100 protein-coding genes (1 of these 100 running past the window's edge) are annotated in these 115,343 nt (G+C 50.2%); 36 read left to right on the top strand and 64 right to left on the bottom strand.

Annotated elements, in window-relative coordinates; translation table 11 throughout:
• Nucleotides 1-724, top strand: partial view of a TonB-dependent receptor gene (locus TW77_RS10640; protein WP_046004956.1) — the end only. It extends 1,370 nt beyond the left edge of the window; the window shows 724 of its 2,094 coding nt (coding positions 1,371-2,094); its start codon lies off the left edge, out of view; it ends in the stop codon at nt 722-724.
• Between the two features lie 78 nt (nt 725-802).
• On the opposite strand, the gene speD is transcribed toward TW77_RS10640, so the two are convergent.
• The 9 genes from speD to fabR form a co-directional block, all read right to left on the bottom strand.
• A complete protein-coding gene (gene speD / locus TW77_RS10635; RefSeq protein WP_046004955.1) occupies nt 803-1,606 on the bottom strand; it encodes an adenosylmethionine decarboxylase in 804 nt (267 codons plus the stop codon).
• Between the two features lie 86 nt (nt 1,607-1,692).
• Nucleotides 1,693-2,106 (bottom strand): OsmC family protein, encoded by a 414-nt coding sequence (locus tag TW77_RS10630; protein ID WP_046004954.1) that lies wholly within the window; start codon nt 2,104-2,106, stop codon nt 1,693-1,695.
• Nucleotides 2,107-2,188: 82 nt separating this feature from the next.
• Nucleotides 2,189-2,527, bottom strand: a complete 339-nt coding sequence (locus TW77_RS10625; protein WP_046004953.1) for a DUF3802 family protein — start codon at nt 2,525-2,527, stop codon at nt 2,189-2,191.
• Between the two features lie 175 nt (nt 2,528-2,702).
• On the bottom strand, nt 2,703-4,175 hold the full coding sequence (gene astD, locus TW77_RS10620) for a succinylglutamate-semialdehyde dehydrogenase (protein ID WP_046004952.1): 1,473 nt from the start codon (nt 4,173-4,175) through the stop codon (nt 2,703-2,705).
• 13 nt (nt 4,176-4,188) lie between these two features.
• Nucleotides 4,189-5,217, bottom strand: coding sequence for an arginine N-succinyltransferase (gene astA / locus TW77_RS10615; protein WP_046004951.1), 1,029 nt, complete (start codon nt 5,215-5,217; stop codon nt 4,189-4,191).
• Between the two features lie 75 nt (nt 5,218-5,292).
• Nucleotides 5,293-6,504: an aspartate aminotransferase family protein gene (locus TW77_RS10610; RefSeq protein WP_046004950.1), complete on the bottom strand. Its 1,212-nt coding sequence runs from the start codon at nt 6,502-6,504 to the stop codon at nt 5,293-5,295.
• Between the two features lie 322 nt (nt 6,505-6,826).
• Nucleotides 6,827-8,002 carry an HDOD domain-containing protein gene (locus TW77_RS10605; protein ID WP_046004949.1) on the bottom strand — a complete coding sequence of 392 codons (1,176 nt, stop codon included), beginning with the start codon at nt 8,000-8,002 and terminating at the stop codon, nt 6,827-6,829.
• 43 nt (nt 8,003-8,045) lie between these two features.
• A complete protein-coding gene (locus TW77_RS10600; RefSeq protein WP_046004948.1) occupies nt 8,046-8,627 on the bottom strand; it encodes an anthranilate synthase component II in 582 nt (193 codons plus the stop codon).
• Nucleotides 8,628-8,692: 65 nt separating this feature from the next.
• Nucleotides 8,693-9,334, bottom strand: coding sequence for an HTH-type transcriptional repressor FabR (fabR, locus tag TW77_RS10595; RefSeq protein WP_046004947.1), 642 nt, complete (start codon nt 9,332-9,334; stop codon nt 8,693-8,695).
• A gap of 115 nt (nt 9,335-9,449) precedes the next feature.
• Between fabR and TW77_RS10590 the strand changes: the two genes are divergently transcribed.
• Together TW77_RS10590 and sthA are read left to right on the top strand one after the other, a co-directional pair.
• Nucleotides 9,450-10,583: an acyl-CoA desaturase gene (locus TW77_RS10590; RefSeq protein ID WP_046004946.1), complete on the top strand. Its 1,134-nt coding sequence runs from the start codon at nt 9,450-9,452 to the stop codon at nt 10,581-10,583.
• Nucleotides 10,584-10,624: 41 nt separating this feature from the next.
• Complete coding sequence (gene sthA, locus TW77_RS10585) at nt 10,625-12,061, top strand: Si-specific NAD(P)(+) transhydrogenase (RefSeq protein ID WP_046004945.1); 1,437 nt, start codon at nt 10,625-10,627, stop codon at nt 12,059-12,061.
• A 25-nt stretch (nt 12,062-12,086) separates the two neighbouring features.
• Here sthA and TW77_RS10580 read toward each other — a convergent pair whose 3' ends face one another.
• Both TW77_RS10580 and TW77_RS10575 read right to left on the bottom strand, forming a co-directional pair.
• Nucleotides 12,087-13,337, bottom strand: a complete 1,251-nt coding sequence (locus tag TW77_RS10580; RefSeq protein WP_240479480.1) for an outer membrane beta-barrel protein — start codon at nt 13,335-13,337, stop codon at nt 12,087-12,089.
• Nucleotides 13,330-13,992 (bottom strand): methylamine utilization protein, encoded by a 663-nt coding sequence (locus TW77_RS10575; protein ID WP_046004944.1) that lies wholly within the window; start codon nt 13,990-13,992, stop codon nt 13,330-13,332. The genes TW77_RS10580 and TW77_RS10575 overlap by 8 nt, the downstream gene beginning before the upstream one ends.
• Before the next feature lie 172 nt (nt 13,993-14,164).
• On the opposite strand from TW77_RS10575, the gene TW77_RS10570 reads away from it, so the two are divergent.
• Nucleotides 14,165-16,222: a glycoside hydrolase family 97 protein gene (locus TW77_RS10570; protein WP_046004943.1), complete on the top strand. Its 2,058-nt coding sequence runs from the start codon at nt 14,165-14,167 to the stop codon at nt 16,220-16,222.
• 40 nt (nt 16,223-16,262) lie between these two features.
• On the opposite strand, the gene TW77_RS10565 is transcribed toward TW77_RS10570, so the two are convergent.
• Nucleotides 16,263-17,426: an MFS transporter gene (locus tag TW77_RS10565; protein ID WP_046004942.1), complete on the bottom strand. Its 1,164-nt coding sequence runs from the start codon at nt 17,424-17,426 to the stop codon at nt 16,263-16,265.
• An 80-nt stretch (nt 17,427-17,506) separates the two neighbouring features.
• Here TW77_RS10565 and TW77_RS10560 point away from each other — a divergent pair, with 80 nt between their 5' ends.
• A complete protein-coding gene (locus tag TW77_RS10560; protein WP_046004941.1) occupies nt 17,507-18,313 on the top strand; it encodes an AraC family transcriptional regulator in 807 nt (268 codons plus the stop codon).
• Here TW77_RS10560 and TW77_RS24240 read toward each other — a convergent pair.
• Entirely contained in the window at nt 18,310-19,626 is a 1,317-nt protein-coding gene (locus TW77_RS24240; RefSeq protein WP_052713141.1) for an InlB B-repeat-containing protein, read from the bottom strand. The two genes, TW77_RS10560 and TW77_RS24240, sit on opposite strands and share 4 nt — an antisense overlap.
• A 228-nt stretch (nt 19,627-19,854) precedes the next feature.
• Between TW77_RS24240 and TW77_RS10550 the strand changes: the two genes are divergently transcribed.
• On the top strand, nt 19,855-20,508 hold the full coding sequence (locus TW77_RS10550) for an XRE family transcriptional regulator (RefSeq protein WP_046004940.1): 654 nt from the start codon (nt 19,855-19,857) through the stop codon (nt 20,506-20,508).
• Nucleotides 20,509-20,568: 60 nt separating this feature from the next.
• On the opposite strand, the gene trpS is transcribed toward TW77_RS10550, so the two are convergent.
• Genes trpS through rpe form a run of 3 tightly spaced genes read right to left on the bottom strand, consistent with a single transcriptional unit; the run spans nt 20,569 to nt 22,952 of the window.
• Nucleotides 20,569-21,573, bottom strand: coding sequence for a tryptophan--tRNA ligase (gene trpS / locus TW77_RS10545; protein ID WP_046004939.1), 1,005 nt, complete (start codon nt 21,571-21,573; stop codon nt 20,569-20,571).
• A 24-nt stretch (nt 21,574-21,597) separates the two neighbouring features.
• Complete coding sequence (locus TW77_RS10540; RefSeq protein WP_046004938.1) at nt 21,598-22,263, bottom strand: HAD-IA family hydrolase; 666 nt, start codon at nt 22,261-22,263, stop codon at nt 21,598-21,600.
• A complete protein-coding gene (rpe, locus tag TW77_RS10535) occupies nt 22,263-22,952 on the bottom strand; it encodes a ribulose-phosphate 3-epimerase (RefSeq protein WP_046004937.1) in 690 nt (229 codons plus the stop codon). The genes TW77_RS10540 and rpe overlap by 1 nt, the downstream gene beginning before the upstream one ends.
• Before the next feature lie 176 nt (nt 22,953-23,128).
• Here rpe and TW77_RS10530 point away from each other — a divergent pair, with 176 nt between their 5' ends.
• Nucleotides 23,129-23,428 (top strand): hypothetical protein, encoded by a 300-nt coding sequence (locus TW77_RS10530; RefSeq protein ID WP_046004987.1) that lies wholly within the window; start codon nt 23,129-23,131, stop codon nt 23,426-23,428.
• Between the two features lie 115 nt (nt 23,429-23,543).
• A complete protein-coding gene (locus TW77_RS10525) occupies nt 23,544-23,729 on the top strand; it encodes a DUF2970 domain-containing protein (RefSeq protein WP_046004936.1) in 186 nt (61 codons plus the stop codon).
• Nucleotide 23,730: 1 nt separating this feature from the next.
• Here the strand turns inward: TW77_RS10525 and TW77_RS10520 are convergent, their stop codons facing one another.
• The 9 genes from TW77_RS10520 to TW77_RS10480 all read right to left on the bottom strand — a co-directional run bounded on the left by TW77_RS10520 (nt 23,731) and on the right by TW77_RS10480 (nt 32,775).
• Nucleotides 23,731-24,561, bottom strand: a complete 831-nt coding sequence (locus tag TW77_RS10520; protein WP_046004935.1) for a Dam family site-specific DNA-(adenine-N6)-methyltransferase — start codon at nt 24,559-24,561, stop codon at nt 23,731-23,733.
• Between the two features lie 37 nt (nt 24,562-24,598).
• The gene (locus tag TW77_RS10515) at nt 24,599-26,137 is read right to left on the bottom strand and encodes an SPOR domain-containing protein (protein ID WP_046004934.1); all 1,539 of its coding nucleotides are present in this window, start codon (nt 26,135-26,137) and stop codon (nt 24,599-24,601) included.
• Entirely contained in the window at nt 26,137-27,207 is a 1,071-nt protein-coding gene (gene aroB, locus TW77_RS10510; RefSeq protein WP_046004933.1) for a 3-dehydroquinate synthase, read from the bottom strand. The genes TW77_RS10515 and aroB overlap by 1 nt, the downstream gene beginning before the upstream one ends.
• Before the next feature lie 30 nt (nt 27,208-27,237).
• Nucleotides 27,238-27,756: a shikimate kinase AroK gene (gene aroK / locus TW77_RS10505; RefSeq protein ID WP_046004932.1), complete on the bottom strand. Its 519-nt coding sequence runs from the start codon at nt 27,754-27,756 to the stop codon at nt 27,238-27,240.
• Between the two features lie 151 nt (nt 27,757-27,907).
• On the bottom strand, nt 27,908-29,911 hold the full coding sequence (gene pilQ / locus TW77_RS10500; RefSeq protein ID WP_240479481.1) for a type IV pilus secretin PilQ family protein: 2,004 nt from the start codon (nt 29,909-29,911) through the stop codon (nt 27,908-27,910).
• Between the two features lie 55 nt (nt 29,912-29,966).
• Entirely contained in the window at nt 29,967-30,506 is a 540-nt protein-coding gene (locus TW77_RS10495) for a pilus assembly protein PilP (RefSeq protein ID WP_205623862.1), read from the bottom strand.
• The gene (locus tag TW77_RS10490; protein ID WP_046004929.1) at nt 30,506-31,108 is read right to left on the bottom strand and encodes a type 4a pilus biogenesis protein PilO; all 603 of its coding nucleotides are present in this window, start codon (nt 31,106-31,108) and stop codon (nt 30,506-30,508) included. The genes TW77_RS10495 and TW77_RS10490 overlap by 1 nt, the downstream gene beginning before the upstream one ends.
• Nucleotides 31,109-31,111: 3 nt before the next feature.
• Nucleotides 31,112-31,708, bottom strand: coding sequence for a PilN domain-containing protein (locus TW77_RS10485; RefSeq protein WP_046004928.1), 597 nt, complete (start codon nt 31,706-31,708; stop codon nt 31,112-31,114).
• A complete protein-coding gene (locus TW77_RS10480; protein WP_046004927.1) occupies nt 31,696-32,775 on the bottom strand; it encodes a pilus assembly protein PilM in 1,080 nt (359 codons plus the stop codon). Before TW77_RS10480 ends, TW77_RS10485 begins: the two co-directional genes overlap by 13 nt.
• Nucleotides 32,776-32,999: 224 nt before the next feature.
• Here TW77_RS10480 and TW77_RS10475 point away from each other — a divergent pair, with 224 nt between their 5' ends.
• On the top strand, nt 33,000-35,447 hold the full coding sequence (locus TW77_RS10475) for a penicillin-binding protein 1A (RefSeq protein ID WP_046004926.1): 2,448 nt from the start codon (nt 33,000-33,002) through the stop codon (nt 35,445-35,447).
• 58 nt (nt 35,448-35,505) lie between these two features.
• On the opposite strand, the gene metL is transcribed toward TW77_RS10475, so the two are convergent.
• The gene (metL, locus tag TW77_RS10470; RefSeq protein ID WP_046004925.1) at nt 35,506-37,854 is read right to left on the bottom strand and encodes a bifunctional aspartate kinase/homoserine dehydrogenase II; all 2,349 of its coding nucleotides are present in this window, start codon (nt 37,852-37,854) and stop codon (nt 35,506-35,508) included.
• Nucleotides 37,855-37,859: 5 nt separating this feature from the next.
• Nucleotides 37,860-39,083: a cystathionine gamma-synthase gene (gene metB, locus TW77_RS10465; protein WP_046004924.1), complete on the bottom strand. Its 1,224-nt coding sequence runs from the start codon at nt 39,081-39,083 to the stop codon at nt 37,860-37,862.
• A gap of 300 nt (nt 39,084-39,383) precedes the next feature.
• On the opposite strand from metB, the gene metJ reads away from it, so the two are divergent.
• On the top strand, nt 39,384-39,704 hold the full coding sequence (gene metJ / locus TW77_RS10460) for a met regulon transcriptional regulator MetJ (RefSeq protein ID WP_010386199.1): 321 nt from the start codon (nt 39,384-39,386) through the stop codon (nt 39,702-39,704).
• A 64-nt stretch (nt 39,705-39,768) separates the two neighbouring features.
• On the opposite strand, the gene TW77_RS10455 is transcribed toward metJ, so the two are convergent.
• Nucleotides 39,769-41,010: a malic enzyme-like NAD(P)-binding protein gene (locus TW77_RS10455; RefSeq protein ID WP_046004923.1), complete on the bottom strand. Its 1,242-nt coding sequence runs from the start codon at nt 41,008-41,010 to the stop codon at nt 39,769-39,771.
• A 623-nt stretch (nt 41,011-41,633) separates the two neighbouring features.
• Entirely contained in the window at nt 41,634-41,849 is a 216-nt protein-coding gene (gene rpmE, locus TW77_RS24775) for a 50S ribosomal protein L31 (protein WP_082078901.1), read from the bottom strand.
• A gap of 309 nt (nt 41,850-42,158) precedes the next feature.
• On the opposite strand from rpmE, the gene priA reads away from it, so the two are divergent.
• From priA to TW77_RS10430, 5 genes are all read left to right on the top strand, one after another.
• Nucleotides 42,159-44,330 carry a primosomal protein N' gene (gene priA / locus TW77_RS10450; RefSeq protein ID WP_046004922.1) on the top strand — a complete coding sequence of 724 codons (2,172 nt, stop codon included), beginning with the start codon at nt 42,159-42,161 and terminating at the stop codon, nt 44,328-44,330.
• 9 nt (nt 44,331-44,339) lie between these two features.
• A complete protein-coding gene (locus TW77_RS10445; RefSeq protein ID WP_046004921.1) occupies nt 44,340-44,873 on the top strand; it encodes an SPOR domain-containing protein in 534 nt (177 codons plus the stop codon).
• 76 nt (nt 44,874-44,949) lie between these two features.
• On the top strand, nt 44,950-45,468 hold the full coding sequence (gene hslV / locus TW77_RS10440; RefSeq protein WP_046004920.1) for an ATP-dependent protease subunit HslV: 519 nt from the start codon (nt 44,950-44,952) through the stop codon (nt 45,466-45,468).
• An 11-nt stretch (nt 45,469-45,479) separates the two neighbouring features.
• Entirely contained in the window at nt 45,480-46,808 is a 1,329-nt protein-coding gene (gene hslU / locus TW77_RS10435) for an HslU--HslV peptidase ATPase subunit (RefSeq protein WP_046004919.1), read from the top strand.
• 40 nt (nt 46,809-46,848) lie between these two features.
• On the top strand, nt 46,849-47,211 hold the full coding sequence (locus tag TW77_RS10430) for a gamma-butyrobetaine hydroxylase-like domain-containing protein (protein ID WP_046004918.1): 363 nt from the start codon (nt 46,849-46,851) through the stop codon (nt 47,209-47,211).
• 62 nt (nt 47,212-47,273) lie between these two features.
• Here TW77_RS10430 and TW77_RS10425 read toward each other — a convergent pair whose 3' ends face one another.
• From TW77_RS10425 to TW77_RS10415, 3 genes are all read right to left on the bottom strand, one after another.
• Nucleotides 47,274-49,154: a methyl-accepting chemotaxis protein gene (locus TW77_RS10425; protein WP_046004917.1), complete on the bottom strand. Its 1,881-nt coding sequence runs from the start codon at nt 49,152-49,154 to the stop codon at nt 47,274-47,276.
• A 108-nt stretch (nt 49,155-49,262) separates the two neighbouring features.
• On the bottom strand, nt 49,263-50,315 hold the full coding sequence (locus tag TW77_RS10420; protein WP_046004916.1) for an MJ1255/VC2487 family glycosyltransferase: 1,053 nt from the start codon (nt 50,313-50,315) through the stop codon (nt 49,263-49,265).
• The gene (locus TW77_RS10415) at nt 50,312-50,833 is read right to left on the bottom strand and encodes a phosphatase PAP2 family protein (protein WP_046004915.1); all 522 of its coding nucleotides are present in this window, start codon (nt 50,831-50,833) and stop codon (nt 50,312-50,314) included. Before TW77_RS10415 ends, TW77_RS10420 begins: the two co-directional genes overlap by 4 nt.
• A gap of 161 nt (nt 50,834-50,994) precedes the next feature.
• Between TW77_RS10415 and rraA the strand changes: the two genes are divergently transcribed.
• The gene (gene rraA, locus TW77_RS10410; protein WP_046004914.1) at nt 50,995-51,501 is read left to right on the top strand and encodes a ribonuclease E activity regulator RraA; all 507 of its coding nucleotides are present in this window, start codon (nt 50,995-50,997) and stop codon (nt 51,499-51,501) included.
• Nucleotides 51,502-51,576: 75 nt separating this feature from the next.
• Nucleotides 51,577-52,635 carry a formimidoylglutamase gene (locus TW77_RS10405; protein WP_046004913.1) on the top strand — a complete coding sequence of 353 codons (1,059 nt, stop codon included), beginning with the start codon at nt 51,577-51,579 and terminating at the stop codon, nt 52,633-52,635.
• Here TW77_RS10405 and TW77_RS10400 read toward each other — a convergent pair.
• Together TW77_RS10400 and hutI are read right to left on the bottom strand one after the other, a co-directional pair.
• Nucleotides 52,632-54,497, bottom strand: a complete 1,866-nt coding sequence (locus TW77_RS10400; protein WP_082078900.1) for a GGDEF domain-containing phosphodiesterase — start codon at nt 54,495-54,497, stop codon at nt 52,632-52,634. The genes TW77_RS10405 and TW77_RS10400 overlap by 4 nt on opposite strands.
• A 24-nt stretch (nt 54,498-54,521) precedes the next feature.
• The gene (gene hutI / locus TW77_RS10395; RefSeq protein WP_205623863.1) at nt 54,522-55,742 is read right to left on the bottom strand and encodes an imidazolonepropionase; all 1,221 of its coding nucleotides are present in this window, start codon (nt 55,740-55,742) and stop codon (nt 54,522-54,524) included.
• A 151-nt stretch (nt 55,743-55,893) separates the two neighbouring features.
• Here hutI and hutC point away from each other — a divergent pair, with 151 nt between their 5' ends.
• On the top strand, nt 55,894-56,604 hold the full coding sequence (gene hutC / locus TW77_RS10390; protein ID WP_046004912.1) for a histidine utilization repressor: 711 nt from the start codon (nt 55,894-55,896) through the stop codon (nt 56,602-56,604).
• A gap of 6 nt (nt 56,605-56,610) precedes the next feature.
• Here the strand turns inward: hutC and TW77_RS10385 are convergent, their stop codons facing one another.
• Nucleotides 56,611-57,372 carry an NADP-binding protein gene (locus TW77_RS10385; RefSeq protein WP_046004911.1) on the bottom strand — a complete coding sequence of 254 codons (762 nt, stop codon included), beginning with the start codon at nt 57,370-57,372 and terminating at the stop codon, nt 56,611-56,613.
• A gap of 257 nt (nt 57,373-57,629) precedes the next feature.
• Between TW77_RS10385 and TW77_RS10380 the strand changes: the two genes are divergently transcribed.
• The 3 genes from TW77_RS10380 to hemN all read left to right on the top strand — a co-directional run bounded on the left by TW77_RS10380 (nt 57,630) and on the right by hemN (nt 63,233).
• Entirely contained in the window at nt 57,630-59,660 is a 2,031-nt protein-coding gene (locus tag TW77_RS10380) for a methyl-accepting chemotaxis protein (RefSeq protein ID WP_046004910.1), read from the top strand.
• Between the two features lie 138 nt (nt 59,661-59,798).
• Nucleotides 59,799-61,748 carry a HAMP domain-containing methyl-accepting chemotaxis protein gene (locus tag TW77_RS10375; protein WP_046004909.1) on the top strand — a complete coding sequence of 650 codons (1,950 nt, stop codon included), beginning with the start codon at nt 59,799-59,801 and terminating at the stop codon, nt 61,746-61,748.
• A 114-nt stretch (nt 61,749-61,862) separates the two neighbouring features.
• The gene (gene hemN / locus TW77_RS10370) at nt 61,863-63,233 is read left to right on the top strand and encodes an oxygen-independent coproporphyrinogen III oxidase (RefSeq protein WP_046004908.1); all 1,371 of its coding nucleotides are present in this window, start codon (nt 61,863-61,865) and stop codon (nt 63,231-63,233) included.
• A 45-nt stretch (nt 63,234-63,278) separates the two neighbouring features.
• Here hemN and TW77_RS10365 read toward each other — a convergent pair whose 3' ends face one another.
• From TW77_RS10365 to rpsJ, 14 genes are all read right to left on the bottom strand, one after another.
• Nucleotides 63,279-65,156 (bottom strand): methyl-accepting chemotaxis protein, encoded by a 1,878-nt coding sequence (locus TW77_RS10365; RefSeq protein WP_046004907.1) that lies wholly within the window; start codon nt 65,154-65,156, stop codon nt 63,279-63,281.
• A gap of 263 nt (nt 65,157-65,419) precedes the next feature.
• Entirely contained in the window at nt 65,420-65,872 is a 453-nt protein-coding gene (locus TW77_RS10360; RefSeq protein WP_046004906.1) for a hypothetical protein, read from the bottom strand.
• 9 nt (nt 65,873-65,881) lie between these two features.
• Nucleotides 65,882-66,250, bottom strand: coding sequence for a hypothetical protein (locus tag TW77_RS10355; RefSeq protein WP_046004905.1), 369 nt, complete (start codon nt 66,248-66,250; stop codon nt 65,882-65,884).
• 329 nt (nt 66,251-66,579) lie between these two features.
• A complete protein-coding gene (gene rpsQ / locus TW77_RS10350; RefSeq protein ID WP_046004904.1) occupies nt 66,580-66,837 on the bottom strand; it encodes a 30S ribosomal protein S17 in 258 nt (85 codons plus the stop codon).
• Nucleotides 66,837-67,028 carry a 50S ribosomal protein L29 gene (gene rpmC, locus TW77_RS10345; RefSeq protein WP_046004903.1) on the bottom strand — a complete coding sequence of 64 codons (192 nt, stop codon included), beginning with the start codon at nt 67,026-67,028 and terminating at the stop codon, nt 66,837-66,839. The genes rpsQ and rpmC overlap by 1 nt, the downstream gene beginning before the upstream one ends.
• On the bottom strand, nt 67,029-67,442 hold the full coding sequence (gene rplP, locus TW77_RS10340) for a 50S ribosomal protein L16 (RefSeq protein WP_046004902.1): 414 nt from the start codon (nt 67,440-67,442) through the stop codon (nt 67,029-67,031).
• A gap of 13 nt (nt 67,443-67,455) precedes the next feature.
• On the bottom strand, nt 67,456-68,157 hold the full coding sequence (gene rpsC / locus TW77_RS10335; protein ID WP_046004901.1) for a 30S ribosomal protein S3: 702 nt from the start codon (nt 68,155-68,157) through the stop codon (nt 67,456-67,458).
• A 12-nt stretch (nt 68,158-68,169) separates the two neighbouring features.
• On the bottom strand, nt 68,170-68,502 hold the full coding sequence (gene rplV, locus TW77_RS10330) for a 50S ribosomal protein L22 (protein WP_010386167.1): 333 nt from the start codon (nt 68,500-68,502) through the stop codon (nt 68,170-68,172).
• Between the two features lie 12 nt (nt 68,503-68,514).
• A complete protein-coding gene (gene rpsS / locus TW77_RS10325) occupies nt 68,515-68,793 on the bottom strand; it encodes a 30S ribosomal protein S19 (RefSeq protein WP_010367084.1) in 279 nt (92 codons plus the stop codon).
• A gap of 16 nt (nt 68,794-68,809) precedes the next feature.
• Nucleotides 68,810-69,634, bottom strand: coding sequence for a 50S ribosomal protein L2 (rplB, locus tag TW77_RS10320; RefSeq protein ID WP_046004900.1), 825 nt, complete (start codon nt 69,632-69,634; stop codon nt 68,810-68,812).
• A 17-nt stretch (nt 69,635-69,651) separates the two neighbouring features.
• Complete coding sequence (rplW, locus tag TW77_RS10315; RefSeq protein WP_010386165.1) at nt 69,652-69,954, bottom strand: 50S ribosomal protein L23; 303 nt, start codon at nt 69,952-69,954, stop codon at nt 69,652-69,654.
• On the bottom strand, nt 69,951-70,553 hold the full coding sequence (rplD, locus tag TW77_RS10310) for a 50S ribosomal protein L4 (RefSeq protein WP_010386164.1): 603 nt from the start codon (nt 70,551-70,553) through the stop codon (nt 69,951-69,953). Before rplD ends, rplW begins: the two co-directional genes overlap by 4 nt.
• A 17-nt stretch (nt 70,554-70,570) precedes the next feature.
• Entirely contained in the window at nt 70,571-71,206 is a 636-nt protein-coding gene (rplC, locus tag TW77_RS10305; RefSeq protein ID WP_046004899.1) for a 50S ribosomal protein L3, read from the bottom strand.
• Nucleotides 71,207-71,233: 27 nt separating this feature from the next.
• On the bottom strand, nt 71,234-71,545 hold the full coding sequence (gene rpsJ, locus TW77_RS10300) for a 30S ribosomal protein S10 (protein ID WP_005495349.1): 312 nt from the start codon (nt 71,543-71,545) through the stop codon (nt 71,234-71,236).
• A 387-nt stretch (nt 71,546-71,932) separates the two neighbouring features.
• Here rpsJ and plsB point away from each other — a divergent pair, with 387 nt between their 5' ends.
• Nucleotides 71,933-74,359, top strand: a complete 2,427-nt coding sequence (gene plsB, locus TW77_RS10295; protein ID WP_046004898.1) for a glycerol-3-phosphate 1-O-acyltransferase PlsB — start codon at nt 71,933-71,935, stop codon at nt 74,357-74,359.
• A gap of 9 nt (nt 74,360-74,368) precedes the next feature.
• Here plsB and tesB read toward each other — a convergent pair whose 3' ends face one another.
• Entirely contained in the window at nt 74,369-75,235 is an 867-nt protein-coding gene (tesB, locus tag TW77_RS10290; RefSeq protein WP_046004897.1) for an acyl-CoA thioesterase II, read from the bottom strand.
• Between the two features lie 172 nt (nt 75,236-75,407).
• Here tesB and TW77_RS10285 point away from each other — a divergent pair, with 172 nt between their 5' ends.
• Nucleotides 75,408-75,872, top strand: coding sequence for an EVE domain-containing protein (locus tag TW77_RS10285; protein ID WP_046004896.1), 465 nt, complete (start codon nt 75,408-75,410; stop codon nt 75,870-75,872).
• 26 nt (nt 75,873-75,898) lie between these two features.
• Here the strand turns inward: TW77_RS10285 and TW77_RS10280 are convergent, their stop codons facing one another.
• Both TW77_RS10280 and TW77_RS10275 read right to left on the bottom strand, forming a co-directional pair.
• Nucleotides 75,899-76,096, bottom strand: a complete 198-nt coding sequence (locus TW77_RS10280; RefSeq protein WP_046004895.1) for a hypothetical protein — start codon at nt 76,094-76,096, stop codon at nt 75,899-75,901.
• Nucleotides 76,093-77,154, bottom strand: coding sequence for a potassium channel protein (locus TW77_RS10275; protein WP_046004894.1), 1,062 nt, complete (start codon nt 77,152-77,154; stop codon nt 76,093-76,095). Before TW77_RS10275 ends, TW77_RS10280 begins: the two co-directional genes overlap by 4 nt.
• Before the next feature lie 200 nt (nt 77,155-77,354).
• Here TW77_RS10275 and TW77_RS10270 point away from each other — a divergent pair, with 200 nt between their 5' ends.
• The 5 genes from TW77_RS10270 to TW77_RS10250 all read left to right on the top strand — a co-directional run bounded on the left by TW77_RS10270 (nt 77,355) and on the right by TW77_RS10250 (nt 84,621).
• The gene (locus TW77_RS10270; protein ID WP_046004893.1) at nt 77,355-78,299 is read left to right on the top strand and encodes a chemotaxis protein CheV; all 945 of its coding nucleotides are present in this window, start codon (nt 77,355-77,357) and stop codon (nt 78,297-78,299) included.
• A 147-nt stretch (nt 78,300-78,446) separates the two neighbouring features.
• Nucleotides 78,447-80,612, top strand: a complete 2,166-nt coding sequence (uvrD, locus tag TW77_RS10265) for a DNA helicase II (protein WP_046004892.1) — start codon at nt 78,447-78,449, stop codon at nt 80,610-80,612.
• Nucleotides 80,560-82,695, top strand: a complete 2,136-nt coding sequence (locus TW77_RS10260) for a GNAT family N-acetyltransferase (RefSeq protein WP_052713140.1) — start codon at nt 80,560-80,562, stop codon at nt 82,693-82,695. Before uvrD ends, TW77_RS10260 begins: the two co-directional genes overlap by 53 nt.
• A complete protein-coding gene (locus tag TW77_RS10255; RefSeq protein ID WP_052713139.1) occupies nt 82,640-83,731 on the top strand; it encodes an ABC transporter substrate-binding protein in 1,092 nt (363 codons plus the stop codon). The genes TW77_RS10260 and TW77_RS10255 overlap by 56 nt, the downstream gene beginning before the upstream one ends.
• 41 nt (nt 83,732-83,772) lie before the next feature.
• Nucleotides 83,773-84,621 carry a chemotaxis protein CheW gene (locus TW77_RS10250; protein ID WP_046004891.1) on the top strand — a complete coding sequence of 283 codons (849 nt, stop codon included), beginning with the start codon at nt 83,773-83,775 and terminating at the stop codon, nt 84,619-84,621.
• A 113-nt stretch (nt 84,622-84,734) separates the two neighbouring features.
• Here the strand turns inward: TW77_RS10250 and typA are convergent, their stop codons facing one another.
• A complete protein-coding gene (gene typA / locus TW77_RS10245) occupies nt 84,735-86,555 on the bottom strand; it encodes a translational GTPase TypA (RefSeq protein WP_046004890.1) in 1,821 nt (606 codons plus the stop codon).
• Between the two features lie 412 nt (nt 86,556-86,967).
• On the opposite strand from typA, the gene glnA reads away from it, so the two are divergent.
• The 7 genes from glnA to TW77_RS10215 all read left to right on the top strand — a co-directional run bounded on the left by glnA (nt 86,968) and on the right by TW77_RS10215 (nt 92,886).
• Nucleotides 86,968-88,374 carry a glutamate--ammonia ligase gene (gene glnA / locus TW77_RS10240; protein ID WP_046004889.1) on the top strand — a complete coding sequence of 469 codons (1,407 nt, stop codon included), beginning with the start codon at nt 86,968-86,970 and terminating at the stop codon, nt 88,372-88,374.
• Between the two features lie 256 nt (nt 88,375-88,630).
• Nucleotides 88,631-89,143 (top strand): DUF4124 domain-containing protein, encoded by a 513-nt coding sequence (locus TW77_RS10235; RefSeq protein ID WP_240479479.1) that lies wholly within the window; start codon nt 88,631-88,633, stop codon nt 89,141-89,143.
• Between the two features lie 57 nt (nt 89,144-89,200).
• Nucleotides 89,201-90,262, top strand: a complete 1,062-nt coding sequence (glnL, locus tag TW77_RS10230; protein ID WP_046004888.1) for a nitrogen regulation protein NR(II) — start codon at nt 89,201-89,203, stop codon at nt 90,260-90,262.
• 53 nt (nt 90,263-90,315) lie between these two features.
• Entirely contained in the window at nt 90,316-91,716 is a 1,401-nt protein-coding gene (ntrC, locus tag TW77_RS10225) for a nitrogen regulation protein NR(I) (RefSeq protein WP_046004887.1), read from the top strand.
• A 106-nt stretch (nt 91,717-91,822) separates the two neighbouring features.
• Nucleotides 91,823-91,999: a hypothetical protein gene (locus tag TW77_RS25155; protein WP_156158646.1), complete on the top strand. Its 177-nt coding sequence runs from the start codon at nt 91,823-91,825 to the stop codon at nt 91,997-91,999.
• 116 nt (nt 92,000-92,115) lie between these two features.
• Nucleotides 92,116-92,577 carry a cyclic nucleotide-binding domain-containing protein gene (locus tag TW77_RS10220; RefSeq protein WP_046004886.1) on the top strand — a complete coding sequence of 154 codons (462 nt, stop codon included), beginning with the start codon at nt 92,116-92,118 and terminating at the stop codon, nt 92,575-92,577.
• Between the two features lie 123 nt (nt 92,578-92,700).
• Nucleotides 92,701-92,886 carry a hypothetical protein gene (locus TW77_RS10215; RefSeq protein ID WP_046004885.1) on the top strand — a complete coding sequence of 62 codons (186 nt, stop codon included), beginning with the start codon at nt 92,701-92,703 and terminating at the stop codon, nt 92,884-92,886.
• A 48-nt stretch (nt 92,887-92,934) separates the two neighbouring features.
• On the opposite strand, the gene TW77_RS10210 is transcribed toward TW77_RS10215, so the two are convergent.
• The 11 genes from TW77_RS10210 to TW77_RS10160 form a co-directional block, all read right to left on the bottom strand.
• Nucleotides 92,935-94,173 (bottom strand): cysteine desulfurase-like protein, encoded by a 1,239-nt coding sequence (locus TW77_RS10210; protein WP_046004884.1) that lies wholly within the window; start codon nt 94,171-94,173, stop codon nt 92,935-92,937.
• Nucleotides 94,174-94,182: 9 nt separating this feature from the next.
• The gene (locus TW77_RS10205) at nt 94,183-94,815 is read right to left on the bottom strand and encodes a 2OG-Fe dioxygenase family protein (RefSeq protein ID WP_046004883.1); all 633 of its coding nucleotides are present in this window, start codon (nt 94,813-94,815) and stop codon (nt 94,183-94,185) included.
• Between the two features lie 251 nt (nt 94,816-95,066).
• Nucleotides 95,067-99,470: a PKD domain-containing protein gene (locus TW77_RS10200; RefSeq protein ID WP_046004882.1), complete on the bottom strand. Its 4,404-nt coding sequence runs from the start codon at nt 99,468-99,470 to the stop codon at nt 95,067-95,069.
• Nucleotides 99,471-99,755: 285 nt separating this feature from the next.
• Complete coding sequence (locus tag TW77_RS10195; protein WP_046004881.1) at nt 99,756-104,054, bottom strand: leucine-rich repeat domain-containing protein; 4,299 nt, start codon at nt 104,052-104,054, stop codon at nt 99,756-99,758.
• A 119-nt stretch (nt 104,055-104,173) separates the two neighbouring features.
• Nucleotides 104,174-105,154 (bottom strand): hypothetical protein, encoded by a 981-nt coding sequence (locus TW77_RS10190; protein ID WP_046004880.1) that lies wholly within the window; start codon nt 105,152-105,154, stop codon nt 104,174-104,176.
• Nucleotides 105,154-106,134 carry a hypothetical protein gene (locus TW77_RS10185; protein ID WP_046004879.1) on the bottom strand — a complete coding sequence of 327 codons (981 nt, stop codon included), beginning with the start codon at nt 106,132-106,134 and terminating at the stop codon, nt 105,154-105,156. The genes TW77_RS10190 and TW77_RS10185 overlap by 1 nt, the downstream gene beginning before the upstream one ends.
• A gap of 258 nt (nt 106,135-106,392) precedes the next feature.
• Nucleotides 106,393-108,990 carry a bifunctional aconitate hydratase 2/2-methylisocitrate dehydratase gene (acnB, locus tag TW77_RS10180; RefSeq protein WP_046004878.1) on the bottom strand — a complete coding sequence of 866 codons (2,598 nt, stop codon included), beginning with the start codon at nt 108,988-108,990 and terminating at the stop codon, nt 106,393-106,395.
• A gap of 252 nt (nt 108,991-109,242) precedes the next feature.
• Entirely contained in the window at nt 109,243-110,289 is a 1,047-nt protein-coding gene (locus TW77_RS10175) for an OmpA family protein (protein WP_046004877.1), read from the bottom strand.
• 111 nt (nt 110,290-110,400) lie between these two features.
• Complete coding sequence (locus TW77_RS10170; RefSeq protein WP_046004876.1) at nt 110,401-112,188, bottom strand: ABC transporter ATP-binding protein; 1,788 nt, start codon at nt 112,186-112,188, stop codon at nt 110,401-110,403.
• 3 nt (nt 112,189-112,191) lie between these two features.
• Nucleotides 112,192-113,622 carry a protein adenylyltransferase SelO gene (locus TW77_RS10165; RefSeq protein WP_046004875.1) on the bottom strand — a complete coding sequence of 477 codons (1,431 nt, stop codon included), beginning with the start codon at nt 113,620-113,622 and terminating at the stop codon, nt 112,192-112,194.
• On the bottom strand, nt 113,619-114,311 hold the full coding sequence (locus tag TW77_RS10160; protein WP_046004874.1) for a DNA-3-methyladenine glycosylase I: 693 nt from the start codon (nt 114,309-114,311) through the stop codon (nt 113,619-113,621). Before TW77_RS10160 ends, TW77_RS10165 begins: the two co-directional genes overlap by 4 nt.
• 109 nt (nt 114,312-114,420) lie before the next feature.
• Between TW77_RS10160 and TW77_RS10155 the strand changes: the two genes are divergently transcribed.
• Nucleotides 114,421-115,152, top strand: a complete 732-nt coding sequence (locus TW77_RS10155; RefSeq protein WP_046004873.1) for a substrate-binding periplasmic protein — start codon at nt 114,421-114,423, stop codon at nt 115,150-115,152.
• Nucleotides 115,153-115,343 lie beyond the last annotated feature (191 nt).

The raw sequence follows: 115,343 nt of genomic DNA, 5'->3' as shown, positions 1-115,343 counted from the left end.
TAAGGTCGGCGGCGCCAATGGTGAAGCGCTGGCCAAAGCCAAAGATGAAGGGTTCAGCATTCCGGCCTCAGCATTCTCGTTTGAGCCAGAATATCTGTGGAATGCGGAATTTGGTGTAAAAGGTCAGTCTGAAGATAAAAAACACACACTTGCGGTCACAGCATTCTATATGGAACGCGAAGACATGCAGCTTAAACAGTGGCGCATTGACGGTGTACAGTTTGCCGGCTTCATTAGCAATGCCGGTAAAGGCGAAAACTATGGTCTGGAAATCGAAGGCCAGCGCCTGATCACGGATCAGCTGACGCTGAACTACAGTCTCGGCTATCTGGACACTAAAATAGAAGACTTTGTGACCACCTCAGGTGCCAACTTCGATGGTCGTGAGCAGGCACAGGCGCCCAAGTATCAGTATGCCTTCTCGGCAGACTATAGCGTGCTGGAAAACCTGGTGCTGAGTGTGGGTGTCGAAGGTAAAGATGATTACTTTTTCTCGGACAGCCACAATGAGCAGGCACCGAGTCAGAACCTGATCAATGCCAGCGTAAGTTATTATGGTGAACAATGGTCACTGACAGCCTGGGGTCGTAACCTGGCCGACCGTGATGTCCCGGTCAGGGGCTTTTACTTCGGCAATGATCCACGCGATGGCTACACGGCGCGAAACTACGTTCAGTACGGTGAGCCGCGAGTCTTTGGCCTGACCTTCACGTACGATTTGTAAGTCCCATATCAATTCGAACGAGTATGAAACAAAAAAGGCGCTCAGTGAGCGCCTTTTTTAACGGTTAATACCCGCTAATTATTCTGGCAGGTTACGACCGTAGAATACTTCCTGGATTTCGCGATTCAGGCGCTCACGGATCTGCTCTTCCTCTTCTGTGTCCAAATCATCCGTTGTGATACCAAACAGGTAGGTATTCAGATCGGTTTCTTTGAGCATCATCTTAGTGTGGAACAGGTTTTCCTGATACACATTCACATCCACCATGTGATACGCCTCTTTGGTATCTTCGGTCATGTAGTTCTGGATAGAATGAATAGCATGGTCAATATAGTGCTTTACGCCATTGACGTCGCGGGTGAAACCACGCACACGGTAATCAATGGTGACCACGTCTGATTCCAGCTTGTGGATCAGGAAATTCAGTGCCTTCAGCGGTGAAATAATGCCACAGGTCGATACTTCAATATCGGCACGGAAAGTACAAATACCATCGTGCGGGTGTGCTTCTGGATACGTGTGCACACAAATATGGCTTTTATCCAGATGCGCAACCACAGAATCCGGCAACGGTCCTGGTGTTTCGTTGCTGTCGAACGTTTGCTGCTCTACCGGCTCTTCCGATACCAAAATGGTGACACTGGCGCCCTGCGGATCATAATCCTGGCGGGCAATATTCAGTACATTGGCACCAATGATATCGACTACGTCGCGCAGAATATCGGTCAGGCGATCGGCACTATACTGCTCATCGATGTATTCCAGATATTCTTTACGCTGCTGCTCGGTCTTGGCATAGCAAATATCATAGATACTAAAGCTTAAACTCTTAGTTAAGTTGTTAAAGCCATGGAGTTTAATTTTATCAAAGGGCTTGTTCACGATAGACCCACCTTAAAACGTGAAAATCTGCGCTGCAGAAATAAAAGTTCGCGGATTTTATACGAAAATAGCGTCGCAAAAAAGACCTATTTCGCGCTGTTTTCAACCACTTCGTGGCTGTGAGTAATTTCTACCGCTTTTTCAAGCATTAAGGCTACCGAACAGTATTTTTCAGCAGACAATTGCACTGCGCGCGCCAGGTGCTTTTCTGACACATTATTGCCAGTCACCACAAAGTGTAGATTGATTTTGGTGAATACTCTAGGCGCACTGTCCGCACGCTCTGCGCTCAGCTCCACAGTGACATCACTGACGTCTTGCTTGGCTTTTTTTAGAATACTGACCACATCCACAGATGAGCAGCAGCCTGCCGACATCAACACCATTTCCATCGGGCTGGGCGCTGCGCTGTCAGCGCCTGCGTCGAATACCACATTATGACCAGAATGAGAGCGACCAATAAAGGTATCTCCGTCAACCCACTTCACACTTGCTTGCATGTTTATTATTCCTCGAGTTCCTAAAACTAATAACACCGCCAATAGGCGGTGTTATATTTGATACATAGCAGCGACGACTGCGTCAGTTTATTGCATTGTCGAACAGGTTTTTCACCAGCCCGGCGAATTCCTCAATAAACTCTCTTTGCTCTTCAGTAACGCGCTGCTCAGTGACGCTGGAGAGTACTTCCTGCAAATCATACACAATGCCGTCAACTTCTCTGACTATCAGGCTACGTTGTTCGGTCGTCAATCCGGTATGTTGCTCACAGAGGCGGATCACGTGCTCAGCAATCACATCTTCTATTAACTCCAACACCTTAGGTGCATTGGCTTTCACCACACCCGGCTTCTCAAACAAGGCTAAGTGTTGCGTTAGGTACATGACTAACTCATCGTATCCTTGTTTATCTAAAACCATATATTGCCCACCTGAATGTATCAATGACATCTCCTATTGATTTAAGCAGAAACTAGTTTTGATTGCTACTTTTGATATTTGCAGACCAACAAAAAAGCAGCCGAGTTGACGCTTGGCTGCTTTTTTCAATACTAAAGGGTGAGAAAATAAGTATTTATTCTCTCTGAGTAAGATTTTACTCGATAGTCAGGCCCGGACTCAAGGTGCCTGGCAAAGTCACTTTGTCCAGCTCAACCGAAGCCACCGGGTATGCACAGTAGTCTGCTGCATAGTAAGCACTTGCTCTGTGGTTACCAGAAGCACCAATACCACCGAATGGTGCGGCACTAGATGCGCCTGTAATTGGGCGGTTCCAGTTCACGATACCTGCACGGCTGCGACGCAGGAAGTGCTCATAATCGGCCTGGTTATCACCCAGTAAACCGGCAGACAAACCAAAGCTGGTGTCGTTGGCTTTTTCAATTGCGGCATCGAAATCGCTGTATCGGAATACTTTCAGTAACGGGCCGAAGTGCTCATCATCAGGGAAGTCGGTGACCTTAGTACACTCAATGATGCCTGGCGTTACAAAGCCTGTGCCTTCAGTGTGTGTCAGCTCAAGCAAAATCTCACCACCAAGCTCAACCAGCTGTTGCTGCGCAGCAACCATACCAGCAGCGGCATTGTTAGAGATCATTGAGCCCATAAACGGCTGATCTTCGGCATCATAATTACCGATCTTGATTGCTTTAGTGGCTTTCAGCAGTTGCGCCAGGATCACATCGCCCTGTTCGCCTTCTGGCAGGAACAGTTTACGCGCACACGTACAACGCTGACCGCTTGAGATAAACGCTGACTGGATGATGTCATGAACGGCTGCTTTGGTATCAGCAACGTCTTTGACGATCAATGGGTTGTTACCACCCATTTCCAGTGCCAGAATTTTGCCAGGCTGACCTGCGTACTGCTCGTGCAACAGGTGGCCGGTACGTGAAGAACCTGTGAAGAACAAGCCGTCGATGCCTTTGTGTGACGCCAGGGCTTTACCTGTTTCTACTTCACCCTGTACCAGGTTGATCACCCCTTTTGGCAGACCTGCCTGCTCCCATAGCTTCAGCGTCAGCTCTGCCACATAAGGCGTCAGTTCTGAAGGCTTGAAGATCACTGTGTTACCTGCCAGCAGGGCCGGTACAATGTGACCGTTTGGCAGGTGACCCGGGAAGTTATAAGGACCAAATACCGCAACTACGCCGTGCGCTTTGTGACGAATAACCGCACGACCCACTGGCATTGGGTTTTCAACTACGCCGGTGCGCTCATGATAGGCTTTTTCAGAAATCGCGATTTTACCAACCATGGCGCCCGCTTCAGTGCGCGTTTCCCACAGTGGCTTACCGGTTTCCTGTGCAATGGCCACAGCCAGTGCTTCACTGTTTTCTTTCAGTAGCTCAGCAAAGCGCTTAACCACGGTCAGACGCTCTTCAAACGCCAGCTCACCCCAGCTGTAGAAGGCTTCGCGGGCCGCTTTTACGGCACTGTCAACTTGCTCTGCCGTTGCCGCGTTGGCACGCCAGATCTCTTCGTTATTGGCCGGGTTTACCGACGCAAATGCTGCGCCTTCACCTAAGCGCCACTCACCATTGATAAATTGTGCTGCGTGTGTTGTCATAATTCTTTCCCAATTAAAGAGTTGCAATACTAACGGTGTCACCGTCAGCGATCTGCAGGGCCTTCGCCACCGCACCAGGGATGGCAACTTCTGTTGCTTTTTCTGGCAGCGCTAACGTCAGTGCCGTCGCACGATATCCCGCTAGTTTATCATTAGCTATCATGACGGGGGAACCTTCTGCGTCAATCTGCATCGCATCGTCAATGCGCACTGTGTACTTACGCACTTCGCGCACTGTGCGGATGTTGTCAACTTTGGCTTCTACCGTGGGACCTGCGTCGAAGATATCGACATAGCCATTAAAGGTAAAACCTTCGCTCTTTAGCAGTTCAATCGCCGGGCGCGTGTTGTCATGCACTTCACCCACCACTGACTGGGCTTCTTTGCTCAGCAGGTTGACGTAGATAGGGTACTTAGGCATCAGCTCGGCAATAAAGACTTTTTGACCAATGCCAGTCAGGTAGTCCGCTGTCGGGAAGTCCATCGAGAAGAAGTGCTCTTCCAGCCACTGCCAGAATGGGCTGTCGCCATTCTCATCAGACACGCCGCGCATCTCGGCAATCACAGTATCCGCAAAGCGGTCACGATGTTGGTTAATAAACATGAAGCGTGACTTAGACAATAACTTGCCATTCAGCCCGCGGCGGTATTTATCGCGCAGGAATAATGTGCACAACTCAGTGGCACCGGTGTAGTCATTACACAGGGTCAGAATATCCACTGCTTTGTAAACATTCAACGTCCGCGATGAGTGGATCACTTTACTTAAGTGGTAGTGATAAAAGGCATCATCAAGACCCACTGCAGCTTCGATGGCACTGGTGCCAACCACTTCACCGGTTTCACTGTCTTCAAGCACAAACAGGTAACCTTCATCAAAAGGCACGTCTGTTTCTTTGCCGAATGAAGCAACTGAGCGTTCGATCTTGTTTTGCAGCAATTCTTCATTGACCGGCAATGAAGTAAAGCCATGCCCCGACTCCTGGGCAATGTTCAAAAGCGCTGAATAATCGCTTTTCTGGATTGGGCGAAGGATCATCATGAGCCCGCTTACTCCTCAAAAAATGTAGATAGCTGAGTCGCACATTAAGTGCGACCCACATGTCACCGACTGGTATTAGGCGTTGTTTGCAACCACTTTGGCCACAGCCGCTTCAAAGCGTGCCATACCTTCACGGATATCCGCATCAGGGATCACCAAAGAAGGGGTGAAACGCACAACGTTTGCACCGGCAACCAAAGACATGACGCCCTGGTTAATACCTTCTACCAGGAATTCTTTCGCTTTACCCTGATATTTGTCGTTCAGTACACCACCCAGTAGCAAGCCTTTACCACGGATCTCACTGAACACCTGGTGCTTCTCGTTGATCTCGTTCAACAGCTCGCGGAACAGCGCTTCTTTGGCTTTAACGCCATTCAGTACTTCCGGAGTGTTGACTGTGTCCAGTGCCGCTTCTGCAACGGCACACGCCAGCGGGTTACCGCCGTAGGTTGAACCGTGTGTACCAATCTTCAGGTGCTTGGCAATTTCAGTAGTGGTGATCATCGCACCGATTGGGAAACCGCCGCCCAGCGCTTTAGCTGTGGTCAGGATATCAGGTGTTACACCCAGTCCCTGATAAGCATATAGGTCACCAGTACGGCCAACACCGGTTTGTACTTCATCAAAAATCAGCAGCGCGTTGTGCTTATCACACAATTCACGTACACCTTTTACGAAGTCAGCTTCTGGTGAAATGATACCGCCTTCACCTTGTAGTGGCTCCATCATTACCGCACAAGTGTTGTCTGAGATCAGCGCTTCCAGTGCCGCCAGATCATTGTAGTCGCTGTGCACAACATCGCCCGGCTTAGGACCAAAGCCATCTGAATACGCAGCCTGACCACCCACGGTTACAGTGAAGAAAGTACGACCGTGGAAGCCTTTATTAAATGCGATGATTTGTGATTTGTGCTCACCGAAGTTATCCAGTGCCCAACGACGCGCCAGTTTTAACGCGGCTTCGTTGGCTTCTGCACCAGAGTTTGCAAAATAAACTTTGTCTGCGAAGGTCGCATCAGTCAGTTTTTTCGCCAGGCGAAGCGCCGGCTCATTGGTCATGACGTTAGACAGGTGCCAGATTTTTTCGCCCTGCTCTTTTAGCGCTGCAACCAGTGCCGGGTGACAATGACCCAGACAATTTACTGCGATACCGCCCGCGAAATCGATGTATTCTTTGTCATTTTGGTCCCATACACGTGCACCTTCACCTTTAACAGGGATTACTGCAGAAGGTGAATAGTTAGGCACCATTACCTGATCGAAAAGTTCACGATTGATAGTCATTTTGATTCCTCATTTTGGTGAGTACAGCACTCAACCGGGGCAGGCAGTGATACATGAAATCTCAGCGACAGCGATGTAAAAGACCTGAATTTGTCCCAATTGGTGCAAAATTCATACGCTCATTATTTCAAAAAAAAGCGCATTTGTCTCATATTAAACATCGCGCGAGCCCTTTATATTCAAGGGATTAGTATATAATTGCAGTCTCAGTGAATAACTATTAAGGCGTCCATAATTAACGCCCCTATAACTTCAAGGCGTTTACTGAGATCTGTTACTTGCCCGCAATGAATGAATAAGCGAGAAAAAAGTGTGGTTTTTTTTAAAGAATTGTCAATTGCAGGCTTTGCAGCGCTGTTTTTGACAGCAGATCTTGCTCTTGTGTGGTGAGCTGATTGTAAGCGAGCCAGTCTTTGGCTTCATCTGCCTCCAGCAAATGGGTGTCTTTGAGTACCTGATATTGCGCATAGCAATAGGCTTTACGCACCACCTGGGTGAGTGGCAGTTGCTCCGCGGCATGATTATGCGCCTTTGGCAGATAGCTTTGCGCAAACTCTTCCATCACGGCATTGAACGGCAAGTATCGAAATTCCATCCGCTCTATCAAATACTGTGACACGGTTGCCGAGTGCTCCAGTAACAAGTTACGCAGAAACAAGGGATCGGGCTCCAGACCCACCAGTGCAGTGTGCAGATCTTTTTGCTTTTTATCGCGCGCGATTTTAACTTTGCCCTGCCAAACCCGCTCAAAAGTGCGCAGATATAACCGGGTCAGCGCAATTTTACCGACATCCAGTAACATCCCCAGGGTAAACGCATGCTGCGCTTTGACATCATACAGGGGGGCCAGTGTTTTGGCGGCAATGGCGGTTGCCATGCTCATATCGCGCAGTTTGCGCTTTAGCAGCGGGAAAGGCTCGGTTGAATGTGGCATCCAGTGGCGCATCGCAAAGGTCGGGATCACCATTTGCAGGTTTTCCAGCCCCAGGTAGCGTAGCGCCAGTGCGGGCGTGTCAACTTTGACCGTTGTGCCTTTGGCACTCTTTTTACGATACTGAGGCAAGTTGACCAGCGAGACCAAGTCGCGCCCCAGCCAGGACAAATCGTTGACCAGTGGCTCTAACCGGCCGACTGACGCCGATTTAACCGCCAGAATATCCAACACCGTAGGCACGGCTTCCTGGATCCCCACCACTTCATGGTAAATCGTGTCTAAATCTTCCAGCTGCGTATTGATGGCCGCTTCTATGACCTGATGCAAGTGGGTACTGGCTTTGGCAATATATTTATGATGACTGGTACTGCGCTCCTGACGTTTAGCAGACGCTGCAAGCTCTACCTCAAGCATAGTGCGTTGTGGTATGCGCTCACCAAAATTCATATCAAAAGTATGAATATAGCCTATCTGCTGCTGAGCAAAGTTATGGCTAATTAGTACATCATGGGCACGCTCTGCCAGAGCCTGTGCTATCCGAGATTGCCTAATGTCATCAGTCATCAATTATGTTCTTTTTCGGTATTGTCGGGGTTGCTTTTTAAGGTTAGAAGCGACTTATAAAGTTATCAAGTAGCTGCAGGCCATGCTCCGTCAGTATGGCTTCAGGATGAAACTGAACACCTTCCAACGCTCGCTCAGTATGGCATAAGCCCATGATTTCATCTAGTTCACCCGCACTATTTTGCGTCCAGGCCGTGACCTTCAGCGCATCGGGTAAAGTGTCTGGCTGCACCACCAGCGAGTGATAGCGGCACACCTCAAACTGCCCGGGTAAACCTTTAAAGGATCCGCTGTGATTATGCACCAGTGTTGAGGTTTTACCATGCATGACCTGGCTGGCACGCACCACCTTTGCGCCCAGTGCCTGCGCTATGGTTTGATGGCCCAGACAAATGCCGAGAATGGGGATCTGCCCCTGAAATGCGTCAACCACTGACAAGGATATCCCCGCTTCATTGGGCGAGCAGGGTCCGGGTGAGATGACAATATGATCCGGGTTTAATGCACGAATGTCTGACACTGACAGCGCGTCATTACGATGCACCACCACCTCTTGGTCAAGGCGTTGAAAATATTGCACTAAATTGAATGTAAATGAATCATAATTGTCTATCATAAGTAGCATACTGCGCTATCCTTGTGATGGCATTGTAAAGCGGTTTGCGTGTTATTGTAGCATGCCGGGCCCGGCTACTGGCCCGATGCCTTAGTGGCGGGTACCTGGCTTTCTTTTTGATAACCCGACGCCCCTTTAACGATATATCTGAGTTGCCAGATCAAGCGCTCGGTTAATTCTGCGCGCTGCTGGGCATCCTGATCCAAAGCTTCTGCCCCTGAGCTGAACACCAGTGTCACCATGGCTTCTGCCTGCATATACGCATGATTGGCATCACAAGGGGTCTCGGTCTCCAGGTAGTGAGACAGCTCCATGATGAAGTGCTTGATCTCTCTGGCGACGGCAGCGCGAAATGCAGGCGAGGTGCCGGACCGTTCGCGCAGCAGCAAGCGAAACTGGTTGCTGGATGTTTCGATGAACTCCATAAAGGTCAGCACAGACGTGTGGATCACGCTTCCGCCCCCTTTAGCGATCCTGCGCCGCGCCTGACGCATCAGCTGACGTAATGTTAAACCGGCCTCATCCACCATGGTCAGACCGAGCTCATTCATGTCCTTAAAATGGCGATAAAACGACGTAGGGGCAATGCCGGCCTCGCGGGCCACCTCACGCAAACTGAGATTGGTAAAGCTATGCTCAGCACTGAGCTGATTAAACGCCGCCTCTATCAGCGCCTGACGGGTTTTTTGTTTTTGCTGGGCACGGACACCTGACATGGTCGCAGTTCCTATAATTTATTAGCTCAGATCAATAATAGTGGGAGTCTAATACTTGACGGCGCAACTTTGAAATACTATTTTAGCGTACAAGTGTACGCTGAGATTTTTAAAAATGAAAAAACCCCCGTTATTGTGGACTAATGTCTTATTCTTTAGTCTGTCCTTTCTTGCTGCGATTACGTTAGTGCCCTGGTATGGCTTTGAGTATGGTTACACGGCGACCCACTGGATTGCGTTTGTGGGCTGTATGTTTTACGCCGGTATGTCGATTACCGCAGGTTATCATCGCCTGTGGGCACACAAGGCCTACGATGCCCACCCTGTTATTCAGGTCTTCTTTGCCTTTGGCGGCGCCTTTGCACTGCAAAACAGTGCTCTGCACTGGAGCAGCGACCACCGCATTCACCATGGCCAGGTCGACGATCCGATAAAAGACCCCTATGCGGCAACCCGCGGATTCTGGTACAGCCATATCGGCTGGATGCTCCGAGACTATCAGGGTGAAAGCTATGGCGATTACAGCAATGCCCGTGACTTACAACGCAATAAAATCGTGATGTGGCAACACAAACACTACCTTAAGCTGGTCCTGCTGACTAATATTGGTATTCCGCTGGCACTTGGCCTGATGCTGGGTGACGTCCTGGGCATGTTGCTATTAGCTGGCGTACTGCGCCTGGTACTGAGCCAGCACTTCACCTTCTTCATTAACTCACTGGCTCATATCTGGGGTAAACGTCCATATACCGAGAAAAACACCGCCCGGGACAATGGCTTTCTGGCACTGCTGACCTACGGTGAGGGCTATCATAATTTCCACCACATCTTTGCCAGTGACTATCGCAACGGCATTCGCTGGTATCATTACGATCCCACCAAGTGGATGATCCGTGGTCTGTCGTATCTTGGTCTGGCCAGCAAGCTCAAGCGCACACCGGTTGAACGAATAGAAAAAGCCAAAGCAGAAACCTTGCTGAATAAGACTAAAGTTACCCTGGCAAAATTGCCTTTGACGCAGGATAAGCTTACATTGTTACAACAAGAGTATGATTTACTGCTGAAAAAACTTCAGCATTTCTGTGCCGTGCAAAAGCAGGTACTGGAAACGAAAAAGCATGCTATGCGCGAACAATGCGAGCAGTCAGCCCTGTTAAAACAGTATCAAGAACTGGAGCAGGCCTGGCAGGCGCAGAAGCAGGCATGGCTGGCATTAAACTCGAGGTTGTTAAAGGGCGCCACCAGCTAACCCTAAAAGCGGCCTCACAAGTCATTATTTAAGGTGAGGCCGTGACTAAGAAAACCTCCACAAAAGTACCCACGCAACAAGCATCCTACCAGTATGATGCGATCATCATTGGCACAGGCCCCGGCGGTGAAGGGGCTGCCATGAACCTGTCCAAAAGCAATCGTAAGGTTGCCGTGATAGAGCGGCAAAAGGATGTCGGTGGCGGCTGTGTACACTGGGGCACTATCCCGTCCAAAGCACTGCGCCACTCTGTCAGCCGTTTAATCGAATACAAAGCCAACCCACTGTTTCGCTTTAGCGAGCGCCCGCAACGCCTGACCTTTCAGGATATTTTGCACCATGCCAGTGATGTGATCAGCAAGCAATCCAGCCTGCGTTCCAGCTTTTATGATCGCAACCGCATCCATTTATATCAGGGTGATGCCACCTTTGTTGACGCCCATACCATTCAGGTGCAGCATCTGGACGGCTCACAGGAGCTGCTGACTGCGCAAACCATAGTGATTGCGACCGGCTCTCGCCCTTATCGTCCACCCGGCGTCGACTTTAACCACCCACGCGTCTATGACAGTGATACCATTTTAGACTTAACCCACAACCCGCAGCGCGTACTGGTTTACGGTGCCGGGGTGATCGGCTGTGAGTATGCGTCTATATTCAAAGGCCTGGGTGCCAAAGTGGATCTCATCAACACCCGCGATCGACTGCTGTCGTTTATGGATGACGAGATCTCCGATGCACTGAGCTACCACTTCTGGAACAGCGGTATTGTGATCCGCCACAATGAAGAATTTGCTAAGGTTGAAACCCAGGACAAAGGTGTCGTACTGCACCTGCAGTCCGGAAAAAAGGTCAAAGCAGACTGTATTTTGTGGGCCAACGGCCGAACAGGTAATACCGACGCACTGAACCTCGACGCCATCGGCCTTAAAGCCGACAGCCGTGGTCAGCTCAAAGTCAATGAACATTACCAGACTGAAATCGACAATGTGTATGCCGTGGGGGATGTGATTGGTTACCCAAGCCTGGCCAGTGCGGCCTTTGATCAGGGTCGTATTGCAGCGCACGCCATTGTTCATGGTAAGTGCGATGACCGCCTGATCACCGACATTCCAACCGGGATTTACACCATTCCGGAAATGAGCTCAGTGGGTAAAACCGAACAACAGCTGACCGCCGCCAAAATTCCTTATGAAGTTGGCCGGGCGCAGTTTAAACACCTGGCACGCTCGCAGATCACTGGCACCGAAGTCGGCTCACTTAAGCTGCTGTTTCATGCTGAAAGCAAAGAAATTCTCGGGATCCACTGTTTTGGTGAGCGCGCCTCGGAGATCATTCACATCGGCCAGGCCATTATGGAACAAAAAGGCCAAGGCAATAATGTCGAGTACTTCGTCAATACCACCTTTAACTACCCGACTATGGCTGAAGCCTACCGGGTCGCAGCACTCAACGGCCTGAATCGGTTATGTGACTAACCTTGACCAGATTTGAGCTGCGCGGTTAAAAGCGCAGCTCAGCACTGGCGCGCCACAGTTGTTCTATTTGTCGCGTAGGTAAATTAAAATCGGCGCGGTTTGCCACCTTAGACTCCAGATATTGAAATTCCATTCCAACATGCCAGTGCTCGCTTAGCTGCCAGCGACCTGTCAGCGTCACCGCACCTCCCTCGCTGGTATTCGGGTCAAAATCCCAGAAGTCTCTGTCTTTGACATCAAACTGCTCCACCCGCCCACTGACACGGTAATCCTGCCATTTATGGGTCAGCAGAATAAACTGGCTGCTAAAGTCGTTATCCACCCCACGGCGCTTGCCCATCGCGGTATTACCGGCCATAGCCTGCATCACAAGGTGTGTTGAGCGAGTGATCTTGAAGCGGTAAGCCGCACTGTAAAATTTGGTATCCCAGGCATATTGTCCGGTGTGATAGTTCAATACACTCGGGTCGCCGTTATTGTCGTACCAGTACAGACGTAGCGTATGACGCTTCTGATAATCCCAGTGCGCACCAAGGTAATAGCCAAACCGGCCATCCACCTCAGTAAATGGCTCCGTTCGCCACGCCTGTTTTGCCAACGGCGGTGCGTTTAGAGCATTAATGGGCGCAAACGCAATGGCTTCGTTGAACACACTTTGCCGGTCGTGCACAGCCCAGCCACGCCAGGCCAGCAAAGTCCCGGCCGGATCATTGCCCTTGTACAAGGCACCAACCAGCTCCCAGTTGTGGCCTGTACGCTGGCGTCGCGACAATCGATTGTCGCTGTGCTTAAAGCTCACTTCCGTACCAAAGGTGCGGATCTCCTCACCGAGCCAGGCATTAATGGCACTGTAACTGTAATTGTAGGGAGACGACCAGCCGATATCCGGGTTTTCCAGCGACATTCGCGGATAAAAACCACCAAAGCGGGCCTGCCACTGCCTGGGCCCTTTATTCAGGGTGTGGTACTGAGCAAACAGCTCGGTAAAACCCAGCTTGCTATCCGGATCAGGTACATATTGTGCGCTGGCCAGTAGTGACCAAGTGCTACCCAGCTCCGTGCGCAAATCAATTGCTGCTCTGCTGAGATTCAGCCGCTCCGACTCAGTACCAAAGCGGTTAACTGATACGCCCCGGTTATACCAGGCGGCATATTCACTGTTGCTTTGCCAGCTTGCCTGAAGCACGCCCTTGTACTGAACAGTGTTTGCCTGTGCCGCCGCACTGAACAATGTACTGAGACTTGCCAGTGTCAGCCAGTGAAGTAATTTATTCATAGTCATCAAACTCATCGCTGAAATCGTCCTGGAACATGCCAAGCGCCTGGCGCAATTGCACGTTAAGTTGCTCGCCCGCTTTGACTACCGACAACCGCTCACTTTGGGGCTTGTCGAGATCAACAAACCCTTCATGCCAGACTTTCAACTCGACGTTGTTGAGCTGCCCCGCAGGTAATGGAATCTGTGCCTTGCCCTGTGCATCCGTCACGGCAAAGTGGGTTGAATCAACCACCAGAATGTATCCCAGCATCCAGTCATGGATATTACATCCCAACTCAACTGCGCCGGTCGCTGCAAAGGTCAGCGCCTGAGGCTGGTCGCGGTAAAGCTTAAACTCGAAGGTTTTTGCGGGGGAAAACGAGTAAACATGGTGCAAAATCGAATCATAGTTAGGAAAGGACACTTGCGCTTGCTTGGGCACAATCAGCAGGTGCGGTTCAAACGCCCGGTTTTTTTGGCCCATTTTATAACTGCGCTTGAGGACCTCGGCGTCGCCTGCCAGACCTTGCCCGGTTAACCACACCGCAGCCCCTGGCAGTGCCTGGCCTTGATTATCCAGCACCTGTACTGAAAGCTGCCCAGCCACTGCACTGGTTGCGGCCAGCAACAAGGCAGTCACAGACAGACTAAGAATATGTTTTAATTGAATCATTGCCTAAAAGCTCCTTGCGGTCTGGGTTTAGTATAGGCCACAGATGTAGACCGGACGACTGTTAGTTTCCATTCATCGCATTTTCAAACTGAATACGTATGCAGACAGTTCATCCCCCGTGAAGGATAACAGTATGCTAAACGCTCACTCACATTTGCAACCGAGATAGTTTATGCGATTAGTCTTCAGTGCAACAGGCATTGCCGCCACCCTGGTAGCCGGATTATTTACCAGTGCTACATACGCTGCGACACACAGTGTCAGCTCGCCCGATGGTAAACTGACCTTTCAGATCAGCGATGATCATAGCCAACCCAGTTATCAGGTCACCTTTAACAATAAAGCGGTGATCAACCCCTCCAGGCTGGGCTTTGATTTTGCCCGGGCACCGTCGTTGCGTGATGGCCTCACTATCAGCAGCACCCAACGCAACAGCGCAGATGAGCGCTGGCAACAACCCTGGGGTGAAGCACGAGAAATACGCGACCATCATAACGAGCTGGTCGTGACTCTGGCAGATAGCCAGTCAAAACAAGCACAATACCAGCTCAGAGTGCGGGTGTTTGATGACGGCATTGGTTTTCGCTACGAGGTTGCACACGATTCTGCCCGTTATATTACCCGGGAGCTGACCGAATTTGCTGTCGCTGACAGCGATAAAGCCACCGCCTGGTGGATCCCGGCCCGCGGCTGGAACCGTTACGAGTACACATATAAAACCACCCCGCTTCACGACGCGGCCCATGTCCATACCCCGTTCACACTCAAGAACAAAGATGGCGTACACGTCAGTATTCACGAAGCAGCCCTGGTCGATTATGCTGCGATGACCCTGAACCAGCGTCGCCCCGGTACGTTTATCAGCGACCTGACGCCCTGGTCAGATGGCATTGCGGTAAAAACCAACGGCCAGTTTAACACCCCCTGGCGAACTATCCAGGTGGGCGCACAGGCTACTGACTTGCTCAACTCCCGCCTGATCTTGAACCTAAATGAGCCTAATAAGTTAGGCGATGTATCCTGGGTGGAACCAGGTAAATACCTCGGCATTTGGTGGGGCATGCACATCGGCAAAAACACCTGGGGCAGCGGTGAAAAACATGGCGCAACCACAGAGCGCACCAAAGAATATCTAAGCTTTGCCGCCGAGCATGGCTTTGATGGCGTACTGGTGGAAGGCTGGAATACCGGCTGGGACGGCGACTGGTTCTATAATGGGGATGTCTTCAGCTTTACCGAAGCGTATCCGGATTTCGATTTAGATGCCATTGCCAAGCATGGCGAACAAGTGGGTGCCCGCCTGATAGGTCACCACGAAACCTCGGGGAATGTCAGCAATTATCGTGACCAAATGGCAGATGCCTTTGCTCTGTACGAAAAAGCGGGTGTCCGTCAGGTGAAAACCGGCTACGTGGCCGATGGTGGCAACATCAAACGCATTGATGAACGTGGCCATGCTCGTTTTGAATGGCACGATGGCCAGTTTATGGTCAATGAGTATCTGGACAATGTGAAACTGGCGGCTAAACATAAGATCAGCATTAATACGCATGAGCCAATAAAGGATACGGGATTGCGCCGCACCTACCCAAACTGGCTGACCCGTGAAGGCGCACGTGGTCAGGAGTTTAACGCCTGGGGCACTCCACCGAATCCGCCTGAGCACACCACTATGCTGGCCTATACCCGTATGCTGTCGGGTCCGATGGACTTTACCCCGGGCATTTTTGACATGAGTTTTAATGGTCTGGGCGATAAAACTAACCGGCCACAAACCACCCTGGCAAAACAACTGGCCCTTTATGTGGTGCTGTACAGCCCGGTACAGATGGCCGCCGACTTGCCGGAAAACTATCTGGCCAGAGCGGATGCCTTCCAGTTTATCAAAGACGTGCCGGCAGACTGGGAGCAGAGTATCGCGCTGGCAGGTGAGGTAGGCGACTATGTGGTGTTTGCCCGAAAAGAGCGTAAACGCGGCAAGTACTCAGGCAAAGACTGGTATTTAGGTGCCATCACCGACGAGCAGGCCAGAAGCATTGACGTCAAGCTCGATTTCCTTGAGCCGGGCCAGCGCTTCGAAGCCCAGATCTATCAGGATGGTCCTAAGGCGGAATGGAAACACAACCCTTACGACCTTAGCATTGAAAAACAGATTGTTACAGCACAGGATACCTTAACGCTGAAGCTGGCCACCAGTGGCGGCACCGCGATCCGCTTTAAGGCCCTTTAAAGCACGCATGAAAAGCCGCCCGCACCGGGCGGCTTTTTTATCAGGCCGTCGCTTTTTTGAGATGCGGGGTAATAAACTGGCTCAGCAGCAAAGAACACCCAGCAAGTGCCGCGCCAAAGTAAAATACCAGAGACTGATCATACAGCCACACCACGCCAAAGCTGGCCGGGATCACCACGGCGGCAATATGGTTAATGGTGAAACTGACACCCGCAGTGGCCGCAATGTCCTCCGGCTGAGCAATTTTCTGGAAGTAGGTTTTCAGTGCAATGGCCATGGCAAAAAAGATATGGTCGACCACGTATAATACCGCCGCCAGCTGTGCCGACTCCACCAGCGCATATCCCACAAACACCAAAATTAAGCCGGAATATTCCAGGGTCAGTGCCTTTTGCTCACCGATACGATTGATCATCTGGCCGATTTTTGGGGCAACGAAAATATTCACAACATGGTTGAGCATATACAGCGCGGTGATCTCGGCCACATCAAAACCAAACTTTTCGACCATCAAAAAGCCGGCAAACACCATAAAGATCTGTCGACGGGCACCGGAGAAGAACGTCAGAATGTAATACAGGCTGTATTGCTTTCTCAGGATCAGCTTTTTATGCTGGGTCGCCTGCTGAACAAAGTGTGGGTGTGTCGCTGCCATAAATAATGTCAATGCCAGTCCGGCACCGCCGAAGAACACATAAACCCAGACATAATCGGTGGCCAGCCAGGTGAATGCTACCCAGATCAGGCCAAAGGTAACCAAAGAGGCCATAGATTTAATCGACAGCAGTCGACCTAACTGCTCCGGCGCTTCTTCCTTAGAGAACCATTGCAGGCTCAGCGACTGATTAAGCGTTTCGAAATAGTGAAAGCCGATCGACATCAGCACTGTTGTGGCATACAGGCCATATACGCTGGGGAAAAACCCCGTCAGTGCGACCCCGATTGACAACAAACATAAACTCACCAGCGCAAAAGTTTGTTCCTTCAGCACCAGCAACACAAACACCGCCGTAAACGCCAGGAATCCTGGGACTTCACGTAGTGACTGCAACATGCCGATGTGGGCGCCGGTGAACGCGGCCTGTTCAATCGCAAAGTTATTAAGTAAGGCATTCCACGCAGAAAACGTCATTGCCATGACAATGGTCGCCAGTACCATAAAACTCATCGGCGAAGGCACAAAGAGTCGGGTTGGGTTTTTCATTCACAGTCCTTAAGCACATTGATTGCCGTTATTAGCCCGGTTAGTATATGAGCTAGGCACGCTGGCTAATATGGAAAATCATGACACAAAGTTTATCAAATCGGACAGATGCTTCCTGGCGCAGTGTGTCCAGCCGGTTTAAACGTAAGACACTGGACCGGCCCGTCTTCCCCCGACCTACCACAATGTCCGCCAATGAGCACGTACGGGCGCATAGTCATCACTGGGGGCAGATCACTTACATCAGCGATTCGGTCATGACCATTTTCACGCCACAGGGCACCTTTGTCATCCCGCCACAGCAGGCGTTGTGGATCCCACCCCACCTGGAGCATGAAACCTTCTGCCGCTATGGCGGACATTTTCGTAGTGTCTATATCGACGAAAAGTATGCTGAGATCTTGGGCGATCAGGCGAAAACCCTGGTGGTTGATCCCCTGCTCAAAGAAATGATCCTGACCATCTGCACCTGGCCCGAAGACTATCTGCTCGATGATAAAACTGAGCGCTTTATCCAGGTGTTTATCGACAGACTGGAGCTGGCGCCCACCAGTGCGTTTTTTATTCCCAAAGCGGATGATCAGCGGCTGTTGCCGATAGTCAGTGAACTGTACGCTAACCCGGGCTGCACGCTCACGCTTGAGCAATGGGGTGAGAAGGTGGGGGCATCGGCCAGAACCCTGAATCGCCTGTTTCATAAAAGCTTTGCCATGAGCTTTAGCCAGTGGAAGCAAAAGCTCAGGGCGCTGCGTGCGGTAGAGATGCTCACCGCCGGTGAAACCCAGCAGGTCATCGCCCAGCAGCTGGGTTTTGAATCCAGCTCCGCATTTAACAGCGCGTTTAAAAAGTTCTTTGGTACCACCCCCCGCCAGTACCTAAAACGTTAGGGCTGATTATTCACATACAATGCCTGCAATGGTCCCGTTTCCAGCCAGGCACGCATCAGTTGACTTTGGCTCAGTGAAAACATTTTCTGTCCATTGTCATAAACGTTGGTACTCATAAAGTTCATGGTCAGATCCGCATTCACACATTCCGTCTGCACTAGTCCGTCACAGCTCAGATGACGATGGGTGTTTTGGTCATTCCAGGGGGGATTAGTATGACCAATTAGGCCCAGGAAATGACCCAGCTCATGGGTCAGGGTTTTGCCCTGATCATAATTCGGCTCTCTTGGTGCAATGGTGCCAAACAGCCCCTGCTCTATCGACACGCCAATATATTGTTCAGGCGCTATGCCCGGGACATGCGCCCTGCCCGCAAGGACAGGCTCATTAAAGCGGGTGCGTGAGATGCCCACCCAGATATTAATATAGCGATCTGTCGGCCAGGCATCCGAACCGCCGGCATCGCTGCGGGCAAATGGGTACCCCTCCAGCGCAAAGACACTGGCCGTGGCATCGACCCTCACAATCCCTGAGTGAGGCTGGCCATCCGGATCTGTGTCGGCCAGATAAAACTGGATCCCGGTGTCTGCAACAAAGGGAGTATAAGTTTCGGGAATGGTCTCGATTTCAGCACTATTTTTGCCCCGAAAATGCAAATTGGTCGCCCGTAGCTGAGATAGGATCTGCTCATCGCTGAGTTCAAAATAGCCATTATCCAGCACATGTACCACGACCGGTAAGCGGATCCGCGTTACTGACTCAGGATCGGGAAGATAAGGTAAGAATAACGCACTCACTGTGCAGGCCCCCGTCACCTCAGAAATACGATAACGACCTTCTGTTAGCACCCCATTACAACCTCCGACGCGCTCCAGAATATGGTCACTGTTGGGTGTAAAGACAAACTCAGCGGCACTACCATAAGCCACCTGCTGAGAGCTGGTATCCACATTCCCTCCCTGACTGACGGTTGCATCCAGGCGGTAACGAATCGGCGAAAAACGTGCAGTCACCTGACAGTTTTGCTCGACCCGCTCCACCTTGTAAGCCACGCCGGTGCGCTTGCCCGCGCAACCACTTAGCTCGGTCAGCTCATAACCCGCCTGGGGTTTCGCGACAAACTCAGCGGTTTTGCCCTTGCTAACCTTTAACTCTGCGGGTTCCAGTGCCCCACCCCCTGCACTGACTGTTGAGACAGTCAGTAACTGCGGCGTTTCATTCACCGGCGGATTATCATCACTGCCACCTGAGCACCCGGTCAATGCGCTCAGTGTCATTACCAGTACCCAGTGACCCGTCGAAATATAATTCATCGTTCCTTCTCCATTATCTTATGGCGTTGAAAAATCCAACAGTACCTAGCTTATTATAGGTACGCTGTGCCCGTAAACTGTTATGTCGCTGGTTAAAAATGTCGCAATTTGTTACCCGCATAGTGAACACTGGGCAGACTTTGCGCAATTGAGCCCCCTGTGCTGTACAGTCACGCAAGAGCCAAGTACTCTGAGCCTCTTTCTTCGTTGTAACCTGTATGGGGTGTCATGAGCACAGCATTTTCACGCCGATTTACTACCTTGATCGACCAGTTTAGCGCCGGCAACAAGCGCCAGTTTGCGCAACTCACGGGTAAGTCTCCTTCACATATTTATCGTATTTGCCGTGGCCTGAGCCGTCCATCGGTGGCTTATCTGGAGCATTTGTATAGTTTATTCAATATCGATTTGAACTGGTTGCTGACCGGCGAACAGCCCGCTGAGCAATCCGCAGTGAGCGGCTCTGGAGACATGCTAATGGTGCCTAAGCTGGATGTGGAAGCCAGTGCCGGTTTTGGTAGCATCAATGGCAGTGAAGATATCACAGAGCAGTTTGCCCTGAATAAGCGCTGGCTTAGCACTCAGCTGGGCGTGCACAGTGAACAACTGGCGTTTGTGACTATTCGCGGCGACAGTATGCTACCAACTTTACAGCACGGCGACATGGTGCTGGTTGATTTAAGCCAGCGTGACGCGAATAAACGTGGTGTATTTGTGCTGCAAACCGAAGATGGTCTGATGGCTAAACGCTTACAACAGCACCGGGATCATATTAGCGTTGTGAGTGATAACCCAGAGTACCCGGCCTGGCAGATCCATGCCGACAATGCGCAGCAGCATGGTATTGCAGGCAGGATAGTCTGGTGTGGCCGCAGTATGTGATCCATATACAGCAAAAAGCCAGCAGAGTTGCTGGCTTTTTTGTGTTCGTGAGCAGTCTGATCACGGGCGTGGGATGAAGCCCACCGCTTCATAAGCGGCTTTTAGCGTTTGCTCTGCGCGAGCTCCTGCTTTTTCAGCGCCATTACGCATGATCTGATCCAGTAATGCCTGGTCTTCGCGGATCTCTCTGAAGCGTGCTTGCATCGGCTCCAGCATCGCCACAACGGCATCGGCGGTGTCTTTTTTCAGGTGGCCATACATTTTGTCTTCATACTCAGGTACCAAATCAGCCACATCGCGCTTGGTCGCCACTGACAACAGCGTCAGCAGGTTAGAAACGCCTGGCTTCTCTTCCCGGTCAAAGTAAATACGCGCCTGCTCATCTGAATCCGTCACGGCTTTTTTAAGCTTTTTCTCAATCTTCTTCGGCTCATCCAGCAGCATGATATATGCATTGGGATTATCGTCCGATTTAGACATTTTCTTTAACGGATCCTGTAAGCTCATTACCCGCGCTCCCAGCTCAGGAATATACGGCTCAGGTACTTTGAATACGTCACCATATAGGTTGTTAAAGCGCGTTGCGATATCACGCGTCAGTTCCAGATGCTGTTTCTGATCTTCTCCCACGGGGACCTGATCGGCCTGATAAAGCAGAATATCCGCAGCCTGAAGTACCGGATAAGCAAACAAGCCCACATTAACATTGTTGGTGTTTTTCGCTGACTTGTCCTTAAACTGAGTCATGCGGTTCAGCTCGCCCATTTGCGCATAACAATTCAGTACCCAACTTAACTGAGCATGCTCTGGTACTTGCGACTGGACAAACAGCGCCGATTTTTCAGGGTCGATACCACAAGCCGCATACAGTGCGATACCATCTAAAACACGCTCACGCAGGGCACTTGGCTCCTGGCGTACTGTGATGGCATGCAAATCAACCAGCATAAAGAAACAATCATGATCTTCCTGTAGCTTAAGCCACTGGTTAATGGCACCCACATAATTGCCTATTGTCATACCACCGGTTGGCTGAATGCCACTTAACACTACTGGTTTAGTCATTGTGTTCCTTTACTCCTATCTAGTTTAAGGTCGATTTAAAATGGGGATTATATCCAAGAAGCCCTCACAGAGGTACTCTGGATTAAACTGGGTCAGGTCCAGCCCTTGATTGTACCCATATTTAAGTGCAATCACAGGCATTTTTGCAGCCTGAGCGGCCAGAATATCACTTTTTGAGTCACCCACCATGATGGCATCTTGCGGTGCGATATTAAGTTGCTCACAGGCAGACAACAGCGGCTCAGCAGCTGGCTTTTTAGGGCCATCATCGCCACATACCACTACATCAAAGTGCGTGCTCAGATTCAGGTTCTCGAGCAATTGCAGCGTAAATTCGCGGCTTTTATTGGTTACCACAGCCTTGGGGACATGGCTGAATGCAGACAGTACTGTTTCGACATTGGCGTAGAGCAAAGAGTACTGACCTACCAGCGCCCGATAATGTCCGGCAAAGCGTTCTTGTGCTTCGGCCACCAGGCGCGGCGGTAATTCTGCGTTAATCTCATTGCTACCACTGAGACCACGGTGTACCAATACATCAATGCCATTACCTACCCACTCAAGCACCTGAGTGCGGCTGACCACCGGAAAAGCCACTTCCGTCAGCGTTAAATTCAGCGCCATATACAAGTCATGTGCACTGTCGACCAAAGTGCCATCGAGGTCAAATAGAATACCCTGGTAACGCATTAGCCCACCTTAGCGAGCTCTGAGCGCATCGCATCAATGACTGTCCGATAGTCTGGTTGATTAAAAATCGCAGAGCCGGCAACGAACATATCGGCGCCAGCCTCTGCCACTTCTGCAATATTGTCGACTTTTATGCCGCCGTCGACTTCGAGACGAATTTTGCGGCCACTGGCTTCAATACGCTCACGTACCTGACGTAGCTTATCGAGCGTCTGAGGAATAAAGCTTTGTCCGCCAAAACCCGGATTCACAGACATCAGCAGGATCTGATCCACTTTGTCCATGACGTAATCGAGGTAATGCAATGGCGTTGCCGGGTTAAGCACCAATCCGGCCTCACACCCTTGCTCCTTAATCAGTGCCAGGCTGCGATCAATATGTTCACTGGCTTCAGGGTGAAAAGTAATAATATCAGCACCCGCTTTGGCAAATTCAGGGATCAAGCTGTCCACTGGCTTAATCATCAGGTGAACATCAATGGGGGCTGTGATGCCATAATTACGCAGCGCCTCACAGATCATCGGACCAAAAGTCAGATTTGGCACGTAATGATTGTCCATCACATCAAAGTGCACAACATCCGCACCCGCAGCCAATACTTTGGCGACGTCTTCACCCAACCGAGCAAAGTCGGCAGACAAAATGGACGGTGCAATTAAGAACTCGGATTTATTATTGTTCTGCGACATACTACCCCCTGAAACAAAATGTCAGCGGCTACTGTAACCCATCTGAACGCTAAAAACACCTGATTGTTAGCGGGACATATTTTGCGAGCAGAGGCACTTTTTACAGGACAAAGCGATTGTTTAATAAATATCCATAGTGTATTATTTAAGGATAACTATTCACTGGGGATATGGTTATGTTAGGTCGGCTTAAAACACGGACGCTTTTGCTCACGGCTGCGGTAGTCTTATCTGCTGGCGTGGTGTCATTCAATGGCGACGATACCTTAATCGCAAAAAACGATATGTGCCAATGCTCTACCACTGTGGCCAGTCAGCATGCGCAAGCAAATGTATGCAAACTAGAGTCACACACCAGTTGGTATGCCTGGTTAACAGGTGGCAGCAGCAATGCACAGTTTCATTATCTTGATTTGCTGGAACTGTTGTTGGGTTCTGGTGACGAGCAAACGGCGAGCCAATTTTCACAATTCTAATCATCGATACCAACGTACTTAATATGGTCACGCGTTTTTGGCGCGTCGTTACGACAAGTTGGTATTGATGCACTATACTGAGCGGTATCTTAGTTCACACAGGAGCCAGGACGCCGTGACAGAACGATTCTTTATACTTATTCAGAGTGTACTTGCTGCCATGTTTGGTGTGCAGAGCCAGGCCAAATATCGTGTCGATTTCAGCCAAAAACACTTCTGGCCCTTCGCCTTGCTAGCCGTGTGCTTTGTCATCGCACTGGTGGTTGCGTTAGCCTGGTTCGTTAACTCGGTTGTATTGTGACTTAATCGTGATATAGGGCCATCAGCTCGTCGACACGATTACGCCCCGACCCTTTGGGACTGATGGTTCTTTTTACCTGGATCACATCCAGCTGAGCCTGACTGTATATCTTGCGCGTCAATACGGTGTCATGGTTGGAGATAAGTACCGGCGTTTGCTGCTCGAAGGCGGCCTTTTCTGCCAGGTTGGCGAGCTCTGCCTGATCATCCAGGTTAAACCCTCCTTTAGCATAGGCGGTAAACGACGCCGTTTTGCTTAGCGGCACATAAGGTGGATCGCAATACACAACGGCTTTATCCGGCACACGCTTAAAGACCTGCTCGTAGCTCAGGCAGGTAAAGGTGGCTTGCTGTGCTTTCTCAGAAAAAAAGTACAACTCATTTTCCGGAAAGTAAGGACGTTTGTATTTACCAAAGGGCACATTGAAAATCCCTTTGAGATTGTAACGACACAGCCCATTGTAACCATGGCGATTCATGTATAAGAACAGAATGGCCCGCTCATATACATCCACACTTTCATTAAACTGCTGACGATACGCATAGTAAGCATCCGGATGGTTGTTCAGATCGACAAATAACTTTCTGGCATCACTGATAAACTCATCGGGCGTGCGTTGCAGCTCTTTGTAAAGGTTGATCAGATCGGCATTGATATCATTGAGTATATAGTGCTTGAAATGACTGTTGAGAAAGACAGATCCAGCCCCAACGAAGGGCTCCACCAGAGTTTCGGCCTCTTCATTTGCGGCTTGCAAGCGCTTGGTAATTTCTTCCACCAAGGCGTATTTTCCACCTGCCCATTTTAGAAAAGCTCTGGTCTTTTTTTGCATGATCTGACTAGTTACCCCAAAGTAGCGCGATTCTACACTATTTTTGTGTTTGTGACTGTTGGATTTGTTGCTTAATTTGCACGATACGCTTAAAAAACGGCTGCCCTGCGAGCACGGCTTGCGGTAAATTAGCCCGCGCCTGTTTTGCGTCATCTAAGGTCGCAAAGGGCGCCAAAGTGACGAACCACCAATCTTTGTTGTTACGTTTAACCTGTGCAATACGGATCTGCGCTAGCTTATGTTGCGCTACATACCGCTGCGCCACCGCCTGATCGGTGACAGCCAACAATTGAATTGTCCAGGCATTGCTGTCCTGCGCCATAAACCAGGTATTATCGGATAAGCCGCCCGACTGGTCAGAGACGCCTGCTGGCTGTGGCGTTTCAATCTGTTCCTGCGTACCTGTCGCCTCAGGCTCCTCTGCCGCAGTTTCCTGGGTTAGAGCCTGTGCAACCACTGTCGGTGCATCAGTGACCTGACCAGTTACCTGACCAGTTACCTGACCAGTTATCTGGTCGGTGTCTTCTCCACTGGCTATCTCATTCCCACTGGCTATCTCATTCCCACTGGCTATCTCATTCCCACTGGCTATCTCATTCCCACTGTCTTTTTCCGGTTCATTTGTCTGGTTACCGTCCTGTGTGCTATGACTCACAGTTAATGCACCCAATATTGATTGCACATCGTGCTGCACTGCGGCCTGAGTGTCATCACTGCTTTGCTCTGCCGCAACGTCATCCGCACTCTGACTGTCGTTATCCGATAGCGCTTGCTGGGTCGTCAGTACCGTTGGCTCGGGTAATTCCTCGACTTGCGTTGCGGCAACATCCTGCTGCATCCGCAGTAGATCAGCAAGGTCTTTTTGGTACACCACAGCCACCAGAAACAAAGTGGTGATCACCACAAACGCACCGAGAAATAGGTTCAATTGTTTGCGGCTCAGAGTCGGCTTAGATTTGAGTGTTAATTGATGCTGGTTTTGCTGCCACTCCAGCAAAATACTGGGATTACCGCCGGCTTCGTGTAAAAAGGTGCTGAATATGGGATCTTCCTGAGGCGGCAGCTGCTGGAAAAACATCGCCATCAGACGGCGGCTTTCTACTAAAGACAAAGGCTCCAGATGAATATCTAACGCCTCGGGCAGTATCTTGGGTGCCTGTGCTGTGGTCAGAATATATAAGGTATCCGGGGCTTTTTTTGCAAGTAGCTGGAGTTCCTGGATCAGCTCATCACTAAGGTGACGTGCACCATCGATCACCCACAGGCATGGCCCACAGGGTTGCTCATTATATAGAACAAAAAAGTTCTCGGTTAACGATAACTTATGATCTACCAGAGGTGCCCGAAAACTGTTTTCGAGCAGCTGCTGCACCAGCTCCGTGTCTTTGGTATGTGCACCCAGCTTAACAAATGCCTTGTTAAACTCCGGATATTTGTCGGTGATAAAAGATTCTGCCAGATAGCTTTTACCTAGCCCGGAATTGCCGACCAGACAGATCAGATTTTGGCCATACTCAAACTGCATTGCAATCCGGTCGACCAAAGCGGCACGACTCGGTAGTATTTGCGACTGCATCAGTGCCCTATTAGCTGGCCTAAGGTGTCATCAGTGACGTCGTCCACCAGCTGACACTTGCCCAGACTGGTTGGCACGATAAAGCGGATCTTACCTTGCTTGTTTTTCTTGTCTTTGCGCATATGCGTAATAAACTGCTCGGTCGTCATAGACGCAGGCGCTGCCACTGGTAACTGGTAGGTCTCCAGCAACGCCGCTATACGTGTCACTTCAGATTCCGTCAGTGCACCTCTGTGCTGTGCCAGACGAGCCGCCAGCATCATGCCCGCCGCCACGGCTTCGCCATGTAGCCACACACCGTAACCCATCTGAGCTTCTATGGCGTGGCCAAATGTATGCCCCAGGTTTAGCAGTGCGCGCAGACCGGCTTCTTTTTCATCTTGTGCCACAATCTCAGCTTTAATCGCACAACAACGGTGGATCACCTGCATTAATAGCGCAGTATCCAGGCTTTGCAATGCTGGCCCCTGCTGCTCGAGCAGATCGAGAAAATCTTTGTCGTAGATGAGGCCGTATTTGATCACTTCCGCCATACCTGCGGCAAATTCTCGCGCAGGCAGGCTTTTCAGCGTATTGGTATCAATAAACACCGCTTGCGGCTGATAAAAAGCGCCAATCATATTCTTGCCCAGCGGGTGATTAACCGCCGTTTTGCCACCTACCGACGAATCGACCTGCGACAGCAAGGTGGTGGGAATTTGAATAAAAGGCACACCGCGCTGGTAACATGCCGCAACAAACCCGGTCAGATCGCCGACCACGCCGCCGCCTAGTGCAATCAGGCAGGTATCACGACCACAGTTGTGCTCAAGCAAAAAGGCGTTAATGCGCTCAAACCACTCCAGTGATTTGTACTGTTCACCATCCGGGATGCAAAAATGAAGCGGCGCTTTGCCATCTAACTGTGTAAGCAGAGTATCAAGATACAGAGGCGCAACGGTCTCGTTGCTGATGATGACGGGGCGTGCATTGCCAATATGCTGCAATAACCGCCCCTGATCGGTGAGAAGATCTTGGCCAATATAGATAGGATAGCTACGCTCGTTTAAATCGACTGTTAATTCAAGCATGTGCTGTCACCTCCTATCTAGCCTACATGTTTAGAAATCTAACTTCTCAATAATTTGATTCGCCACTACTTTGGCGCTTTGCTCATCTGTGCGTACAACGTGATCCGCCACTTCTTTATAAAGCGGTTCACGTTCGTTTGCCAGACGTACTAGTACGTCGCGTGAATCTTCTTCTGTTTGTAGCAAAGGACGACGCTTATCGCGTTGTGTACGCGCTACTTGCTTCTCAATTGGGGTCTCAAGATAAACCACAATACCACGAGCAGATAGTTTGTTACGTACCTCTTTACTGATGACCGAGCCGCCGCCAGTAGCCAATACGATGCCTTGCTTTTCGGTAAGATCAGAAATCACGGTCTCTTCGCGACGACGAAACCCTTCTTCCCCTTCAATATCGAACACCCAAGAGATATCAGCACCGGTGCGGCGCTCGATTTCTTGATCCGAATCGAAGAACTCCAGATGTAATTGGTCCGCAATGTGACGACCAATCGTGCTCTTACCAGCCCCCATTGGGCCTACCAGAAATATATTACGTTTCTCAGCCATATCTTTTTAGTACAAACGAACTCTAAAATTTGAAATAAAACCCCGCCTAACGACCTGGCCCCAAAATTAAGGAGGGGATTATCTCAGCATTCACTGCGTGATTTCAAGTCAAAAGGCAACTTTCACGCCCATTATTATTATTTTAGCCTGTCTAGAGTGAGTCATGCATGATCTTAGGGGTCACAAAAATCAATAACTCTCTCTTTTCATTGATTTCTCGCGTGTTCCTAAATAAGGCGCCTAAATAAGGCACATCGCCCAGTACCGGCACTTTGCTCACCGCATTGGTCATTTCCTGCTGATAAATACCGCCCAGCACAACGGTTTGACCATTTTCCACCAATACCTGGGTCTGGATCCTTTGTGTGTTAATTGCCACCGCCGGACCATTGGCAGTTTGTACTGTATCACCCCGAGTGTCCTGGGTTATGACCAAATCCAGAATAATTTTATTATCCGGGGTAATTTGCGGTGTTACCTCTAAACTCAATACCGCTTTTTTGAACTGCACGGTTGATGCACCACTTGAGGCAGATTCCACATAGGGGATCTCAGTACCTTGCTCAATGCGTGCCGTCTTCTGATTGGCCGTCGTGATACTAGGCGTTGCGATGATCTCACCCTTGTTCTCCTGCTCCAACGCCGACAGCTCCAGGTCTATCAAAGTCCCGTCTGACAATTTGGCAATGTGCATGCCTAAACTACCTGCGGGGTTTTGCACCGGCAGATTCACGTTCAAGCGCTCGGTCAAATCAGGGATAGTGCCACCGGAGAGCTTATTGGTGGCCTCCAGGGTACCCGAAATCGCATCTGTGCCTTGTTGATCGCTGAATCCCCAACGGATCCCCAAATCTTCCTGTATGTTATCCGACACTGTCACCATGCGTGACTCGATACGAACCTGTTTTACCGGCACATCCAGTGTTTCCACCATACGTCTGACATTCTCGATGCTGCGCGCGGTATCCTTAATCAACAGGGTGTTGGTGCGCTTATCGACAGAAACACTGCCACGCAGGCTAATAATGGAGTTTTCATCGGTTTTGAGTAAGTCAGCAAACTCTTCTGCTTTGGCGTAATTGAGCTGAATATATTCACTGTATAAAGGCTCCAGTTCTTCAACCTGGCGCTTGGCCTGCAACTCTTTGGCTTCTCGGGCGGCCAGCTCCTCTGACGGTGCGACCATTAAAATCGCTCCTTCCATGCGCTTATCCAGGCCTTTTACCCGTAACACTACGTCCAGTGCCTGATCCCACGGCACGCCATCTAAACGCAAAGTGATGTTGCCGGTGACCGAGTCACTTGTTACCAGGTTGAAGTTGTTGGTATCGGCGATGATCTGTAGCACAGAGCGGATCGGGATATCCTGGAAGTTTAACGTGATTGGCTGGCCCTGGTAATTTTTCTTCTCGGCATAGGAGAATTCCTGGTCGTCTTTTTCCACGGTCAGGGTAAAAATATTGTCCAGCTGCTGATAGTTGAATTTAAACGCGCCATTGGGCTTGATCACTAAGCGGCTCTTGCCTTCTTCCCGGAAAGTTTCTACCGTGCTCACCACAGTGCCAAAATCGACCACGTCCAGCTCGTACAGTAATTCATCCGGAATGGCGATATGATGGAAGTCGGCGTAGATCTGTCCGCCCCGCTCCTGCACATCAATTGCCGCCTGGCTGGAGTCTAAAAATGCCAAGATCTGCGCAGCGCCTTTATCTGTGCGTCGAAAATCAATGTTCTGGATCCGATTCATGGCGCTGTGAAGGGTATCGGGTTGTGCATCATCATTGGTAACCACAATGGGCTGATCAGACACTTTGACATAAACCAGGTTGTTCTTGACCTCAGTACGATAGAGCTTAAGCGCTTTCATTTCGACACTGAGCACAAAGCCCCCGCTTTCCATTCTGCTTTTGATCTGCTCAATGCCCGCTTTGTTGACCTTAAGCAGCTCCAGGCTTTCTTCGTACTCTGCATCCGGAAAAAACAGCTCGATCCGGGCAGGTTCATTGAGCACTTGCACTTTGGGTTCAATCGCCAGCTTTTCGTCAAATACTAGCTGTAACTCAGTTTCTCCATTGGGCACCGGGTTATAGCGGACATCGTACAGCATCGGCATTGCCTGAGCGAACAATGCAGTGCCCATTAAAACGCCACCCATCAGAGTTTTCACAACGTGCTTGATCCCGTCGCGCGCAATCATATTTTCACCTTTTTTATTCTTCACTGGCACCGACGTCCTCGGCTTCTACCATTTCGACTTTGCTCAGGCGCTCTTTCCAGCACCCGGTCCCATCCGGGATCAGCTCCATCAGCTCCAGATGGTCGGCCTGTACGCTGATCACTTTACCGTGGTACAAACCCATATATTCGTTTTTCTTAATTCTGAACAAGCCTTGATCCGCAGCGCGGACAAGTGCCCAAACGGTTTCGCCACGCTTAATCGTTCCTTTCATTGCCAGGTTATCCAGCGCATATTTTTCCAACGGATCACGGGGTCGATTCGGATCCGGATGCAGGCAGTTTTTAACTTGCACCAGACGACTTTCTATCACTTCCGGCTGCGGTGCCACAAACGGACTGCGCAGTCTGCCAGCACTGTAAGGGAAATGTTCAAAGCGGGCCATTTCAGGCATAGGGTCAATGCTCGGCGTTGCATTGGCCTGGACCCTATCAATAAACTCTTTTTGTTCTGCGGTGTTATCGTTACACCCTGTGAGCACCATTATCGCGAGCAAAACAAGCAGGTGTTTCATTATTCACTCTCCTGCTCATAGCGATATGTTTTTGCCACCACACTGAACACCAGCTGGTTGTTGCCGGCACCTTCAATACGAAAGTCATGCAAACTCACAATACGCGGCAACTGTGCCACTTTACTGACGAATTCACCAAATTCATGGTAGGTCCCGACCACTTCGAGGTTGATCGGCAGCTCAGTATAAAACTCTTTTTTAACTTCCGGCATCCAGCCTATTTTTAAAAATGTCAGGCCACTGGAGGTGCCCACATAGGTCAAATCATCGAGCAACCCCGGTGTTTCATTCGACGTCGGCAGTTTTCTTAATAACTGAGAAAACTGGGCTTCCATATCCTGCATCTGCTGGCGATATAACTCCAGGTTATTCGCCCGACCATACTTAATACGGTAACTGGTGCGCAGATCTTCTTCTTGCTTTACCGCTCGCTCAAAACTGTCCACCGACGCCGACACCAGCATGCTGTAGCCGATTACCAGCATGATCACGACGACCACAGCGCAGCAAATGGCCTTGACCGGCATCGGCCATTCACCGATGTTGTCCAGTTCGATTTCGTTCCAGTCAATCTCCTGCAGCGACTTCAGATCAAATTTCATGGCCTAATTCTCCGCCTCAGTTGTCTGAGCCAGCTCGGCGCGCTCCTTTTCCATCTGAGCAAACGTTTTGACGTAAAAATTCATGGTAAAATTGCTCAGCAAACGCTCTTCTCTTTCACCCGCAACAATGCCCTGGAGTAGAGGATCTCGCAGTAAATAGGATGACTCTACAGCCCGCAGCATCTGCGACAGGCGGTTATTTGATTCACTGCGACCGATGACTTTGATCATATTTTTCTGCCGCTCCAGGCTGGTCAGATAGACGCCCGCAGGCACCACCCGCGTCACTTCATCAATGATCTGCGTGCCCAAATTCCGGTTACTTTGTAGCTCTTCAATCAGCCGGATACGCCGTTGCAGGTTCTCTTTTTGCTGGTTAAGCCCCTGGATTTCGCCGATCCGCTTATCCAGTTTTTTAATCTCGCTGGAGAGATAGCGATTCTTGATTTCCTGGCCTTGTTTCAGGGTGTCGTAAAACGCCCCTATGCCATACATCAGCGCCAAACTGGCGGCCACGATCACACCCAGTATAGTCAGGAATTTTTGCTGTGAAGCCTGCCGCTGCTGCTCACGCCAGGGCAATAAGTTTATATGTGGCATGATGAAAAGCTCCTCAGTGCCAACCCGGTTGCAATCGCAAACTGCGCCCTGTGATTGGTCAGCACACCCCGATCCACTTTAGGTGCTATTTCCATATTCGCAAACGGATCAGCCACAATGGCATGTACGCCAAGCTCATCAACCAGCAGACGGTCAAGCCCTTCAACTTGCGCAGTACCGCCTGTCAAAATGATATAATCGACCTGCTCCTGGCCACTGGTGGTCATAAACATTTGTAGTGCGCGACGCACTTGTTGCAGCAAGGAGGTCTGAAAGGGTGCGAGCACTTCAAACGTGTAGTTAGGCGGCAAATCGCCGGTGGTTTTGGCCAGCTCAGCCTGATCAAAGCTTTTGTTGTAGTAAGCAACAATACTATTGGTATATTGCTCTCCCCCGAACACCTGGTCACGGGTATACAAGGTTTTACCTGACTGCACCACACTCACTAGCGTCACCACGGCACCAATATCGATGATCCCCACAACTTTATCGTAAGCGTCCGAAGGTAACTGGCCGTACAGCACCTCAACTGAACGCGCCAGTGCGTAGCTTTCAACATCTACCACTTTTGCTTTCAAGCCGGCTTCTTCCAGCGCGCTAACACGAGCCTGTACGCTTTCTGTTCTGGCCGCTGACAGCAAGACATTAACCTTGGAGGGATCGGCTTCATTAACGGTGAGCTTTTCAAAATCCAGACTCACTTCATCGAGCGGATACGGGATCAGGCTGTCAGCCTCAATGGCAATTTGCGATTCCAATTCAGCGTCGCTTAATGATACATCCATAAAAATCATTTTCGTGATGACCGTTTGTCCGGAGACAGCGACGGCGGCAAAATGACTTGTTTTGGGAAGCCGTTTGCGTATTTTGCTGATGACTTTACCGACTGCTTCGATGTCTTGGATGGCACGCTCTTTCATGGCGCCCTTAGGCAAAGGTTCAATGGCCACAGCCTCGACCCGGTAACCCGCGCTCGATTCAGCCAGCAACACGGCCTTCACACAGTGTGACCCTATGTCTACCCCGACCATCATGGGAGCTTGTTTTTTTAAGAATTGACGCAACATGCCATTAGCCCAAGTATCCAGAATTCTGTACAGTGTTAATTAAGAGTTTAGTCATTTAGGTACAGTTTGGCGAAAAGCGTTATACTACTTGCCAACTTTCGGCCACACTCCCTTGCACCTCAATAAGGCACAAAGTAATTTACGCAAAAATTATTAATCGTTTTTTAATCAGGATATACTAACAGCGTCCGATTGTAATTGGGAGTCTCGCTAGAGATAAATTCGTGAATTTATTAAAAAGATTACTACAACTTATACTGCTTTGCACGACACTGGGCCTGCTTACCCTGTTCGGCCTTTATTACTATGTCAAATCAGACATTCCCAGTGTTAAGGTTTTAAAAGATGTACAGCTGCAAACCCCAATGCAGGTCTTTACCCGCGACGGCAAACTGATCAACCAGTTTGGTGAAAAACGCCGTATTCCGGTTAAAATTAATGACATTCCCGAGCCTTTACTCCAGGCCTTTCTGGCCACCGAAGACAACCGCTTTTATGATCATTTTGGCATCGACCCGATAGGCATAGTCCGCTCATTTATTGTCCTGGTCAGTACAGGCGAGAAAAAACAGGGCGCCAGTACCATTACCATGCAGCTGGCACGAAATTTCTTCCTGACCCGGGAAAAAGCCTATATCCGTAAGGTGAAAGAAATCTTTATCGCACTGCATATTGAGCGGCTGCTGAACAAAGATAAAATTCTGGAGCTTTATCTGAACAAGATAGAGCTGGGCCACCGCGCGTTCGGCATTGGCGCCGCCGCACAGGTATATTATGGCAAAGAGCTGCACGAGCTGAGCCTGGCACAAATGGCCATGCTGGCGGGTCTACCCAAAGCCCCTTCTGCGCTAAACCCTATCCGTAACCCGCAACGCGCTAAGTTACGCCGGAACGTTGTATTGGGCAGGATGCTCACCGAAGGCTATATTTCCCAGACACAATACAACGAAGCAACTCAGGCACCGATCACGGCTAAGCGCCATGGCGCGGAGATTGAACTCTATGCACCCTATATATCGGAAATGGTGCGCGCTTACATGGTGAAAACCTATGGTGAGGATCAGGCCTATAATTCGGGCTTTAAGGTCTATACTACGGTTGAGTCCAACATTCAGGCTGCGGCACAGCAAGCACTTATCGACAATCTGCATGCCTATGATATGCGCCATGGCTTTCGCGGCCCAGAGGCGCAGTACTGGCAGGCTGAAGAATCACCCTGGTCAGCGACTCAGATCCTGGAGCGGCTCAAGCAGGTAAGAGAAATCGACCCGTTACGCGCCGGGGTGGTCACAGCGCTTGAAGAGCAAAGCGCAACCGTGCTGCTCAAAGACGGTGCTTCAATCACTATCCCCTGGGCAGGCTTAAACTGGGCACGCGCCTATATCACTGAGCGCCGTCAGGGCTTGCCGCCCAAACAGGCAAGCGACATTCTGGCACCAGGCATGCAAATCTGGGTACGTGAAAAAGATCAGAGCTGGATGCTCAGTCAGCTGCCTCAACCTGCCAGTGCACTGGTCTCACTGGACCCTCAAAGTGGCCGTATCAAAGCCCTGGTCGGTGGCTATAGTTTCCAGCAAAGTCAATACAACCGCGCTGTTCAGGCAAAACGCCAGGTGGGTTCTAACATCAAGCCGTTTATTTATTCGGGTGCGCTGGAATCCGGCTATACGCTGTCGACCATCATTAACGACGCCCCCATCAATCATTGGGATAAAAGCATGGGCGTCGCCTGGCGTCCGAAAAACAGTCCGGATGTGTACAGCGGTCCTATTCGTATCCGCCGTGCCCTGGCGCAATCGAAAAACGTTGTGTCAGTGCGCCTGCTGCGGGGCATGGGCTTGAACGCCGCCGCCGATCACATTCTCAAGTTTGGCTTTAACAACGAAGACATCGTACGCAGTGAATCGCTGGCGCTGGGCAGTGCCTCACTGACACCACTGGAAATGGCACGCGGTATGAGCGCCTTCGCCAATGGCGGCCACCTGGTCGAAACCTATTTTATTGAAAAACTCACCGACAGTTACGGCAATCTGCTGGGCGCAGCTCAGCCGCTGACAGTCTGTACGGAAGAAGAGTGGGAAGTCGACCAGTATACCTGTGCACCAAGGATCATCTCGGAGCAAAACGCATTTTTAATTGCCGATGCCATGAAAAGCGTGGTCTGGGGTGGCGGCAGCTGGAAACACAAAACCGGCTGGAGTGGCACAGGCTGGCGTGCTCAGGCACTCAAACGCAAGGATCTGGCAGGCAAAACCGGTACCACCAACAACTCGGTCGATACCTGGTTCACCGGATTTAATCGCAACGTGCTGACCACAGTCTGGGTGGGCTTTGACGATCCCGGTAAATCACTGGGTCGCGCAGCCTACAATGCCAACCTCGGCAAGCAACAAGTCGTGGGTGCCGAAGCCGGTGCCACCTCTGCACTCCCAGGCTGGGTGCAGTTTATGCGCGCCGCGTTAAAAGATGAGCCGCTGGCGCCCATTGAACCGCCACCTGGGCTGGTGTCGGTCCGTATCGACTTAAAAACCGGACTGCTGAGTGAACGTAACGATCACACCAGCCGTTTCGAGCACTTTGAACGTGGAACAGCCCCCACTAAGTATGTGCTGGACACGGGCTCAAGCACCCCCTTTGAAGAGCAGTTACCAGATACGGAAGAATTGTTCTGACAAACATCACGCAAAAAGGCCGGTCATCATGACCGGCCTTTTTTGTATCACAGTGTGATTATCTCAGCTGCTGAGTTAACCAGTACAGATCGGAGTGGATCCCCGCAGCGGTGACTTCTTTACCTGCGCCCGGGCCTTGGATCACCAATGGGTTTTGTTCGTACCATCCCGTGGTGATAACGAAAATATTATCGCCCGGCGTCAGGTTAGCAATGGCGCTGCCCTGAGCGACCTGTGCAATGCCCACTTTGGCGTGCACCTTGCCAGCGGCATCAATTTCCAGTGCACCGGTATACCTTAACACTTTGCCTTGTGCCTGAGCCGCCTCAGCACGCTGCTGATAAAACACATCTAATTCATCTTTACGAGCCAGGAAGCTCTCCCAGCTGCCTTGCGCCAGAGACGCCGGCATCAGCGCCTCCAGTTCAATATCATCCAGTTCCAGCTGCAAACCCAGCTCACGCGCCAGGATCAAGAGTTTGCGCTGCATGTCCCGACCTGACAGATCTTCGCGGGGATCCGGCTCGGTATACCCCATGTCTTGGGCAGCCAAAACCAGCTCAGAAAAAGGACGCTCGCCATCAAAGCTGCTACATAACCAGGATAAAGTACCAGAGAAGACCCCCTCAATGCGCACCACTCTGTCGCCGCTGTTTTGCAGATCCGCCAGCGCAAAATTCACCGGCAGTCCGGCTCCGACACTGGTGTTATAGCGCCACAGCAGATTGCGTTCCTGCAACTGAGTGCGTAGTGCCTGATACCAGTCATGCGCAGCGGTACCGGCATACTTATTGGCACTGATCAGATGACAATCGTGCGCGGCAAAATCCGGGTAAAGCTGACTAAATGTTTCGCTGGCGGTGATATCAATCACCACTTTATGTTCGTAATCAAGCTCACTGATGCGATCCAGCAGTTCGGCATGAGAGTAGCTTTGCGCTTCGCTTTGCCACTGCTGTTGCCATTGCGACACACTCAACCCGCTTGGGCAGAACACCATTTCCTGCGAACGCAGCAGCGCCACCACTTTGAGATCAAACTGGCTTTGTAAGCGCGCAATTTGTTGCTGGCACTGGTTGAGGAACACCTCACCCACATTGCCCAGGCCAGCGATGATCACCGCCAGTTCACGGCCTTTATTCACCAGCTTGTCATGCAAAATAGCCAGCACATCACTGTCGATTGCCTGATCGGTGAGGAACAACGCGTACTCGGTTGCACTGTGGGTAAAGCGCACCACCACAGCCTGCTCATCCAGCACTGCCTGAGCCTGGCGCACCAAGGGTGCAATATCCGGACAAGGCGCGACCACGGCAAAGCCACGTAAGTGGGACTCAACGATGGTGACCCGACCGCTCAGGCGCAATACCACCTGATGGGTAAATTCGCTGGGCACCAGCAAGTAGTCTTCGCCATTTTGATTAAAGTGATGAATACCATGCTGAATGAGTTGGCTAAGCGCGCCAACTTCGCCCGATACCAGGGTATCGACGCGCAACAAGTCCAGTTCGCCAAAGGTAGTTACAAAGCGCTTTTCTTTGCTGTAGCCTTGCTTCACAACTTCAGTGCCCTGCACATCAGGTTCAAAACTGCTGCGTACCTGCAACTTAATCGCGGTTTCTTTCAACGGCGATAATGTCTTGGCATGTAACACTGGGTTACCAAGACGGGCCAGTAAATTAGCCTGGGCACGACATACCTTGCTGTATTTGATGGCATTACCTACTTTGCGCGGATCGGTGCTGAACACACCCGGTGTGTCTGTCCAGATAGACACAGACGCCGCATCCAGATAGCTGGCTAACAGGGTGGCACTGTAATCGCTGCCGTTACGTCCCAGCGTGACCGTGTTGCCTTCACTGTCAGCGGCAATAAATCCGGTGACCACGTAAATTTTGTCCTGAGCGAGTGCCTGATGACAGGCACTGCGATTCAGGCTGTGCATCAGCTGTCCCTGATGCTGAGTAAACAAAGTGCGGGCATCCACATCTTGTGCAGCAATATTCAGGGTATTCAGTAACGCCGCCAGTAAGCGAGCCGACCAGATCTCCCCATACGCCAGTAGTGGCGCTTCTTGCAATTGGCGCAACTGCGCCTGACGAGCAATGCTGCTCAGCTCATCACTCAACTCTGCCGCCAGCGGCGTTTGCTGCGCAGCCGGGAACAACTCACTGATCAGTTGTAACTGATGATTTTCGACCTGTAGCAGGATGTCGCTGAACGCTCGCTCGTCCTGCTGCTGATAACTCTGCCACAAGGCAACCAGGGTATTGGTGGTTTTACCTGCCGCTGATACCACGATACAGTCGCCGCTCTGGCAGTGACCAATAATAATATTGGCAACCGCCTGATAGCGCGCCGCCGAGCTCAGGCTCGAACCACCGAATTTATGTACTGCTTTTGTCATTTCTTCTACCACAATGCCGTATGTGCTGGCGAAAGCTTGAAGGCCTTCGCATTATCACTGGCGCTGCCTTGTGCGGCTTTCACCGCGGCAAAAGCCTGCGCCAGGTCTGCCAGTAAGTCGTCGATCTCTTCAATCCCCACAGAAATACGGATCAGCGTATCGCCGACGCCCGCCTCGAGGCGTGCTGTGGGATCCATACCGGCATGTGTCATGGTTGCCGGGTGACAGATCAAACTCTCAACCCCGCCCAGCGATTCGGCCAGCGAGAATTGCTTTACACTGGTCAGGAACTTAGCTGCATCTGCCAATTCCCCTTTAATGTCAAAGCTCACCATACCACCAAAGCCTTGTTGCTGTTGTTTTGCCAGCGCATGCTGAGGGTGACTTTCCAGCCCGGGATAGTACACCTGGCTAACAAACTCAGATTGCTCAAGGTAACGCGCAATCGCCAGCGCATTCTCCTGATGCTGTTTCAGGCGCACGTTGAGCGTACGCAAGCCGCGTAAAGTCAGGTAACTGTCAAACGGCGCGCCCGTGATGCCGATATTGTTGGCCCACCAGGCCAGTTCATCGCCGAGTTCTTCGGTTTTGGCTATCACCGCACCACCGACGACATCCGAGTGACCATTGATATATTTAGTCGTTGAGTGCACCACGATATCGACGCCAAATGCGATAGGATTTTGCAGCGCCGGCGACAAAAAGGTGTTGTCGGCCGCGACCAGTGCACCGCACTGTGCAGCAACGTCGGTAACCGCTTTGATATCGGTTAATCGTAAAATGGGGTTACTGGGTGTTTCAATCCAGACCAGCTTAGGTTTGATGGCCAGGATCTCCTGCAAGCTCTCGCTGCGCGTCAGGTCCAGCACTTTAACCTTGAGCAAACCGCGCTTTTCCAGCGAGGTAAATAAGCGATAGCTGCCACCGTAACAATCGTGTGGGATCACCAAAGTATCATCGGCATTCAGCAACTGAGTCACCAGGTGCACCGCAGCCATCCCGGTGGCCGTAATGATGCCCTTAGCCCCACCTTCAAGCTCCGCCAGCGTTTGCGCAAGAATATCGCGATTCGGGTTGCCGCTGCGACCGTAATCGTAATCACGCTTTTTATCAAAGTCGGCAAAAGAATAGGTGGTCGACAGATACAGCGGCGGCACCACTGCACCATGATGCTTATCCGCATCAATGCCTGTGCGTACCGCTATGGTTGACTTGTTGCTTTGGCTCATAGGTCACCTGACTGAATTAGATGTTTAGACGTCTAAAAGGTTAGATGAACAAAAGTTAGAAGTCAAAACATTTATACCGCTAAATGGCTAAATAACTAGTATTTGACTATCTTTTTTAAACCGATAAAATTTCGCCACTCAACGCGAACTCTATGCTAATAAGACTGAGTATTTGAGCTTAAACTATGGCAAATGACGTGCAACATTGCCAACAGAGGGCTTGCGTGTCACGGTTGGATCCATACACAGTACACAGTCTTATTCGCATTGCATCTACAACACTGAGGCAAGTACATCACTATGGCTAAATGGAACGGTGAATACATTCACCCTTATGCAGAACACGGTAAGAAATCAGAACAGGTAAAAAAGATCACTGTGTCTATCCCGCTCAACGTACTTAAAGTGCTAACTGATGAGCGCACCCGCCGCCAGGTCAATAACCTGCGCCATGCGACAAACAGTGAATTACTGTGCGAGGCATTCCTGCATGCCTTTACCGGCCAGCCGCTGCCCGGTGACGAAGATCTGCGTAAAGATAACCCGGAGAAAATCCCGGCAGAAGTGCGTCAGATCATGACGGAGATGGGTCTGGAAATTCCCGAGATCAACGAAGAGTAATTTCGTCAGTAGTAAACATAAAAAAGCCTCACAGTGTGAGGCTTTTTTATTGCGTCAGTATCGCTTATGCCATGTAGTTTTCTGGCATATCGATTTGCGCCACACCGGATTCAACCGCAGCGACTGCAACCGCTTTGGCAATACGTGGCAACAAGCGCGGGTCCATTGGTTTAGGAATAATATAGTGTTCACCAAACTCCAGGCTGTCTACTTCTGCCGCTTTTAGCACTTCAGCAGGCACCGGCTCTTTGGCAATGCTGCGAATGGCCTCTACCGCCGCAATCTTCATTTCATCGTTGATTGCCGTTGCACGTACATCCAGCGCGCCGCGGAAGATAAACGGGAAACATAATACGTTATTAACCTGGTTTGGATAGTCCGAACGCCCGGTTGCCATGATCAAGTCATCACGTGCACCATGGGCTACTTCCGGGCTGATCTCCGGATCCGGGTTCGAACACGCAAACACCACAGGCTTGTCTGCCATCAGTTTCAGATCTTCTGGTGACAACAGATCTGGACCCGATACTCCAACGAACACGTCCGCATCTTCGATCACATCCTGCAAAGTGCGCTTATCCGTGTTATTGGCAAACAGTTTCTTATATTCGTTAAGGTCATCACGACGCGTGTGGATCACCCCTTTGCGGTCCAGCATATAAATGTGCTCACGCTGTGCACCACATTTAATCAGCAGTTCCATACAGGCAATGGCAGCGGCGCCGGCACCCAGGCACACAATAATAGCGTCATGGATGTTTTTGCCCTGGATCTCCAGCGCGTTCAGCATACCCGCAGCAGTAACGATTGCGGTGCCATGCTGGTCATCGTGGAATACCGGCACATCACAGCGCTCGATAAGCGCGCGCTCAATTTCAAAGCACTCTGGCGCTTTGATGTCTTCCAGATTAATACCACCAAAGGTGTCGGCGATATTGGCAACCGTGTTGATAAAGTCTTCAGTGGTGCGGTGCTTCACTTCGATATCAATCGAATCCAGGCCTGCAAATCGCTTGAACAGCAACGCCTTACCTTCCATCACAGGTTTAGACGCCAGTGGACCGAGATTCCCTAACCCTAAAATAGCCGTACCGTTACTGATCACCGCAACCATATTGCCTTTACCAGTATAGCGGTAAGCATTGCTGGGATCGGCAGCAATTTCACGGACCGGCTCAGCAACACCCGGGCTATATGCCAGGGCCAGGTCTTTGACGGTTTCAGCAGGCTTGGTCAACTCAACGCTGATTTTTCCTGGAACGGGGTGGGCATGATAATGTAACGCTTGTTCACGAAAGTCTGACATGACGCGATTTTTTCCTACGAAGAAGTTGAAAGTGAGAGTGAGATAAAAATTCGCTAACTGCTTTAAACCATACCTTTTTTAAAAATTAATTCAAGGGATATCAGGTCGATCCTGTTAAAGCAAAGATAGTTGGCAGTTAGCAAGATTTAGCGACTTTTTTGCTACTTTTCGGCAAACTTATCTCACAATAAATGATCTGATAAGTGTCACTTTCAGTTCAAAATAGCGTCATTTTTATGCAGAGTATAAATAAAATAAATAAAACCCGGGGTGAAATACACTTTACTACATTTAGTGTATTTTAAACTTAAAATCACAACATTTAGCGACAAAGATGCAGATTTCATTCGACGTTTAGCACATATAGCTATGCATATTAATCAGGTGAATATGGCCATTCACATAAGTGAAAGTGGTGATTTACGTGGCAACCGACTTCTCACGTGCAAGCCCGGTAATACCCTCTTCGGCACAAATGAGTGACGCGAAACTGGAAACTTTACTAACCAAATAGCACTGATCCGTCCACTTAGTATGATGATGGTAAATGATTAGAGTAAAAGATGAATGCGCAGAAACGAAAAAAGCACCCGAAGGTGCTTTTTCTACAGCAAAAGTAAAACTTACTTCTTGCTGCTAAGCGCGCCAAAGCGCTTGTTGAAGCGATCAACACGACCACCTGTGTCTAGGATCTTCTGCTTACCAGTGTAGAACGGGTGACATGCAGAACATACGTCCAGGTGAATGTCTTTACACAGTGTTGAACGAGTTTCGAATTTGTTACCGCACGAACAAGTTGCTGAGATTGTTTCGTACTTAGGATGAATACCTTCTTTCATAGGACACCTCTAGTTAAGGCCGTATCGCTCTCCAAACCCGAAGTCTGGCACCATACGTAGTTATACAAAAATTGTGGACGCGTATTTTAGGGTCAATCCGGGCGATCCACAAGCAATAAATGCAAAATAACTGCTATTTTTTGCGCAATTTCGCGCTGTGCCCGCAAAATATCGGGCTGGTGTAAAACTCACTGGCCATTCGCATACATTATTAAGCCGTTACGGTATACTGGGCAGATAGTCTGGCGGCACCGCAACACACACTCAGACAGCTGCCCTTAACATTGAAATTCAGATGCCGGAGTTTCCATGCGCTTCGCCGAAGTCGCTTTAAAAGTACCTTTACACAGAACCTTTGATTACCGCCTGGAGCCAGAACAACAACCCTGTGTGGGTGGCCGGGTGAGAGTAAAATTCGCCAACCGAGCCTGCATCGCCATCGTGGTGGCGCTGAAGTCTCACAGCGACGTGCCTGAAGACAAAATAAAAGCGCTTGAGTCGGTGCTTGATACCACGCCCGTATTATCACCCGATCATCTCGCCTTTTTGCGCTTCAGTGCGCAATATTACTGTCATCCGCTAGGCGAAACCCTGTTTACCGCCTTGCCTGGTGCGCTGCGCGAGGGTGAGCAGGTTGATAAAACCCAAGTGCCGGTGCTGACCCTCACAGAGGCCGGCCGTGAAACCACCCAACTCAGAGCCAAAAAGCAACTGGCACTGCTTGAGCAACTGCGCAGCGCCGGTGACGCCACCGCCAGTGAGCTGAAAACACTGGGCTTCTCGCAGGCGCAGATCAAGGCCTTACTGGAAAAAGCACTGATCCGCGAAGAACTGCGTACCGACACCCACTGGCAGTCTGCACCATTGCAACTTGGCAATAAACCCAGGCTTCACCCGGAGCAAGCCACTGCCTGTAGTGCCATCAACAGTCAAACCGGGTTTCGTACCTTCTTACTCGAGGGCGTCACGGGCAGTGGTAAAACCGAAGTTTATCTGCAAAGCCTGGAGGCCATTTTAGCCGCCGGCAAACAAGCCTTGGTACTGGTGCCAGAAATTGGCCTGACACCACAAACGGTGAACCGCTTTAAACGCCGCTTCGAAGGGTTACCGATTGATCTCTGGCACTCCAACCTGACTGACAATGAGCGCTTACACACCTGGCGACGAGCCGAGCAGGGAGAGTCTGCGCTGGTGATTGGTACCCGCTCTGCTATCTTTTTGCCCTTTCAGACCCTGGGTATGATAGTGGTTGATGAAGAACATGACGGCTCGTTCAAACAGCAAGACGGGTTGCGCTATCACGCCCGTGACCTGGCCGCCTATCGTGCCGCACAGGGCCAATTTCCGTTGATCCTCGGTACTGCCACACCGGCACTGGAAACCCTGCACAAAGCACTGCAAAACCGCTATCAGCTGCTGCCACTGACAAAACGGGCACAAACCCAGCAGGATAACCGATTCGTGCTCGTGGATATGAAAGGACAACCCGATCAGGGGGGATTTGCCAAAGCCAGTCTGGATGCCATTGCTGCCACACTGGCGCGCGGACAACAGGTTATGGTGTTTCTCAACCGGCGCGGTTTTGCCCCCACTTTGATCTGCCATGAGTGCGGCTGGCTCAGTAACTGTGACCGCTGTAGTACCAGCGCCACTTATCATAAATCACTGCGCAGGCTGATCTGCCACCACTGCTCAGAGCAAGCCTTTGTGCCTGTGCAATGCCCCGACTGTGGCAGCACCCAGATCATGCCAACCGGATATGGGACAGAGCAGCTGGAAGAGTTCTTATCCGAACAATTTGCCGACTTTCCCGTGCACCGTATTGACCGCGACTCTACCCGCCGTAAGGGCAGCCTCGAAAGTGCGCTGGATGAAATTAATCAGGGAGGGGCCCGGCTGCTTATCGGCACTCAAATGCTCGCCAAAGGCCACCACTTTGCCGACGTCAATCTGGTGGTGATCCTCGACGTAGACAGTGGTTTGTATTCCTGCGATTTTCGCGCTACTGAGCACATGGCTCAGCTGATAACCCAAGTGGCTGGGCGGGCCGGGCGCAGCGGCGAAGCCGGCACGGTACTGTTGCAAACCCATTTCCCGGAACACCCCTTGTTACAGGATCTGGTGAATAATGGCTATCAGGATTTTGCCCGCTATGCACTGCGCGAACGCGAAGAAACTCAGATGCCTCCATACAGCCATCTGGCGCTGATCCGCGCAGAAGCCACCAACTCGCAGCTGGTAATGGCGTTTTTATCGGATCTGGTTCCAGCCACCCCCTACCCTGGTATACAATTGCTCGGACCGATCCCCGCGCCGATGGAACGCCTGGCCGGTAAATACCGATATCAATTACATATTCAGGCAGCGCAGCGCAAAGTACTGCATCAATACCTGGCGCAACTGGCCGACTATATCGGTCAGCATAAACTTGCCAACCGGGTGCGCTGGAGTATTGACGTTGACCCAATGGATACCTATTAAAAATACGTTATGGCACAACACGACTATATAAATAAGAAACCGGGCGGCAAAAAAGCTGCAAAAGGAAAGGCTGCCAAGCCCTTTCCCAAGTTTTTTGCCGCGCTGACGCTGGTGCTGATCAGTGCCTTTGGTTATGGCCTGTGGTACATCACACAACACGGCGAACCTGAGGTGCAAGCCACCAGCCCGGCAGCCCCTAAGCAAGCTGAGCAACCGAAAGTCGAAAAAGATTTACCTCGTCCGCCGGACTTTATTAAAGACATTAAAGATCACGAGGTAAAAGTCGAGGTCAAGAAAATCGAGAGTAAAGGCCCCTATCAGATGCAATGCGGCTCGTTCAGAACCTATAAACAGGCCGAGCAAATGAAAGCCAAGATGGCCTTTGCCGGACTTATCGCAGAGATCCGCCGCACCGAAGGCTCCAACGGCGTCTGGTATCGAGTGCGCCTGGGTCCTTACGACACCAAACGCGGCGCCGAGAGCGATAAAAACAAGCTGGAAAGGATCAATATCGTCAGCTGTGGGATCTGGAAATGGACTTGATCTTCGTAAAATCGTCCCTATCTCTACCCTAATTGAGTTTACAGATGAGGCTGATGCCTCCTGATTAAGGAATACTATGACAACTATCGTGAGTGTTCGCCGAGGCGACAAAGTCGTAATTGGCGGAGATGGCCAGGTTTCTCTTGGCAATACGGTAATGAAAGGCAATGCCAGAAAAGTGCGTCGCCTCTACAACGGTAAAGTACTAGCAGGCTTTGCCGGTGGCACTGCCGATGCGTTCACTTTGTTTGAACGCTTTGAAACCAAACTGGAAATGCACCAGGGCCATTTGACCCGGGCGGCCGTTGAAATGGCAAAAGACTGGCGCACCGACAGAGCGCTGCGCAAATTAGAAGCCTTGCTGGCCGTTGCAGACGAAACCGCGTCATTGATCATCACAGGTAATGGTGACGTAGTGCAGCCTGAGCATGACCTCATTGCCATCGGCAGTGGCGGTAACTTTGCCCAGGCCGCAGCCACCGCGCTGATCGAAAACACCGACCTGAGTGCCCGTGAAATTGTGGAAAAAAGCCTGACAATCGCAGGAGATATCTGCGTCTTTACTAACAATTTCCAAACCATCGAAGAATTGTAATAGGAATTGCCATGACAGCAATGACCCCAAGAGAAATCGTCCATGAACTGGACCAACACATTATTGGTCAGGACAACGCGAAAAAAGCCGTCGCCATTGCACTGAGAAACCGCTGGCGCCGCATGCAGCTTCCTGAAGAGCTGCGCAGTGAAGTGACGCCAAAGAACATCCTGATGATCGGCCCAACGGGTGTTGGTAAAACCGAAATTGCCCGTCGCCTGGCTAAGCTGGCGAACGCGCCGTTTATCAAAGTGGAAGCCACTAAGTTCACCGAAGTCGGTTATGTCGGCAAAGAGGTCGAGACCATTATCCGTGATCTGGTGGAAGTGTCATTTAAAATGACCCGCGAACAGCAAACCAAAAAGCACAAGCACCGCGCAGAAGAAGCCGCTGAGGAGCGTATTTTGGACGCCCTGCTGCCCCCTGCAAAAGACGCCTGGGGTGAAACTCAGCAAAGCGATAACAGCTCTACGCGTCAGGTATTCCGTAAAAAGCTACGCGAAGGCCAGCTGGATGACAAAGAGATCGACATCGACATCGCTGAAACAGCGCCTCAGGTAGAGATCATGGCGCCGCCGGGCATGGAAGAGATGACCAATCAGTTGCAGGGCATGTTCCAGAACCTGTCTGGCGACAAAAAGAAAAGCCGTAAACTGAAGATCAAAGAAGCCTTCAAGCTCTTGATCGAAGAAGAAGCCGCTAAGCTGGTCAACCCGGAAGAGCTTAAAGAGCAGGCGATTTTTGCCGTTGAGCAAAATGGCATCGTGTTCGTCGATGAAATCGATAAGATCTGTAAACGTGGCGAAGCGTCTGGTCCGGATGTCAGCCGCGAAGGCGTACAACGCGACTTACTGCCGCTGATTGAAGGCTCTACCGTCAGCACTAAGCATGGGATGGTCAAAACCGATCACATTCTGTTTATTGCCTCAGGTGCGTTCCAGATGGCTAAGCCTTCTGATCTCATTCCTGAGCTGCAAGGTCGTTTACCTATTCGTGTTGAATTAGAAGCGCTTACAGCGAAAGACTTTAAACGTATTCTGACAGAACCCCATGCCTCTTTAACCGAGCAGCAGCAGGCGCTGTTGAACACAGAAAGTGTCAGCATCGAATTCAGTGATGATGCAATTGAACGTATTGCTCAGGCTGCCTGGCAGGTCAATGAGAAGACCGAAAACATCGGTGCCCGTCGTCTGCATACTGTGATGGAAAAGCTGATGGAAGAAATTTCATTCGATGCTTCCGACAAAGCCGGTGAGTCGCTGACTATCGACGCCGCGTATGTCGACAAGCATTTAGATATGCTGGTCCAGGACGAAGATCTGAGCCGCTTTATTCTTTAACGGATAACCGCCCGGTCCTGGATCGGGCTTTTTTATGCCTATGTATCAAGTAACTAAACTGCATTACCACAAGGTGCAAAAAACACTCGATGTGCACTTTGATGATGATCTGAGTCATTCGCTCAGCGCTGAGTTTCTGCGTGTTCATTCACCCTCTGCCGAGGTGCAGGGGCATGGCCCCGGTCAGCAGCAGCTGGTGCTCAACAAGCAGGATGTGACCATCAGCCAGATTGAGCCGGTCGGCCATTACGCGGTAAGGCTGGTATTTGATGACGGCCACAACTCCGGGTTGTTCAGCTGGCAATACCTGAGAAAGCTGTGCGAACAACACGAGACACTGTGGCAAGACTATCAGCAGCGGGTGTCGGCAAAGCACGATGTGCCGATCAAGTTCATGCCATAAGGGCATTCCAGACACAAAAAAGGCGACCGAGGTCGCCTTTTCTTTTATCAAACCTGCTTGAGTTACACCTGGTATTTTTCTACCGACTCGTACAAGTTACGAGCTTGCTCGGACAGTTCCTCACTGCTTTGCGCATTACTGCTGGCGTGCTCCGACGCCACCTGTGCAATATCGCGGATCTTAACCACATTCTTGTTTACTTCTGATGCCACCTGTTTTTGCTCATCAATGGCGGTGGCAATATGCGTACTCATTTCCATAATGGTCTGCACATCTTCGGTGATCATCCCCAGCAGATTACCGGCACGTTCAGCCTGTGCCACACTTTCGTTACCCTGCTCGCGGCACTGCTCCATGATATTCACCACTTCGCGGGTGCGTTGCTGCAAGGTCGAAATAATGCTTTCGATTTCCTGAGTCGAATCCTGGGTACGCTGCGCCAGCGAGCGGACTTCGTCTGCCACCACCGCAAAGCCGCGCCCTTGCTCACCAGCACGGGCGGCCTCAATAGCCGCATTCAGTGCCAGCAGATTGGTTTGTTCGGCAATGCCCCGGATCACATCAAGGACAGAGCCAATGGTTTCACCATCTCGCTCCAACTGTCCTACCACGTCGGATGCCCCACCCAAAGACTCAGACAGCTGCATGATGTGCTCAATGGTTGAGGTCACCTCAGTGCGGCCCAGCTGGGCATTCTTATTGGTAGACTCGGCTTTTTCCGCCGCCGCTTCGGTATTGTGCGAAATATCCTGAATGGTGGCCTGCATTTCAGTTGCCGCCGTTGCCACCATATCGGCTTCATGGAGCTGCTCAGTCATACCGGCACTGGTTTGTGCCGTAGTATCTGACAAGTGATGAGTTGCGTCATTGATGATCGCCAGCGCATTGTTCACATCGCCAATCAGCTCTTTGAAGTCGCCAATCAGGCTATTAAAGTCTTTGGTCATCAGGGTGATTTCGTCGTTACCCGTCTGCTCAATTGGAATGCGCAAGTTGTTCTCACGGCGGATCCGCTCTATGGTCTGATAAACCCGCTCAACCGGACCAATAATCGACCGACTGGTCGACAAAACCAGAATCATCACCAATACCGATGCCACCACAAAGATGCTCAGTGCGGCCATTTGCGCCACCCGGGCATTATCAGCAACTTCTTGTTTGGCTTGCTCAACAATCCTGGCCACCACCGCATCGCTCTGCTCCACACTCTTTTTCATGCTGCCCAAAGCGCCACTGTTAAGGTCCAGGCCCAGCTTGGTCTGTGCGTCTACGAGGTTTCTGAAGCGAGTCTGGTATTGCTTGATCAGCGTCTGGATCTGGCGCTCGTACTGCACCTCAAAGCCTGCGGCTTTAGTTTGACCTTCAAACTTACTGATTTGATCGTCAAACTTCTTCAGGTACTTTAAATCCAGTCGCAGCATAAAGTCTTTTTCTGCCCGTCTGAGCATCAGCATACTGACCAGCAGATCGTCACGCTCTTGCTGCTTCAGCATAGTTTCGACTTCATGAACGGCACTACGCAGCGCGCCATACAGCCCGTCTTTAGGATGCAGGCCGATGGTTTTTTGCAAGTCAACGACGTTGTTAAAGTCGTCTACATAGGTTTGCGCGAGGCGTTCAAACTCGCGTAAGTTGCTGTCGTCAATATCGAACTCAGCAAATATCTCGTCCAACAGACCAGCTTTACGTTGCAGCTCACTGTAGTCCCTGGCATATAAATCTAGTGCCTCAGTATCTTTGTAGAACAAAAAGTTCTTCTCGTGTTTGCGCATAGAGAGCTCATGAATATCCAGCTCCTCCGCATACTGAATGGTTTCATTCAGCTTGCGCATAGTGCTGGCTTCGATCATGATCACTGCCAGCATAACGACTAAAGCCACACCCACTACCAGCGCATTCAACTGCAAGCGCCGCTTAATGGTCAGATTTTCCAGAAATGCCATACGGTTACCCAATTATTACAAGACCTGCAATAAGTATAGATTATTCCGTCAGCAACGCCGCGCACTATTTGTCAATTTTGCACGACTTTATTACTAATTGCGCATTAATTAAGCGGCCTTTGGTGCTTTATTGAGCACCGCCTGCCAAAGCGTGTCATGTAACTCTGTGACATTGCTCCATTGTCCCTTAGTTAGCCACAAAGCTAACGGAGTCGCATCGCTGGGAAAATTAATTTGCTGTCCGGCGGGTAACTCCAGCCATTCATCCAGTGCTTCGGAGTTAAGATAGTTCATCACCTGGGCCAGTCCCAAGTTTTGTAAAGTCATGGCATTACTCTGCTGCTCAAACTGCCCCTGCAAAGGCTTAAGCAAGAGTTTTTTGCCAAATTTAAGCGCCTCGCTGGATAGTTCAAACCCGGCATTGGCCACCACCCCCGACGCGTTGGCAAGATCGGCAATAAATCCTTCGCGCGAAGGGGCACGCAGGTGAATATGATTCAGTGAAGTATCTTTGGCATCCGGGTGATAGCAGTAGAACTCCTTATCCGGAAAGTCTTTCAGCAACTCTACTATGTGTGACAAATCTTCAAATGGCAGATACACCAGTACTTTGTTTGCTATCGACTGATTACCAAAGTCGCCAGGCTGATAAGGGATAAAAGGCGGCACTATGTTTTCTGCGAACGGTTGCCAGTGCACACCCAGATGAATATCAGCGGGTGCAAACCAGCGGATCAATGAGCGCAGTAAAAAGTTGCCACCAAATATCGGCACCTGCGGTGACAAAAAGGCACTTTGGTGACTCATGGCAACGACCGGCACCTTAGCACGGCGTGCAGCCCATGCCGTGATCGGTTCAAAGTCATTGAATACCACGTCATAGCCACGCATATCAAAGCGTCGTACATCTTGAATAAACCGACCAACGCGCAACTGCTGCAGCGTGCCCTGATAGTTTAACCGCCCATGTCGGGTCGCAAAGCTGATCCCGCGCCGGGTTTGATAGTCCCCAAACACCGACATATCAAAATAACGCTCGTCCGGACGACCGGAAAACACGTAATCAACATCAATACCCAAACGTGTAAAGCACTCTGCCATCACCCGGGCACGGGTGATATGACCATTACCAGTTCCTTGTACGCCATATAAAATCTTCATAATTCCCCTACCACTCCTATTGCCAGCAAAGCACATCCGCTGCCTATCATCGCACCCAGAATGACATCAATTGGATAATGCACACCGACTACGATCCTCGATAACGACACACCTGATGCCCACAGCATCAAGGGCAGCGCCAATGCCGGGAAATGCTCCATCAGACAGGTCGCATATAACCAGGCACCCGCACTGTGTCCGGACGGCATGCTAAATTTATCACTCGGTGTAAGCATGGCTTTAACAGCAAGGCAATCACAGGGCCGAACCCTGGCGATACGGTTCTTCAGATAAAGGTAGAGTGGCCGCTCAATAGCAAACGCAACCACAGCACACAAGGCAAACTGCTGCCCAACCGAGTCCATAAACAGTGCGCTCAGGATACCCAGTACCACATAAAGCCCACCGTTTCCGCTTTTCGACAGTGCCAACATCACCATTTTGAACCAGGGCTTACACTCGGGTTTATAAAGGGCAAAATAAAGCGCCGTATCGAGTTTGATGATCTGTGTTTTCATAGTTCATGCTTACATTTGTTCACAATTTCAGCATAGAAGAGCTAAATAACACTGCCACGACAATTTTGTGACACAATTATGTATGTTGATTCAAAGCATTGCGCCCCTACATAATGGGAGTATACTGGACCGTGAATTCAGTTATTTTCGAGGACGCCCGTATGGATTACAGCACTTCCGATTTATGTGACCATTTTGCCGATGCCGTTGATGTATTAGAGCCAATGTTTATCAATTTTGGCGGTCAAAGCGCCTTTAGCGGGCGGATCAAAACGCTTAAGTGCTTTGAGAATAATGAGCTGATCAACCAGGTACTGCAGCAGGATGGGACTGGCCAGGTCTTATTGGTCGATGGCGGCGGTTCAACGCGCCGTGCACTCATCGACATTGAACTGGCTGAACTGGCCATCGAGAATAACTGGCAGGGCATTGTCGTTTATGGCGCAGTGCGCCATGTCGAAGAATTGGAAGAGTGCGATCTTGGCGTCCAAGCGATTGCCTCTATTCCGGTCGCAGCAGACAGCCATGGCAGTGGTGAGCAGGGTATTCCAGTCAATTTTGCCGGCGTGTCTTTCTACGACGACGATTACCTGTATGCCGATGCCACCGGCATCATTATCTCTGCTGAAGAGCTGCTACTGGAAGTCGACGACGAACAGGGCGAATAACACAGCAACTACCTCCTTAATTCTCCGGGTAAAGTCCACCTTTGCCCGGTTCAACCCCATAGATCGACCTGAATTATGAGTAACCACTGGCTTCATATTTATACCGAAGCGGACATTGCCGCTTACTGCACCAGCCGTGAAAACGAACAACGCTTCTGGCAAACCCTGGCTTTTTTGCAACCCAAAGATGACCTAACGCAGGCGCTGCGCGATGCCGCTCAGTTTGGCATTAAGTACGTCCTGGTTGCCATCAACGAAGATCTGGGCCCACGGGCCAACTGTGGCCGGGGTGGCGCTCACCTGGGCTGGCAAGCATTTTTACAACGCTTCTTGAACCTACCCTGTAATCGCTTTTTAACTCCAGATGATGTGTTGCTGCTGGGCGAGGTGCGCTGTGATGATCTGCAACAACAAGGCGCGGACCTGGACAATCGCGATCCGGCACAGCTTAAGCAGTTGCGCGAGCTGAACGGTCGGCTTGATGAGCGCGTAAGCACGGTGATGCGGGCTGTCTTTGATGCCGGGCTGGCACCCATAGTGATAGGGGGTGGCCACAATAATTGCTTTGGCCTGTTACAGGCGTTATCTCAGAGCACTCAGCAGGGCTGCCACGCCATCAATTTCGATCCCCATGCCGATTTTCGCGCGCTGGAAGGACGCCATTCCGGAAACGGTTTTAGCTATGCCTATGAGCAAGGTTATCTGACGGATTACCATGTGGTCGGCATGCATGAACAGAAGAACAATCACACTATTATCAGTGCATTAGATCAGGCCGGATTCAGTTACAGCAGTTACCAGGATATTCTGGTGCGCCGCACGCTGACCCTGACTGAGGCATGCCATACTGGCCTGGCGCGTTTTGCCGGGCAAGCCCCACTGGGAATAGAAGTCGATGTCGATGCCATCTCCGGGATGCCAGTCAGCGCCTATACCAACTGTGGTTTTACGGCCAATGATGCGGAGCATTTTGTTCACCTGGCCGCCCACCAGGAGCACGCCCGCTATTTACACCTGTGTGAAGCGGCACCGGAGCACCACCCACAAGGCTTGCAGCAAGGACTGAGCGATGCCGGTCAGGTATTGGCTTCTTTGGTATGCAGCTACTTACAGGCGCGTAAGACAGGCGTTTAATGTGAGTCTGGCTGAGGCGAAACAGAGGCATCTTCCGGATGCTCCCAACGCCATTGCTTCAGCCAGCTGATCATGCCCACACTGCTGAGGGGTCTGGCAAAGTAATAGCCCTGCGCCGCAAAGGTGTTGAGACTTTTCACAAACTGCAGCTGCTCCGGCGATTCCACCCCCTCACAAATCACTTTGCAGGCCTGGATCTGCTGCATTTCCACAATCCCGCGCACGACACTTTTGAATGACCCCTGATGACCATGATCTGAGGTTAAAGAGCGACCCAGTTTGACGTAATCAACGGTCAGCTGAGGCAACTTAGACAAGGTAACCGGGGTTTCGCCAAAGCTGTCTATGCACAAACGCAGCCCCATAGAGCGTAACCGCGACACCATGGCAATGCCCTGAGGGTCGAGGCTGGTAAACAAACTGGAGGGGCATTCTATGATCAAATCCCCTGGCTTCAGTTGGTGCTCCACCAGCACATGATCGATAAACTCGATGAATTCCTCATGCAGCATTTCCGGGCCAAACAGGTTCAGACTCAGCGGCATCGCAATCCCTTCCATACGCAATGCCAGGGCAATTTCGGCAGCTCGCTCAATCACATACTGTGCAACCGGTAAAGCCAGGCCGGCGATACGGATGTCTTCAATAAATTTACCTGCCGCCAGGATCCCTTGTTTAGGATGCTGCCAGCGCAGCAGCAACTCCAGAAATTCAATGTCACCGTCTTCATTGCGCACCACGGGCTGAAAGTACAGCTCCAGCTCTTTTCTGAAGTCGATATGTGCCAGCTCAGCCAGCCGGGCTTGTTGCTCCAGGCGATTGATTTGCATCTGTTGCTGGTATGGCGCGATCGGGCTGTCGGGTTGACTATCCAGCGCCAGAAATGCGCAGGTTAATAAGTTCTCAAACTGCCCCTGCTCTTCATCGCAATTGACATAACTGGCGCGCGCTTTGACCTCTATGGTGCAGTTGCCTACATTGAAAGGTTTTAATGTGCTTTCAATGATTTCATTGACCATCTGCTCATGCAAATGGTGCTGATTGACCAGGCTACAGACAAAGACAAAATGCAGCCCGCCTAAATGCGCCAGCCGCGATACATCATTACCCAAAGGGATTGGCATGACGTCCGGATGCTGCAAATGTTGTTTAATGCGATTGGCCGACTGGGCCAGTAACAGGTCGCCAAACTCGCGACCGAGGTGAAAGTTCACCTGCTGAAACCCTTCCAGACGGATCATCACCAGCATAGCCGCACTGGGGTCGCGCTGACGAAAATCATAAAACGCAGTGCGAAACCCGGCCCGATCGGGTAATTCGAGAATATCTGCGGTTTTGCTTTCATCTGTGCCTGGCTGTTGCGCCGACTCAGCTGCTGCTCTGGGCAGCATTAGCTCAGCAAAGAACACCGGCAGCAGGGCCGCCACGACCAGACCCGGCGATAACCCCCAGTACAATGCCCCACCCAGCGCCAACACGGCACCAACCATGCTAAGGCACGCAATCAGCTGAAAACGCCATTGTTTGGTGCGCAGGGCCAACCACACATGCAAGAGTAAAAGCGGGATGAGTAAATAAGCAAAATACACTGCAGAATTGGCCAGATAGGCCAGAGCCACCGCCGTGGTGGTCGCATAAATCAGTCGGTGCAATGGCTGCTGGCTGACACTGATAGCGCCAATGCTGGCACTGAGCAAGGCCCCTGCCATAAAAGCCATTAACAGGGGGGACTGAACATCAGAGGCCTGCCAAAATGACGCTACCGACATACTGGCCGTTGCGGCCATAACCCCAGGGTGACAGCATGCCAGCAGCATCAGAATGCTGTGAAAACTCTGTTTTAGCAGCAATTTTTTTGTCATCAACAGGCCATTGCAAAATTCTTACTATTGCACAAGTTTACCCGAAATCCAGGTATTTAACAGGTCATTTACGCCAAACTGATAACTGAGTTCAGCCGGATGACCGACCTGCCACAGCACCATATCGGCACGCATACCGACTTTTAGCACCCCCCTGTCTGACAGACCCAGCGCTTTAGCACCATGACGTGTAACACCCAGTAATGCTTCTTCCGGTGTCATACGGAACAAAGTACACGCCATATTCAGCATCAGACGCAATGAACACAGCGGTGCGGTTCCGGGGTTAAAGTCGCTGGCCAGGGCAATCGGCACATTATGCTGACGTAGTAAATCAATCGGTGGCTGCTGGGTTTCTCGTAAAAAGTAAAACGCCCCCGGAAGCACTACGCCGACCGTACCCGCTTTGGCCATGGCCTTAACACCGGCTTCGTCAAGGTACTCAATATGATCGGCGGACAGGCCATTAAATTCAGCCACCAGCTCGCTACCATGCTGATTAGACAGCTGCTCGGCGTGACACTTCACCTTAAGGCCCAGCTCAGTGGCCTTGGCAAACACGCGACGTGTTTGTTCATTACTGAAGCCCACATTTTCACAAAATGCATCAACCGCATCGGCCAGGGATTGTTCTGCGACCTGGGGAAGCATGTGGTCACATACCAGATCGATATAACCATCGGCATCATCACGATACTCCGGCGGTAGCGCGTGCGCCCCCAGAAAGGTGCTTTGTACACTGATGGGATGATGCTCATCGAGCATGCGGTTGACTTCCAGCAGCTTGATCTCGCTGTCGCAATCCAGACCATAGCCGGATTTACTTTCGACTGTGGTCACCCCTTCGCTGAGCAACGCATTCAGTCGCGTTTTACCAACCACAAACAGGTGCTCATGATCCGCCGCGCGGGTTGCCTTCATGGTTGTTGCGATTCCCCCGCCCTGCTGCGCGATCTCTTGATAGGACACACCATTAAGACGCTGCTCAAACTCCTGGGCCCGTGAGCCGGCAAATAAAATATGGGTGTGGCAATCGATCAGACCCGGTGTCATCCAGGCGCCTTTTGCCGAGATAGTCGGCGTGGTCACCGGATCAAATTCCGGGAGTTCCGACTGCGCACCCAGCCAACAGATCAGCCCATCTTTCACCATCATCGCCCCGTGCTCAATGGCACCATAAGGACGCTCAATCTCCGGGTCCATTGTCGCCAGATTAACATCCAGCACCACTAAATCTACTACCATCACCACGCAATTCCTCATCTCTAACTTGCTGGTTTGAGTGTAGCAAGAAAGCTTGTATATACAATAGAGGTGTGCCATGTTTATCAGTGAGCTATGTTCGCTCAGCCTGACACCCGAGTCGGTTTTTCTTTACTAACCATGGCATGAGATTGTGACAACGCAACCCAAATTTGCACAAATAAAACAACATATCATTGCACAGATCCGCAGTGGTGCCTGGCAGGAAGATCAGCGGGTTCCCTCTGAAAACGCGCTCTCTGCCCAGTTCAGGGTAAGCCGTATGACTGCCAGACGCGCACTCAGTGAGCTGACCGATGCCGGAATCCTGACCCGCAGCCAGGGGCTGGGCACCTTTGTGGCACGGTTTAAATCCCAGTCGTCATTGCTGGAGATCCGCAATATCGCCGACGAAGTCAAAGAACGCGGCGGACATTACACCTGCGTGGTGCTGTCGCTGGAATCCATCGCTGCCATTGCACCAATCGCCATTGCGCTGGGTGTTGAAGTCGACAGTCAGGTGTATCGCAGCGTGCTGGTGCATCACGAAAATGAGCAGCCTTTGCAGGTTGAAGAGCGTTTTGTTAACCCGCAGCTGGCCCCGGATTACCTGCAGCAGGACTTCACCGGGATCACCCCTCATGAATATCTGATCCAGATTGCCCCGCTGACCGAGGCGCGCCATACCGTAGAAGCCATTATGCCCGGCCCCGATATTTGTCAGTGGTTGAACATGTTTCATGAAGAGCCCTGTCTGCAATTGATCCGCAGAACCTGGTCACAAGGGGGAATTGTCAGTTTTGCCCGGCTGATTTCACCGGGCAGCAAATATCGCCTGGGCGGTCACCTGACCTTCAAAAAATAACGGACCTCAGATGGCGTGTTGATAGCTAAACCCAAGCGCTTCGATGGCTGAGCCATCAATGATCCGCGCCTTGCTGTCGTCGCTGGCAAAACTCGGCGGCGCTGTGCCAGCCTGGGCACAATGTGCCTGATAGTAATCCCGCTTCAGCGGGTGGGCAGGTGAGCAAATGTTATAAACGGCTCTGACCTGAGGCCACTGGTTCATGACGCACATAATGGCCGCAACCACATCATCACGATGCACCATATTGACTCGCTCCTGCGCTGAGCTGCGTAATGCTTTGCCCGCAATAAACTGCCCCGGCTCCCGCCCAGGCCCAACCAACCCCGCAAGCCTGAGCACTTTACCGCCATGGGACAACACTAATTGCTCAGCCTGCTGCAAAATGCGCTGACGTCGTGAATCGGTTGCAGCCAGCGCCCCCTGCTCGGTGTAGTGTCCATCTGCATCGGCATACACGCCGGTGCTGGAGCACAGCAAAAACCCGCTCATCTGTAACTCGGTGGCCAAGGCTAATGTTGCTTCTAACGTCTCCAGGTAATTACTGTCTTCCCGCCGGGCACCCGGTGGCATGGCACAAAGCCAAAAAGCCTGCTGCAGCGACACATTATGGACAAGTGTTTTACCGTCATGCACCAGCTGCCGGGATAGCTCATCATCGTGTGGTTGTCGCCGGGTTGCCTGTACCTGCCAGCCCTGAGCCGCAGCCGCTTGAGCAACCGGCATACCCAGCCAGCCGGCCCCGGCCACAACGAGTTTATTGTGCATATCATTTTCCTGTGGTTTTACGCGCTGTGCGCATGATGCTACAGCCCGGCATGCACTGGCAATAGCCCATGACTTTCAAAGCGGTAAGAAAAATGGCTGATTTATTGCTAAAAGTTAAAGTATCTGTCCCTAATGCCGATTATGGATGTAAAGATTATTCGTCAAGTGTTATCAATCAACCACCGTAATTTGTGGCCTTATTGTACAAGATATGATTTGATTGAGGCTTGCCTGATCCCAAGAAAAAGAAAAAACGCATGTTAGAAAATTTATCTCTTCGAAAAAAAATCCTCTTTTTAATTGGCGGTACCATTTCAATTTTACTGGTTGCTGCATCAGGGTATTTCGTTAACCACATTGCCCAGCTTTCCCGGGAAGGGATTGAGCGCGAAGCGCAGAGCCACTTATATGCCGAAAAGCTCTCCATGGAATCTTTCTTTTCTCGTTACGGTGCCATAGTAGAGACCTTTGTCACCAACCCGCATAACGTCAACTGGTTTGATGGCTATACCCAGCGGGAAAAGCCGCTGAGTGCCGACTTGGGCTACCAGGAAGTGAATCAGGACTTTATCCGGATCTCGACCAGCGACGAAAACATTTTGTCCGCCTTTATGGCCTCGGCCCGCACTGGTGAATACTTCAAAGAAAATGAGCGTACCTCTAACTATTCAGACGGTCGTCCTTATTACTCTTATAAACGCCCCTGGTGGCAAGATGCGCTGAGCCATGGCGGATTATACGTCGGTGCGGTGTCGGTCGACATTAATACCGGTGCGGTTTCTGCCGTGGTGCAGCAGCCCGTTTACAATGCCCAGCGCGAACTCGTTGCCGTTGGCGGGGTTGACCTGCAAATCAATAAGATCAGTGAGCTGGTCGAGCAGATCCAGTTCGATGGTCAGGGCTATGGCTTCTTGCTCGACCACAACTATAAGGTCGTGCATTTATCCAAGCGAACAGGTCATCAACTGTCTATCACAGATGAAGGCCCCAATGGCAAAGAAGGCCTGGAAGCGCTGGAAAGACAATTTGCCGACACCCAGGGCTTTGCCGAGCTTAATCGGGCAATGCGTGCAGACGGTGCAGGTGCAGCTAAGGTCACGCTCAAGGGCGTGGATTACTATGTGGTGTTCAACAATGTTAAGCTGGATAAACCTATCCTGGACTGGCATCTGGGCTTGCTGATCCCCGTTAGCCTGATAGAAGAGCCGGTTAACGAAGCCGTAATGAGTACCGTGACAGCGGTGGTCCTTATCCTTGCCATTATTGTTGCGATGATTTTATGGGCCACGCACATGATAGCAGCCCCGATCACGACACTGACCAACACCATGCGCGATATTGCATCGGGCGAAGGTGATCTGACCCGCCGTATCGACATTACCAGTCAGGATGAAGTCGGCCAGCTGGCGCATCATATGAACACCTTTATCGACAAGCTACGCAGCATGATGCTCGATACCGCAGCGCAGGCGCAACAGCTCAGTGGTGCCGCGGCGCAGCTACAGGATGTCTCGACCAACACCAATAATGAGATCCAACAAGAGAAAGAGCAGGTCGACAGTGTCAGTGCCGCCGTAACCGAGATGGCCGCCACAGTCACGGAAATTTCTCGTAATGCCCATGAAACCAATCGTGCCGCGGATCTGGTGCAAAGCATGACTAATGACGGTGCTGCCCGTTCCGGTCAGGCGCAGGAAGTCATGACTGAGCTTGCCAGCCATATCGGTGAAGCGGCTAAAGTTGTGGCAGGCCTTGAGCAGGAAACCAGTAACATAGGTGCCGTAATCGATGTGATCAATGGCATTGCAGAGCAAACTAACCTGCTGGCCTTAAACGCCGCCATTGAGGCCGCCCGTGCCGGTGAGCAGGGTCGTGGTTTCGCGGTGGTTGCTGACGAAGTACGCAGCCTGGCCAGTCGCACGCAAGAATCAACCGACGATATTCGCAATATGATTTCGCGTCTGCAACAAATTGCGCAGCAGGCATCGGTGATGATGCAGCAGGGCCAGGAGCGGGCTGAGGGCTCGGTTGGACAAACCCAGGAAGTGCTGGATGCGCTGCGCAACATCACGGAGTCGGTTAGCACAGTTCAGGATCAGAGCCATCAGATAGCCACCTCAACGGAAGAACAAACGGTGGTCGCGGAAGACATCAATAACAGCCTGAATGCCATTAACGACCTGGTGAACAGTACTGCCAACCATGCCCATTTATTGGCGGATGAAGCTCGGGATCTGAACAGTCTGGCTAAGGCCCTGAACAACACAGTTAACCAATTCAAATTATAATAATACGTTGCTAGCCCGAATGCCGGGCTAGCACTTTTTTCTCGCTTCTTTCATTGCCAGCCTCTTGCTAAAACTTGACTAATGCACCATTGCAGACGATCACTTAAAGGGTGACTCTTTGCAAAATCGTGCTTAATTATGTTTAAAAACCTCAAACTAACGCAGCTGCTTGCGTACTCATTTGGTGCGCTCATTACCCTGATGGCTATCATTTCAATCGTAGCCTGGCTGGGCCTGAGTTCGGGCTATAACAACTTTGTTGAATATCGCACTCTGGCCCGCAATGGCAACCTGGAAGGCCGTGTTCAGGCAAACCTGTTGTTAGTGCGCCTCAATGCCCTGAAATACCTCAAAGAGCAAAATGCGGCCAACATCGCCGGGTTCAATGAGCGCTTTGCACTGCTCAGTGATTTAATGGACCAGGCCCAGCGCAGCATAGACGACCCGCAATATCGCGCTCAGCTCAGTACCAGTGCAGACGAAATTGAACAGTACCGCGCTGCCTTTGAGCAAATTGTGCAACTGTATGCCCGCCGCGATGACATTGTGACCAATCAGCTGGATGTTAACGGGGCCAAAATGCGCACCTTACTGAGTGAAGTGGTGGACACCGCCTATCAGCGTAATGACAGCAAAGCTTTATATGCCGCCGCCAAGCTCGAAGAAACCCTGATGCTGGGGCGCCTGTTTGTCACCAAGTTTTTGGTCACCAACGCCGCTGAAGACTATCAGCGTGCCGTAACTGAGTTTAGTAAGCTGGCCACCTTACTTGATGAACAGGCCGGTGCCTTTGCCTGGCAACCCGCACAGGGCTTGCTGGCGCGCTTTTTACAAAACAAACTGGACTACCTGAGCGGCGTGAAGGCCGTCAATCAGACTATTTCACAGCGCAATCAGCTGATTGAACAACGCCTTAACCTACTGGGCCCGAAAGTAGCCAATACCCTTGAGGACATTAAACTGGACATTAAAGCACGCCAGGACAAGCTGGGGCCCCAGGCACAACAGGCCAGCGAACGGGCGGTGCTGTGGGTTACCATCATCTCGGTGTTAGTGGTGTGTGCCGGTGTATTCCTGAGCTGGTATGTCAGTAAGTTACTGCGCGACCCTATAGGTGGTGAACCCAGGGAGATAGAGGCATTGGCCAAAGCCATCGCCAAGGGCGACCTCAGTTATCAGTTTGCGACCACCAACACCACAGGTATCTACCGGGCGATGTCAGAAATGACCACAACCCTGCGCGATATAGTAGGCAAGATCAAAACGGCAACGGCAACACTGAACGATACCTCAGGCACCATGATCACCGTCACTGAGCAAACCAAAAGTGAAACCGACCAACAGCAGGACCAGTTGACCCAAAGCGCCACTGCCATGCAGCAAATGAGTGCCACGGTGCAGGAAATTACCCAAAGTGCCCAGCTTGCCGCCGATGCGGCCACCGACGCCGATCAACAATCACAAACCGGGATCCAGGTGGTGCAAGCTTCCCGTGAGGCCATGAGTGAGCTGGTTGGCAGCATTCAGCAGGTCAGTGAATCCATTACCCAACTGGAAAGCGAAACCGAGTCAGTGGGCTCCATTTTAGACGTGATCCGCAGCATTGCCGACCAAACCAACCTGCTGGCACTTAACGCCGCGATTGAAGCGGCACGAGCTGGTGAACAGGGTCGCGGGTTTGCCGTGGTGGCCGATGAAGTGCGCAGCCTGGCCAGTCGCACCCAGCAAAGCACCGAAGAGATCCAGACGATGATTTCGCGACTGCAAAGCGAAGCCAAACGCTCGGTAGAGCATATGCATCGCAATGTCGACCATGCCGAGCATTCTGCGGAGCAAACAGAGCATGCTGGCGCGACCTTACAGGCCATTTGCAGCTCAATCAGTACCATTCGCGACATGAACCTGCAAATTGCCAGTGCATCGGAGGAGCAAAACACGGTGTCCCTGCAAATCTCAGAAAGTGTCACTAATATCAGCGAAAGTGCCGCAGAAACGGCGCAGGGCGCGCTACAGGTTTCACAGGATGCCAAAGCATTGAGCAAAGTCGCCAGAGAGCTCAATACGCTGATCGATCAGTTCAGGCTCTAATACGCTCTGCGCGGGTGTTTCGGCCCCGCGCCGCGCTTCCTTTTGCTTTAGATCAACGCCCCACAGCACAACTTTGCTTACACTGGCCTTCTCAATAGCAAAGAGAGTGCGATCGTGATTAAATTACCTCAATGGGATGACTCCCTCATCAACAAGTACAATATCTCGGGCCCCAGATATACGTCTTATCCAACGGCCCTGTCACTGGAGTCGGGCTACGCACAGAACGACCTGGTGGACGCCATTGCCCACTCGCAGAGCCGGGCGCTGTCGTTATACATCCATATTCCGTTTTGTCACCAGCTTTGCTATTACTGTGGCTGTAATAAGATTATCACCCGCCATCAGTCTAAGGCGGATGTCTATCTTGATCATCTGGAGCTGGAAATCGCCGCTCAGGCGCCTCTGTTTAAAGACTACCAGGTGGAACAACTGCATCTCGGTGGCGGCACACCAACCTTTCTGACCACAGCACAAATGACCCGTCTGGTCGCCATGCTGGAGCAGCACTTTAACTTTACACCAGATGCCCAGCGCGGCATTGAAATAGACCCCAGATCGCTGGCCGACGACATGCTGCCAGCGTTAAAAACGCTCGGCTTTAACCGGGTATCATTCGGGGTGCAGGATTTTAATGATCAGGTGCAGGCTGCGGTGAATCGCCCGCAGCAGGTTGAGGAAGTGCTGTCTTTGCTCAAACAGGCCCGCGAGCTGGGTTTTAAGTCCATCAATATGGATATGATCTACGGCCTGCCGCATCAGAGCGTTGCATCCTATCGCGACACCATAGCGCAGCTGATTGAACTCGGCCCGGACCGGGTATCAGTATTTAACTATGCTCATCTGCCGGAGCGATTTGCTGCACAACGTAAGCTCAAAGAAGCCGATATGCCGGGACCACAGGAAAAACTCGCCATATTCAAGCAAACGCTGGAGCAGATGACCGCCGCAGGCTATCAGTTTATTGGCATGGACCATTTTGCCAAAACCGATGACGAGCTGGCTGTGGCTCAGCGACACAATCACTTGCACCGTAATTTCCAGGGCTACACCACTCATGGTAACTGCGACCTGCTGGGTCTGGGCGTGTCGTCTATATCACAGATTGGCAATGCCATTTTACAAAACGAAAAAGACCTGAAGCCTTACTATCAGGCTGTGACTGAGCGCCATAGCGCCATTCATAAAGGCGTGAAGCTCACTCAGGATGACATAATACGCGCCGCAGCAATCAAACAACTGATCTGCCACTTTGAGCTTGATAAAGACGCCTTTGCCAAAGCGCATAGCATCGACTTTGATGACTATTTTGCTGATACCCTGGCGGCGCTTCAGCCACTGGCGGACGATGGCTTGGTTGAGCTCAGCGAGCGGCGTATAGAAGTAACCGCCAGAGGCAACCTGTTTATCCGCATCATCTGCATGTGTTTTGATGCCTACCTGCAACAGCAGATCAAAAACACCCGCTTTTCACGGGTGATTTGATCCCAACAAAGGCTGAGCAGTGCAATGCTGCCAGCCTTACTGTCGTTATAGCTTAAACTTACCTATGGTGCCCGAAAGAGATTTAGCTTCACTGTCTAGGTCATTACAAAACTGATAGGTCTGCTCCATCGCCGCTTTTGTCTGTCTGGCCGTGTCTGATATGACAGTGACATTCTGGCTAATATCTCTGGTTGCAGCTGACTGCTCTTTGGTTGCAGTGGCAATTTGAATATTCATTTCTGACAGCCTGACGATGTGTTCAGAGATCTCTCGCAACGATTTGCCACACTCAGATAACAGCTGGGATGTTTTATGGGTTCCGTCACTGCCATGAGTAATGGTGTTCACCGTCTCGGTTGCAGTGGCATTGAGAGAGTTGATCATGCCATTGATTTCTTCCGTCGACTCTGCGGTGCGCTTCGCCAGATTTCGTACTTCATCCGCTACCACCGCAAAACCTCGTCCCTGTTCGCCCGCCCGTGCCGCCTCGATGGCCGCATTGAGGGCCAGCAGATTGGTTTGCTCAGAAACCCCTCTGATCACCTCCAGAACACCCGAGATTGATTCAATTTCTTTAGAGAGCTGATTAACGGAGAGCACAGAATTGCGCATGATCGACTCTAACTCAGCCATATGACCTATGGTATCCGATACAATCTTCAGGCTTACCTGGGCATTGCCCTCCGTATCCGACGCCACTTGCGAGGCATCCTGCGCGTTATTAGATATATCTGAGACCGTCATATTCATCTGCTCAACCGCTGCCGCCACCGAGTCTGTACTGGATGACTGTTGCTCTGACAGGCCCTGAACATGCTTTACATTCTGATAGACCTCAGCGGCCGTGCCTTCAACATGTTTTGCCGTCTCAGAAACGCTTTTAAACATCTCGTGCAGTTGAGCCAGAAAAATATCAATCTGCTTTCCAAGGTAACCAACCTCGTTATTTTGCTCAACGCCTAGGCGCGCGGTCAAATCGCCGCCCTTGCCGGACAATTCAGTCACGGCATCTGAGATCACTTCTATGGGCTTAAATATCCGATTGGCAAGTAAATTTGCCCCAAGCAAACTGACCACAGCAATCACACAGCCAATCACAATGTTGGTCATAATCGCGGTGTTAATTGCCGAAAACATCTCCTCTTCCGGGATTTCCACAACCACATACCAGTCTAATGAGTCCAGCTTTATTGCCGAGCGCACCACAGCCCTGTCATTGACTTCCTCCGATACCACATTACCTAGCAAAGACGCAATATTCACCTTAGTGCCCACAGCTGACCTGTCGGGGTGGACTTGCACCACATTGTCGGCGTCAACCAAAAAGACAATCCCTGACTCACCGATTTTGTAAGAGCTAATCAGCTCGGTCATAGCACCCAGTGACTGACCCACTCCCGCTAAGCCCACTCTGCGGCCTTTGTCTTCAATGACATAATTGATAAACGCAGTCGCTTCGGTGGACGACTTGTCTACATCAATGGAAATCTCATATTCGGTACCGGAATTGATAAAAATATCCAGCCACGGCTCCTTGTCTGGCTCCACTTTCCTTACAATGCCTGCGGGGGTGTAGTAATTTCTGCTAACAGCAGAAACAATAAACGCAGTATTGCTACTGTTCACACGTTTTACTGAGCCCAGCTCCCGAACGATCATGGCCAGGTCTTCTGACGCTTCCCCATTGGTCATCCAGGCTTTGATAAACTCGCTCTTTGCCAGCGCTCTTGATGGGGCTATGGACGTATAGATATCAAGCTCAACCGCATACTTAATTTGTTTGAGTACGGTGGGGATTTCGGATTGCTCAACCTTCTCAGTTAAAAAGGCACTGATCGTGGTTGCGAATACAAGGGTAACGATGAGTAAGGGCAATATCGTTGCGGTGATCAGAGAAAGTACCAAGAGCTGCTTGAGCTTCATAAATTACCTTGCCGAAATCAAAAGATCTTCCATCAAAACAATATAGTAGAGTATTGCTCTGATTGACAAAGTTTGCAGACCATAATGCAGCAAAAACGCCAAAGCCCCGACCAAAAGGCCGGGGCCCGATATCAAGGAAGCTTGATATCGGGTTGTGAACGTCTCAAAAGGTCGGCCAACTGATGAGCATTAGCTCTGTGGCGCTCTCGTTTGCATAAATAAAAAGAGGGCTCAATGAACAGTTGGATTGGTAGGACCTGAAATTAGTATTTGCGACGATTTATAGAAAAAGTAACTGTCGCTTCTCCAGAATCAAGGTTAAAAGAGTCTAATTTGCCTGAGCAAATAGCCTTATCTCTATATGACCCACCCTCACTCTCAGCAATTACTTTTTGAGGCAACATTTTACCACTTCGGTAATCTTTCATGATAACAAAGCGGAAGTGACAACGAGGAGCTATCGAGCTATCACTAAATTTATATTCCAGGTCTACTAAGCGAACTACATCAGGGTAATTACTATATACGGAAAATCGTTCAGCAGAATTAGCGCTAAGCGTTTCTTGAGGAGCTGGTGAATATGTGGATGTTTGAACGTCTTTACTTGTTAATATGACGTCATAATTTTTTGAGTCATTCTCAACATTCACTTTTATATTTGCGACTGCTGAAGAGCTTAAAACTAAAGCTGATACGCACAATATCTTTTTTAACATAAAAATCCTTTATATTTTGTTATGATAATAACTTCCTGATTCATAAGAAGTCATAAAAGATAGTACACCAGTATCACTCTTTTTTATAGCTAAATTGGGCACAAACTTATTATCTTTATCTAACTCTAAGATCTGCCCCATCTGACCAGAATTTAATCCTAGTTGCTTCCCTAGCTGCTCCATTTCCTGCTGCATCTTAGGCAGAATTTCAGTTTTTAACTGCTCAACGGCCTTGGCATATCGCTCTCTTTCTTCTGGAGTTTCGGCATTTTGGGCTCGCTGGGTAAACTCAGCTATATCTTCTTTTGCCCCTTTAACATCGCCAACTCTACCGTTATAACCAAAAAATACATCCATTAAATTATTAGATAGCTGCATAGCACTTTCTCCTTGTAACCTTTAATCAGAGACAAATTCTAGAACAAAAAAAGAACATTGAACAGTGTTTATGCCCAAACGCAAAAGCCCAGACCAAAGGGCCGGGGCTTTTCAAAAGTTTAATTTAGTTAAAAACTAAAATTAAGCTTTCTTAGGACGAACCAGAACGTCTACCAAAGTCCAGGATGTTTTCTTAGAGGGTTTGGAATGCTGCACATTCATGGAACGTCGCGCTATACAGCAAACCCTTTTGAACATTCTGAGTGGCCCAAACGCAAAAGCCCCGACCAAAAGGCCGGGGCTTTCAAGATAAACTTAATTAATAAAAATTAAGCTTTCTTAGGACGAACCAGAACGTCTACCAAAGTCCAAGATTTTTTCTTAGAGATCGGTGCACATTCACGGATAGTCACAGTATCACCTGCTTGCGCAGTGTTGCTCTCATCGTGTGCGTGCAACTTAGTTGTACGCTTGATGAATTTACCGTAGATCGGGTGCTTAACCTGACGCTCGATAGCAACAACGATTGACTTGTCCATTTTGTCGCTAACTACACGACCTTGAAGAGTACGAGTATTATCGCTCATTATGAACCTGCCTTCTGGTTGATAACTGTTTTAACACGCGCAATATTGCGACGTACTTTTTTCAGCTCGTGAGTCTGAGCCAGCTGACCAGTGCTCGCTTGCATGCGCAGGTTGAACTGCTCACGCAGAAGCTCTAGAAGTTCAGCATTTAGCTCTTCTACGCTTTTGTCTTTAAGTTCGCTAGCTTTCATTTACATTACCGTCCGAGTTACAAAAGTGGTTTTGAAAGGTAATTTACGAGCAGCTAGGTTGAATGCTTCGCGAGCAAGCTCTTCTGAAACACCTTCCATCTCGTAAAGTACTTTACCAGGCTGAATTTCAGCAACCCAGTATTCAACAGAACCTTTACCTTTACCCATACGAACTTCAAGCGGCTTTTCTGTAATTGGCTTATCTGGGAACACACGGATCCAGATTTTACCTTGACGCTTGACGTGACGTGTCATAGCTCGACGAGCTGCTTCGATTTGACGAGCAGTCATACGGCCACGGCCAGTCGCTTTCAAGCCGAAAGAACCGAAGCTAACTTTATTACCGCTATTTGCAAGACCACGGTTGCGGCCTTTGTGCACTTTACGGAATTTTGTACGTTTTGGCTGTAACATTAGTCGCTACCTCTTACTTAGCACTTTTTTTAGCTTTCTTCGGAGCGCGCTTGGCTGGCTTCTCAGCTTCTTGTTTCAGTGGAAGACCACCGATAACTTCGCCTTTGAAGATCCAAACTTTAACACCGATGATACCGTAAGTGGTCAAAGCTTCAGAAGTTGCGTAGTCGATGTCAGCACGAAGAGTGTGTAGAGGTACACGACCTTCACGGTACCACTCAGAACGTGCGATTTCAGCACCGCCTAGACGGCCGCTAACTTCAACTTTGATACCCTTTGCACCCAGACGCATTGCGTTCTGCACCGCGCGCTTCATAGCACGACGGAACATTACACGACGCTCTAGCTGTGAAGAGATACCGTCAGCAACTAGTTGTGCATCAAGCTCTGGCTTACGTACTTCTGCAATGTTGATTTGTGCAGGTACACCAGCAAGCTTAGTTACAGCGTGGCGAAGCTTTTCAACGTCTTCACCTTTTTTACCGATAACAACACCAGGACGAGCTGTGTGAATTGTTACACGGATAGATTTAGCTGGACGCTCAATAACGATTTTAGACACAGAAGCGTTTTTCAATTCCTTAGTAAGGTATTGACGCACTTTGTGATCACCAAAAAGCTGTTCAGAGAAATCTTTTGTATTCGCGTACCAAGTAGATACCCAAGGCTTTGAGATACCTAGGCGAATACCAGTAGGATGAACTTTTTGTCCCATTACTTATATCTCCTAGCTATCTGAAACCACAACAGTGATGTGGCTTGAACGCTTAAGGATGCGGTCTGCGCGTCCTTTAGCACGTGGCATAATACGCTTCATTGTAGGACCTTCGTCTACAAATACTTTAGCCACTTTAAGCTCATCAATGTCGGCACCTTCGTTGTGCTCCGCGTTAGCGATAGCAGACTCAAGTACTTTCTTAACTAATACAGCCGCTTTCTTTGGGCTGTACGCTAGGATTTCTAGCGCGCGATCAACCGGAAGTCCGCGGATCTGATCTGCAACTAGACGTGCTTTTTGCGCCGAACCAGAGGCGAATTTGTGTTTAGCTAATGCTTCCATCATACCCTCCGATTAACGCTTTTTAGCTTTCTTATCCGCAGCGTGACCGCGGTAAGTACGTGTAGGTGCAAATTCACCTAGTTTGTGACCGATCATTTCGTCTGTAACGAATACAGGTACGTGCTGACGACCATTATGGACAGCGATGGTCAATCCGATCATGTTAGGGATGATCATTGAACGACGGCTCCAAGTCTTTATAGGCTTCTTGTCACCGCTTTCCAACGCCTTCTCTACCTTCTTCAGCAAGTGTAGGTCAATGAATGGACCCTTCTTGAGAGAACGTGGCATGGCAATTCCTCAACTATTACTTAGTACGACGACGTACGATAAATTTATCAGTACGCTTGTTCTTACGTGTCTTAGCACCTTTAGTCGGCTTACCCCATGGAGACACAGGGTGACGACCACCAGATGTACGACCTTCACCACCACCGTGTGGGTGGTCTACCGGGTTCATGGCAACACCACGAACTGTAGGACGAACACCACGCCAGCGAGTTGCACCAGCTTTACCTAGTGAACGTAGCATGTGTTCAGCGTTACCTACTTCACCGATAGTTGCGCGACAATCCGCTTCAACTTTACGCATTTCGCCTGAACGTAGACGTAGAGTCACGTACTGGCCTTCACGCGCTAGGATCTGTACATATGCACCAGCAGAACGGGCAATCTGAGCACCTTTACCAGGCTTAAGCTCAACATTGTGTACCGTTGTACCTACTGGAATGTTACGCATAGGCATTGCGTTACCAGCTTTGATTGGTGCATCAACACCAGACTGGATTGCATCACCCGCTTTAACACCTTTAGGTGCGATGATGTAACGACGCTCACCGTCTGCATATAATACAAGAGCGATGTTTGCGCTACGGTTAGGATCGTACTCTAGACGCTCAACTTTAGCTGGGATGCCATCTTTGGTGCGTTTAAAGTCGATTAAACGGTAGTGTTGCTTGTGACCACCACCGATGTGACGAACCGTGATACGACCGTTGTTGTTACGACCACCTGATTTAGAGTTTTTCTCTAATAGCGGAGCGTAAGGCTTACCCTTGTGTAGATCAGGGTTAACCACTTTAACGACGTGACGACGACCCGCAGAAGTTGGTTTACACTTTTGAAGTGCCATAATTCTAACTCCCCTTATTACTCGGCGCCGCCGACAAAGTCTAGCTCGCTGCCTTCTTTAAGAGTAACGTAGGCTTTCTTCCAGTCTGAACGACGGCCGAAACGCATGCCTGTACGCTTAGTTTTACCCTTAACATTTAGCGTGCGAACACCAGTTACTTCTACTTCGAAAAGCTTCTCAACAGCAGCTTTGATTTCTGCTTTGTTTGCATCTTTAACTACTTTGAAAACAATCGTATTGTTCTCTTCAGCAGACACAGTGCTTTTCTCAGAGATGTGTGGAGCAAGGATTACTTTTAAAAGACGTTCTTCACGGATCATGCTAGCGCCTCCTCAAGTTGCTTAACAGCAGCAGCAGTAATCAGTACCTTATCGAAAGCGATTAGGCTTACTGGGTCGATGCCAGCTACATCACGCGTGTCAACCTTGTACAGGTTACGTGCAGAAAGGAATAGATTCTCATCTACTTCTTCAGTCACGATTAATACGTCTTTAAGCTCAAGCTCTTTCAGCTTAGCTACTAGTTCTTTAGTCTTTGGTGCTTCTAGACCAAATTCTTCAACAACTACTAGACGATCTTGACGAACAAGCTCAGAAAGAATGCTCTTGATCGCACCGCGATACATCTTACGGTTAACTTTTTGGCTGTGATCTTGCGGCTTAGCTGCAAAGCTCACACCACCGCTGCGCCAGATTGGGCTGCGGATTGTACCAGCACGTGCACGGCCAGTACCTTTTTGGCGGAATGGTTTTTTACCACCACCAGCAACTTCAGAACGTGTCTTCTGAGCTTTAGTACCCTGACGAGCACCTGCTGCGAAAGCAACAACTACTTGGTGTACTAATGCTTCGTTAAACTCACGTCCAAAAGTAGCTTCGGAAACTTCAAGCGCACCAGCGCCTTTAATTGCTAATTCCATCACTAAATCTCCAGGACTTAAGCTTTAACAGCTGGTTTAACGATAACGTCGCCGCCGATAGCGCCAGGTACTGCACCTTTAACTAAAAGCAGGTTACGCTCAGCGTCAACACGTACTAGCTCTAGGTTCTGAGTAGTTGTTTGCACATTACCCATTTGACCAGCCATTTTCTTACCTTTAAACACCTTACCAGGTGATTGGTTTTGACCGATTGAACCAGGAGCACGGTGAGATAGAGAGTTACCGTGAGTAGCGTCTTGCGTAGCGAAATTCCAGCGCTTAACACCACCTTGGAAACCTTTACCTTTTGAAGTACCAGTAACGTCTACTTTGTTTACTTCGTTGAATAGCTCAACAGTAAGCTCAGCACCTACTTCAAACTCACCTTCACCGCCGTTAAGACGGAATTCCCACAGGCCACGACCCGCTTCAACACCAGCTTTAGCGAAGTGACCCGCTTCTGGTTTGTTTACACGGCTTGCTTTTTTCTCGCCTGCAGTAACTTGAAGCGCGTCATAACCGTCTGTTGCGTCAGATTTGATCTGAGTAACACGGTTAGGAGTCGCTTCGATAACTGTCACAGGGATAGATACACCATCTTCAGTGAAGATGCGTGTCATACCCACTTTACGACCGACTAGACCTAATGCCATTTTCCTAAAACCTCTCTAATCTTTCGATTAACCCAGGCTGATTTGAACATCAACACCAGCAGCAAGGTCTAGGCGCATTAGAGCGTCTACAGTCTTGTCAGTTGGTTCTACGATGTCGATCAGACGTTTGTGGGTGCGGATTTCATACTGATCACGCGCGTCTTTGTTTACGTGCGGAGAGATCAATACAGTAAAACGTTCAAAGCGAGTAGGAAGTGGGATTGGACCACGTACCTGAGCGCCAGTGCGTTTCGCAGTTTCCACGATTTCCGCCGTTGATTGGTCAATCAAACGGTGGTCAAAAGCTTTTAGGCGAATACGAATGCGTTGATTTGACATTCTTAAACCTCAATTAAAAGAGCATTTAAAAAGAGCATAAAAAAACCCCCGAGGCCATCTCAAAATATAAGAGGTCGGTTGTTCTTCTATTTCTACCATTGAACTCCAAATCGGAGTTCCTGTTTACGTGCCTGAAATCCAGGCCTATGTATGACTTTCGTGTGACGAATCACAGAAAGTTTGAGCATTATAATGACACTGGTGATAAATGCAACAATTATCGCAAAATTATTTGTCCTGTGGCCCGTCTACATTATAAGTCGATTAAGGCAGCTATACTTTGCGCAGAGGATTGCACACATTGGCCTTGTCATTGTACTGACACAAATGGTCAGTCCAGTTAAAGCCTGATATTCTATACAGCAAAAATACGAATCTGGTATCGCTATGCGCTTACTTTCTCAGGGGCTCAACCGAGTGGCCCAATGGACCAACTGTTTACTGGTCAGAAGCAAACTGCTACCGGCAGATCCCGTGTCGCAGTTCGACCTGGACCCAAGTTTACCGACCTTTTATGTTGCCCGCCTCAATTCCCGGGCCGATTTGGCGGCACTGAATGCGATGTGTAAAAAGCTGGGTCTGCCCAGCCCGATGCAGGACCAACTGTTGGGTAGCAAAACGCTGCCGCGCTTTATCGGTATCAAAAACCCAACGCCCTTGCTGAGTAAAACACCCGCGCCAAGCACCGCGATTGAGCAGGGTAAAGCCATTTTCTCTGCTCTGCGGGCGCACCCGGACATCAAAGCACAGGTGATCCCGGTAACTGTGCTGTGGGGCCGTAACCCGGGTAAAGAAAAGCCGGGCTTAGGTACCCTGTTCAGCCATTCACTGACCCCCAGCTGGTTGCGCAAGGCCATGGTGGTGCTGTTTTCCGGTCGCGACAACCTGGTACGTTTTTCCGCGCCCATCGCGCTGGATCAGCTAATGACTGACAAAGCAGATGTCGACGAGCTGCCCCATAAGTTGCTGCGCGTGGCACGAGTGCACTTTCATCGTCAGAAACTGGCGGCGACAGGTCCCAAGCTGCCTTCGCGCGAAGCCTTATTTAATTCCCTGCTGGCTGCCCCCACTGTGAAACGAGCGATTGCTGATGAAGCCAAGTCCAAGGGGCTGAGCCATGACGAGGCGCGTTTAAAGGCGTTAGAGTTACTTGAAGAGGTTGCCGCTAACTATTCCGAAGCCATGGTTCGCGTGGGCGATCGCGTACTGACCTGGTTGTGGAACAAACTCTACAACGGTATTGAAGTCAAAAATGCCGAACGCGTGCATGAGCTGGCCGACAAAGGTCACGAGATCATTTATGTGCCCTGCCACCGCAGCCACATGGATTACCTGTTGCTGACCTATGTGATTTACCATCAGGGCCTGGTGCCGCCGCACATAGCCGCCGGGGTCAATCTCAACTTTTTCCCGGCCGGCGGGATCTTCCGCCGTTGTGGCGCGTTCTTTATTCGTCGCTCCTTTGCCGGTAACAAGCTCTACTCCGCCATCTTTAAAGAGTATCTGACCCAGCTGTTCATTAAAGGCTATTCCGTTAAGTTCTACACCGAAGGGGGTCGCAGCCGCACCGGTCGCTTGTTGCCACCCAAAACCGGCATGCTGGCCATGACCATGCAGTCGATGCTGCGCGGTATAGACAGGCCTATCTCCATCGTCCCGGTCTATATCGGCTATGAGCATGTGATGGAGATCAACACCTATCTTAAAGAGTTAGCGGGCAGCAGCAAAAAGAATGAGTCCGTCGCAGGGGTCTTTAAAGCCATTAAGAACCTCAAAAACTATGGCCGCGGCTATCTGAACTTTGGTGAGCCTATCCACCTTAATCAGTACCTGAATGAACATCAGTCCGACTGGCGCGATGCCATTGGCCAGGATGAAGGTGCCAAACCACAGTGGCTGAATGGTCAGGTGGCACAGGTCGCTGATCAGATCATGACGAACATTAACGCCAGCGCGGCGCTCAATTCCATTAACCTGCTGGCTATGGTGCTGCTGTGTAATGAGCAGTTCGCGCTGAGCAAACAGAAGCTGCTAACCCAGCTACGCTTCTATCTCAGTTTGCAAAACCAGGCACCTTACGACACCAATGTCACGGCACCGGATGAAGATGCAGAGGCCCTGCTAAAGCATGCGCTGATGCTGGATAAATTCGACGTACTGGAAGACGAGCTGGGTGAGATCATCACCATCAAGGAAAAAGAGCGCACTCTGTTTAACTATTACCGCAACAATATATTGCACTTGTTTGCCGTACCCAGTGTGATTGCGCAAATGCTGTTTAACCGTTACAGCGTGACCGTGACTGAGTGTCGGGAACGCCTCAGCAGCCTTTACCCGCTTTTTGCCAAAGAGTGGTTTATGCACGACCTGCGCGATGGCTATATTGAAGCGGTGCTGAACAGTTTTGCCCAGGAAGGCCTGATTGACTTTGATGGCCACCTTGCCACGGTCGTCAAAGACAACAAGGCACTGGCACAGCTTGAAATGCTGGGCAAAGTGATCCACCTGACGCTGGAGCGCTACGCCATCACCGTCAGCCTGCTGCTACGTGAACAGGGAATCGCACGTGCCACGCTGGAGAGCGAAAGTGAAGTGCTGGCAAAACGACTGGGCACCTTACACGGCATTAAGAGCCCAGAGTTTTTTGATAAGAAAGTGCAAAGCAACCTGATCAGTGTGTTGCAGGAGCAAGGGTTTATCTGTATTTCCGATAAGCAAAGCATCAACGCCACACCGACTCTGGCGACGCTGTCTGATCACCTCAATGATCTGCTGCCAGCACGGATCTGGCAGTCTATCCGAGATACGCTGTAACCTTATGCGTCAGCGCGCTTCGCGCTGGCGCATTACCCCTTCCTGAATGGTCGAGGCCACCAGTTCGCCCTGGCGGTTAAAGAACTGCCCTCTGACCAGACCTCGGCCATTGCTGGCACTGGGGCTGTCTACACTGTAGAGCAGCCATTCATCCATACGGAATGGCCGGTGGAACCACATAGCATGATCTATGGTCGCCACCTGCATATTCCGCTGCATAAATGACACCCCGTGTGGCTGCAACGCAGTCGGCAAAAATTCAAAATCCGACGCATATGCCAGCAGATAATTATGGATACGACGGTCGTCGGGCATAGCCCCATTGGCTTTGAACCAGACGTGTCGGGTTGGCTCCATTACCTCTGGCTGAAATGGGTTGTGAAACTCCACCGGACGCATCTCTATCGGCATAGGCTGAGTAAACTTGGCGCGCAACGGCTCTGGGATTAAATCTGCTTTATCCTGATAGAATTCCAGCGAAGAGCGCAGCGCCTCTGGTGCAGGCACATCAGGCATCTCAGACTGGTGTGACAAACCGGGCTCATCGCCCTGAAAAGAAGCGGTCATATAAAAAATGGGTTTGCCGTACTGAATGGCGCTGACCCGGCGGGTGCTGAAACTGCGTCCGTCGCGAATATTTTCAACATCGTAGACTATGGGTTTGCTGGCATCGCCCGGCCGTAAAAAATACGAGTGTAGCGAATGCACATAGCGCCCTGCCGGTAATGTGTATTTTGCAGCCGACAAGGCCTGCCCCATCACCTGACCACCAAACACCTGCGGAAAGCCCAGATCCTGGCTTTGGCCCCGGTAAATCCCTTGTTCGATTTCTTCGAGCTGAAGTAGATCCAGCAACCCCTGTAATGCCTGACTCATTGCACACCTCTTTCACTGCGTAGCTGATCACATAATTATACACTATTATGCAAGTAACAAGAGGCATCGTATGGTAAATCAGGTGGTTATGCCAGGTGAGGGGCCAACACATAGCCCACCTGACGAGAGTGCGATACACTAGCTCCTTCCTTTCAAAGACAAGGTAATTGATATGGCATACTGGTTATTTAAAACCGAACCCGACGCATTCTCCATTGACGATCTGCATCAGGCCCCGGAGCAAAGTACGTTCTGGGAAGGGATCCGCAATTATCAGGCACGCAACTTTCTGCGCGACGACGTAAAAGTGGGCGATCAGGTCTTTATTTATCACTCAAGCTGTAAAGTTCCGGCCGTTGTGGGTATCGCCACAGTCACTAAGGGCGCAGAGGTCGATCCCCACCAGTTTGACTTGAGCAGTGATTATTATGATGCCAAGTCCAGCCAGGACAACCCGCGCTGGGTCGGTGTAACACTACGCTATGAACAACATCTGACACGCCCTGTGACACTTAAGGCAATTAAAGCCGATGCAGCCATCACCGAGCTGGCGCTGAAAAAAGCCGGCCGACTATCCATCATGCCCGTTACCGAAACCGAGTGGGCACACATCTGCCAGCTTGGCGGCGCTCAATAGCACCGCCAGGCCAGCGCATAACCCCTTCAGCGGTGTTTTTTCTGTTTTCCCCCTTTAGGGATCATCGAAAAGTACAAGATCAGCGCCAGCCAGGAAAACAGCAAGGTACCAATCAGCCAGCCATTTTTTTCATGGCCACGGGTGCGCTTGCTGCCTGCAACCAGTCCGATTGGCAGCAAATACAGGCAGAGTGCCCCCATCAGTAACATCAATTCGTCGGTCATACTCGCTCCCAGTTTACCTCACTATGAAGTACCCGCTGCGGAGCAATGTAATGCAGTACATCGCCTCCTTTCAGCGCATAATCCAGCGGTGGGTTTAAGTCCATGTCGCGACCACTGAGGTCGTGTGCCACGCCCAGCAAAGTCGCATTATGATGCTCTTTAAAATATAAAAATAGCTGACCAAAGGTTAAGGTGCCCAGCGATAATGGCAGCTGTAAGCTAAACTGGGTGTCGCCATGCAGGGTCGATAACAGTTCTTCCTGGATACGGCTTGAACCGGGGTCTTGCATTGAGCGCACCAGGATCTCGGCAGACATAGCTGTTGAGCACTCCACATTGCGACAATGCTGGCGCAACAACTGAGCTTTGGTTTCATCGTTAAAATGGGCACTGATGTGCGCTGCGTCTTTCACCATGGGGCTGAGCTTTAACGCCGTAGTAAAGGTTTGGTCATCATCCTGGCCATCAACAATGATTTTATCCGCATAAGCCAGTCCGGTGCGCGCCAGTTGCTGGTCATCGGTAAAACTCACCAGGCGGACAAAATCTACCTCTGTAAAACGCAACAGCGGATGCTCCATCTCATCACAGACCGCGAGCACAATACGCCTTGCGATACGCTTGTTGTCAGCCAGAATATATTCGATCATGCGCTCTGTACGCGTTGAGTGCCAGCCGAAGATAATGATGTGATCGCTCAGATGTGAATAGTCTTTATCGCCCTTCATCGCTCTTTTAACCCAAATTGTAATTAGTTGTCCCACTTTACCCAGCAAAATACCAAACAGTGCCAGGCCCAGGGGGATTTGAAATACAGCCACCACCCAACGCCCCAGCTCCGTCGTGGCACTAAAATCACCATATCCCACGGTTGATGTGGTCACCACGTAATAATAGATATAGGTACTGACGGGCAGTAAGGCATGCTCCTGTGCCAGCCACAGCAGCGCCCAGGTCGCGCCCATATGCAGCAGTGTTGCCAGTCCAATCAAGGGCCAGCTGGCCTGATCAATGTGCGTTTGCAATACCAGCAGCAAACGCTTAAATAACAAAGGCATCGTCCTTCCTTTAATGCAAGTCTCTGATTTACCATACTGAATAATCAGGATTATGCAACTGAGATACCCCGCTGCACAACACTAACCTGTCGGCTTTATCCTGTTGTATCTGGTTGGGGGCAAATTGTATGCACAGAGAGTGTTAATTTATTATCTAATAAGTATATACTGAGAGAAGGTACGTATCTTAGGGTAGCTTTATGGCTGGAGTATTAGCATCCGTTGATCAACGCACACAATTGGTGGGTGAAAACCGCCTTGAGCTATTGCTGTTCCATCTGCACAGCCGACACCTGTTCGCGCTCAACGTGTTTAAAGTCAAAGAAGTCGTTAAGCTGCCTCACCTGAATAAGATGCCCAATGCCCATCCTAAGATAGCCGGTGTTACCACCATTCGGGGTGAATCCATTCCGGTGATCGATTTACGTCAGGCCATTTGCATGCCGCACTGTGAATACGACAGCGACAGTAATCTGGTGATCACCGAATACAACCGCACCATTCAGGCTTTTCTGGTCGGCAAGGTCGACCAAATCGTCAACACCACCTGGTCTGATATTATGCCGCCGCCGCGCTCTGTTGGTCGCAATCATTATTTAACCGCACTGACTAAGCTGAAACGGGGCGATCAGGAACTGCTGGTTGAAATCATCGACGTCGAAAAAGTGCTGGCCGAGATCATCGAATACAATGTGGTGATCCCTGAAAATATCCTGGATAAAAACATCATCAATGAGTTTCAGGGCCGCAAAATTTTGCATGTTGATGACTCTCCCACTGCCCGTCGTCAGGTGTCGGATACTTTGGCTCAGCTGGGCATTGAAGTACTGCCCGCCACCGATGGTCATGAGGCCTTAAAGCTGTTGCAACACTGGGCCGACGAAGGCATCAATGTTGAACAGGAGCTGATGGCAGTGATCACCGATGCGGAGATGCCGGTCATGGATGGCTATCGCTTAACCTATGAGATCCGCAACGACAGCCGCCTGAAGAACCTCTATATTGTGCTCAACACCTCACTCAGCGGCAGCTTTAACAAAGCCATGGTCGAGAAAGTCGGCTGTGATGTATTTTTGTCAAAATTCCAGCCAGATCGCCTGGTTGAAGAAATGCAGCGCCGACTGAAAGACGTACTTAATCAGTAACTGTATATAAAAACAGGTAAGTGATAATTTAAACTTTATATTTTTCATGTGGTTAATTTTAACTACGTGCAAAACACCCGCACCAAACTGGGCTTTGTGTCCTGCCCTAGGTATACTTTGCGCTGAATAAAGACGACGGGCGCAAAGATGGACGTATCAGAATTACTTGATGGCTTAAACGACAAACAACGTGAAGCGGTGGCTGCACCGCTGCAAAATATGCTGGTATTGGCGGGCGCAGGCTCGGGCAAAACCCGGGTGCTGGTGCACCGCATCGCCTGGCTGATGCAGGTTGAGCATGCCTCGGCGTACAGTATTTTTGCCGTAACTTTTACCAACAAAGCCGCCAAAGAGATGCGTACCCGGGTCGAAGAGACCTTGCAAAACCCGGTCAGTGGCATGTGGATCGGCACCTTCCATGGACTCGCCCATCGTATTTTACGCGCCCATCATCGCGAGGCCAATCTGCCAGAGTCGTTTCAGATTTTGGATTCCGACGACCAGCTTAGAATGATCAAACGCCTGCTGAAGTCGATGAACATAGATGATAAAAAGTGGCCACCCAAGCAGCTCAGCTGGTATATCAGTGCACGCAAAGACGAAGGTCAGCGCCCCAAAGACATTACCGCCCATGACGTCAACGAACAGCTGATGTTACAGGTGTATACCGCCTATCAGGACGCCTGCGATCGCGCCGGACTGGTCGACTTTGCCGAAATTTTACTGCGCTGCTACGAAGTGCTGCAACAAAACCCCACGCTACTGCGCCATTACCAGCAACGCTTTCGCCATATGCTGGTCGACGAATTTCAGGATACCAACAGCATTCAGTATTTGTGGTTAAAGCTGCTGGCGGGCAGCGACAGCAACATTATGATAGTAGGTGATGACGACCAGAGTATTTATGGCTGGCGCGGTGCACGGATTGAAAACATCAAACGCTTTTTGACCGACTTTGATGCGCAAACCATTCGTCTGGAGCAAAACTATCGCTCTACCGGCACCATACTGAAAGCCTCCAATGCGCTGATCCAGAACAACGCCGAGCGCATGGGTAAGAGCCTCTGGACCGATGGCAATCAGGGCGAGCCTATCTCCGTCTATGCGGCGTTTAATGAGCTGGATGAGGCCCGCTTTATGGTCAGTAAAGTGAAATCCTGGCTGCAAGGCGGCAACGCACTGAGCGATTGCGCCGTGCTTTATCGCAGTAATGCCCAGTCGCGGGTGCTGGAAGAAGCGCTGTTACAGGAAGGTCTGAAGTACCGAATTTACGGTGGCATGCGCTTTTTCGAGCGTCAGGAGATCAAAGATGCCCTGTCTTATCTGCGTCTGATCAGCAATCGCAACGACGATGCGGCCTTTGAGCGGGTGATTAACACTCCTGCCCGTGGCATTGGCGACAAAACCCTGAGCCATATCCGCGACTGTGCCCGCGCTGAGTCGCTGCCTCTGTGGTATGCCGCCAAAGCGGTGCTGGAACAGGGCCACCTGGCCGGACGCGCCGCCACCGCTATTCGCCGTTTTATTGAGTTAGTTGAACAGCTCGACGACAAGCTGATGGAACTGGAGCTGGCCGAGCAAGCCAAAACCACCATAGAACTGTCGGGTCTGCTGGCCATGTATCAGGCCGAAAAAGGCGAAAAAGGCCGTGCCCGGGTAGAAAACCTTGAGGAATTGATCAACGCCTGCGGTCAGTTTGAATTGCCGGTTGAAGAAGAATTCACCTCACCACTGCAAGGGTTTTTAGCCTATACCTCGCTGGAGTCTGGCGAAGGTCAGGCCGACGAGCATGAAGATGCGGTACAGATGATGACGCTGCACTCGGCCAAGGGCCTGGAGTTCCCACTGGTCTTTATGGTGGGCGTAGAAGAAGGCATGTTCCCGTCACAACAAAGCCATGAAGAATCCGGTCGCCTCGAAGAAGAACGCCGCCTGTGTTACGTGGGCATGACCCGGGCAATGGAAAAGCTCTATATCAGTCATGCGGAAAGCCGCCGCCTCTATGGCCAGGAAAAATACCACAGCCCGTCACGCTTTTTACGCGAGATCCCCGAAGACTGTCTGGAAGAAATTCGCATTAAGACGCAAGTGTCACGCCCGGCCCCCAGTGGTCGTTTCAGCGGCTCGGTAAGCCATGCCGCATTTGAAGACAGTGGCTTCAGCCTGGGCCAGCGCGTATTACATGCCAAATTTGGGGCCGGCACGGTACTCAATTACGAAGGCAGCGGTGCACAGTCACGTATTCAGGTGAATTTTGACGATGTCGGCAGCAAGTGGCTGGTCACTGCCTATGCCAGACTGCAAGCACTCTAAGCTGGCGCGCCTGCTTACCCAGCTCAAGCAGGCCAGACATCGTCAGTTGTTGCTGATCAGCGGCGAGCAGCACTGGACTTACAAAGAAGTGCAGCGCCTGTTTCCCACCCTGGCTGACTCAGCATTGATATTGAGTCAGTACACAGAGCTGCCTGGTGCCTGCTGGCCCGAACATCTGCATCAGGTGCTGGGCCAGGAGTATTCCGGCGTCGTTTACGACCTCTACAGCGGATTGCTGCCGAATAAGCTGGCTGCCGCCGCAGGCACAGTGCAAGCTGGCGGCCTGTTGATTTTACTTGCTCCAGACTTATCTCAATGGCATAGCTGGTGCGATCCGGCACTGGAACGTTGGCTGTCTTATAACGAAACCGCACAATCCAGCCCCTACTTACAGCGCTGGCAGCGCCTGCTAGGCAGCAACTCAGTGTGGCAGATCAGCCAGGCACAGGGCGATTTACTGCCACAACACTACAACGCGCCGCACGCGACACTCGACACCCGCGAGCAACACAACGCGCTCATCCAGCTGAAGGAACACTTAACGCAGCCTGCACCCGGGCCGGTGTTACTCAGCGCCGACCGTGGTCGGGGCAAGTCTTCGTTATTGGGCAAACTAGCCGCAGACCTGCCAGCGCTAAGCTTTATTTTATGCGCGCAGCAGCGCCGCGCGGTGCACAACAGTTTTGTTCATCTTGGCGCGGCACTGGATGAGCCGGTCACCGATAAGCTTAACCAGCTTGCAAACCTGCGCTTTATGCCGCCCGATCAGCTACTTGCACAGCGCCCTGACTGTGATGTGTTACTGGTTGATGAGGCCGCAGCGATCCCCGTGCCCATGCTGATGTCGCTGTTGAATGCGTACCCTAAAGTGGTGTTTTCCAGCACCCTGATTGGCTATGAAGGCAATGGCCGGGGCTATACGCTGCGCTTTGCCAGACAGCTTGAGCACACCCATCCGCAGCGCCTGAGCTTATCTCTCAGTCAACCGATCCGCTACAGCGAGCAAGATCCGCTCGAAGCCCGGTTACGCCAGCTGTTTGCCCTGGATTGTGACTATCAAAAACCAACAGCACCGTCGGCACCACTGCTATTCGAATCGCTGACAGGCGCACAACTGGCAACGGATGAAGAGACCCTGTCTCAGGTTTTTGCCCTGCTGGTGCTGGCACATTATCAAACCTCAGTGAACGATCTGCGCCAGCTGCTCGACAGTCCGCACAATCGCTTATACCTTGTTCGTCAGCAAGGTTGTGTGGTGGCGGTGTGCCTGCTCAAGCTGGAAGGCGGTTTTGATGCGCAACTCAGCCAGGATATAGCCGCAACAACACGCCGCCCGGCCGGGCATTTAATGGCGCAGCAGCTTGCACAACTGACCGGCAACCCGGCACTTGCTCAGCGCCTTGGTGCCCGCGTTGTGCGGATTGCGGTGTCACCACAGCAACAGGGAGAACGCATTGGTAGTCAGCTGTTATGCTTTGCCGAGCAACAGCTCAGCGGCCAGGTAGATTACTTCGGCAGCAGTTTTGGCTGTAACGCACAGTTACTCAGATTCTGGCAACACCACCAGTACCGTCCCGTTAAACTGGGATTTAAGCAGGACAAAGCCAGTGGTGAATTTGCCGTGCTGGTGATCAAGCCGGTGACTGACTCAATCGCGCTGGAGCCACTGCAACTCTGGTTTAAACACCTGTGGTTTAATCAGCTGAGCGAGTTGTATCGCGACTTCCCCTGCGCTTTGGTTACTGAACTGTGTAAAACCCTGCCGCACAACACGCCCGACGCCTTGTTATTACAACAACTGGCCTACTTTGCCAGTGCCCCGGCGGGAGAGCAGCAGATAGCGGCCCTGCTCCACGAATTGATCCGCTGTCACCCATCGCTTCTGGACCGATTATCAGCCAGTTCCCAAGTCACAACGATTCGGCTATTATTACAACGTCACCCGCCAAAAGTATTAGAAGATACTGTGAGTCTGGCTACAAAAAAACAACGACAAGCCGCATTGCGGTCAATAGTGACGGAAGTACATGCTGAAATTAATCTCAACCCTGAGTTGCTGTATTGCCCTGCTGGGCAGCCCTGAGCTTATCGCTGATGACGAGCTCAAACTCGGTATGTCGGTCGGCCTGAGTGGTCCGGCCAAAGAAATTGGTCAGCAGCTCAGACAAGGGGCTCAGCTATACTTTGATTATGCCAATGCCCTGCCTGGCAGATCTCACCAAGCGGTTTCACTGATGGTGCTGGATGACGGCTATGAGCCCAGTCGCACCGTCATCAACACCCGTTATCTGATTGAGCAGCATAAGGTACTGGCCCTGTTTGGTAACATGGGCACGCCCACCGCCCATGCCATTCAGGCTATTCTGACGCACCATCAACTGCCATTTTTAATGCCTTTTACCGGTGCGGACTTTTTACGCCACGACACACCTTATCCAGTATTTAACTGGCGTGCCAGCTATATGGATGAAGCCACTGAACAGGTCCGTTACCTGGTTGATGAACAAGGACACAAAGCCATTGCTCTGTTGATCCAGGCCGACGAGTTTGGCCTGACTCTGGAAAAAAGCTTTCGCCAGGCACTGAACGCACGCGGCCTCTCCCCCAAAGTCACGGCGCGTTTTCGCCGCAACAGTGCCGATATCAACAAGGCCCTCAAGGCGATCATGCGCAATGAAGTGACGGCTGTGGCGATGATTGGCACTTACCAACCTCTTTCGGTGTTTATCGACAAAGCCATGCACCGGGGGTTTAAAGGCACCTTTACCGGGGTGTCTTTCACCTCGTCCAGCGCGCTGTTTGCCAAGCTGACCAGTCACCCCACGCTGATGATAAGCGAAGTTGTGCCCAACCCGAATAAGTGCAAGGCACAGCTGTGTGATTTATTTCGCACTCTGGCAGCCAAACATACATTGGCTGTCAGCCCGCAGATCTTTGAGGGCTTTCTTAACGCCGCCATTTTTATCTCAGCGCTCAACTACTGCCCACAACCTGTCCAACGTGCATGCCTGAGTGGCGCAATGCAACAGGTGCTAAAAAAAGACCCGGCGATCAGGGCTATTTTTGGGCTCACAGGCACGGAGAATAAACCCCGTGTGTATCGATCTTATTTTCAATAATGTCTATGCTTAGGGCATTACGTTAACGTACAGAGGCAGACATGGACTTAATCAATTTTCGGGTAGGGAAAAAAACCATTTCACTAAAGATACTGGATATCCTGCTGACGGAGCGCTATGAAGGCAACCTTACCTCTTTGCCCAACGACAACCCCAGTTTTATGGGGGTAAAAGATTATATGGGCACACCGACGCCTATTTTCGACCTCGGTTTGATATTGAATAACCAATCGTCCTACGACATCAACAAGTCTCTGGTTACTATGTTGCAGGAGCGCGAGCAAGATCAGAAAGCCTGGCTCGCAGAGCTGGAGCGCTGCATCTACAACGATCAACCTTTTACCCAAGCCAAGGACCCTAAGCAATCTGCGTTTGGTAAATGGTACTACAGCTTTAAAACCGACAATGAAGACTTACGCACGCTGTTGGCGCGCTTTGAGGAGCCCCATAATAAGCTCCACGCGCTGGCCGACAAGCTGCTCACCCTCAATGCCAAGGGCGATAAAGACGAAGCCCTGCGATTGCTGGAAAAAGAAAAAGCAACCACCTTTATGAAGCTGATCCGCCTGTTTGAATCAGCCCGGGATCAGATCACCCTCGACCACAAACCCATCATCGTATTTACCACCCAGGATGGGCAGCGGCCGCACATTGGTCTGCTGGTTGATCAGGTCGAAGACAATATTCACTGTGATGAGTCGGACATCAAGTCTCTGCATGAAATGACCAGTATGGGTTTTGAGATTGACCCGCAAACCCGCAAGATGATGAAAGGGCTGATTAAACAGGGAGAGCATCACAGCCTGGTACTGGATCCCAGCGCCATTTTCCGTCCGGATCACTTACAAGACTATGAGCCGGAAGAAACAGAAGCCTATGGTTTGTTCTGAGTCTTCAAGACTGGCAACCGAAAAATGACACGTGTGGGCTTTGCTAGCTCATTCATTATCGCAATAAAAAACGCCGCAAATGCGGCGTTTTTTAGTATTCGACAAGTAAGTAATTACTTGGCCTGACGGCTTGCGCGCTTACGCTCGCTTTCAGTCAGTAGCTTCTTACGAATACGGATGCTTTCTGGTGTGACTTCTACCAGCTCATCATCATCGATAAACTCAAGCGCTTGCTCAAGTGTCATGATGATAGGCGGAACCAGGTTCTGTGCTTCGTCAGTACCCGATGCACGTACGTTAGTCAGCTGCTTACCTTTCAGGGCGTTAACCGTTAAGTCGTTATCACGTGCGTGAATACCGATGATCATACCTTCGTATACTTCAACACCGTGACCGATGAATAGCTTACCACGGTCTTGAAGGTTGAATAGTGCGTTAGTCAGTGCTTTACCTGCCGCGTTTGCGATAAGTACACCGTTCTTACGTTGACCAATGTTACCGCCTTTGTGTGGGCCGTAGTGATCAAACGTGTGGTACATTAGACCAGAACCTGAAGTCAGCGTCATAAAGTCAGTTTGGAAACCGATAAGACCACGAGAAGGCATCATGAAGTCCATACGGATACGACCTTTACCATCTGGTGCCATGTCGGTCATTTCTGCTTTACGAAGACCAAGTTGCTCCATGATAGAACCTTGGTGCTCTTCTTCAACGTCAACCGTTACTGTTTCGTACGGTTCTTCTAACTGGCCATCTACTTCACGAAGAATTACTTCTGGACGAGATACAGCTAGCTCGTAACCTTCACGACGCATGTTTTCAATTAGGATACCTAGGTGAAGTTCACCACGACCTGATACGCGGAAGCTATCTGGGTTATCAGTCTCTTCAACGCGAAGTGCTACGTTGTGTACAAGCTCAGCTTGAAGACGCTCAAGGATGTTACGTGAAGTCACGAACTTACCTTCCTGACCAGAGAACGGAGACGTGTTTACAGAGAACGTCATAGTTACTGTAGGCTCGTCAACAGACAGCGCCGGCAGGGCTTCAACGGCATTGACATCACACACAGTGTCAGAGATTTTCAGCTCACCCAGACCTGTGATAGCGATAATGTCGCCAGCCTGTGCTTCTTGCGCTTCATGACGGTCCAGACCCAGATAAGTCAGTACCTGACCTACTTTGCCGTTACGTGTTGAGCCGTCGGCACCAACGATCGTTACTTGCTGGTTTACTTTCACTGTACCACGCTTGATACGGCCTACACCGATTACACCGATGTAAGAGTTGTAGTCCAGCTGAGAGATCTGCATCTGGAACGCGCCTTCTGGATCTGCGTCTGGCTTTTCTACCTGCTCAACAATCGCCTCGAACATTGGCTGCATGTTGTCTGACGGCTCGTCCAGGTCAAGCGTCGCCCAACCATTGATAGCAGATGCGTAGATAACCTGGAAGTCAAGCTGCTCGTCAGTCGCGCCCAGGTTGTCAAACAGGTCAAATACTTGATCCATTACCCAGTCAGGACGTGCGCCTGGCTTGTCGATCTTGTTGATAACAACGATAGGCTTCAGACCCAGGGCGAATGCTTTTTGCGTTACGAAACGCGTTTGCGGCATCGGACCTTCCTGGGCATCAACCAGTAGCAATACTGAGTCAACCATTGAAAGTACACGCTCTACCTCACCACCAAAGTCGGCGTGTCCCGGGGTGTCTACGATATTGATGTGGTAATCGTTCCATTCAATGGCAGTGTTTTTCGCCAGGATGGTGATGCCACGCTCTTTTTCAATATCATTCGAGTCCATGACACGCTCTTCGTTGCCACCGCGTGTCTCTAATGTGCCAGATTGTTCTAGCAGCTTATCGACTAGGGTAGTTTTACCATGGTCAACGTGCGCGATGATCGCGATATTTCTTAACTTTTCAATGCTCATATTTTTACTCAGAGAAGTTGGCCCTCAGTGATCCTAGTCGAATCGCGCAAAAATGCGCACCTAAGATGCCGATCCACAATTAAAGGTCGCGTATTATCCCCTAATAATGTGACAGATGAAAGTTTATCCAGCTTTTTTTTACAGCCCAACCCGTGAAATAACTAAAGTCTGCTGTTTTATCGCTCCACAGTCACCGCCATGTGCTACATTGAAACCATTACATAGCGCACCAGGGTGGTGCGAATTGCAATATTAACGCGCACCAACTTGGTGCAGATTGAAGTTCCATATATTACATGAAAAAGTAACCCATTGATTAACAATGCATTATAAAAACTGGCACGAATAACGCTTAGTAGTGCGCAAATGCAGAGCACTGCAACAAAAAATAACCCTACGAGTCGGAGGACACATGTCACAATCGGTTTTAGACCTTATTAAAGAACACGACGTTAAATTCGTTGATTTACGTTTCACGGATACCAAAGGTAAAGAGCAACACGTTTCTATTCCTCATCACCAGGCCGATGAAGACTTCTTTGAAGACGGCAAGATGTTCGACGGCTCGTCAATCGCAGGCTGGAAAGGCATTAACGAATCAGACATGGTCCTGATGCCAGATGCCTCTACCGCTAAGCTAGACCCTTTCTCAGAAGAAACCACGCTGATCGTACGTTGTGACGTACTTGAGCCATCAACCATGCAGGGTTACGAGCGTGACCCGCGTTCTGTTGCTAAGCGTGCTGAAGACTACATGCGCTCTACTGGTATTGCGGACACCGTACTGTTCGGCCCTGAGCCTGAGTTCTTCCTGTTTGACGACGTGAAGTTCAAAACAGACATGTCTGGCTCTATGTACAAAATTGATGCCCAGGAAGCAAGCTGGAACTCAGACAGAAGCTACGAAGAAGGCAACATGGGTCACCGTCCAGGCGTAAAAGGCGGTTACTTCCCGGTTGCACCGGTAGATTCATCAGGTGACTGGCGTAGTGCGACCTGTCTGGTTCTGGAAGAAATGGGTCAGGTTGTTGAAGCGCACCACCACGAAGTAGCCACTGCCGGTCAGAACGAGATCGCAACACGCTTTAATACTATGGTGATCAAGGCTGACGAAATTCAGGAAATGAAATACGTTATCCACAACATGGCGCACCTGTATGGCAAGACGGCGACCTTTATGCCTAAGCCTGTGGTAGGCGACAACGGTTCTGGTATGCACTGTCACCAGTCACTGGGTAAAGATGGCAAAAACATCTTTGCTGGCGACAAGTACGGCGGTCTGTCTGAAGAAGCGCTTTACTATATCGGTGGTATCATCAAGCACGCTAAAGCTATCAACGCATTTGCAAACGCTTCTACCAACTCGTACAAGCGCCTGGTACCTGGCTTCGAAGCACCTGTTATGCTGGCTTACTCAGCACGTAACCGTTCAGCGTCTATCCGCATCCCGGTTGTACCGTCTGAAAAAGCACGTCGTATTGAAGTACGCTTCCCGGATCCTACTGCGAACCCTTACCTGGCGTTCTCTGCCATGCTGATGGCTGGCCTTGATGGTATCAAAAACAAGATCCACCCTGGCGATGCGATGGACAAAGACTTATATGACCTGCCAGCGGAAGAAGCTGCAGAGATCCCGACAGTTGCCTCTTCATTGCAAGAAGCACTGGATTCTCTGGATGCAGACCGTGAGTTCCTGACTCAGGGCGGTGTATTCACTGACGACCTGATTGATGCATACATCGGATTGAAATCTCAGGAAGTTGAGAAGCTGAACATGACAACTCACCCGGTTGAGTTCGAAATGTACTACAGCGTATAAGCTGATTTTCGGTGTTCTGGTGTGTACAGGCTGATAAGGCTTGTGCACTGCGCAGCCCGGAATGCTTAATTAAGCCGTATTCGCTCACCGGCCAGGCAGCTGCTCGGTGAAAGAACAGGCTGACTCTGCGCTCTTAAATCATATGTGTTCTCAAGCCCGCGTTGCGGGCTTTTTTCGTATCAGTGCAATGGTAAACTTGCGCTAAAAGCACTAAAGTTATAGCTGGTCATGTGCGTCTTTTGAGCAAGGTGAAATTGTGTTGCGGCTTTATTGGGTGATTCTGTGTTTGGTGTACAGCGGCAGCGCTGTATCGGATCAAAAGGTCTACCGCTGGAAAGACAAAAACGGCAATTGGGTATACTCCGATGTGCCGAAAAAGGGCTCTGAGAAAGTCAAACTCAGCACCAATATGCTCACCATGCCGGCCACGGATACCAGCATTCTGACCCCCAATCCGACAACGCCTGCGGTGACCTATAAGGCAAAAATTACCGCCCCCAGCGATCAGCAAACACTGCGGGAAAACAGTGGCAGCGTTTATGTGAGTGGGTTAGTGACCCCCCGATTTGCCAATGGTTTTCAGGTTCAGCTGCTTCTTGATGGCAAGCCAGCTGGTCCAAAACAAACCTCGGCGTCATTTGCCTTGCGTGATGTGCCCAGGGGGGAACACAAATTGCAAATGAAGGTTTTTGATGACAAAGGCATGCTGGTTGCCCAAAGTGCAGTAACCACCTTTTTCCTGCACCGCGCCAGCCTGCTCAACCGTTGATTATAATAACAGGTGTGCTAATCTGCTGTGCACCAACTTGGTGCAAGGTGATCCAATATGGCACAACCCGCCTCTGAATTAATACACGAGTTATGGCAAAATCTCTCCACTGCAGTGATCTTACTAACCGAAGATCTGACCATTTATTTTGCCAACAACAGTGCCAGCGAACTGCTTGGGCTGGGCAGCAAACGCTTACTGAACCAACCTTTTGAAGCGATTTTTCATCACCACATGATCGACATGAAGCGGCTCCAGCGTTATGTACTGGACGATGGCGTCGACTGCCAGCAGCACAAGGTAGACGTGGTGTTCATCGATAATCGCGCCAGCACATTGAACCTGTTTGCACGGCGTTTTATGTTTGAAGGTCGGGCGTTTATTCAGCTTGAGTGTCGCCGTATCGACGAGGAGCTGCGCTTCGATCAGGCCTTTAACCAGGCGCATCAATATCAGGCTGCCCGCAACCTGATCCGTGGACTGGCGCACGAAATCAAAAATCCACTCGGCGGGATCAGAGGAGCGGCGCAATTATTGCAGTACGAAGTGCAGCAGGAAGAGCGTGACGAGTGCGCCGAGTTAATCATTGAACAGGCCGACCGCCTGACCGAACTGGTGGACAGACTACTGGGTCCCAATGAGTTACCCCGAAAGGAGCCCTGTAACGTCCATCGCATGCTGGAATCCGTGATCCGACTGAGTGAACTTGATGGTGCCCCCGGGATCCATCTGGTTAAAGACTATGACCCCAGCATTCCGGATGTGATAATGGACGAAGCCAAGATCCAGCAGGTCGTACTCAATATTATTCGCAACGCACAGCAAGCGCTGGGTGAACAAGGCGAGATAAAAGTATCAACCCGGATCCGTCACCGGGTAAGACGCGGCAAGCAACTGATGAAAAAAGCTTTGCAGATCCGGGTCACCGATAACGGGCCGGGTATTGCGCAAGAAATGCAGGCCACCTTGTTTTACCCTATGGTCACCAATAAGGAAGGCGGCTCTGGGCTGGGTTTATCGATTGCCCAGACACTGGTCGAGCAGCATCATGGCTTTATTGATTGCGACAGCTGGCCCGGCCATACCGAGTTTGCTATCTACCTGCCCTTTGAAGCATAAACACGTCTTACAGACGTGTGTTCGTAACCTAGTTTAAGAAGTGGGATCACACCATGAAAAATGTTTGGCTTGTCGATGATGATGCATCTATTCGCTTTGTACTGGAAAAAGCGCTGGCCCGCGCAGACTTTCAAACTGAGAGTTTCTCTAACGGCCAGGATGTGCTCACCGCACTGACCTATGATCAGCCTGCCGTGTTGATCTCTGATGTCAGAATGCCGGGCATAGATGGCATGGCCTTGCTGGAAGAGATTGCCGAACAGCACCCTAACCTGCCGGTGATCATCATGACGGCCCACTCCGATCTGGACTCTGCTGTCAATGCGTTTCAAAAGGGCGCCTTTGAATATCTGGCCAAGCCATTTGACCTGGATGAAGCCGTCTCCCTGGTGGAGCGCGCCTATCAGGCCAGCTCGCAAAATAACAAAGCCAAACGTCCCAGCAGCAATGGCAAACAGCCCGATATTATCGGAGAGGCTCCGGCCATGCAGGAGGTTTTCCGGGCGATCGGTAAACTCTCCGTCTCCAGCATGAGTGTGCTGATCAATGGCGAGTCGGGCACGGGTAAAGAGCTGGTTGCGGGAGCGCTGCACAATCACAGTCCGCGTCGTGAGCAGCCATTTATCGCACTGAATATGGCCGCCATTCCCAAAGATCTGGTCGAATCGGAATTGTTTGGTCACGAAAAAGGCGCCTTTACGGGTGCTGACAGCATTCGTCGCGGACGCTTCGAGCAGGCCAATGGTGGCACCTTGTTTCTGGATGAAATAGGCGACATGCCACTGGATGTGCAAACCCGCTTATTACGGGTGCTGGCAGACGGCGAATTTTATCGGGTGGGCGGTCATCACAGTGTGAAGGTCGACGTGCGGATCATTGCGGCTACGCATCAGGATCTGGAGCGTCTGGTTGAACAGGGTGAGTTTCGTGAAGACTTATTCCACCGCCTGAACGTTGTTCGTCTTAAGCTCCCTCCTTTACGGGAACGCCGGGAAGACATTGCCAAACTGAGTGAAAACTTTCTCGCCCGCAGTGCCAAAGAGTTGAAAGTGCCCTGCAAGATACTGACGCCAGAGGCACTCACTGTGATGCAGGCATTTCACTGGCCTGGCAATGTGCGTCAACTTGAGAACAGCTGCCGCTGGTTAACTGTGATGGCCCCGGGCGATGTTATCAATGTCGCAGATCTGCCCGAGGAGCTGAATCAACCGCTCAAAGCCGCCACGAGCGAAGCCATTGAAGGTGACTGGCTCGACGCATTTCAGCATTGGCTGGAGCAGGAGCTGCATCAGGGTAAAGAAGACATCTGGCCTCAGGTACAGGCCCAGCTCGAAACCCGCTTAATAAAAACGGCGCTGGCCGTATGCCATGGCCATAAACAAGAAGCCGCCCTGAAAATCGGTTGGGGTCGCAACACCCTGACCCGCAAACTGAAGGAGCGTAACTTTACCTGAGTGCCCAGCCGCCTGTATGAAAAATCATCACTTGTTCCTGAAAGCTGGAAATCGTATTTTGTGAAAGTGCCATTGCACAAAAAAACCCAATATTTAAGGAACGACTATGAAAATCACATTACAGAAAAAATCACTCAAACGCTTAAACAACAAAACTCCGCTGGCGCAGGAATTAACGCCACAGGCCGCGGGCGGCCAGTATGCCAGCTCCCCCTATAACAAGGGATGTATGACCTACCAGGGGCTAACCTGCCCTACTTCACCTTATGATCCAAACTGCTAAATACATGCCCGGCCGCCGGGATTTAACCCGGTGGCTTACGCCACGCGCTTGTCCCTTGACCCCACCTTAAAAAGCAAGCACTATGCAGTCATCTTGATCCTATCGCGCACTGAATAATGAAATTACTGGAGCATATCCCGCTGATAAAACAGTTGGAAATACTCAACAGACTGAGCTTTTTTAAAGAATTTACGCTGTCTGAGCGCCAGGTGTTGCTCGAGTCATTCAGCCACCTTTACCTGGTCAGTCAGGATAAGCATGCATTTCGGCGCTTTGACAAAGATAACCGGCTCTATATTGTGCTCAGCGGCGAGCTGTCTATCTATACTCAGGATCAACATCATGCCATTGGCCGGGTCGGTCCGGGTGAGTTTCTTGGAGAAGGCGCCTTTATCACTCACAGGGAGCGCAGCACCAGCGCGCTGGCGCGCAAAGATACCATCTTACTGGCCATTACACCCGATGCCCTGACACGCCTGCCGAATGTGATCAGAGAGAAAATTAAGGATAAGATCATCGAGGGCATGAGCGCCCGGATAGGCCAGCTCAATCATTATATTGAAGATCATTTACAGTGAGAGTGAGCCTTTAGTTACAGATCCACGTTGGACAAATACAATTGGTTAAAATTTTCTCAATTGTCAACTTTGACTAAATACTAATATGATGGACCTGTTAAAACAACACTTAAGGACAGGACCATGAAACTAACCCTATCGAAAAAATCTATCAAGCAACTCAATTCTATCCCCCTGAATAACAAGCAGACACAAGACATTGCCGGCGGTAACAGCCTGGCCCCTGCAACCTGCCCACATACGCAACCTGCCTGGTACTGTATGAGCTATCTGGGCTGTGTCAGTAACAAGCCTCAGTATGGCTGCTAGTGGGGAGCTGTATTAAAAAAGGCGTCTAACCAGACGCCTTTTTTATGATTACTGTGCCAGTAACGTTTCGAAGTGACCGAACAGAACGTCCAGCTCTTCGATGGTGTTATAGTGCATACAGCCAATCCGCACTACACCGCCGCTTTCCATCACACCGAGCTGCTCGCACAACCCCTGCGCATAGAAGTTACCATCCCAGACACAAATATGGTGCTTGCCCAGGTATTCAGACACCGCGCGCGGCGCCATGCCATCAAAGGTCAGTGCAAAGGTCGGTGTGCGCTCAGCCAGACGCTCTGTGTCTGCGATACCATATAAGCGGATCTGCGGGAATGCTTGCAAACGCGACAAAAAGTGCGCACTTAACGCCATTTCATGGGCCTTGGTATTGGCAAATGCCACGCTCAGCCGCTCACGTCGCGGCGTATCTTCTGGCAGACCGCTCAGTGACGCAATGTAATCAATGGCCGCCACCACACCCGCCAGGCCTTCAAAGCTCTGAGTCCCGGTTTCCCAGCGGCCCGGCACCACATCTTTGGCCGGTTCCACTTTGTAAGGTGTAAAGCCTGCAAGGTGGGCCATTTTACCGTAAACCACGCCCACGTGTGGACCGAAGAATTTATAGACGGAACATGCCAGAAAATCGCAGTCCAGTGCCTGCACATCGATCAGCTCATGGGGCGCATAGTGCACCGCATCAACATACACCAGGGCACCCACCTGGTGCGCCAGCTCAACGATCTGCTTTATATCGTTGATAGACCCTGTGGTGTTCGACGCATAAGTCACCGCCACCAGCTTGGTCTTGCTGCTCAGCAGGCTACGGAAATGATCCATATCCAGCGTACAGTCGGCTTCATTTACTTTCACCGCATGCACACTTGCGCCTTTGTCCTCGGCAGCCTGACGCCATGACGACACGTTCGAGAAATGGTCGGCGTTGGTGACTATCACTTCATCACCCGCCTGCCAGTCGCGGGAGATCGCACGGCTAAAGCTAAAGGTCAGGCTGGTCATGTTAGCGCCAAACACAATCTGCTCTTTGGCCGGAGCATTGAGTAAATCCGCCACTGCCTGACGCGCATTGTTCATCAGCTCGACAGTTTTATCGCTGGAGAAAAACGCCCCGCCCAGGTTTGAGTTAAAGTACCCAAGGTATGCAGACATGGCGCTCAATACAGACTGTGGCACCTGAGAGCCGCCTGGACCATCCAGGAAAATAGGAGAACGACCTGCGACTTGCTGCATCAGGGCAGGAAACTGACGACGCACTTGATTCAGATTCATAATGGACTCTTACGCGGTGAACACAAAGCAGTCCAGGTAGCCGGTCTGCGTAGCATCTAACTTGTTCATTGGCGTTGCGTTATGCCAAACCTCACGGTCATTGACCAGGGCAAACAGACCATCTTTGATCTCCATTTTAAAGCAGGGTTCAGCGTCTTTATGTTCGTACACCAACAGCTCACCACCTGCGATATTTTCATGAGAAACACCACATACACACACATGATCGAAACCATCCTGATGCACGCCTTCTGGAGCTGGCGGTGTATCACTCTCAATGGCCAGCATGCGGAACTGGTGCACTTCGATATCACGCTCATCGCTGATACCTGTCATTGCTTTAAACTCATTCAACAGGTGCTTGAAGCCCTCGCTGTGGATCAGTGCGTCTTCCAGGTTTTCGTACACGCGCTCAACATTACCCTGAAAGGTATTGATTGAGTCGTCCTGGACAAAGGCTTTGGTTGGCTGCAATGCCACCTCGCCATTGGCAAATTTCAATACAGAGTAACGGCGTTTTCTGAATGCGCCGTCTGCATACGGGTTTTCTGGCAGACGGTTAAACGAGGGTTTAACGGCATCGATCTGCGCTTGTTGAATAAAACGAAGTTGTAGCAAATTCTGGTTGTTTACTGCGGTCATTTTGCTCTCGCCTAGGGATGACAATTTGGCGGAGATCTTAATCTATTTAAAGGGGAATTGTGATTTTGAATCTGTTTATTTAGTCAGTTTAAAAGAATAATTAGCCTGTTTTTTGCAATTTTTTAAATCAAAAATACACAAATAACAAGTTCACTGTTTGCTGCATACAAAAACAGGGCTTCGCACGCAAAGCCCTGTTTTAGCGTCAGTGCAATGTCGGTTATAGCGCAACACTCAACGCAGGCATAAAATTAAGGCAGGGGCACAAACTCCACCTGCAACATACAATAGCCTTGCAGTGGGCCAAGCCGGTAAATTGTGCCCTGTAACTCACCCAGGCAACCAGTGGCGCTGCCAACCTGATGGCCGGGATCGGGCTGTAAGATAAGCTCAAGAAACTGATTGTTTTCAAGTACAATAAATGACTCATTGACGCTGCCCGGCCCTGTGACGGTAACCTCAGCCAGAGAGGACTGGCTGTAAGTCAGGTTATCATACCCCTCATTCTGCAACCGTAACAGGTAAGAAGCCGCGTCATCACTGAGCGGGTTCCAGTAAAGTGCTAAGTGCACATCTTTATTTTCTATCGCCTCAACCCCGGTCACTGAGTGCAGAGCATTGCCATACACAGAAACATATTCTAGTCGCGGATTATGCTGTAAATCTAACTCGGTAATAGACGTGTAGGAAAAAGACAGGCTTTCCAATAGAGTATTGTGGCTCAGATCTATTTGCTTAAGTGGATTATGACTGAGTTCCAGCCATTTTAGTCTGGTCAGGCTGGACAAATCAACCTGCGCCAATGATGCCCGCTGCCAGAGTAGTGATGTCAGTTGCGGGTACTGAGCCAAGTCGACCCAGCGCGGGTCTACCCCACTGATGTTAAGGGAAGAGAGACGCTCACTATCAAACTGTCCCAGCTGGCTCATAAGTAAAGGGCTATACGATATATCCAATCGTTCAAGCTGTACTCCGTCAGCCAGCATGACAGACTGTAAGCGGGTATTGCGGCTAATGTCCAGGATTGTCAGCTGCGAATTTTGCCTCAAATCTAACTCACTTAGCAACGGAATATTGTCTACGTAAAGCGCTTCCAGCATGGGATTAGCGGACAGGTCCAGCTGATCAAGCTGTGCAGCGCCAATGTCTAGATATTTCAGCTCGGGGTTGTGAGAGATGTCCAGCTGCGCCAGCTCATTATCATCAAGATCTAACATTTCTAACCCTGGCATCCCATCCAGTGGAATTGCAGTCAGCTTATTATGCCAAGCCCAAAACTGAGTCAGCCAAGGATGTTCACCAGTCGACACGTGGGTTAACTGGTTTGCAAAAAGCTGCACACTGGACAGGGAGGCATGATCAGTTATATCCAGCTGCTCTAGCGCGTTCCAGCCAGCTTCAAGATGACGCAGCTGCAAATTGTGTGCAATGTTCAGCTCTGTCAGCGAGTTCCTATCGACATCCAGCTCATGCAACTGAGGGTTGTGATCTAGGTTGAGTGTGTCGAGTCGGTTATCTGACAATATCAGGTTGATCAGGTTTGGCCAGCTGTCACCATTGAACATGCTCAGCGCATTACCGGATAAGTCCAGTTGTTGTAGTGCAGTGAAACGGGCCAAATCCAGCGATGCCAGCATGTCATCGCTCAGTCCGGCATGGCTTAATTTCAGCGTAAGTAACAGCTCTGGATGCGCGACATTAAGACGGGTGATCCCTCGCTCGCTTCTCTCAATGCTCAGGGATGTCAGTTGACTCAAGCCAGACAGGTCGAACTCAGTTACAGTCACAGTGCCAAGCGTAAGGTCTTGCAAACCGGTTAAATTATTCAAACCATTAAGTGACTGAATGGCATCTTCTGGGGTGCAAGCCAGCGAAGTAATTGCCTGAGGCGATTGAACTGATGTCTGATTGACACACTCAGCCAGGCGGAGATCCGTAATACCAGCCAGCTCTGCCAGGTCGGGCTTTTCAACAAAGGTTGCAGTCATTTCACAATCCGTATTACGTGCTGGAATGTGATAGTACAGGTCATATAGTTCACCATCACAGCCAGTGATACTCTGCAGCATGTAACCTGCCTCGGGCTCAATATAAACAGAGGCGGTATCCCCTTCAGGGACTTCCTGATAGCGCGGATAAACTTTGCCCTGGCCTATTGCCTGGGTGGTGATAGCGTAACCGTCAAAATCGTAGTACCACTGTTGTTTATCTGACTCCTGACACCCCTGGCTGGCCGCATAAAAACAGATCTCCATACCGCTTGCGTCATAGTTCAGAAGCTCCACATAATGCAGTTGCTCGTCGAGCATGATGGCTAATTTACCATCTTCTAATGCGTACTGATACACAACACCATCGATAACCAACTGATCTTTGCGACTATCAGAATCCCAATAAATAGGTCCAAAAATCACCTCATACCAACCCGAAGTCTCGTTTTGTGCCCACATATAGTGAGCCTCATTCAGATTGCCCGGCATAAACTCGGTTTGCGTTATTTCGGGGGTGTAGTGATAAACCAACAGACTGTGATAAAAAGAGGTTGTGTTGCCCTTATTATCAAACCGCTCAAACTGACGGCTGACAATATATTGATCGTCTGATTGTGCAACTAACTGGTGCGTTACTTTGGCATCCAAAACACACTCAGGCATACCCGGCTTACATTCCGGGGTGATGGTGCCGTCATAGCTAAAGCGCTCTCGTATTAACTCCCCCTTATCAACACGCCAGGCATACTGCCAGTCATAAGTATCAATATACAGCTCACCACTGCTAAATAAATCCATACTAAAAGTCTGGCTCGTGCCAATGAAGCCCTGCCAGCGGCCAACCACATTGCGGTCGGTAAATGCCGCTTCAGGCTGCTGCTTCACCAGGATCCCATAGCGGGTATCGGCCATACCAGCTTCTCCCCGGGCCAGGCTGACATATTGATAGGCTGCGCCGAGTTTTTTGGTTATCCAGAACACCTCTGTCACGGTTTGCTCACCCGCTTGGTAATCAACTTCCAGCGTGTTTCCGTTTACGCGCCAGGCCTGCACCTCGCGCTTAGGATCCTGAAGGGGGGTGGAAATTTCGCCGTTTTGCTCCAGCTGATATTGATCCGGAAAGCCACGAGCGGTTTTGCCGTCGCTTTCACGCACCTCAATATGCCATAAGCCCAGCATTTCTTCGTTATCAGGCAGCGCCAGGGTCATATCTTTATCCAGCAGATTACTGGTGTAGGCTTTTTCATAAGGTTCTGTAGAAGACTCATCCTCGCTGAACACCGTCGTGCCTTGCTCAACAATGTCGACCGTTTTGAACACCGCGTTTTCCGCCAGAATCGTCATTTCCAGTGAATCAATGTAGACGGTATTGCCATCAAAAGTGGAGATGTGAAGCGGCTCTGCTAAGGTGATCTGGACTTTGTTGTTGTCTTGTTGCCAGCTTTCGATCGCTACGGTATTGATGGCAGACAGCGTCCCTTTGCCAGCATCGCTTAGGGTGAGATGATATGCACCGGCATTGAAATACTTCACCGTTTGCAGGATAAACTCACCCCCAAGTGGGGCCGTTGTGTCGTCAATCAGGTCGCTATCTTGCTTTATCGCTGCTTTAGCCTGCTCTAGCAGCGCCGGATCGGCGGCATTGATCTGACTTTCAAATTGTTGAGCTGTGTGCTCATCATCAACCAGATCCAGTGTCGAAGTAACGCCTTCAGGGAGGCTATAGTCACTATGATCGACAACGATTTTAATCAAAGAAGCAAGCACCATTTTTTCATCGCCATCAACGTTTAACAGTGCCTGATTTAATTCCAGATCACTGGTCAGCGGCGACCCTGTGCGGGTCATCAAGGCATATTCCGCAGTCGACACGTTGGTGACATTCACACCAAAGTTTTCAGCCTTATCAAGCAGACCATCTTCACCCGCTTGTTGTGCCAGCTGTGCCATAGAGTTCAGCACAGAAACAAATTCAACCTGGCTCTGCGCCCCCTCGCCGGTTGCCGAAATCCTAACCGGGTAATGTGCCTCGCTCTCATCCACCAGCAATGTCGCTGAGTAGTGGCCAGCTTCGTTAGCCTTGACCTGCACCTCAGTACTGCCCGCAGACAAAACCACATTGGCATTGGCGATTGGTTCATCGGTCACACGGCCATTGAGAGTAACTGACGCCATATTACGCTTGATCAGCACGCTCTGACTCGATTGTTGCGTCGCGCCCTTATCGTCAGTGACCGTAACCGTAAAGGTAATATTCGTATCTTCCTGAATATCTGGTACCGTATAAGTTGGAGTTGCCGTCTCGGTGCCTATTTCCGTTAAAGCAAGCGACGAGCTGTGAGACCAGGCGTAACTGGCTACGTGACCATCTTCATCGCTTGCGCTGGCGGTCAGTGAAAAAGCGATGCGCTCCTGTTGCTCAAGCATCTCAGCGATACTGACTACCGGCGCTTGGTTAGATTCAGCCGTGACTGTGCTTTGATCCGAGTCAGAATCCGAATCGACTCCAGCGCTGGTACTCGTTTCAGCGCTCACATCCGACTTAGCGCCAACACCCGGTTCAGTTCTATCACTGCCCCCGCCGCATCCGCTCAATGCGAGCGCTAAGGCGGCTATCGACCATTTATTCTGGCCTATAGCCATTAAACCCTTAATTTTAATCATTATTGTATTTCCTGCATCGAGGTTTTCCGTCCTCGTATTATTGTGCTGTGTTTAATCACTTTGATAGCGTGATTTACACATGCATTTTAACATCGTTTCTATTTTTTCAACAGATGCATAAAAGGCAATGATACTTGATGCAGGTTATTAACAATGCAACTCATTGATAATACAGTAATGAAGGAAAGAAAAGACAAGTATGAAAAACAGGGCTTTGCATGCAAAGCCCTGTTTTAACGTCAGTGCAGTGTCGGTTACACCGCAAAGTACAACGCTAGCATAGCGTTAAGGCAGAGGCACAAACTCCACCTCTAACACACAATAGCCTTGCAACGGACCAAGCCGGTAAACGGTGTCCAGTAACTCACCCGGGCAACCGGTGGCGCTGCCAACCTGATGGCCGGGCTCGGGTATCAGATCAAGATCAAATGTCTCCCCGCTGGCCATTTCCACAAAATTTATAGCGGCCCAGCCATTCCCCGTTACGTTTATTCTGGCAACCGGTCCCTGACTAAAGCGTAAGTTGCTGTAACCTTGCGCCTGCATGTCCGCCAGATAGGCCATAGTCTCATCACTAAGCGGATTGAGCATTAAATCAAGCGTAGCCCATTGATTATAGATAGACGCGATGCCCGAAACGGTAGTTAATGCGCTTCGTTGCGCATCGAGATAGTGCAAGTAAGGTGTATGACTGAAATCTAACCCGGTAATTTTTGTATTAGTGACATCCAGGTATTTAAGTTGTGGGTGAGCACTCAAGTCTAAACTGGTCAACTCAGCCCCATGCAGGTTCAAGTCGGTTAGTTGTGTTGGTACGCTAAACTTCACCTCTGTTAAGGGATTTCCCGCCAGAGAGAGCTCCATAAGCTGAGGCAATTGGGACAGGTCCAGCTGCTCTACCCCCGCATCTTGCCACAATAGTTTTTCCAGGTTGCTCAGCTGAGCCAGCTCGATACCTGCCGCATCCAGGCTTGCCGCATCAACATTACTTATGTTTAATACCTTAAGTGGATAAATAACTGTTTTATCTATCTTATCCAGCAAGCTCTGACTATATGATATATCCAGATTTTGCAGTGGTACACCTGGTGCCAGAGTCAGAGTCTGCCAATGGTTGTTGTTTATCGCATTCAATTCAATCAGCTGAGTTTGCTGGCTCAGGTCCAACTCTGTGAGCTGTAATAAATTGCCTACATCAAGCTGTTGAAGTTGAGGGTTCGCCAATAAATCGAGCCGCTCAACAGGATTTCCATCAATACTCAATATTCGCAGCTGAGGAGTAGGTGCGAAGTCAAGTTGTGCTAAATCATTGTAGCTGGCATGCAGCACGGACAACACCGGCATGTTTGCCAGCTCCAGAGTGCTTAAACGGTTACTCGATATTGAAAGAGTCGTTAATTGCGGATGGTTACCTGTGGTGAGCTGGCGCAACTGGTTATCGTATGCATAAACCCCTTCAAGCTGGCTTAAGGTTGAAATATCCAGTTCCGTTAACTGATTTATACTCAAATCTAACCTTTTTAGCGCCGTAAAACGACTCAGTTCCAGCGCTGTAATCTGAGCATTAGTTAAACCGTTACCAGATAAAGTAAGCTCCTCTATTCGCTCTAAGTTTGGGATTGTTAACAGAGGAAGACCATTGCTGTTATTAGAGAGCTGTAACTCCCTTAATTGCGTTAGCCCGGACAAGTCTAACTCAGTAACAGACAACCCCGACAACGCCAGCGTCTCCAGACTAGTCAGGTTAACTAACCCGGATACAGATCCGATCTCATCGCGAAAGCCGCAATCCAGATCGATCACTTCTTCAATCGACGAAACATTGAGATCATCTACACATTGAGCCAGAACAGGATCGGTTATCCCGACTTGTTCAGCCAGGCTGGGCCGCTCGACAAAGTTTACCGTTACCTCACAGGATCCCGTTACCTCGGGGATCACATACAACTCGCCTTCCTGGCGGCCATTGCACCCCTGAATGGTATCGAGCATATAACCCATCTCGGCTACAAAGCTTAATTCAGCGCTCCTCCCCTCAATGACTTGCTGATAATCCGGATAAATATAGCCATTGCCACTGGCACTGGCTGTCACTGTAAACATGGTGGGGCTAACGAACCAGGTCTGGCGATCTGCCGCCTGACAGCCAGCTGCCGCCGCATACACACACACCTGGATTTTTTGCGCATCGTAATCCAACAGCTCGACAAAGTGGGCCTCTTCGCCCTTGGTAAATGCCAGTTTGCCCGCTCTTAAGGCAACAGGATAAGTCGCCCCCAGTAAAGAAAGCTGATACCCGGCCTCACCCTGGTTGGGTGCATCTGGGTTTTGTGGCGTAATACCGGTGCCAAATAACACTTCCTGCCAACCTTGCTCTGCGTCATAAACCCAAAGCTGCTGCTTGCGTTCGAGGTTTCTGTGGTAAAATTCGCGTTGCGCTATCGTATCGCTGTACTGGTAAACAAACAGGCTGGCTATGGTGAAAAATAGCTCACCCCTTGAGTCATAATTTTCAATGGTTTGTATCACATATCGCTCATTCCCAGACACAGCTACGAGTTGATATTTATACCGCAAGTCAAGTATGCAGTCAGGATCGTCTAACTGGCAGTCTTCGACTCGTGGCCAACGCGTGGAGCGATAGTAGTCTCGATACAGCTCACCGTCCTTGACATACCAAGTTGCTCGAGTTCTAGACAAGTCGCTATGCACCTTACCAGTCTCAAACATATCTATATCGAATTGTTCAGTTCGACCAATCAAGCCATGCCAGCGACCTGCAGCCGTCTCTTCAGTCAAAGCCAAATCGGGCTGTGCAGCGATCATCAGACCAAACTCGGTATTCGGCCACTGTGGCACGCTGAGGTCCAAGCTTACAACCTGGTAGCCGGTATCCAGCTTCTTGGTGAACCAGAACGAAATTGAGCCTGTCACATCGCCTTCACGGTAGCTCACCGTTAAAGTGTTATCGGTTAACTGCCAGCTGAGTTCATCATCGGGGTCATCCAGCGCTATAACCTGCCCGTCAGCTTTAAACTCAAATCTTTGGGGTGCTGATTTCTGCGATTCTTCATCCGCGTCACTCAAGTCCAGGTACCAAACTCCTAGCAACGACTCTGGGGTGACTTGTGCCATTTTCAATTTGTTGATCAGATTACTGGTGTAGCTGACTTGGTGTACCTGCGTGCCGGCATTATCACCTTCTATCACCGTCTGTCCCAACTCGTCGATATCGACGGTTCTGAACACGGCATTTTCTGCCAGTACCGTGAGTTTAATGACATCAACATACACCATGTGCTTACTGTGTGTTGATGGATAGACAGAGTAGTCTCTGTGCCACTTTGTGGATACATGAAGCGGCTGCTTCAGCGTAATGGTTACGGTGTTTTGCTGCTGCACCCAGCTGTCAATTTCAACCGTATTAATTGCCGAAACTGAGCCGCTCCCCGTCTCATTCAGACTGATGTGATAAGGTGGCAGATCGGCGTATTTCACCGATTGCACAATGAAATCCCCCTCAAGTGAGGTGTCAGGCGCAGCAATTAAATCGTCATCCGATTTAATGCTTTTTTTGGTCTGTGCAATCAGCTCCGGATCGACCGCATTCAACTCATCTTCAAACGCCTGCGCGGTTTGCCCATCATCGATTAAATCCAGCGTTGTGCTAACGCCCTCTGGCAGATTATATGCGTCGTTGTCCACCACAATTTTTATCAAAGATGCCAGGGTAAGTTGCTCGTCAGCATCCACATTCAATAACGCCTGCTCCAACTGTGCGTCCGATTCAATGGTTGTATCGGTGCGTGCCATTAAGGCATATTCAGCGGTGGTTACATTGGTCACATTCACACCGAAGTGCTCACTTTTGTCCAAAATACCATCCTCACCCGCTTGCTGCTCCAATCGGGCAACTGAATGAAGTACCGACACAAACTCGACCTGACTTTGTGCATCAACCCCAGTTGCGGTTACCACCACCGGACGATCGACTTCGCTCTCATCCACGATGAGCGTTGCGGTATACTGACCTTCACTGGATGCGCTCACTTGCGCTTGTGCACTTGCGGCTTGCACCACAACCTGTGCATTGGCTATCGGCTTGTCTGTCACAACACCGGTCAGAGTCACTGAGCTAACTTTTCGTTTGATCACAACCTCTTGGCTGGCGCTACTTGTTGCCCCTTTATCATCGCTCACCGTGACGGTAAATGTGACTGTAATATCCTGATTTATATCCGGTACAGTGTAACTGGGCGTGGCCGTATTAGTGGCAGTTTCAGTCAACTCTAAGGGCGCATTGTGTGTCCAGGCATAACTTGTCACCGAACCGTCGGCATCACTTCCTTTAGCTGTCAGTGTAAATGCAGTGCGCTCAAGCTGAGCCCCGGTCGCGTCAATACTGACGACCGGAGACTGGTTTTCTGATTCGGTGGGGGTGGGTTTGGGGTTTGTCTGTGTATCTGGCTGGGCGTCAGGGGATGTGCTTGGTTTGTCACTGCCGCCGCCACACCCGGCCAATGTTAAGGCCATGACTGAAATAAGTGGCAACAGCCGCCACCTCGCATTCATTGCTAACATCATTGTTTTTCCTTATCGATAAAATAGAGCTGATTTAAAGGCTTACATGCCTTTTATGTTATTTTTGTCATTATTTATCCGGCTGCCCCAGTGTATGCCGACAGCCTCTGAGTACACAGTAATTACAGCTTATTGTTAATCGCCTCCAGTTGTTCGCTAAAACTCAGATGGCGTAAATCTCCCAGGCCAGCCTTATTTGTCATTTCAAGGAGCTGCGCTTCTAGCGCCAGTAACGGGGCTTCTGAGCGCTTATCGTCAATTGCCGCCTTCCTGCTCATATGCTCAGCAAAAAGCTGCTCCATTCTTTTCACTTGTAACTCTGCCAGGTTCACCTTGTGCTCTATATCATCATACGCGCGGACATTGTGACGAATAAAGCTTTGTGCAGACTCCGTTGTGGCTTTTACGTCCTGATAGACAGAAGGTAAAACCTCGGCCTTTTCTGAATTTGCCAACCTGGTTACATCTTCAAGCACTTTCCCCAGAAAGTAATGCTCAGCCGCATCTTGCTCCAGCGCATTTAGCTGAGACTGTAAGTCAGGTAAGTAACCTTCTACTTGTTCCCGCTTGCCTGCCACCAGCATTTCTTTCAGATCTTGATGGCGCTCCTCAAGACGCGTGTAACGACGTTCAAAATGCTGCTGGGTTGCCAGTTTATCCAGCACGGCAAAATGCGAGCGGATCGGCTCGAGCACACTGATGATCGCTTGCTTTGCACTTTGTGCGGCCGCAATTAAACTGATAATTTCCTGGCTTGCCGCCATCACTTCATCCGCTTTTGTATCTGAAGAAAATAAAGAGGCGCTTTCAAGTGACTCGGCCGGGTTGGCTCGTAATTCGGCAAAATCCTCCTGCAGAGATTGCCAAAGCTTGTCGGCTTTGGCTGTGCGCTCGCTGTCGTACTCTGATAAGGCTTCCTCTGCAGACAAGCCCAGCGCCTGCTGGGCTTCCTGATAGGCTGCCTGCGCCTTATTGTACGCGGCCTGGATCTGCTCTGGGGAGGCTTTGTTACTGCTGACAATGTTGCTCACCGAATCCAGCGTTTTACATCCGCCTAATAAAGAAACTGCCAATAATAAGGCGATACTGCTGTGTTTGTACATTAATAACTCCACTGAATGCCAGCTGAAAGAGAAAGGTTGGTATATTCTATATCTGGCACCGTACGGCGATTACCATCGGACTCAGAGATAGCATCACGTTCTTTGTAGGAAGCATCCACGCCCGCCATTACGGCAATGCTCTTAAACACCTGATATCGCACACCCGCACGTGCCTGAATGCCCCAGCCATTGAATGTCTCACTGAGGGTTTTTTCTATGGTACGGGTATTTTGTACCCGAGTATAAACGGGAAGCGTGACTTCGGCATCGGCATACCAGCTAAATTTGTTAAAGGCATCCTGTAATTTGCTGTCATAACGCAGTCCCGCCGCCGCAATGATGCTCATTTGGTCTTCAGTGGTGGAAACCACAGACTGTAAATTACCTGGTAATCCTTCGAGATCGCCGCTACCTAAGTTGTTTTGTCCGGGTAAGTTAAAGCGGGCCACCGGATCATTCTCCCCACGGGGGGCTGACTGTAAAACCTGATCAAACTGGCCTGCCCCTGGCTGTGCAAACTGGAAGTCTGAGCGGGTAAAACTGGTGGTGAATACCCGCCCCCCCATAGTCACCTGCAACGCACGCGTCATATTGTAGGCGGCACTCAGGGCAATTTCGTTAGACTTTACTTTAAAGTCATTGGTCTGCACCGCACCAAATTGGTGTGTCACTGAGCTGTCGTTAGGATCTGTGAAATCGTTCACATACCAGGTTTCAGTATCCAGGCCTGTGTATATGGTTGCAGCCGTCCCAATGTACACACCCCAGTCGTCGTTTATGCCTGAGTAGGAAAGCTGTCGTATTGTGGGGTTACTGACTGTGGCATCCTGGGTCAGACGACCCAGTCCGCTCAAATCATTGAGCGCTTCACTGTAGTCGATTGATTCAAAACCGAGTCGAATTTCACTGTAGGAGGGGTTTGGTGCAGCTGCCGCGGTGCCTGTCACCAGACAACACGCCATAATGAACGATTTATTCATAACATTAGACCTTGCGCAGAGTGGACTAAAAAGTAACACAAGGAAAAACGCACCACTCCCTGGTTACAGATACTTACATTATTGTACAATAATAAGCCAGCCGAGAGGATAGTCAAGGAACTCAGCATGACTTTAAAGCACTGAAAGCTAACTGAAACAATATGAAAGATTTAATGAAAAAGTAGGCTAGATGTTGCAGACGCTCAACACAAAAGAGCCAGCTTGAAGCTGGCTCTTTGAGGCAATTTACTCAGTCGCTTACACAGCCTGCTGAATAATCACGCTATCAGCTTTTTTGGTGTACTGAGGCATTTTATGGAAATTCAGGTAACGATAAGTATCTGCCGCCGTGGCGTTGATCCGCTCGGCATATTCCTGATATTCCGCCGGGGTCGGTAATTTACCCATAATCGCCGCAACCGCTGCCAGCTCAGCTGACGCCAGATAGACATTGGCGCCAGTCCCCAGGCGGTTGGGGAAATTACGCGTTGAGGTAGAGACCACCGTTGCTTTATCCGCAACCCGCGCCTGGTTACCCATACATAATGAACATCCCGGCGTTTCGATACGCGCACCAACCCGTCCATAAATACCGTAATAGCCTTCGTCGGTCAGCTGATCTCTGTCCATCTTAGTCGGTGGCGCTACCCATAGCTGAGTGGGTAAACGGCCACCAAAATTATCGAGCAGTTTACCTGCCGCTCTGAAGTGGCCAATATTGGTCATACACGACCCGATGAATACTTCATCAATTTTCTCACCGGTGACCTCAGACAACAAACGAGCATCATCCGGATCGTTTGGCGCACACAGAATCGGCTCTTTGATTTCTGCCAAATCAATCTCTAGTGTATGGGCATATTCAGCATCGCTATCCGCCGTCATCAGCTCTGGATTGGCCAGCCATTCTTCCATCTTAGTGATACGGCGCTCTATAGTACGGACATCGCCATAGCCCTCAGAAATCATCCACTTCAGCATCACAATATTAGAATTGAGGTACTCTTCAATGGATTCCTGAGACAGCTTGACCGTACAGCCCGCGGCAGAGCGCTCAGCCGACGCATCAGACAGTTCAAATGCTTGCTCTACAGTGAGGTGTTCAACCCCTTCAATTTCCAGGATACGACCGGAAAACTCATTGATCTTACCCTTCTTTTCAACCGTCAGCAGGCCTTGTTTAATGGCGTAGTATGGAATTGCATGGACTAAATCACGCAGTGTGATCCCGGGCTGCATCTCGCCTTTAAAGCGCACCAATACAGATTCAGGCATATCCAGTGGCATCACGCCGGTCGCCGCCGCGAAGGCTACAGCACCGGAGCCCGCAGGGAAGGAAATACCCAACGGGAAGCGGGTGTGGGAATCACCGCCAGTACCGACTGTGTCGGGCAGCAACATACGGTTTAGCCATGAGTGGATCACGCCATCACCCGGACGCAGTGATACGCCACCCCGGTTCATGATGAAATCAGGCAAGGTGTGGTGCGTATTCACATCAATGGGCTTAGGATACGCCGATGTATGACAGAATGACTGCATTGTCAGATCGGCTGAAAAGCCCAGACACGCCAGGTCTTTCAACTCATCCCGGGTCATTGGGCCTGTGGTATCCTGCGAGCCGACTGTGGTCATGGTCGGTTCACAATACTGACCAGGACGTACACCCGGCATATTACAGGCGCGACCAACCATTTTCTGCGCCAGTGTGAACCCTTTACCTGAATCTTCAATTAGCTTAGGTTTGCAGAAAATCTCTTCTGGCTCCATACCCAATGACTGCCGCGCCTTGTCTGTCAGTCCGCGACCAATGATCAGAGGAATACGACCGCCAGCGCGCACTTCGTCGAGGATCACATCAGATTTGAAGCTAAACGTGGTGATCACTTCATCGCTGCCATGACGTTTCACAACACCTTCGTAGGGATAGATATCAATCTGATCCCCCATGTTCAGGTCATCTACAGGTAACTCAATCGGCAGCGCGCCCGAGTCTTCCATGGTATTGAAGAAAATAGGTGCTATCTTACCACCCAGGCACACACCACCCACTCGCTTATTCGGTACAAACGGAATATCATCACCCATAAACCAAAGCACTGAGTTAGTGGCTGACTTACGTGAAGAGCCCGTACCGACTACATCACCAACGTACGCCAGCGGCAGACCTTTTTGCTTCAAAGTTTCCAGCTGAGTGATCGGACCTACCTCACCCGCCTTGTCCGGATTGATCCCATCTCGCTCATTCTTTAGCATGGCCAGTGCATGTAATGGAATATCAGGTCGTGACCAGGCGTCTGGTGCCGGAGACAGGTCATCCGTATTGGTCTCACCGGTGACTTTAAATACGGTGACAGATATTTTGTCTGCAACCGCCGGTTTTTCCAGGAACCACTCAGCGTTGGCCCAGGACTCAATCACCTGCTTAGCAAAGGCATTACCTGCTTTGGCTTTTTCCTCAACATCGTAAAAAGCATCAAACATTAACAGCGTATGAGACAGCCCTTTTACTGCGATAGGTGCCAGCTCATCATCATCCAGCAATTCAATCATTGGGGCAATGTTGTAGCCGCCCAGCATAGTCCCCAGCAACTCTGCGGCATAGGCTTTGGTGATCAAAGGTGACGTCGCTTCGCCCTTAGTGATTGCCGCTAAAAAACCCGCCTTCACATATGCCGCATCATCCACACCGGGTGGTACACGGTTGATAAAGAGATCGACGATAAACTCTTCTTCACCTGCTGGTGGCGTTTTCAATAACTCGATCAGTTCTGCCGTTTGTTGCGCATCCAGTGGTTTGGGAACAATCCCCTGCTCTGCGCGCTCCTCAACATGTTTACGATATTCTTGAAGCACAATATTGCCCTCTTGGTGACGTGAACAGATAATTAAATTTTTAAGTTAATAACTCCAATAAATTTACTTATCCATAAAATATGATGATTTATTATAAGGTCTTAGAGTATAGATGAAAATCAAACGGCCACTAAGTCGCCTTATGTTCGCTATAAATCACATGAATGCAGGTAGGGAAAAATGGTATTTTTATGAATGCTTAAGACACAAAAAAGCCCGGATATTTCCGGGCCTTTGTAAAACAGGTTAAGATTAACGCTGTACCTTAACACGCTCGATAGATTTTACTTTAGCTTCTACACGACGGTTTTCAGCATGGGCCTGTGCAGACTCACCCATGTTTTTCAGGCGCTCTTCACCAAAACCGACCGTTGTGATGCGCATTTTATCAATGCCCTTATCAATCAGCTGCTTTGCAACTGAATCGGCACGCTTTTTAGACAGCCACTTGTTGTACTCGGCTTTACCCACCGCTGAAGTGTGGCCTTCAAGTACTACGGTTGTTTCAGGGTGTTCATTGAGGAAACTGACAACGGCCTGAATATCGTCAAGATACTGTTGAGATACGCTGGAATTATTGTTAGGGAAACGCACCAGCAGGCTAACAGTGACTTCTTTATCTTCGTACAAGGTACAGCCCTGTGCATCGACGGCATCAGTCATTGGTGTGTTCGCGCACTGATCATCCATGTCATAAATACCGTCTTTATCGGTATCTACAGGTGCAGCCACAACAACCACAGGCTCTGGCGCAGGTGCTGGCTCAACGGGCTTGCTGCTGCTTGAACCACCAAAGAAGTAGTTAATACCCAGTTTTGCACCTACATCTGTGTAACCACGATCAATGCCCTGATAAATCGCCGTTTCAAAGTTCGCAGCAAAGTTCTCGCTAAAGTGATGACGATAACCCGCACCGACGTTAGCAAATGTGTTGCTGTCAAACACATCGATTGACTTCAGACCAAACAGTGCATAGAAAGGGCCGCCATTAAAGTGGTAGAGACCATCGATACCGACTCTGTCTCCATCAACGGAATCAGTGCGAAGCCCTGACAAGTCAAAGTCCATGTCAGCATATTCAATACGACCACTCCAGTATTTACTGAAGCGATAGCCCAGCTCAGCGCCCCAACCGGTGGAATCATCAACAGTGACACCGGCCGCATCCCGGCTATTCTCCCACTCAGCGTTGTAGTAGTCGCCGAAAACGCCCAAGTAAACCCCTTCTTTATGGTCATCCGCATACGCTCCGGTTGCCATCAAAGCTGTTACAACAACGCTTAGCATTCTTAGTTTCATCATCCTTCCCTCTCTAAAATAATAGTGCAATCTGATAATTACAGTAATAATAGTAGATTAAGTCTTAATATTTACTTAACACTATTTAGGAATTTTTTGTTAATTTTACATTCAGCTCTGATGACCGAACAACACCCGATACAAGCCCTGTTCGGCCACCAGACTGTGATGATCGCCAGCCTGACTCACCACCCCGTCGTCCAACACGTAAATTTGGTCTGCCTGGCGGATGGCACTGAGGCGGTGGGCAATGATCAGCGTGGTTCTGCCCGATAAGAAAGTATTGAGATTTCGGTGGATCTTCGCTTCTGTTTCGACATCCAATGCCGAAGTTGCCTCATCTAAAATAACCACTTTCGGATCCGCCGCAACCATACGGGCAATGGCCAGGCGCTGCTTTTGTCCGCCAGACAGCCGCACACCATTGCGCCCGACCACAGTATCCAGCTGTTGCGGCATGGCCATCACAGTTTCGGCCAGCTCTGCAACCTTTAACGCGTGCCATAGCTGCTCATCGTCACATACTTTGCCCATGGCCAGGTTTTCCCGAATACTGGCATTGAACAAAATGGGTTGCTGTAACACAGTGACAACATGCTCCCGAATGGCGTGAAAGCCAACTTCCTCTGCAGGCATACCGTTAATAAAAATATCCCCGGACTGCTTCTGATATAGTCCCAGTAACAGCTGCACAAGAGTCGATTTACCGCCTCCCGAAACCGCAACTAGGGCCGTTTTCTTACCGCTGGGTAAACTCAACGTGACATCATTCAGAACCGGCAGTCCATCCTGATAGGCAAAACTGACATGACGAAAATCGATTTGAATGGTTGGCTGATTGAAAACTTCGCTGTTGCTTGATTGCTGCGGCTCAGTACTGAAAGCCAGCACCTGGTTCAGACGTTGCAATGCTGCGGTCGCGCCATAGTAAGCATATTGAATACTCAGGATCTCCTGAACCGGCCCCATCATAAACCATAGGTACCCAAACACCGCGAATATTTGTCCTACAGTCAGATCGGAAAAAACCACCATCAGCATCGCAATTGCACGGAATACTTCAAAACCCAGTAAGAAAACTGTGAAACTGAGGCGATTAACCGCGTCCGTCTTCCATTGTGACTGCACAGAATGGTGACGAAGTGATTTTGCCGCTGTAATAACCGTGTCAAAATAACTTTGTTCCCGGCGCATCGCTTTGAGCTGAGCAATCGCATCTAAGGTATCCACCAGGGCACTCTGAAACGCCTCAAATGCATTATTCTGATGTTTTTTAAGATCCTTAACCCGTTTGCCGAACTGCCGGGAAAAGTAAATCACGGCCGGGTTAAGCGTCAGAATGATCAACCCAAGCACCCAGTCAATCCAGAGTAACACCACCGCAGTGCCTACAATGGTCAAAATACCTATCAGAAAGCGAGAGAGTGTTTGGCTAATAAACCCATCCAGCGTCTCGATATCTGTGATACATCGTGAACTAATTGCCGCAGCGCCCTGAGTTTCATATTCCTTTAGCTGTACCTGTGCCAGATGTCCCAGTAGTCTCTCCCGGATCCGATAGGAAATGTCTTTTCCAATAATCGTGAACTGGCGGGACTGCGCGACCCCTAGTACCAGAGCGCTCAAGCGCATACATACCACCGCGATTAATATCGATATGATATAGCCCGTTGCTCCCTGCCACTGCGCGGGCAACACCTGATTGAGGGTCTCGACCGCAGTACCTGGGTGTGCCAGCAGTACCTCGTCCACCAACAGGGGCATCATAAGCGGAATTGGCACGCTGACCAGCGCTGCACACAGCGCTATCAGATGCGCATAAATCAAAGGCGTTTTATGTGTCAGTATCTGTCGTTTAATTTCCTGCCAGGTCAGTGCCTGACTGCTCTGTTCATTCATAGGTCAGGTACCACAAAACGTCTGGTAAGCTTGTTCATTGGACATCGTTGCCAGCCACTGCGCGGGATAAGTCTGATATAAGTATGGGGTTTTCAGCGCATTTAACCAGTTGGTGAAAGCACTACTGTTGTCCCCCTGGTTAAACTCTGCAATAAAGTGCTCAACCATATCATTGCGTGGAATAATGGCAGGATTGACGGATTGCATTATCGCGTGTGCTTCACCAGGGTCGCCGATCCGCTCGCGCCATTTTGCTACCCAACCCGATAGCACCTCCGGTACGGTATAGCTCGGCAGTGGGTTAGTGTGCAGTGAATTAGTTAGCGCAGCAAACGTATTGGTGTAATCCAGCTTATTTTGCTGCATCAGGGAAAGTAGCTCACTCAGCAGAGCCTGTTCAGACTCTTGCCACGTCAATAAGCCGAGCTTTTTGATCCACATCTGCTGATAGCCTTGATTAAAATCGTCGGCAAACTGACTTAAAATTTCTGAAAAACGTTCAACTGCGGCGTCTTTGTCATCGACTAACAGCATCAGGGATTCTGCCAGGCGCCCACAGTTCCAGCTGGCAATATTAGGCTGCTGACCAAACGCATAACGCCCCTGTCGGTCAATGGAGCTAAATACGGCATCAAATGAAAAAGACTCCATCATGGCACACGGGCCGTAATCTATGGTCTCACCATTTATCAGGGTGTTGTCTGTATTCATAACGCCATGAATGAACCCCACCTGCATCCATTTTAAAATCAATGCACATTGCTTGCTGCACACATGTTTGAAGAAGTCGAATATACGGGCCTCACCACTTGAGGTAATGTCGCTAAAGTGCTCGCGAATACACAAGTCGACAAGCTGCTCCATGGCTGCTGTATCTTTGTTCATCGCCATCAGCTGAAAAGTACCGACCCGGATATGACTGCGAGCAACCCGGCATACAACCGCGCCTGGTTCCTGCCTTTGACGCATAACGTGTTGACCAGTAGACAAGACCGCCAGACAGTGCGTTGTTGGCACATCGAGCGCATGCATGGCTTGGCTCATAATGTATTCCCGGATAGCGGGACCCAGTGCACACAGGCCATCGCCCCCACGGGAGAACACAGTCGCACCAGAGCCCTTGAGGTGCATGTCATAATTCAGGCCATCAGACGCGGTGAATGACGCAATTAGGTGTGCCCGCCCATCACCGAGCTGTGGGTTAAAATGACCAAACTGATGTCCGCAGTAAGCCATGGCAACCGGCTGGATGCTATTCACCTGAGACAAGCCCGCAAGGTAGTTTTTTAGCTGTTGTTGATCGAGGTCGAGACCCAGATCAGTTAACAACGCCTGGTTCGTCAGCAATACCTGAGCTTGTTCAAACTGATAAGGCTGCTGTGGCACCAGATAAGCCTCGCCTAATTCGGTGTAACGTGGGAAGAAATGACTCATGATGATACTCCTGCCAAATTGTCACCCACACTGTAAGCAACGAGCTGACTTAATGTTTGTAACGAATAACCGCTTTGATTACGTAACTCATTGAAGAATGCCTGTGTAGCGCGAAGTGACTTCTGGCTATGCAGGCCACCCGAGATCACCTCGTGCGCCCGCAAATAGGCTTCTACATCCCGGCTTAGAATAAAGGTATCTTTGCCAACTGCCCTCAGTGCATACGCCCCTGTATTTCCTCCCAACCGGCTACCTTTCTTTTTAAGTAGTGACCACAATTCGATGATGTTGTCCTCGGGCCAATGCGCAACCAACTCGCTAAAAGAGCCATGCTCAAGGGCTAATTCATGGATCATCAGGCAGTTGTCGGCAATACTTTGTACTTTTTTATAGTTACGTACTATCCGTTCGTCCTGAGCACGCTGCTCATACATTTCGGGCGACATATACAGCAGCTTCTCAACAGAGAAATCCCAAAAGACTTCGCGAAACCCGGGCCACTTGGCGTTGATCACCGACCAGTAAAAGCCACTTTGAAATATTTTTCGAGTGAACTCCTCCAGCCATACATCATCGGAAAGCCGAGCGAGCTGTACTGATGATAATGGTTCGCTAAGTAATGATTCCAATATCTCCGTGCTACCTTTGCGCTGACACGCTCGCTCATAAATATCTACAAAACTTTCCACAGCTTAGCCTTAATTTCAATTAGTTAGTTAATCACTTTTCCTGGCTTATTCGTTTTATTCAACAATAAGCGCTATAGTTTTATTTAGCCCAGTTTTCAGAGCATTGTCAGTGAAATACATTATTTTTGCTTTATTTTACAGTCTCACTTGTACCGCCGAAACAGTCCACATTACAACAGGTCAATGGCCACCATACGTAGACAGACACCGTCAGGATCAGGGATGTACCGCTCAGCTTATCCGAGATGCCTTTGCTTTGCACGATATCCGAGTACGGTTTGTTTTTATGCCTTGGCAACGCGCATATGAAGAAGGGAAAAAGTCCGAGTTTATCGGTAGTGCCTATTGGTACTTTAATGAGAAAAGAGCCTCTGAATACGTGTATACCGCTCACCCCATTACCTCAGAAATTTTGTATTTCTATCACTTAAATGAGACACCTTTTAAATTTGATTCGTATGCGGATCTCAAACCCTATCGACTTCTGATAAATAAAGGACTGACCTACCCAGAGACGCTCTGGCAGGCAATCAAACAATACGATATCGAAACCTCTGAAGCCATTTACACAACCAAAAACTTACAACTTCTGCTTCGTCAGCGCACAGATATTATCATTTTAGATGAGCAGACAGGAAAGGAGTACGCAAAAGCCCTGCCCGATACAGATCAGACCCGCCTTGTACGCCAGCCTAAGCCTGCTTTTATCAATCGGGGGTTTTTATTAATCAACCCGCAGAGCAAGAAGTACGCACCACTGTTTAATGAAGCGCTTAGAAAGCTGCTAGCTGATCCCGGCTACCTCAGCCGCTATCAATCAAACTGCTCAGCCATTGAATAGTAGTGCAAAGTACAATGACAGCGAGCAACGCGAGTACATTTACTTTGCGCAAGGGTGATGAGAAACCGAAGCAACGCTTCGCAGTTCGAAGAGGTGAGCGCAAGGATGCGCGATGGGACCAAGCTTCATGGATGAATAGACAACACCACTCTGTCTACAACGGCTCTAAATAATACCAAATTGATTAAATT

It is taken from the genome of Pseudoalteromonas rubra, assembly GCF_000967655.1.
GTDB lineage: Bacteria > Pseudomonadota > Gammaproteobacteria > Enterobacterales > Alteromonadaceae > Pseudoalteromonas > Pseudoalteromonas rubra_A.
Note: the sequence above shows the minus strand (reverse complement) of the source record. Positions and strands in the feature narration are given on the sequence as shown.

Coding starts and splice junctions, on each gene's coding strand:
- TW77_RS10630 (WP_046004954.1), bottom strand. CDS start 2,106: ATGCAAGCAAGTGTGAAGTGGGTTGACGGAGATACCTTTATTGGTCGC.
- TW77_RS10625 (WP_046004953.1), bottom strand. CDS start 2,527: ATGGTTTTAGATAAACAAGGATACGATGAGTTAGTCATGTACCTAACG.
- astD (WP_046004952.1), bottom strand. CDS start 4,175: ATGACAACACACGCAGCACAATTTATCAATGGTGAGTGGCGCTTAGGT.
- astA (WP_046004951.1), bottom strand. CDS start 5,217: ATGATGATCCTTCGCCCAATCCAGAAAAGCGATTATTCAGCGCTTTTG.
- TW77_RS10610 (WP_046004950.1), bottom strand. CDS start 6,504: ATGACTATCAATCGTGAACTTTTCGATCAGGTAATGGTGCCTAACTAT.
- TW77_RS10605 (WP_046004949.1), bottom strand. CDS start 8,002: ATGACTGATGACATTAGGCAATCTCGGATAGCACAGGCTCTGGCAGAG.
- TW77_RS10600 (WP_046004948.1), bottom strand. CDS start 8,627: ATGCTACTTATGATAGACAATTATGATTCATTTACATTCAATTTAGTG.
- fabR (WP_046004947.1), bottom strand. CDS start 9,334: ATGTCAGGTGTCCGTGCCCAGCAAAAACAAAAAACCCGTCAGGCGCTG.
- TW77_RS10590 (WP_046004946.1), top strand. CDS start 9,450: ATGAAAAAACCCCCGTTATTGTGGACTAATGTCTTATTCTTTAGTCTG.
- TW77_RS10580 (WP_240479480.1), bottom strand. CDS start 13,337: ATGAATAAATTACTTCACTGGCTGACACTGGCAAGTCTCAGTACATTG.
- TW77_RS10575 (WP_046004944.1), bottom strand. CDS start 13,992: ATGATTCAATTAAAACATATTCTTAGTCTGTCTGTGACTGCCTTGTTG.
- TW77_RS10570 (WP_046004943.1), top strand. CDS start 14,165: ATGCGATTAGTCTTCAGTGCAACAGGCATTGCCGCCACCCTGGTAGCC.
- TW77_RS10565 (WP_046004942.1), bottom strand. CDS start 17,426: ATGAAAAACCCAACCCGACTCTTTGTGCCTTCGCCGATGAGTTTTATG.
- TW77_RS10560 (WP_046004941.1), top strand. CDS start 17,507: ATGACACAAAGTTTATCAAATCGGACAGATGCTTCCTGGCGCAGTGTG.
- TW77_RS24240 (WP_052713141.1), bottom strand. CDS start 19,626: ATGAATTATATTTCGACGGGTCACTGGGTACTGGTAATGACACTGAGC.
- TW77_RS10550 (WP_046004940.1), top strand. CDS start 19,855: ATGAGCACAGCATTTTCACGCCGATTTACTACCTTGATCGACCAGTTT.
- trpS (WP_046004939.1), bottom strand. CDS start 21,573: ATGACTAAACCAGTAGTGTTAAGTGGCATTCAGCCAACCGGTGGTATG.
- TW77_RS10540 (WP_046004938.1), bottom strand. CDS start 22,263: ATGCGTTACCAGGGTATTCTATTTGACCTCGATGGCACTTTGGTCGAC.
- rpe (WP_046004937.1), bottom strand. CDS start 22,952: ATGTCGCAGAACAATAATAAATCCGAGTTCTTAATTGCACCGTCCATT.
- TW77_RS10530 (WP_046004987.1), top strand. CDS start 23,129: ATGTTAGGTCGGCTTAAAACACGGACGCTTTTGCTCACGGCTGCGGTA.
- TW77_RS10520 (WP_046004935.1), bottom strand. CDS start 24,561: ATGCAAAAAAAGACCAGAGCTTTTCTAAAATGGGCAGGTGGAAAATAC.
- TW77_RS10515 (WP_046004934.1), bottom strand. CDS start 26,137: ATGCAGTCGCAAATACTACCGAGTCGTGCCGCTTTGGTCGACCGGATT.
- aroB (WP_046004933.1), bottom strand. CDS start 27,207: ATGCTTGAATTAACAGTCGATTTAAACGAGCGTAGCTATCCTATCTAT.
- aroK (WP_046004932.1), bottom strand. CDS start 27,756: ATGGCTGAGAAACGTAATATATTTCTGGTAGGCCCAATGGGGGCTGGT.
- pilQ (WP_240479481.1), bottom strand. CDS start 29,911: ATGGGTGGCGTTTTAATGGGCACTGCATTGTTCGCTCAGGCAATGCCG.
- TW77_RS10495 (WP_205623862.1), bottom strand. CDS start 30,506: ATGAAACACCTGCTTGTTTTGCTCGCGATAATGGTGCTCACAGGGTGT.
- TW77_RS10490 (WP_046004929.1), bottom strand. CDS start 31,108: ATGAAATTTGATCTGAAGTCGCTGCAGGAGATTGACTGGAACGAAATC.
- TW77_RS10485 (WP_046004928.1), bottom strand. CDS start 31,708: ATGCCACATATAAACTTATTGCCCTGGCGTGAGCAGCAGCGGCAGGCT.
- TW77_RS10480 (WP_046004927.1), bottom strand. CDS start 32,775: ATGTTGCGTCAATTCTTAAAAAAACAAGCTCCCATGATGGTCGGGGTA.
- metL (WP_046004925.1), bottom strand. CDS start 37,854: ATGACAAAAGCAGTACATAAATTCGGTGGTTCGAGCCTGAGCTCGGCG.
- metB (WP_046004924.1), bottom strand. CDS start 39,083: ATGAGCCAAAGCAACAAGTCAACCATAGCGGTACGCACAGGCATTGAT.
- metJ (WP_010386199.1), top strand. CDS start 39,384: ATGGCTAAATGGAACGGTGAATACATTCACCCTTATGCAGAACACGGT.
- TW77_RS10455 (WP_046004923.1), bottom strand. CDS start 41,010: ATGTCAGACTTTCGTGAACAAGCGTTACATTATCATGCCCACCCCGTT.
- rpmE (WP_082078901.1), bottom strand. CDS start 41,849: ATGAAAGAAGGTATTCATCCTAAGTACGAAACAATCTCAGCAACTTGT.
- priA (WP_046004922.1), top strand. CDS start 42,159: ATGCGCTTCGCCGAAGTCGCTTTAAAAGTACCTTTACACAGAACCTTT.
- TW77_RS10445 (WP_046004921.1), top strand. CDS start 44,340: ATGGCACAACACGACTATATAAATAAGAAACCGGGCGGCAAAAAAGCT.
- hslV (WP_046004920.1), top strand. CDS start 44,950: ATGACAACTATCGTGAGTGTTCGCCGAGGCGACAAAGTCGTAATTGGC.
- hslU (WP_046004919.1), top strand. CDS start 45,480: ATGACAGCAATGACCCCAAGAGAAATCGTCCATGAACTGGACCAACAC.
- TW77_RS10430 (WP_046004918.1), top strand. CDS start 46,849: ATGTATCAAGTAACTAAACTGCATTACCACAAGGTGCAAAAAACACTC.
- TW77_RS10425 (WP_046004917.1), bottom strand. CDS start 49,154: ATGGCATTTCTGGAAAATCTGACCATTAAGCGGCGCTTGCAGTTGAAT.
- TW77_RS10420 (WP_046004916.1), bottom strand. CDS start 50,315: ATGAAGATTTTATATGGCGTACAAGGAACTGGTAATGGTCATATCACC.
- TW77_RS10415 (WP_046004915.1), bottom strand. CDS start 50,833: ATGAAAACACAGATCATCAAACTCGATACGGCGCTTTATTTTGCCCTT.
- rraA (WP_046004914.1), top strand. CDS start 50,995: ATGGATTACAGCACTTCCGATTTATGTGACCATTTTGCCGATGCCGTT.
- TW77_RS10405 (WP_046004913.1), top strand. CDS start 51,577: ATGAGTAACCACTGGCTTCATATTTATACCGAAGCGGACATTGCCGCT.
- TW77_RS10400 (WP_082078900.1), bottom strand. CDS start 54,497: ATGACAAAAAAATTGCTGCTAAAACAGAGTTTTCACAGCATTCTGATG.
- hutI (WP_205623863.1), bottom strand. CDS start 55,742: ATGGTAGTAGATTTAGTGGTGCTGGATGTTAATCTGGCGACAATGGAC.
- TW77_RS10385 (WP_046004911.1), bottom strand. CDS start 57,372: ATGCACAATAAACTCGTTGTGGCCGGGGCCGGCTGGCTGGGTATGCCG.
- TW77_RS10380 (WP_046004910.1), top strand. CDS start 57,630: ATGTTAGAAAATTTATCTCTTCGAAAAAAAATCCTCTTTTTAATTGGC.
- TW77_RS10375 (WP_046004909.1), top strand. CDS start 59,799: ATGTTTAAAAACCTCAAACTAACGCAGCTGCTTGCGTACTCATTTGGT.
- TW77_RS10365 (WP_046004907.1), bottom strand. CDS start 65,156: ATGAAGCTCAAGCAGCTCTTGGTACTTTCTCTGATCACCGCAACGATA.
- TW77_RS10360 (WP_046004906.1), bottom strand. CDS start 65,872: ATGTTAAAAAAGATATTGTGCGTATCAGCTTTAGTTTTAAGCTCTTCA.
- TW77_RS10355 (WP_046004905.1), bottom strand. CDS start 66,250: ATGCAGCTATCTAATAATTTAATGGATGTATTTTTTGGTTATAACGGT.
- rpsQ (WP_046004904.1), bottom strand. CDS start 66,837: ATGAGCGATAATACTCGTACTCTTCAAGGTCGTGTAGTTAGCGACAAA.
- rpmC (WP_046004903.1), bottom strand. CDS start 67,028: ATGAAAGCTAGCGAACTTAAAGACAAAAGCGTAGAAGAGCTAAATGCT.
- rplP (WP_046004902.1), bottom strand. CDS start 67,442: ATGTTACAGCCAAAACGTACAAAATTCCGTAAAGTGCACAAAGGCCGC.
- rpsC (WP_046004901.1), bottom strand. CDS start 68,157: ATGGGACAAAAAGTTCATCCTACTGGTATTCGCCTAGGTATCTCAAAG.
- rplV (WP_010386167.1), bottom strand. CDS start 68,502: ATGGAAGCATTAGCTAAACACAAATTCGCCTCTGGTTCGGCGCAAAAA.
- rpsS (WP_010367084.1), bottom strand. CDS start 68,793: ATGCCACGTTCTCTCAAGAAGGGTCCATTCATTGACCTACACTTGCTG.
- rplB (WP_046004900.1), bottom strand. CDS start 69,634: ATGGCACTTCAAAAGTGTAAACCAACTTCTGCGGGTCGTCGTCACGTC.
- rplW (WP_010386165.1), bottom strand. CDS start 69,954: ATGATCCGTGAAGAACGTCTTTTAAAAGTAATCCTTGCTCCACACATC.
- rplD (WP_010386164.1), bottom strand. CDS start 70,553: ATGGAATTAGCAATTAAAGGCGCTGGTGCGCTTGAAGTTTCCGAAGCT.
- rplC (WP_046004899.1), bottom strand. CDS start 71,206: ATGGCATTAGGTCTAGTCGGTCGTAAAGTGGGTATGACACGCATCTTC.
- rpsJ (WP_005495349.1), bottom strand. CDS start 71,545: ATGTCAAATCAACGCATTCGTATTCGCCTAAAAGCTTTTGACCACCGT.
- plsB (WP_046004898.1), top strand. CDS start 71,933: ATGCGCTTACTTTCTCAGGGGCTCAACCGAGTGGCCCAATGGACCAAC.
- tesB (WP_046004897.1), bottom strand. CDS start 75,235: ATGAGTCAGGCATTACAGGGGTTGCTGGATCTACTTCAGCTCGAAGAA.
- TW77_RS10285 (WP_046004896.1), top strand. CDS start 75,408: ATGGCATACTGGTTATTTAAAACCGAACCCGACGCATTCTCCATTGAC.
- TW77_RS10280 (WP_046004895.1), bottom strand. CDS start 76,096: ATGACCGACGAATTGATGTTACTGATGGGGGCACTCTGCCTGTATTTG.
- TW77_RS10275 (WP_046004894.1), bottom strand. CDS start 77,154: ATGCCTTTGTTATTTAAGCGTTTGCTGCTGGTATTGCAAACGCACATT.
- TW77_RS10270 (WP_046004893.1), top strand. CDS start 77,355: ATGGCTGGAGTATTAGCATCCGTTGATCAACGCACACAATTGGTGGGT.
- uvrD (WP_046004892.1), top strand. CDS start 78,447: ATGGACGTATCAGAATTACTTGATGGCTTAAACGACAAACAACGTGAA.
- TW77_RS10260 (WP_052713140.1), top strand. CDS start 80,560: ATGTCGGCAGCAAGTGGCTGGTCACTGCCTATGCCAGACTGCAAGCAC.
- TW77_RS10255 (WP_052713139.1), top strand. CDS start 82,640: ATGCTGAAATTAATCTCAACCCTGAGTTGCTGTATTGCCCTGCTGGGC.
- TW77_RS10250 (WP_046004891.1), top strand. CDS start 83,773: ATGGACTTAATCAATTTTCGGGTAGGGAAAAAAACCATTTCACTAAAG.
- typA (WP_046004890.1), bottom strand. CDS start 86,555: ATGAGCATTGAAAAGTTAAGAAATATCGCGATCATCGCGCACGTTGAC.
- glnA (WP_046004889.1), top strand. CDS start 86,968: ATGTCACAATCGGTTTTAGACCTTATTAAAGAACACGACGTTAAATTC.
- glnL (WP_046004888.1), top strand. CDS start 89,201: ATGGCACAACCCGCCTCTGAATTAATACACGAGTTATGGCAAAATCTC.
- ntrC (WP_046004887.1), top strand. CDS start 90,316: ATGAAAAATGTTTGGCTTGTCGATGATGATGCATCTATTCGCTTTGTA.
- TW77_RS25155 (WP_156158646.1), top strand. CDS start 91,823: ATGAAAATCACATTACAGAAAAAATCACTCAAACGCTTAAACAACAAA.
- TW77_RS10220 (WP_046004886.1), top strand. CDS start 92,116: ATGAAATTACTGGAGCATATCCCGCTGATAAAACAGTTGGAAATACTC.
- TW77_RS10215 (WP_046004885.1), top strand. CDS start 92,701: ATGAAACTAACCCTATCGAAAAAATCTATCAAGCAACTCAATTCTATC.
- TW77_RS10210 (WP_046004884.1), bottom strand. CDS start 94,173: ATGAATCTGAATCAAGTGCGTCGTCAGTTTCCTGCCCTGATGCAGCAA.
- TW77_RS10205 (WP_046004883.1), bottom strand. CDS start 94,815: ATGACCGCAGTAAACAACCAGAATTTGCTACAACTTCGTTTTATTCAA.
- TW77_RS10200 (WP_046004882.1), bottom strand. CDS start 99,470: ATGATTAAAATTAAGGGTTTAATGGCTATAGGCCAGAATAAATGGTCG.
- TW77_RS10195 (WP_046004881.1), bottom strand. CDS start 104,054: ATGATGTTAGCAATGAATGCGAGGTGGCGGCTGTTGCCACTTATTTCA.
- TW77_RS10190 (WP_046004880.1), bottom strand. CDS start 105,154: ATGTACAAACACAGCAGTATCGCCTTATTATTGGCAGTTTCTTTATTA.
- TW77_RS10185 (WP_046004879.1), bottom strand. CDS start 106,134: ATGAATAAATCGTTCATTATGGCGTGTTGTCTGGTGACAGGCACCGCG.
- TW77_RS10175 (WP_046004877.1), bottom strand. CDS start 110,289: ATGAAACTAAGAATGCTAAGCGTTGTTGTAACAGCTTTGATGGCAACC.
- TW77_RS10170 (WP_046004876.1), bottom strand. CDS start 112,188: ATGAATGAACAGAGCAGTCAGGCACTGACCTGGCAGGAAATTAAACGA.
- TW77_RS10165 (WP_046004875.1), bottom strand. CDS start 113,622: ATGAGTCATTTCTTCCCACGTTACACCGAATTAGGCGAGGCTTATCTG.